General features: G+C 54.7%; 100 protein-coding genes, 8 tRNA genes, 3 rRNA genes, 2 other RNA genes and 1 riboswitch (2 of these 114 running past the window's edge). Of the genes, 44 read left to right on the plus strand and 69 right to left on the minus strand.

All coding sequences use genetic code 11. The features are described 5' to 3' along the window. Positions 1-480 carry the 3' portion of an NAD(P)H-dependent oxidoreductase gene (locus K6L24_RS20410; RefSeq protein WP_062748587.1) on the plus strand. Its footprint begins 96 nt before the window's first position, so 480 of the gene's 576 nt are visible here — the last part of the coding sequence; the start codon falls outside the window, past its left edge; its stop codon occupies positions 478-480. A 66-nt stretch (positions 481-546) separates the two neighbouring features. Here K6L24_RS20410 and K6L24_RS20415 read toward each other — a convergent pair. The 19 genes from K6L24_RS20415 to trxA form a co-directional block, all read right to left on the minus strand. Further along, a non-coding RNA gene (locus K6L24_RS20415) (RtT sRNA) lies at positions 547-672 on the minus strand. Positions 673-705: 33 nt separating this feature from the next. Beyond that, a non-coding RNA gene (locus K6L24_RS20420) (RtT sRNA) lies at positions 706-831 on the minus strand. A 33-nt stretch (positions 832-864) separates the two neighbouring features. Continuing rightward, positions 865-941 (minus strand) — tRNA-Pro (locus K6L24_RS20425). Positions 942-1,035: 94 nt separating this feature from the next. After that, positions 1,036-1,112, minus strand: a tRNA-Pro gene (locus K6L24_RS20430). Between the two features lie 26 nt (positions 1,113-1,138). Next, positions 1,139-1,225 (minus strand) — tRNA-Leu (locus K6L24_RS20435). Between the two features lie 28 nt (positions 1,226-1,253). Next, positions 1,254-1,329: transfer RNA gene (locus K6L24_RS20440), tRNA-His, on the minus strand. A gap of 83 nt (positions 1,330-1,412) precedes the next feature. Beyond that, positions 1,413-1,489: transfer RNA gene (locus tag K6L24_RS20445), tRNA-Arg, on the minus strand. A 179-nt stretch (positions 1,490-1,668) separates the two neighbouring features. Continuing rightward, on the minus strand, positions 1,669-2,409 hold the full coding sequence (gene wecG / locus K6L24_RS20450; protein WP_062749065.1) for a lipopolysaccharide N-acetylmannosaminouronosyltransferase: 741 nt from the start codon (positions 2,407-2,409) through the stop codon (positions 1,669-1,671). A 34-nt stretch (positions 2,410-2,443) separates the two neighbouring features. Beyond that, on the minus strand, positions 2,444-3,790 hold the full coding sequence (wzyE, locus tag K6L24_RS20455) for an ECA oligosaccharide polymerase (protein ID WP_062749067.1): 1,347 nt from the start codon (positions 3,788-3,790) through the stop codon (positions 2,444-2,446). Next, complete coding sequence (gene wecF / locus K6L24_RS20460) at positions 3,787-4,863, minus strand: TDP-N-acetylfucosamine:lipid II N-acetylfucosaminyltransferase (protein ID WP_137270075.1); 1,077 nt, start codon at positions 4,861-4,863, stop codon at positions 3,787-3,789. Before wecF ends, wzyE begins: the two co-directional genes overlap by 4 nt. After that, positions 4,860-6,110, minus strand: a complete 1,251-nt coding sequence (gene wzxE / locus K6L24_RS20465) for a lipid III flippase WzxE (RefSeq protein WP_118665018.1) — start codon at positions 6,108-6,110, stop codon at positions 4,860-4,862. The genes wecF and wzxE overlap by 4 nt, the downstream gene beginning before the upstream one ends. A gap of 1 nt (position 6,111) precedes the next feature. Further along, the gene (gene rffA / locus K6L24_RS20470; RefSeq protein WP_062749075.1) at positions 6,112-7,242 is read right to left on the minus strand and encodes a dTDP-4-amino-4,6-dideoxygalactose transaminase; all 1,131 of its coding nucleotides are present in this window, start codon (positions 7,240-7,242) and stop codon (positions 6,112-6,114) included. After that, the gene (rffC, locus tag K6L24_RS20475; RefSeq protein ID WP_240043890.1) at positions 7,239-7,934 is read right to left on the minus strand and encodes a dTDP-4-amino-4,6-dideoxy-D-galactose acyltransferase; all 696 of its coding nucleotides are present in this window, start codon (positions 7,932-7,934) and stop codon (positions 7,239-7,241) included. Before rffC ends, rffA begins: the two co-directional genes overlap by 4 nt. Then, a complete protein-coding gene (gene wecC, locus K6L24_RS20480; protein WP_222681791.1) occupies positions 7,934-9,196 on the minus strand; it encodes a UDP-N-acetyl-D-mannosamine dehydrogenase in 1,263 nt (420 codons plus the stop codon). Before wecC ends, rffC begins: the two co-directional genes overlap by 1 nt. Further along, positions 9,193-10,323, minus strand: coding sequence for a non-hydrolyzing UDP-N-acetylglucosamine 2-epimerase (wecB, locus tag K6L24_RS20485; protein WP_062749081.1), 1,131 nt, complete (start codon positions 10,321-10,323; stop codon positions 9,193-9,195). The genes wecC and wecB overlap by 4 nt, the downstream gene beginning before the upstream one ends. A gap of 50 nt (positions 10,324-10,373) precedes the next feature. Continuing rightward, positions 10,374-11,402: an ECA polysaccharide chain length modulation protein gene (gene wzzE, locus K6L24_RS20490; RefSeq protein ID WP_062749083.1), complete on the minus strand. Its 1,029-nt coding sequence runs from the start codon at positions 11,400-11,402 to the stop codon at positions 10,374-10,376. Positions 11,403-11,432: 30 nt separating this feature from the next. Further along, a complete protein-coding gene (wecA, locus tag K6L24_RS20495) occupies positions 11,433-12,536 on the minus strand; it encodes a UDP-N-acetylglucosamine--undecaprenyl-phosphate N-acetylglucosaminephosphotransferase (RefSeq protein ID WP_222681792.1) in 1,104 nt (367 codons plus the stop codon). Between the two features lie 285 nt (positions 12,537-12,821). After that, positions 12,822-14,081 carry a transcription termination factor Rho gene (rho, locus tag K6L24_RS20500; protein WP_062749087.1) on the minus strand — a complete coding sequence of 420 codons (1,260 nt, stop codon included), beginning with the start codon at positions 14,079-14,081 and terminating at the stop codon, positions 12,822-12,824. Positions 14,082-14,443: 362 nt separating this feature from the next. Next, complete coding sequence (trxA, locus tag K6L24_RS20505; protein WP_062749089.1) at positions 14,444-14,773, minus strand: thioredoxin TrxA; 330 nt, start codon at positions 14,771-14,773, stop codon at positions 14,444-14,446. Positions 14,774-14,903: 130 nt separating this feature from the next. Between trxA and rhlB the strand changes: the two genes are divergently transcribed. Continuing rightward, positions 14,904-16,196: an ATP-dependent RNA helicase RhlB gene (rhlB, locus tag K6L24_RS20510; RefSeq protein WP_062749091.1), complete on the plus strand. Its 1,293-nt coding sequence runs from the start codon at positions 14,904-14,906 to the stop codon at positions 16,194-16,196. 6 nt (positions 16,197-16,202) lie between these two features. Beyond that, positions 16,203-17,687 (plus strand): guanosine-5'-triphosphate,3'-diphosphate diphosphatase, encoded by a 1,485-nt coding sequence (gene gppA, locus K6L24_RS20515; RefSeq protein ID WP_062749093.1) that lies wholly within the window; start codon positions 16,203-16,205, stop codon positions 17,685-17,687. Positions 17,688-17,819: 132 nt separating this feature from the next. On the opposite strand, the gene rep is transcribed toward gppA, so the two are convergent. From rep to K6L24_RS20530, 3 genes are read right to left on the minus strand one after another with little or no spacing between them, the layout of a single operon-like run. Beyond that, on the minus strand, positions 17,820-19,838 hold the full coding sequence (rep, locus tag K6L24_RS20520; protein ID WP_062749095.1) for a DNA helicase Rep: 2,019 nt from the start codon (positions 19,836-19,838) through the stop codon (positions 17,820-17,822). A 38-nt stretch (positions 19,839-19,876) separates the two neighbouring features. Further along, positions 19,877-20,692 carry an SDR family NAD(P)-dependent oxidoreductase gene (locus K6L24_RS20525; protein ID WP_062749097.1) on the minus strand — a complete coding sequence of 272 codons (816 nt, stop codon included), beginning with the start codon at positions 20,690-20,692 and terminating at the stop codon, positions 19,877-19,879. 18 nt (positions 20,693-20,710) lie between these two features. Next, positions 20,711-21,514 carry a MoaF C-terminal domain-containing protein gene (locus tag K6L24_RS20530; protein ID WP_245006702.1) on the minus strand — a complete coding sequence of 268 codons (804 nt, stop codon included), beginning with the start codon at positions 21,512-21,514 and terminating at the stop codon, positions 20,711-20,713. 196 nt (positions 21,515-21,710) lie between these two features. Between K6L24_RS20530 and ppiC the strand changes: the two genes are divergently transcribed. Further along, a complete protein-coding gene (gene ppiC / locus K6L24_RS20535) occupies positions 21,711-21,992 on the plus strand; it encodes a peptidylprolyl isomerase PpiC (protein ID WP_062749101.1) in 282 nt (93 codons plus the stop codon). Between the two features lie 64 nt (positions 21,993-22,056). Here the strand turns inward: ppiC and ilvC are convergent, their stop codons facing one another. After that, positions 22,057-23,535, minus strand: a complete 1,479-nt coding sequence (ilvC, locus tag K6L24_RS20540; protein ID WP_062749103.1) for a ketol-acid reductoisomerase — start codon at positions 23,533-23,535, stop codon at positions 22,057-22,059. A gap of 166 nt (positions 23,536-23,701) precedes the next feature. Between ilvC and ilvY the strand changes: the two genes are divergently transcribed. Beyond that, entirely contained in the window at positions 23,702-24,583 is an 882-nt protein-coding gene (gene ilvY / locus K6L24_RS20545; protein WP_062749105.1) for an HTH-type transcriptional activator IlvY, read from the plus strand. Here ilvY and ilvA read toward each other — a convergent pair. From ilvA to ilvL, 6 genes are all read right to left on the minus strand, one after another. After that, positions 24,580-26,124: a threonine ammonia-lyase, biosynthetic gene (gene ilvA / locus K6L24_RS20550; protein ID WP_062749107.1), complete on the minus strand. Its 1,545-nt coding sequence runs from the start codon at positions 26,122-26,124 to the stop codon at positions 24,580-24,582. The genes ilvY and ilvA overlap by 4 nt on opposite strands. A 5-nt stretch (positions 26,125-26,129) precedes the next feature. Further along, entirely contained in the window at positions 26,130-27,980 is a 1,851-nt protein-coding gene (ilvD, locus tag K6L24_RS20555; protein WP_062749109.1) for a dihydroxy-acid dehydratase, read from the minus strand. A gap of 65 nt (positions 27,981-28,045) precedes the next feature. Further along, the gene (locus tag K6L24_RS20560; RefSeq protein ID WP_222681794.1) at positions 28,046-28,972 is read right to left on the minus strand and encodes a branched-chain amino acid transaminase; all 927 of its coding nucleotides are present in this window, start codon (positions 28,970-28,972) and stop codon (positions 28,046-28,048) included. 18 nt (positions 28,973-28,990) lie between these two features. Further along, positions 28,991-29,248, minus strand: a complete 258-nt coding sequence (gene ilvM / locus K6L24_RS20565; RefSeq protein WP_062749113.1) for an acetolactate synthase 2 small subunit — start codon at positions 29,246-29,248, stop codon at positions 28,991-28,993. Further along, entirely contained in the window at positions 29,245-30,891 is a 1,647-nt protein-coding gene (ilvG, locus tag K6L24_RS20570; RefSeq protein WP_137270081.1) for an acetolactate synthase 2 catalytic subunit, read from the minus strand. Before ilvG ends, ilvM begins: the two co-directional genes overlap by 4 nt. A gap of 140 nt (positions 30,892-31,031) precedes the next feature. Then, positions 31,032-31,130 carry an ilv operon leader peptide gene (gene ilvL / locus K6L24_RS20575; protein ID WP_072277511.1) on the minus strand — a complete coding sequence of 33 codons (99 nt, stop codon included), beginning with the start codon at positions 31,128-31,130 and terminating at the stop codon, positions 31,032-31,034. 338 nt (positions 31,131-31,468) lie between these two features. Here ilvL and K6L24_RS20580 point away from each other — a divergent pair, with 338 nt between their 5' ends. Beyond that, on the plus strand, positions 31,469-32,989 hold the full coding sequence (locus K6L24_RS20580) for a YifB family Mg chelatase-like AAA ATPase (protein ID WP_062749117.1): 1,521 nt from the start codon (positions 31,469-31,471) through the stop codon (positions 32,987-32,989). Positions 32,990-33,022: 33 nt separating this feature from the next. On the opposite strand, the gene K6L24_RS20585 is transcribed toward K6L24_RS20580, so the two are convergent. Next, positions 33,023-33,361: a MaoP family protein gene (locus tag K6L24_RS20585; RefSeq protein WP_062749119.1), complete on the minus strand. Its 339-nt coding sequence runs from the start codon at positions 33,359-33,361 to the stop codon at positions 33,023-33,025. Between the two features lie 121 nt (positions 33,362-33,482). Between K6L24_RS20585 and hdfR the strand changes: the two genes are divergently transcribed. After that, positions 33,483-34,310, plus strand: a complete 828-nt coding sequence (hdfR, locus tag K6L24_RS20590; RefSeq protein ID WP_062749121.1) for an HTH-type transcriptional regulator HdfR — start codon at positions 33,483-33,485, stop codon at positions 34,308-34,310. A 131-nt stretch (positions 34,311-34,441) separates the two neighbouring features. On the opposite strand, the gene K6L24_RS20595 is transcribed toward hdfR, so the two are convergent. The 8 genes from K6L24_RS20595 to btuB form a co-directional block, all read right to left on the minus strand. After that, positions 34,442-34,517 (minus strand) — tRNA-Trp (locus K6L24_RS20595). A 7-nt stretch (positions 34,518-34,524) separates the two neighbouring features. Further along, a tRNA-Asp gene (locus tag K6L24_RS20600) sits at positions 34,525-34,601 on the minus strand. Positions 34,602-34,701: 100 nt separating this feature from the next. Next, positions 34,702-34,817, minus strand: a 5S ribosomal RNA gene (gene rrf / locus K6L24_RS20605). A gap of 207 nt (positions 34,818-35,024) precedes the next feature. Further along, positions 35,025-37,929: ribosomal RNA gene (locus tag K6L24_RS20610) — 23S ribosomal RNA — on the minus strand. A gap of 221 nt (positions 37,930-38,150) precedes the next feature. Beyond that, a tRNA-Glu gene (locus K6L24_RS20615) sits at positions 38,151-38,226 on the minus strand. Positions 38,227-38,298: 72 nt separating this feature from the next. Next, positions 38,299-39,839, minus strand: a 16S ribosomal RNA gene (locus K6L24_RS20620). The 16S, 23S and 5S rRNA genes sit together here with 3 tRNA genes alongside, the layout of an rRNA operon. A gap of 406 nt (positions 39,840-40,245) precedes the next feature. After that, on the minus strand, positions 40,246-41,097 hold the full coding sequence (murI, locus tag K6L24_RS20625; RefSeq protein ID WP_137269637.1) for a glutamate racemase: 852 nt from the start codon (positions 41,095-41,097) through the stop codon (positions 40,246-40,248). Beyond that, positions 41,042-42,919 (minus strand): TonB-dependent vitamin B12 receptor BtuB, encoded by a 1,878-nt coding sequence (gene btuB / locus K6L24_RS20630; RefSeq protein ID WP_222682348.1) that lies wholly within the window; start codon positions 42,917-42,919, stop codon positions 41,042-41,044. The genes murI and btuB overlap by 56 nt, the downstream gene beginning before the upstream one ends. Positions 42,920-42,986: 67 nt before the next feature. Beyond that, positions 42,987-43,168, minus strand: a riboswitch (cobalamin riboswitch). Positions 43,169-43,292: 124 nt separating this feature from the next. Here btuB and trmA point away from each other — a divergent pair. Continuing rightward, positions 43,293-44,393 carry a tRNA (uridine(54)-C5)-methyltransferase TrmA gene (gene trmA, locus K6L24_RS20635; protein ID WP_137269638.1) on the plus strand — a complete coding sequence of 367 codons (1,101 nt, stop codon included), beginning with the start codon at positions 43,293-43,295 and terminating at the stop codon, positions 44,391-44,393. A 27-nt stretch (positions 44,394-44,420) separates the two neighbouring features. Here the strand turns inward: trmA and K6L24_RS20640 are convergent, their stop codons facing one another. Together K6L24_RS20640 and fabR are read right to left on the minus strand one after the other, a co-directional pair. Then, complete coding sequence (locus K6L24_RS20640) at positions 44,421-44,780, minus strand: YijD family membrane protein (RefSeq protein ID WP_062746758.1); 360 nt, start codon at positions 44,778-44,780, stop codon at positions 44,421-44,423. An 11-nt stretch (positions 44,781-44,791) separates the two neighbouring features. After that, positions 44,792-45,433, minus strand: a complete 642-nt coding sequence (gene fabR, locus K6L24_RS20645; RefSeq protein WP_062746761.1) for an HTH-type transcriptional repressor FabR — start codon at positions 45,431-45,433, stop codon at positions 44,792-44,794. Between the two features lie 191 nt (positions 45,434-45,624). Between fabR and sthA the strand changes: the two genes are divergently transcribed. Further along, positions 45,625-47,025 (plus strand): Si-specific NAD(P)(+) transhydrogenase, encoded by a 1,401-nt coding sequence (gene sthA / locus K6L24_RS20650; RefSeq protein ID WP_062746764.1) that lies wholly within the window; start codon positions 45,625-45,627, stop codon positions 47,023-47,025. Here sthA and oxyR read toward each other — a convergent pair. Further along, positions 46,999-47,928, minus strand: coding sequence for a DNA-binding transcriptional regulator OxyR (gene oxyR, locus K6L24_RS20655; protein ID WP_062746767.1), 930 nt, complete (start codon positions 47,926-47,928; stop codon positions 46,999-47,001). The two genes, sthA and oxyR, sit on opposite strands and share 27 nt — an antisense overlap. Positions 47,929-48,064: 136 nt before the next feature. Between oxyR and K6L24_RS20660 the strand changes: the two genes are divergently transcribed. Beyond that, the gene (locus K6L24_RS20660; RefSeq protein ID WP_187510314.1) at positions 48,065-48,796 is read left to right on the plus strand and encodes a glutathione peroxidase; all 732 of its coding nucleotides are present in this window, start codon (positions 48,065-48,067) and stop codon (positions 48,794-48,796) included. A gap of 79 nt (positions 48,797-48,875) precedes the next feature. On the opposite strand, the gene argH is transcribed toward K6L24_RS20660, so the two are convergent. The 3 genes from argH to argB all read right to left on the minus strand — a co-directional run bounded on the left by argH (position 48,876) and on the right by argB (position 52,363). Next, positions 48,876-50,249: an argininosuccinate lyase gene (gene argH / locus K6L24_RS20665; RefSeq protein ID WP_062746773.1), complete on the minus strand. Its 1,374-nt coding sequence runs from the start codon at positions 50,247-50,249 to the stop codon at positions 48,876-48,878. A gap of 92 nt (positions 50,250-50,341) precedes the next feature. Further along, complete coding sequence (locus K6L24_RS20670) at positions 50,342-51,556, minus strand: argininosuccinate synthase (protein WP_062746776.1); 1,215 nt, start codon at positions 51,554-51,556, stop codon at positions 50,342-50,344. Positions 51,557-51,586: 30 nt separating this feature from the next. Then, positions 51,587-52,363: an acetylglutamate kinase gene (gene argB, locus K6L24_RS20675; RefSeq protein WP_118665039.1), complete on the minus strand. Its 777-nt coding sequence runs from the start codon at positions 52,361-52,363 to the stop codon at positions 51,587-51,589. A 122-nt stretch (positions 52,364-52,485) separates the two neighbouring features. On the opposite strand from argB, the gene argE reads away from it, so the two are divergent. Both argE and ppc read left to right on the plus strand, forming a co-directional pair. Next, positions 52,486-53,637, plus strand: a complete 1,152-nt coding sequence (gene argE / locus K6L24_RS20680) for an acetylornithine deacetylase (RefSeq protein WP_062746782.1) — start codon at positions 52,486-52,488, stop codon at positions 53,635-53,637. Positions 53,638-53,995: 358 nt separating this feature from the next. Beyond that, positions 53,996-56,647, plus strand: a complete 2,652-nt coding sequence (gene ppc, locus K6L24_RS20685; RefSeq protein WP_062746784.1) for a phosphoenolpyruvate carboxylase — start codon at positions 53,996-53,998, stop codon at positions 56,645-56,647. 124 nt (positions 56,648-56,771) lie between these two features. On the opposite strand, the gene metF is transcribed toward ppc, so the two are convergent. The 3 genes from metF to metB form a co-directional block, all read right to left on the minus strand. Next, entirely contained in the window at positions 56,772-57,671 is a 900-nt protein-coding gene (gene metF, locus K6L24_RS20690; RefSeq protein WP_062746786.1) for a methylenetetrahydrofolate reductase, read from the minus strand. 230 nt (positions 57,672-57,901) lie between these two features. After that, a complete protein-coding gene (locus K6L24_RS20695; RefSeq protein ID WP_191931162.1) occupies positions 57,902-60,337 on the minus strand; it encodes a bifunctional aspartate kinase/homoserine dehydrogenase II in 2,436 nt (811 codons plus the stop codon). A gap of 2 nt (positions 60,338-60,339) precedes the next feature. Next, positions 60,340-61,500, minus strand: coding sequence for a cystathionine gamma-synthase (gene metB / locus K6L24_RS20700; RefSeq protein ID WP_062746791.1), 1,161 nt, complete (start codon positions 61,498-61,500; stop codon positions 60,340-60,342). Positions 61,501-61,743: 243 nt separating this feature from the next. Between metB and metJ the strand changes: the two genes are divergently transcribed. Then, positions 61,744-62,061 (plus strand): met regulon transcriptional regulator MetJ, encoded by a 318-nt coding sequence (gene metJ, locus K6L24_RS20705; protein WP_013200201.1) that lies wholly within the window; start codon positions 61,744-61,746, stop codon positions 62,059-62,061. Between the two features lie 449 nt (positions 62,062-62,510). Here metJ and rpmE read toward each other — a convergent pair whose 3' ends face one another. Next, positions 62,511-62,723, minus strand: a complete 213-nt coding sequence (rpmE, locus tag K6L24_RS20710; protein ID WP_062746795.1) for a 50S ribosomal protein L31 — start codon at positions 62,721-62,723, stop codon at positions 62,511-62,513. A 216-nt stretch (positions 62,724-62,939) separates the two neighbouring features. Here rpmE and priA point away from each other — a divergent pair, with 216 nt between their 5' ends. The 7 genes from priA to rraA all read left to right on the plus strand — a co-directional run bounded on the left by priA (position 62,940) and on the right by rraA (position 71,130). Further along, complete coding sequence (gene priA, locus K6L24_RS20715) at positions 62,940-65,138, plus strand: primosomal protein N' (RefSeq protein ID WP_062746799.1); 2,199 nt, start codon at positions 62,940-62,942, stop codon at positions 65,136-65,138. A 211-nt stretch (positions 65,139-65,349) separates the two neighbouring features. Continuing rightward, positions 65,350-66,387, plus strand: coding sequence for a DNA-binding transcriptional regulator CytR (gene cytR, locus K6L24_RS20720; RefSeq protein ID WP_118665042.1), 1,038 nt, complete (start codon positions 65,350-65,352; stop codon positions 66,385-66,387). Between the two features lie 172 nt (positions 66,388-66,559). Beyond that, positions 66,560-67,477, plus strand: a complete 918-nt coding sequence (ftsN, locus tag K6L24_RS20725) for a cell division protein FtsN (RefSeq protein WP_062746802.1) — start codon at positions 66,560-66,562, stop codon at positions 67,475-67,477. Positions 67,478-67,567: 90 nt separating this feature from the next. Beyond that, positions 67,568-68,098: an ATP-dependent protease subunit HslV gene (gene hslV / locus K6L24_RS20730; RefSeq protein WP_048914281.1), complete on the plus strand. Its 531-nt coding sequence runs from the start codon at positions 67,568-67,570 to the stop codon at positions 68,096-68,098. A 12-nt stretch (positions 68,099-68,110) separates the two neighbouring features. Continuing rightward, complete coding sequence (gene hslU / locus K6L24_RS20735; protein WP_062746804.1) at positions 68,111-69,445, plus strand: ATP-dependent protease ATPase subunit HslU; 1,335 nt, start codon at positions 68,111-68,113, stop codon at positions 69,443-69,445. Between the two features lie 166 nt (positions 69,446-69,611). Next, positions 69,612-70,538, plus strand: coding sequence for a 1,4-dihydroxy-2-naphthoate polyprenyltransferase (locus K6L24_RS20740; protein WP_187510316.1), 927 nt, complete (start codon positions 69,612-69,614; stop codon positions 70,536-70,538). Positions 70,539-70,644: 106 nt separating this feature from the next. Next, positions 70,645-71,130 (plus strand): ribonuclease E activity regulator RraA, encoded by a 486-nt coding sequence (rraA, locus tag K6L24_RS20745; protein WP_062746810.1) that lies wholly within the window; start codon positions 70,645-70,647, stop codon positions 71,128-71,130. A gap of 75 nt (positions 71,131-71,205) precedes the next feature. On the opposite strand, the gene zapB is transcribed toward rraA, so the two are convergent. Beyond that, complete coding sequence (gene zapB, locus K6L24_RS20750; RefSeq protein WP_062746814.1) at positions 71,206-71,445, minus strand: cell division protein ZapB; 240 nt, start codon at positions 71,443-71,445, stop codon at positions 71,206-71,208. Positions 71,446-71,891: 446 nt separating this feature from the next. Between zapB and K6L24_RS20755 the strand changes: the two genes are divergently transcribed. From K6L24_RS20755 to glpX, 3 genes are all read left to right on the plus strand, one after another. Beyond that, complete coding sequence (locus tag K6L24_RS20755) at positions 71,892-72,734, plus strand: MIP/aquaporin family protein (protein WP_222681795.1); 843 nt, start codon at positions 71,892-71,894, stop codon at positions 72,732-72,734. Positions 72,735-72,767: 33 nt separating this feature from the next. Beyond that, complete coding sequence (gene glpK, locus K6L24_RS20760) at positions 72,768-74,282, plus strand: glycerol kinase GlpK (protein WP_062746819.1); 1,515 nt, start codon at positions 72,768-72,770, stop codon at positions 74,280-74,282. A gap of 97 nt (positions 74,283-74,379) precedes the next feature. Further along, positions 74,380-75,390: a class II fructose-bisphosphatase gene (glpX, locus tag K6L24_RS20765; RefSeq protein ID WP_062746821.1), complete on the plus strand. Its 1,011-nt coding sequence runs from the start codon at positions 74,380-74,382 to the stop codon at positions 75,388-75,390. 75 nt (positions 75,391-75,465) lie between these two features. Here glpX and emrD read toward each other — a convergent pair whose 3' ends face one another. After that, positions 75,466-76,644, minus strand: coding sequence for a multidrug efflux MFS transporter EmrD (gene emrD / locus K6L24_RS20770; protein ID WP_187510318.1), 1,179 nt, complete (start codon positions 76,642-76,644; stop codon positions 75,466-75,468). A gap of 309 nt (positions 76,645-76,953) precedes the next feature. On the opposite strand from emrD, the gene fpr reads away from it, so the two are divergent. Continuing rightward, the gene (gene fpr / locus K6L24_RS20775) at positions 76,954-77,700 is read left to right on the plus strand and encodes a ferredoxin--NADP(+) reductase (protein ID WP_137269643.1); all 747 of its coding nucleotides are present in this window, start codon (positions 76,954-76,956) and stop codon (positions 77,698-77,700) included. Here fpr and K6L24_RS20780 read toward each other — a convergent pair. Then, positions 77,691-78,134 carry a DUF805 domain-containing protein gene (locus K6L24_RS20780; protein ID WP_062746828.1) on the minus strand — a complete coding sequence of 148 codons (444 nt, stop codon included), beginning with the start codon at positions 78,132-78,134 and terminating at the stop codon, positions 77,691-77,693. The two genes, fpr and K6L24_RS20780, sit on opposite strands and share 10 nt — an antisense overlap. A gap of 91 nt (positions 78,135-78,225) precedes the next feature. Between K6L24_RS20780 and K6L24_RS20785 the strand changes: the two genes are divergently transcribed. Together K6L24_RS20785 and tpiA are read left to right on the plus strand one after the other, a co-directional pair. Continuing rightward, positions 78,226-78,819: a YiiQ family protein gene (locus K6L24_RS20785; protein WP_062746831.1), complete on the plus strand. Its 594-nt coding sequence runs from the start codon at positions 78,226-78,228 to the stop codon at positions 78,817-78,819. A 118-nt stretch (positions 78,820-78,937) separates the two neighbouring features. Next, positions 78,938-79,705: a triose-phosphate isomerase gene (tpiA, locus tag K6L24_RS20790; RefSeq protein ID WP_062746833.1), complete on the plus strand. Its 768-nt coding sequence runs from the start codon at positions 78,938-78,940 to the stop codon at positions 79,703-79,705. A gap of 31 nt (positions 79,706-79,736) precedes the next feature. Here tpiA and pdxR read toward each other — a convergent pair whose 3' ends face one another. Then, positions 79,737-81,164, minus strand: a complete 1,428-nt coding sequence (pdxR, locus tag K6L24_RS20795; protein ID WP_062746835.1) for a MocR-like pyridoxine biosynthesis transcription factor PdxR — start codon at positions 81,162-81,164, stop codon at positions 79,737-79,739. A 59-nt stretch (positions 81,165-81,223) separates the two neighbouring features. Between pdxR and K6L24_RS20800 the strand changes: the two genes are divergently transcribed. Together K6L24_RS20800 and mqo are read left to right on the plus strand one after the other, a co-directional pair. Continuing rightward, positions 81,224-81,679, plus strand: coding sequence for a carboxymuconolactone decarboxylase family protein (locus tag K6L24_RS20800; protein ID WP_222681796.1), 456 nt, complete (start codon positions 81,224-81,226; stop codon positions 81,677-81,679). 288 nt (positions 81,680-81,967) lie between these two features. Further along, the gene (gene mqo, locus K6L24_RS20805) at positions 81,968-83,566 is read left to right on the plus strand and encodes a malate dehydrogenase (quinone) (protein ID WP_072277470.1); all 1,599 of its coding nucleotides are present in this window, start codon (positions 81,968-81,970) and stop codon (positions 83,564-83,566) included. A gap of 40 nt (positions 83,567-83,606) precedes the next feature. Here mqo and K6L24_RS20810 read toward each other — a convergent pair whose 3' ends face one another. After that, the gene (locus tag K6L24_RS20810) at positions 83,607-84,194 is read right to left on the minus strand and encodes a LysE family translocator (RefSeq protein ID WP_062746843.1); all 588 of its coding nucleotides are present in this window, start codon (positions 84,192-84,194) and stop codon (positions 83,607-83,609) included. A gap of 137 nt (positions 84,195-84,331) precedes the next feature. Between K6L24_RS20810 and K6L24_RS20815 the strand changes: the two genes are divergently transcribed. After that, a complete protein-coding gene (locus K6L24_RS20815; protein ID WP_062746845.1) occupies positions 84,332-85,783 on the plus strand; it encodes an aminotransferase-like domain-containing protein in 1,452 nt (483 codons plus the stop codon). A gap of 36 nt (positions 85,784-85,819) precedes the next feature. Here K6L24_RS20815 and K6L24_RS20820 read toward each other — a convergent pair whose 3' ends face one another. Further along, on the minus strand, positions 85,820-86,443 hold the full coding sequence (locus tag K6L24_RS20820) for a glutathione S-transferase family protein (protein WP_222681797.1): 624 nt from the start codon (positions 86,441-86,443) through the stop codon (positions 85,820-85,822). A gap of 113 nt (positions 86,444-86,556) precedes the next feature. On the opposite strand from K6L24_RS20820, the gene K6L24_RS20825 reads away from it, so the two are divergent. Beyond that, positions 86,557-87,408, plus strand: a complete 852-nt coding sequence (locus K6L24_RS20825) for a PhzF family phenazine biosynthesis protein (protein WP_222681798.1) — start codon at positions 86,557-86,559, stop codon at positions 87,406-87,408. Positions 87,409-87,448: 40 nt separating this feature from the next. Here the strand turns inward: K6L24_RS20825 and K6L24_RS20830 are convergent, their stop codons facing one another. Next, positions 87,449-88,207, minus strand: a complete 759-nt coding sequence (locus tag K6L24_RS20830; RefSeq protein WP_137269649.1) for an SDR family NAD(P)-dependent oxidoreductase — start codon at positions 88,205-88,207, stop codon at positions 87,449-87,451. A gap of 114 nt (positions 88,208-88,321) precedes the next feature. Between K6L24_RS20830 and K6L24_RS20835 the strand changes: the two genes are divergently transcribed. Both K6L24_RS20835 and yhjD read left to right on the plus strand, forming a co-directional pair. Continuing rightward, positions 88,322-89,221, plus strand: coding sequence for a LysR family transcriptional regulator (locus tag K6L24_RS20835; RefSeq protein WP_137269650.1), 900 nt, complete (start codon positions 88,322-88,324; stop codon positions 89,219-89,221). A gap of 55 nt (positions 89,222-89,276) precedes the next feature. After that, a complete protein-coding gene (gene yhjD / locus K6L24_RS20840) occupies positions 89,277-90,290 on the plus strand; it encodes an inner membrane protein YhjD (RefSeq protein WP_062747028.1) in 1,014 nt (337 codons plus the stop codon). Between the two features lie 57 nt (positions 90,291-90,347). Here yhjD and K6L24_RS20845 read toward each other — a convergent pair whose 3' ends face one another. The 5 genes from K6L24_RS20845 to cpxP all read right to left on the minus strand — a co-directional run bounded on the left by K6L24_RS20845 (position 90,348) and on the right by cpxP (position 95,134). Continuing rightward, the gene (locus K6L24_RS20845) at positions 90,348-91,103 is read right to left on the minus strand and encodes a CDP-diacylglycerol diphosphatase (protein WP_062746855.1); all 756 of its coding nucleotides are present in this window, start codon (positions 91,101-91,103) and stop codon (positions 90,348-90,350) included. A gap of 193 nt (positions 91,104-91,296) precedes the next feature. Continuing rightward, complete coding sequence (locus K6L24_RS20850; protein WP_062746858.1) at positions 91,297-92,286, minus strand: sulfate ABC transporter substrate-binding protein; 990 nt, start codon at positions 92,284-92,286, stop codon at positions 91,297-91,299. 144 nt (positions 92,287-92,430) lie between these two features. Continuing rightward, positions 92,431-93,393, minus strand: a complete 963-nt coding sequence (pfkA, locus tag K6L24_RS20855; RefSeq protein ID WP_062746860.1) for a 6-phosphofructokinase — start codon at positions 93,391-93,393, stop codon at positions 92,431-92,433. Between the two features lie 196 nt (positions 93,394-93,589). Next, complete coding sequence (fieF, locus tag K6L24_RS20860; RefSeq protein ID WP_118665064.1) at positions 93,590-94,507, minus strand: CDF family cation-efflux transporter FieF; 918 nt, start codon at positions 94,505-94,507, stop codon at positions 93,590-93,592. A gap of 117 nt (positions 94,508-94,624) precedes the next feature. After that, complete coding sequence (gene cpxP, locus K6L24_RS20865) at positions 94,625-95,134, minus strand: cell-envelope stress modulator CpxP (RefSeq protein ID WP_062746866.1); 510 nt, start codon at positions 95,132-95,134, stop codon at positions 94,625-94,627. A 152-nt stretch (positions 95,135-95,286) separates the two neighbouring features. Here cpxP and cpxR point away from each other — a divergent pair, with 152 nt between their 5' ends. The 3 genes from cpxR to trmL are packed head-to-tail and all read left to right on the plus strand — an operon-like array spanning position 95,287 to position 97,876. Continuing rightward, on the plus strand, positions 95,287-95,988 hold the full coding sequence (gene cpxR / locus K6L24_RS20870) for an envelope stress response regulator transcription factor CpxR (RefSeq protein WP_062746869.1): 702 nt from the start codon (positions 95,287-95,289) through the stop codon (positions 95,986-95,988). Then, positions 95,985-97,364, plus strand: coding sequence for an envelope stress sensor histidine kinase CpxA (gene cpxA, locus K6L24_RS20875; protein ID WP_062746871.1), 1,380 nt, complete (start codon positions 95,985-95,987; stop codon positions 97,362-97,364). The genes cpxR and cpxA overlap by 4 nt, the downstream gene beginning before the upstream one ends. Before the next feature lie 38 nt (positions 97,365-97,402). Continuing rightward, positions 97,403-97,876, plus strand: a complete 474-nt coding sequence (trmL, locus tag K6L24_RS20880) for a tRNA (uridine(34)/cytosine(34)/5-carboxymethylaminomethyluridine(34)-2'-O)-methyltransferase TrmL (RefSeq protein WP_062746873.1) — start codon at positions 97,403-97,405, stop codon at positions 97,874-97,876. Positions 97,877-98,030: 154 nt separating this feature from the next. Here trmL and cysE read toward each other — a convergent pair whose 3' ends face one another. The 5 genes from cysE to K6L24_RS20905 form a co-directional block, all read right to left on the minus strand. Beyond that, the gene (cysE, locus tag K6L24_RS20885; RefSeq protein ID WP_062746875.1) at positions 98,031-98,852 is read right to left on the minus strand and encodes a serine O-acetyltransferase; all 822 of its coding nucleotides are present in this window, start codon (positions 98,850-98,852) and stop codon (positions 98,031-98,033) included. A gap of 65 nt (positions 98,853-98,917) precedes the next feature. Next, positions 98,918-99,937: an NAD(P)H-dependent glycerol-3-phosphate dehydrogenase gene (gene gpsA, locus K6L24_RS20890; protein ID WP_062746877.1), complete on the minus strand. Its 1,020-nt coding sequence runs from the start codon at positions 99,935-99,937 to the stop codon at positions 98,918-98,920. Next, positions 99,937-100,398, minus strand: coding sequence for a protein-export chaperone SecB (gene secB, locus K6L24_RS20895; protein WP_062746879.1), 462 nt, complete (start codon positions 100,396-100,398; stop codon positions 99,937-99,939). Before secB ends, gpsA begins: the two co-directional genes overlap by 1 nt. An 82-nt stretch (positions 100,399-100,480) precedes the next feature. Next, on the minus strand, positions 100,481-100,732 hold the full coding sequence (gene grxC, locus K6L24_RS20900; protein ID WP_062746881.1) for a glutaredoxin 3: 252 nt from the start codon (positions 100,730-100,732) through the stop codon (positions 100,481-100,483). 17 nt (positions 100,733-100,749) lie between these two features. Continuing rightward, complete coding sequence (locus tag K6L24_RS20905) at positions 100,750-101,181, minus strand: rhodanese-like domain-containing protein (RefSeq protein WP_062746883.1); 432 nt, start codon at positions 101,179-101,181, stop codon at positions 100,750-100,752. 352 nt (positions 101,182-101,533) lie between these two features. Between K6L24_RS20905 and envC the strand changes: the two genes are divergently transcribed. Then, positions 101,534-102,841, plus strand: a complete 1,308-nt coding sequence (gene envC / locus K6L24_RS20910) for a murein hydrolase activator EnvC (protein ID WP_222681799.1) — start codon at positions 101,534-101,536, stop codon at positions 102,839-102,841. A 3-nt stretch (positions 102,842-102,844) separates the two neighbouring features. Then, the gene (locus K6L24_RS20915; RefSeq protein WP_062747030.1) at positions 102,845-103,762 is read left to right on the plus strand and encodes a divergent polysaccharide deacetylase family protein; all 918 of its coding nucleotides are present in this window, start codon (positions 102,845-102,847) and stop codon (positions 103,760-103,762) included. Between the two features lie 39 nt (positions 103,763-103,801). On the opposite strand, the gene tdh is transcribed toward K6L24_RS20915, so the two are convergent. Together tdh and kbl are read right to left on the minus strand one after the other, a co-directional pair. Next, positions 103,802-104,830 (minus strand): L-threonine 3-dehydrogenase, encoded by a 1,029-nt coding sequence (tdh, locus tag K6L24_RS20920; protein WP_222681800.1) that lies wholly within the window; start codon positions 104,828-104,830, stop codon positions 103,802-103,804. After that, positions 104,827-106,038, minus strand: a complete 1,212-nt coding sequence (gene kbl, locus K6L24_RS20925) for a glycine C-acetyltransferase (protein WP_222681801.1) — start codon at positions 106,036-106,038, stop codon at positions 104,827-104,829. Before kbl ends, tdh begins: the two co-directional genes overlap by 4 nt. Before the next feature lie 228 nt (positions 106,039-106,266). Here kbl and rfaD point away from each other — a divergent pair, with 228 nt between their 5' ends. From rfaD to galE, 6 genes are all read left to right on the plus strand, one after another. Continuing rightward, positions 106,267-107,199, plus strand: coding sequence for an ADP-glyceromanno-heptose 6-epimerase (gene rfaD / locus K6L24_RS20930; RefSeq protein WP_118665070.1), 933 nt, complete (start codon positions 106,267-106,269; stop codon positions 107,197-107,199). 16 nt (positions 107,200-107,215) lie between these two features. After that, positions 107,216-108,262, plus strand: coding sequence for an ADP-heptose--LPS heptosyltransferase RfaF (rfaF, locus tag K6L24_RS20935; RefSeq protein WP_062746891.1), 1,047 nt, complete (start codon positions 107,216-107,218; stop codon positions 108,260-108,262). Then, positions 108,263-109,225, plus strand: coding sequence for a lipopolysaccharide heptosyltransferase RfaC (rfaC, locus tag K6L24_RS20940; RefSeq protein ID WP_118665074.1), 963 nt, complete (start codon positions 108,263-108,265; stop codon positions 109,223-109,225). Beyond that, positions 109,225-110,385, plus strand: a complete 1,161-nt coding sequence (locus K6L24_RS20945) for a glycosyltransferase family 4 protein (RefSeq protein WP_222682349.1) — start codon at positions 109,225-109,227, stop codon at positions 110,383-110,385. Before rfaC ends, K6L24_RS20945 begins: the two co-directional genes overlap by 1 nt. A gap of 78 nt (positions 110,386-110,463) precedes the next feature. Next, positions 110,464-111,720 carry an O-antigen ligase family protein gene (locus tag K6L24_RS20950; RefSeq protein WP_191928185.1) on the plus strand — a complete coding sequence of 419 codons (1,257 nt, stop codon included), beginning with the start codon at positions 110,464-110,466 and terminating at the stop codon, positions 111,718-111,720. Between the two features lie 14 nt (positions 111,721-111,734). Beyond that, the gene (gene galE / locus K6L24_RS20955; RefSeq protein WP_222681802.1) at positions 111,735-112,751 is read left to right on the plus strand and encodes a UDP-glucose 4-epimerase GalE; all 1,017 of its coding nucleotides are present in this window, start codon (positions 111,735-111,737) and stop codon (positions 112,749-112,751) included. A 15-nt stretch (positions 112,752-112,766) separates the two neighbouring features. Here the strand turns inward: galE and K6L24_RS20960 are convergent, their stop codons facing one another. Together K6L24_RS20960 and K6L24_RS20965 are read right to left on the minus strand one after the other, a co-directional pair. Beyond that, complete coding sequence (locus K6L24_RS20960) at positions 112,767-113,873, minus strand: glycosyltransferase family 9 protein (protein ID WP_222681803.1); 1,107 nt, start codon at positions 113,871-113,873, stop codon at positions 112,767-112,769. After that, positions 113,870-114,832: a polysaccharide deacetylase family protein gene (locus K6L24_RS20965; protein WP_222681804.1), complete on the minus strand. Its 963-nt coding sequence runs from the start codon at positions 114,830-114,832 to the stop codon at positions 113,870-113,872. The genes K6L24_RS20960 and K6L24_RS20965 overlap by 4 nt, the downstream gene beginning before the upstream one ends. 178 nt (positions 114,833-115,010) lie before the next feature. Here K6L24_RS20965 and rfaQ point away from each other — a divergent pair, with 178 nt between their 5' ends. Beyond that, positions 115,011-115,343 carry the beginning of a putative lipopolysaccharide heptosyltransferase III gene (gene rfaQ, locus K6L24_RS20970; RefSeq protein WP_222681805.1) on the plus strand. It continues 735 nt past the right edge of the window, so the window shows 333 of its 1,068 coding nt (coding positions 1-333); its start codon is at positions 115,011-115,013; its stop codon lies beyond the right edge, outside the window.

Raw genomic sequence — 115,343 nt, forward strand, 5'->3', positions numbered from 1 at the left:
GATGTTGACATTGCCGATCTGGCTGCGGAAGGTTTCGACCCGCGTTTTACGCAGAATGATATTGCGGCCTTCCGTCAGCAGGGGCCGGTTTCACAGGAGATCGTCGCAGAGCAGGCGAGGATAGATCGTGCCGATACGCTGATCCTGGTTTATCCGGTGTACTGGTGGTCAATGCCTGCCCAGCTCAAAGGCTGGATTGACCGGGTATTTACCCATGGCTGGGCATATGAAGATAGTGAAGGAGGACTGGTAAAAAAATTACAACGTCTGAAGGTTCATCTGGTAGCGCTGGGTGCTGGGGACATGCGTACTTATGCCCGCCACGGCTACTTTGCCGCGATGAGAACGCAGATTGATCACGGTATCTTCGATTTCTGCGGCGCGGAGGTCATTACGTCTGAACTGCTGCTGCAAACGCCGGGGGAAGCGCTCAGCGCTGAGGTGCAAAATGTGAAGCAACGGATAATGAGAAGGATGTAAAGCTCAGATACGCAAAAGGCCCCGTACAGCCGAAAAAAACTTGCTTTTCAGGCAGGTTTCTTAACCTGGTCGGCGAGAGAGGATTACGGCTCTGCGAGCCGCCCTGCGGGCCGTTGCTGAAGCGACGTTGTCTCGCTGCGCTCGGCTCAAACCTCCTTCGAAGGTTCTCATCCTCTTTATGTACAGACGAAAAAAAACCTGCTTTTTCAAGCAGGTTTCTTAAATTGGTCGGCGAGAGAGGATTACGGCTCTGCGAGCCGCCCTGCGGGCCGTTGCTGAAGCAACGTTGTCTCGCTACGCTCGGCTCAAACCTCCTTCGAAGGTTCTCATCCTCTTTATGTACAGACGAAAAAAAACCTGCTTTTTCAAGCAGGTTTCTTAAATTGGTCGGCGAGAGAGGATTCGAACCTCCGACCCACTGGTCCCAAACCAGTTGCGCTACCAAGCTGCGCTACTCGCCGAATACTGCTTTAATGCCACTACTTTTCTTTATTTTTATCGCTTAAAGCGCTCAGGCTTGAAGCAAAAGCCCCGCAACAGCAGGGCTTTCTAAATTGGTCGGCGAGAGAGGATTCGAACCTCCGACCCACTGGTCCCAAACCAGTTGCGCTACCAAGCTGCGCTACTCGCCGAATACTGCTTTACTGCTTAGATTTTGTGGTGCGAAGAGAGGGACTTGAACCCTCACGTCCGTTAAGACACTAACACCTGAAGCTAGCGCGTCTACCAATTCCGCCACCTTCGCATACTACAAAACCTGATACTTAAAAGTCTGGGGTGGCTAATGGGACTCGAACCCACGACAACTGGAATCACAATCCAGGGCTCTACCAACTGAGCTATAGCCACCATACCTGACTTCTTTACTGCTTCTTTCTACTACTAACTAACGCGGTAAATGTTACCACCGCCGCTCATGCGCACAAAAATCATGGTGCGCCCGACAGGATTCGAACCTGAGACCTCTGCCTCCGGAGGGCAGCGCTCTATCCAGCTGAGCTACGGGCGCGTAGCGCCGTTGCGGATGTGCATACTACGGAGGACAGCCCTGACTGTCCAGTGCTTTTTGCACAAAAAAACGCGTTTGATTACGCTTTGTGCATTCCGTCTAAAGTCGCAGCGTTTTTCGCCCTTTTCACCGCGATGAACCGCACAAAACGACCTTCACTGACAGAAAAGACGTGCTGATTAAAGATCGCCGCGCCAGTGATATTTAAGGTATTTCAGCAGTCTGAGCTGGCGCTTGAGGCGGGTAGGCTGTGAAATCAGTCGATACAGCCACTCCAGCCCCATTCGCTGCCATATCTTAGGCGCACGCTTCACCTGTCCGGTAAACACGTCGTAGGTCCCCCCCACTCCCATATACAGCGCATCAGGATAGCTGGCTTTACAGTCCCGCATCAGAATCTCCTGGCGCGGTGACCCCATCGCCACCGTCACCAGTTTAGCCCCACTTTCCCGGATCCGGGTAAACAGCGCTTCACGCTGGTCCGGTGTGAAGAAACCGTCCTGCGATCCGACAATATTCACATTCCACAAACGACGTAGCTTATCCATCGTCTGCGCAAGCACGGCGGGTTGCCCACCGATGAGAAACACCGGAGTGCCCTCGCGCCCGGCACGTTCCATCAGCGCTTCCCACAGGTCGGCACCGGCTATACGTGAAACATTGGCCTGCGGGTACTTTTTACGGATTGAGCGCACAATGCTGATGCCATCGGCGTATTTATACTCGGCGGCATCAATCAGCTGATGAACCGCCGCATCGGCTTCTGCCGTCAGCACCTTCTCCGCGTTAATCGCCACCAGCGTGCCGGTTTTCAGTTCACCCTGCTGATTAAGGTAATCAACGAACTGTGCCATATCACTAAAGCCTGACAGCGATATTCCGCGGATCTGGTAGTGCGGCACATCTACAGAGACAGTCATGGAAATTCCTTTAAAGCAAAACGCATATCAGGCGTTAGGGCTGAATCGACAGCGAACGGGCAGGCGCACGGGCACGTACCAGCCCGGCAGTATCAAGCAGCCAGTAGAGCAACTTCGCCAGCACAACGCAGAACGCAAAAATGATACAGAAGAACACCACGCGGGAGGCAAAAGCATCCAGCCCCTCTCGCGCCAGCACTATCATGTTAAATACCGCACCGAAACAGAAACTTTGCAGGATGGCGGCTTTATAGCGGTTCTGTTCCTGCTGACCTTTTTCATACAGCCAGTCGAACCACTTGATAATTAACCCGACGGCCACTGCCCCAAGGGGAATAAACAGCGCCCCCCCCATCACCACCAGCGAACCGATGAGCGTGGGGGAGATGGCCAACCCGGAATGGTTATCCAGCACATCCCACGTAAAGTAGTTGGCGCTGTTCAGTACGATGGAGGGGCGCCCGTGCCATAACCAGCTGGGAATAAAGACATAAAAATCTCGCCAGATGGGCGCCAGCCCCTGGAAATCAATCTTGTCGTAATTTTGCAGCAGCAGGCCCAGATTCTCCCAGGGCGAAAAGGTATCGCGGGTCAGATACAGGAAGGTATAGAACGCTTCGGAACCACTGACATCCAGGTTGTAACGCTTTAGCGCCAGCCAGAACATGCCGACAATCCCGCCGACACCGGCCAGCACCAGCATCCACAGCGTGATCCAGCCGCGGATAATGCCAATAAACAGAAACAGGGCAAACGCGATAATGATGTTGGCGCGCGTTCCGCCGACAATCATATAGGTCAGCAGGCCAAACGCGACGGTACTGATCAGGAAAAGCAGCCAGCTGCGTTTGTCCTGTTTCAGGAAGTAGATCACCAGCATGGCCGGTATAAAGAAGTAGAAGAAGCGTTTCAGGGCAACGCCAGAGACATCCGCAGAGAAAATCTGGCTGTAGCTGTGCAGCTTAAATAGCAGGAAACCATTGTGCAGGAAGAACACACTGACGGTGCCCAGCGCGACCAGCGCAAGGATACCCCAGGTCAGATGCGCTTCAATACGATTGATGGTAAACACCGGGCGCGGTGGTGGGCGGTGAGGTGCTCTGAGTCGGGTTTTATAGCTGGTATAGTAAATCGCATAAAACCCCCCCGCCGAAAGCAGCGCCTGCAGCAGGTATTCCGGCGGTACCACCTCAACATCAAAGCCAAACACCAGCATGCAGGTAAGCGGAAAACCGAAGAAAAAGGTGAGTAAAAACAGCAACGAGAAAAAGACGTTGAAGTTAAAACGTACGCGCCGAAACTCACGCCAGGTCAGCGTAAGAATAAAACCACAGCAGCACAGGTACACCACCAGCAGCCCGGCGAACTGTAATAGCGTCATGCGTTATCCCCTTCTACCAGACGCAATGCCTGCTGCCAGCCGCTCAGATAGCCTGGCTCAAAAAACGCAACATGTGATTTATCCAGCAGCATCATCTGACGCCGCGCCTCACTGACCGTCGCCGCATCCAGCGGATCGCCGTCAAACAGCACCGGCACCTGCTGTTCTGTCAGGTCCTGCCAGAACGGGTTCTTGCGGTTCAGAACAAAAGGCACATTCGCCTGCATCAGCAGGCAGAGCGTGCCGATACCCTGCTGACGTTCGAAAATAAAGTAGCCAAGGTGGCAGCGGCCAATCAGTTGCAGATAGTCGCTGAAAGCCAGTTTTTCCGTCAGGAGCGACACCACCCCCGGCCTGAACAGGGCCGTCGCCGCCTCCTGCACCTGCTGAATATACGCGTCATTATTAGCCGGATAGCCTAACGGTACGACAACACGCACATTATCACCAAACTGCTGATGGATAGCTTTAAGCGCAGGGATATGGCGGTTGCTGGCATCACCGGAGTTGCCGAGCAGGATGGTGAGCGGGCCCTGCGCCTCATCGCTGACCCGCACATCTTGTGCCAGTCGCGTCGGGAAATAGAGCAGCGATGCCGGGACGTGGGGATGCCGCTGGTGAAAGTGGCTGATGTCTCCCCGGGTGGCAAACACGTGCCCCACCCGCTTCTGCGCCTGACGCCGGAGCAAATAGAACAGGCGGAATTTCAGGCGGCTGGACTCTTCATACAGATCAGCCCCCCAGATATGCCAGTAAAACTGATGGCGTTTAAGTTTACCCGCCAGCAGTGCCAGCCAGAGACGCGGATTAAACTGCCCATGAAAGAAAAAGCGCGTTTCACGCTGCGCCCTGCCGGTCGCTATTACCGCCTGTGCCAGTTCGTTTTTCGTGCAAAACAGCCTGACAGTCAGCATCGGATGCTGGGCAGCCAGTTCGGACTGCCCACTCACCACCCAGAATTCACGTCGGGAAGCTGACGGGATAACGTTATGTAAAACCTGGTTAAAAAAGCCCAGCACCGTCGCATTATGATGCGGAATGTCTGCGCCTAAAAGATGAATTACTCTGGTCATACTCGTCTACGATAAATAATAAAGACACCTGCACAGAGTGCAAAATAAGCGATATAGGTCGCCATATACGCCTGCGCCGCTCCGGCTGCACCATGCAGCGGGATCAGCCAGCGGGAAAATCCGGTCAACAGGACAAACTGGCTCACTTCCGTCAGGATATAGAAACGTAGTGAGGCTTTCGCAATCACCAGGTAACCGAAAACGTAACACCCTACCTTGAGTACGTCACCGATCAACTGCCAGACAAACAGATCGCGCATGGCCGTAAACGCGTGGGAAAACAGCAGCCAGATGGCCACGTCCCGCAACAACCAGACGGTAAAACTGACGCCAGCAACCACCGGCAGGACAAAACGCAGGGCCTTAATGATTTCACGGGAAATATCTGCTTTCTGTTGCAGGCGTGACAGGGTGGGCAGCAGATATACGCTGAACGACGCAGTGATAAACTGCAGATAGGCATCAGAGATACTGCTGACGCCCTGCCACAGTCCGACCTGCTCCCATCCTGCATGTTGCGCCAGCAGATTGCGCATCATCATCCAGGCAACCGGCAGCGTCACCGCGGTGATCAGTGCCATCAGGGTAAACTTCCCCAGCAGGGTAACAAACTCAGGCCGCCATGCAGGTAACAGATAACACACCGGCAGATGATCGCGCCACACCAGCAATACGACGGCGGGCACCACCACCATCGCCGGCACCATCGCCAGCCCGATCAGTGCGCCGCTGTAACCTCCCAGCTTATAGCAAACAAACCACGCAGCCACCCCGGTCAGGCTACCGATGATTAACGACAGTGCATTCCCTGCGGCATCGCGGAAGCCTTTCATGATCGCCAGCGCCAGGTTAGCCCAGGCGATCCCCATTTGCAGGAAGGCGACAAAGCGGATCACCTGCTGGTAGCGATCGTGACCAAACAGCGCGTGGCTAATCGGCGCGGCAAACAGCAGGAAAATCAGCGCCAGCAGCAGAGAAAACCCCAGCACCATGGAAGACGCAGTGCCGGTGACGGCCCGCAGTTGGCCGGGATCCTGCTGATACTGCGCCACATACTTGGTGACGCCGTTAAATATTCCGGCCCCCGCCAGCACGCCCAGTACGGTAATCAGCTGACGGAAATTCCCGGCCTGTCCGACGCCGGCAGGACCGTAGGACACCGCCAGCATTTTTACCACCAGTAAACCGGCGGCAATTTTTACCAGCGTGGAAACCGCTGTCCACACCGACGCTTTTGCCAGTGACATATCAGGAGAAAAAGCTCAGTAAGGAGTTGATCACTGTTTTCTGATTGTTATCAGAGAGGTTATAGAAGAGCGGCAGACGCAGCAGGCGGTCACTTTCAGACTGGGTAAAATGATCTTCACCGTGGAAGCGGCCAAAGCGCTGACCCGCAGGCGAACTGTGCAGCGGAATATAGTGGAACACCGCCATGATCTCGGCCTCTTTCAGCCACGCAATCAGCGCACTGCGATCGTCATGGTCACGCAGCTTCAGATAAAACATATGGGCATTATGCTCACAGTCGGCGGGAAGGCTGGCCAGCCCGATGCGTCCGCGTGCCGCTACCGGCTGCAGGGCATCAGCGTAGTTTTGCCACAGGCGTAAACGCTGTTGATTGATGCGCTCTGCCGCCTCCAGTTGTGCCCAGAGGTACGCCGCCTGTAAATCGGCCATCAGGTAGCTGGAACCGATATCGCGCCAGGTATATTTATCTACCTGCCCCCGGAAGAACTGGCTGCGGTTGGTGCCTTTCTCACGGATGATTTCCGCGCGCTCCACCAGCGTGGCGTCGTTAACCAACGTCGCGCCGCCTTCACCGCCCGCGGTGTAGTTTTTGGTTTCATGGAAGCTGAAACAACCAATGTGTCCGATACTGCCAAGCGCGCGACCTTTGTACGTCGACATCACACCCTGCGCGGCATCTTCCACCACCCACAGCTGATGCTTTTTCGCCAGCGCCATAATGGTATCCATCTCACAGGCCACGCCCGCATAATGTACCGGCACAATCGCTTTGGTCCTGTCGGTGATCGCCGCTTCAATCAGGCGCTCATCAATATTCATGGTGTCCGGACGTACATCGACAAACACAATGGTCGCCCCGCGCAGCACGAAGGCATTGGCGGTCGACACAAAGGTGTAGCTCGGCATAATGACTTCATCGCCGGGCTGAATATCGATCAGAATAGCCGCCATCTCCAGCGAGGCAGTGCAGGATGGGGTCAGCAGGACTTTACGGCTACCGAAACGCTGCTCCATCCACTGCTGGCAGCGACGCGTAAAACCGCCATCGCCGCATAGCTTACCGCTACCCATCGCCGACTGCATATATTCAAGTTCAGTTCCCACCACCGGTGGCGCGTTAAACGGAATCATGGCGTTTCCCTGTATAACCAGTAGGCGGTGCGTTCAATCACGCCACCGCAGCGAAGATAGAGTCGCAACGCCGCAATATTACCCAACTGCGTTGCAACATGAAGCCGTGTCAGTCGGCGTGCGCGGCACCAGTCGTTTGCCGCTGTCATCAGCCGCTGCCCAATACCCAATCCCTGCGCGTCCGGCACGACCGCCAACAGGCCAATGCGTGCCGTACCGTCACCCAGTTCACGCAGCGAGACAAAACCCTGCAGGGTGCCCCGCTCATCTACCGCCAGCAGACACTGATGGTCAAACGTCCCGAGCACGGCATTTTCCACCCACTGAGCGTAAAAACGTCCGCTATCGCCCGGCGCATACCAGGGCGCACGGAAACGGCTCCAGGTAAAGGCCTCTTCTGCCACCCGGCGCAGTGCAGGGATATGCTCCGCGCGCGCAATGCGGATGCCGGTCGGGCGTTCAACCGGGGTGATACCCAGCACACAGTCCGCCTCACCCTCTACCAGACGAAAACCGAGGGCCGTCAGGGCATCCAGCTCTGCGCTCTGCTGGGCCAGCACTTTGACCTGCACCAGCCTGTAGCTGTCGAGCAGAGTGACATCCAGTGCTGTGTCTCCCTGCAATTCAAGCAAGGCGCTATGGCAACCAAAGAAGGCGTTCTCCCACGCCAGGGGGTTAAGCGTCGCCTGCACTATCGCCAGACGCCTTTCGTATCCACAATCCATTGCTGAGTGACGGCGGCCGGCTCGATGGCTTTAAACGCACGATGATCGACCAGCATCACCAGCACGTCGGCCTGCTGTAAAGCCTCTTCCAGTGCTATCAGCGTCACGCTGGCCTGCAATGCAGTCGGAAGCGAGTGCACATTAGGCTCTACCACCAGCGTAGTACCCTGATGCCAGTCGGCAATCATGCGCGTCACCTGGACGGCCGGACTTTCTCGTAAATCATCAATATCAGGTTTAAACGCCAGCCCAAAGCAGGCGATTTTCAGTTCGCTGGCGCGTTTGTTGCTGTCCATCAGGCAATCCGCGACCTGACGCTGCACCTGCTCCAGCACCCAGTGCGGTTTACTGTCGTTCACTTCGCGTGCCGTGCGGATCAACCGCGCCTGTACCGGGTTTTGCGCCACGATAAACCACGGGTCAACCGCGATGCAGTGACCGCCAACGCCGGGCCCTGGCTGCAGGATATTCACACGGGGATGGCGGTTTGCCAGACGAATCAGCTCCCAGACGTTGATCCCCTGGTCAGCCGCAATCAGTGACAACTCGTTGGCGAACGCAATATTGACATCGCGGAAGCTGTTTTCCGTGAGTTTGCACATTTCTGCCGTACGGGCGTTAGTCACCACGCACTCACCTTGCAGAAAGATGTTATAGAGATCGCAGGCACGCTGTGAACAGCGCGCCGTCATGCCGCCAATCACGCGATCGTTTTTAAACAGTTCAACCATAACCTGCCCGGGCAGGACTCGCTCCGGGCAGTACGCGACCTGAATATCCGCCTCTTCCCCTGCCTGATGCGGAAAACTCAGATCCGGGCGGGCAGCCGCCAGCCAGGCCGCCATCTGTTCAGTGGCCCCCACTGGCGACGTTGATTCGAGGATCACCAGGTCCCCTTTTTTCAGCATCGGTGCAATGGATTCAGCAGCCGCCTGGACAAACGTCATATCCGGCTGATGTTCACCTTTAAATGGCGTCGGTACGGCAATCAGCCAGGCATCAGCAACCTCTGGCTGAGTTGCAGCGCGCAACCAGCCACCTTCAACCGCCGTTTTGACGACCCGATCAAGGTCGGGTTCGACAATGTGGATTTCACCACGGTTGATGGTTTCCACCGCGTGGGCATTAATATCAATGCCAATCACCTGCTTCTGGCATGAGGCGAAAGCGGCAGCGGTAGGCAGGCCGATGTAGCCCAGCCCAATCACTGAAATGGTGTTGAAACTCATAAAGTTATCCGGTTATTTTTGAGGGCCTGCACAATACGCTGGCAGGCCAGTCCGTCACCGTAAGGATTATGGGCACGGCTCATGGTGTGCCATGCGTCCTCATCGGTCAGCAGACGGGTGACTTCGTTGACAATTTTCGCCCCATCGGTTCCCACCAGCCTGACGGTGCCTGCGGCAACGGCCTCCGGGCGTTCGGTGGCATCGCGCATCACCAGCACGGGTTTCCCCAGAGAGGGCGCTTCTTCCTGAATACCGCCGCTGTCCGTGAGGATCAGCCAGGCGCGATCCATCAGCCAGACAAACGGCAAATATTCCTGCGGTTCGATCAGAATGACATTGTCGATATCCCGCAGAATGCGGTTCACCGGCTCACTGACGTTAGGATTGAGGTGTACCGGATAGACAATTTGCGTTTCTGGATGCAGGCGCGCAATTTCAGCCAGGGCGTTACAGATGCGCTCGAAACCACCGCCAAAACTTTCGCGACGATGCCCGGTGACAAGGATCAGTTTTTTACTGGCATCAAGGAAAGGATAACGAGCCGCAAGGCTGTTTCTCAGTGTCTCATCGCTGAGGACGCGATCGCGTACCCAGAACAGCGCATCGATCACCGTATTGCCCGTGACGAAAATGCGACCGGCGGGCAGATTTTCACGTAACAGGTTCTGCTCTGAACTGGCTGTTGGGGTGAAATGATAGCTGGCAAGATGGCCTGTCAGCGTCCGGTTAGCTTCCTCCGGCCACGGTGACCAGAGATCGCCGGTGCGTAATCCAGCCTCAACATGTCCGACGGGAATCCGATGGTAGAAAGCCGCAAGGCTGGCAGCCAGTGTGGTAGTGGTGTCACCATGAACCAGCACAACATCCGGAGTGAAATCGGCAAATACCGTTTTCAGCCCTTCCAGAATACGGCTGGTAATTTCGGTGAGCCCCTGCCCTGGCTGCATGATATTAAGATCGTAATCCGGCACGATGGAAAACAGATGCAGCACCTGATCGAGCATTTCCCGATGCTGTGCCGTCACGCAGAGGCGCGACTCGATATCGTCATCCTGCGCCAGCGCGTGCACGAGCGGTGCCATTTTTATCGCTTCAGGGCGCGTGCCAAAAACCGTTAATACTTTCACCGTGACTCTCTTTAATTCGAAAGGGTTAAACCGCGTTTTACCCGGCGGCTTTAACGACGGGAACGGCGCACCAGCGCAGTCCCTGCACCCAGCAGAACGCCGACCGCGCCCCACATAATCATCAATAGCACCCGGCGCGGGCTGTCACGTTTTACCGGTTCTTCCGGGGTACGCAGATATCGCCAGGTCTGGAATGACTTCACCAGGGTGGGGCCCACATTCAGCGTCGTTTGCATGGCACGGTTTTGATCGTATTCCAGATCGTACGTCGGCCCCGTTGCACGCAGCGTTTCCAGCCGTGCCTGCAACATTGGCCTGCCCAGCAGGAAAAGTTCAGAATCGGGAAGCTGTTCAGAAGGTGTCTGGGTTTTCGACTGCTCGAAGCCCTGCTGTTGAGCAATTTTTAGCGCCTGCTCTATGCTGTTGACCTGACGGTCATAGATGGCTTTTGCCACAGCCTCCTGCCGTTTGACCTGCGCTTTTAACTGAATGCTGCGAGCCGCCCAGGCGGCAGTGAGCTCTTCATTGAGATGTGTGGTGGCCCGTGCATTCGCAAAGGCGACGTACTGACGAAGCAGCGTATTGGCATCGGATGACGTTTCGGCAATCAGCTTGACGGTATCATTGAGGTTTTTCGCGCTGTCCGCCGGCTGGAACTGGATATTGGCAATCATTTCATCCAGCAGCGCCGCATCCTCACGAGCATTCCCGGTTTTGCGCTTCTGGTAGTAGCTGGACTGTAACCAGAAATCACGCCGCGTATCCCAGGCAAACAGCTGCATCATAAATTCCTGATACGCTTCATCCATCACCGTTGGGGGAGCGACGGTCAGGCTGCCAGCGCGGATATCCAGATTATTCAAAAACTGCTGCTGAGAGTAGTACCCGGACAGCATATTCACGGTGGGCCGATCGACGATGGCGGTGGTGCTCCACTGTGGCGTCACCAGTAATGAATAGATCCAGGCCAGCAGGGCGAACAGCGCACCTCCGGCGATAATCCACAATTTACCGCGCCATAGCGCGCAGCACAGGCCACGAATATCCAGTTCGTTATCTGCGGCGTCAGGATGGGTCATACATCGGTTTCCTTGTCGTCAGGGCATCTGTCAGTCAGTGGAAGATTTGCTGTCATTATTGTTATTTCGCAGACGGCGTTTAAACCGTTTAATCATACGCGCCACGCGCCATGCACGTTTAATGCAGTAGCCGTAAAGCATAAAAGCCATCAAGAACAGAACCAGCATGGCCCATTCCGGAACAAACGAGAGGTATTCACCCAGCACCCCCACCATGGCGAGCAGGGCCGCCGCCGCCGTGATCAGCACGAAAGCCTGCCGCGAGGTAAAGCCTGCCCGCATGATCAAGTGATGGATATGCTGACGGTCAGCGGAGAAGGGACTCATGCCTTTACTGAGGCGGCGATACATAATCGCGACCATATCCATCAGTGGGATCGCAATCAGCCACAGCGCAGTCACCGGCGTGATCGGATGACTTGGGCCCTGCGTTGCTTCCAGCAAGATCCAGATAATAGTAAAGCCAATGAGCGTACTGCCGGCATCGCCCATGAAGACTTTGTAACGCCGGCCAAACATTCCCAGGTTAAGCAGAATATACGGTACGATCACGGCAATCATGGTGAAGCACCACATGGCGAGGCTGTTCTGCCCGTCAAGCAGCAGGATCACCCCCATTGCCAGGAAGGTCACACAGGATAAGCCGCCCAGCAGCCCATCAATCCCATCCACCATGTTAAAGGCATTAATGGCTGCCCATACGGCAAACAGCGTCAGCACATAGCCGAACGGGCCGACAACCAGCTCCCAGGGGCCAAAAATATAGCCCAGGCTTAACAGATAGAGCTTCGCCTTCATCATCATGACGACGGCGACACCCGCCTGCACCACCGCGCGGAATTTTACGCTGATGTCGTAACGGTCATCGATCGCACCGACCAGCACCAGGCAGCCCGCGCAGCCCAGATACAGCAAAGCATGGGGAATGTAGAAATTCGTTAATGCAAAAGCAAAGCAGCTACCGGCAAAAACAGAGATACCGCCAACCAGCGGAATGACTCCCTGATGGCGTTTGCGATAGTTGGGTTTATCAACCAGACCCACTTTTTTAGCCACTTTGCGTGCAAAGAAAAGAAACACCAACGAAAATATAAAAGTCAGGCCAAGTTCCGTACTCATATTGAGTAAATTCACATTATCCAGCTCTCTGCTATGAATTGCATATTGTCATAAGCAATATTGATGCCAATAACACCTGCATAATTCTGATTTTATTCACCAGGACGGGAAATTTCATGTTCCCTGTCACCTGTCCTGTGCCGTTCTTTAGGTTTGTTCTCCCAGATCAGGATAGCCTATAGGCCAAAAACAAAAAACGCCACGACTATGCGTGGCGTTACCCGAGTTTTGTACTTTTTATTGACTGCAGCGACCTCTTAGCGCAATGAGATCATCGTCTTGTCTGACAACGTGAACCTGTTATGAACGCTTCATCATGTCGAAGAATTCATCATTGGTTTTGGTCATCGCCAGCTTATTAATGAGGAATTCCATTGCGTCAATTTCGCCCATCGGGTGAATGATCTTGCGCAGGATCCACATCTTCTGCAGTTCTTCCGAGGTGGTCAGCAGTTCTTCTTTACGCGTACCAGAACGGTTGTAATCAATAGCAGGGAACACGCGTTTCTCGGCAATTTTACGCGCCAGATGCAGTTCCATGTTACCTGTACCTTTAAACTCTTCGTAGATCACTTCATCCATCTTCGAACCGGTATCAACCAGTGCAGTGGCGATAATGGTCAGGCTTCCGCCCTCTTCCACATTACGCGCAGCACCGAAGAAACGCTTCGGACGATGTAAGGCGTTGGCATCCACACCACCGGTCAGTACCTTGCCAGAAGCAGGAACAACGGTGTTGTAGGCACGCGCCAGGCGAGTGATTGAGTCCAGCAGGATGATCACATCTTTCTTGTGCTCGACCAGGCGCTTGGCCTTTTCGATCACCATCTCAGCAACCTGTACGTGGCGGGAAGCAGGTTCGTCAAAGGTAGAAGCGATAACTTCACCTTTTACCAGACGCTGCATCTCGGTCACTTCTTCCGGACGTTCATCAATCAGCAGAACCATCAGCACACAGTCAGGATGGTTGTAGGCAATACTCTGCGCAATATTCTGCAGCAGCATGGTTTTACCGGCTTTCGGAGGCGCGACAATCAGACCACGCTGGCCACGACCGATCGGCGAAGCCAGATCCAGTACGCGGGCGGTCAAATCTTCGGTAGAACCGTTTCCTCGTTCCATGCGCAGACGGGAGTTGGCATGAAGCGGCGTTAAGTTTTCAAACAGGATTTTGTTACGGGCATTTTCCGGTTTGTCATAGTTAACTTCGTTAACTTTCAGCAGCGCAAAGTAACGTTCACCCTCTTTTGGCGGTCGAATCTTGCCAGAGATGGAGTCACCAGTGCGGAGGTTAAAGCGGCGGATTTGGCTGGGGGAAACGTAGATATCATCGGGACCGGCGAGGTAGGAACTGTCTCCAGAGCGGAGGAAACCAAATCCATCCTGCAATATCTCGAGAACGCCGTCGCCGAAGATGTCTTCGCCACTTTTCGCGTGTTGCTTAAGGATGGCGAAGATAATGTCCTGTTTGCGCAAGCGCGCCAGGTTTTCCAGCCCCATATTTTCGCCGAGAGTTATCAGCTCAGAAACCGGCGTATTTTTTAATTCGGTAAGATTCATAATGGTGGGTTCTTAAACTCGGGGTATAACTTGAACTGTTTGTCGTGAATGGTATGGCGAAAGATCCATGCCTGTTTAATTGGTTCTTGGTTCCGAAGTCCACTCGATGATCACGTGCAGGATAACGCAAATCTGGGACGAGGAGACGGTAAGGACAAGAAACCGGAAATCAGTTGATACTAACCGTCAGATTGCTGAACGTCTGTAAGACTTTTGATGAATACTGTGTTCAACAAGGAGTAATTCTAAAGATTTAAACTACAGGTAAGTTCGTCGTGCAGTAGATTTAACTTAGCATGGTTAATGCCGGGCGTCTAGCGGTCAGCGAAAAATTCGAACCACCAGCCGCCGGCATGACCCGATTAGCCCAGGTTCGCGTTCAGGAACTCTTTGAGCTGACCTTTAGACAATGCGCCGACTTTGGTCGCGGCCACTTCGCCATTCTTGAATAACAGCAGGGTTGGGATACCACGGATACCGTACTTCGGTGCCGTTGCTGGATTTTCATCGATATTCAGTTTAGCGATGGTGAGCTTGCCTTCGTACTCTACGGCCACTTCGTCAAGAATAGGGGCAATCATTTTGCAGGGACCACACCATTCTGCCCAGAAGTCGACCAGCGTTAAACCTTCTGCTTTCAGGACGTCGGTTTCGAAGCTGTCATCGGTCAGGTGAACAATTTTATCGCTCATGTTTACTCCAGGGGATTATCTTTACCTTGGGTGTTGCATTAAGCACCACTCAGGCTGAGTTTATTTCACTGCTTTTATTTCACCGGATAAGCTTTCGTAAAGCAATAGTAAGCTGATATTCTACCACACTATGAGCAAAACACACTTAACAGAACAGAAGTTTTCCGACTTCGCCCTGCACCCTCAGGTTGTTGAAGCCCTTGAAACTAAAGGGTTTCATAATTGCACGCCTATCCAGGCGCTGGCATTACCGTTTACGCTCTCCGGGCGTGATGTAGCAGGTCAGGCGCAAACCGGTACCGGCAAAACGATGGCGTTTCTGACGTCAACGTTCCATCATCTTCTTTCTCACCCCGCTCCGGAAGGTCGCCAGGTTAACCAGCCACGGGCGCTGATTCTGGCACCGACCCGTGAACTGGCGGTACAGATCCATGCGGATGCTGAACCGCTGGCGCAGGTTACCGGGCTGAAACTCGGTCTGGCCTACGGCGGCGATGGCTACGATAAACAGCTGAAAGTGCTGGAAAGCGGCGTCGATGTGTTGATCGGCACCACGGGGCGTTTAATCGATTACGCAAAACAAAATCACGTGAATTTAGGGGCCATCCAGGTCGTGGTACTCGACGAAGCTGACCGCATGTTTGATCTGGGCTTCATTAAAGATATCCGCTGGTTGTTCCGTCGCATGCCTGCCGCTAATCAGCGCCTGAACATGCTGTTCTCTGCCACGCTCTCGTTCCGCGTTCGTGAACTGGCGTTTGAGAACATGAATAATGCCGAATACGTTGAAGTCGAACCTGAGCAGAAAACCGGTCACCGTATTAAGGAAGAGCTGTTCTACCCTTCCAATGAAGAAAAGATGCGTTTACTGCAAACGCTGCTGGAAGAAGAATGGCCTGACCGTGCGATCATTTTTGCCAATACTAAACACCGCTGTGAAGATGTCTGGGGCCACCTGGCTGCAGATGGGCACCGTGTCGGCTTGCTGACCGGCGATGTCGCGCAGAAAAAACGCCTGCGGATTCTGGATGATTTCACGAAAGGTGATATCGATATCCTGGTGGCAACCGATGTGGCAGCACGCGGCCTGCATATTCCTGCGGTCACGCACGTGTTTAACTATGACCTGCCGGATGACTGCGAAGACTACGTACACCGTATCGGTCGTACCGGTCGTGCGGGCGCTAACGGTCACTCTATCAGCCTTGCCTGTGAAGAGTACGCGCTGAACCTGCCGGGTATTGAAGAGTATATCGGTCACAGTATTGCCGTCAGCCGCTATAACAGCGATGCACTGATGAGCGATCTGCCACCGCCAAAACGTTTAACCCGTAATCGTTCTGGCAATGGTCCGCGCCGTGGTGGCAACAATAACCGCCGCAGCAGTGCTCCGCGTAATCCTAACCGCAAACGTTCAGGTTAAGTCGCCATGCTGAGTGCATCATCACTTTATGCTGCGATCGATTTAGGGTCGAACAGCTTTCATATGTTGGTGGTGCGCGAAGTGGCTGGCAGTATCCAGACCATTGCCCGCATCAAGCGAAAGGTGCGACTTGCTGCGGGCCTCGATGCCAGTAATCATCTTTCCGATGAGGCTATGGAACGAGGCTGGCAGTGTCTGCGGTTGTTTTCTGAACAACTGCAGGATATCCCGCCAGAGCAAATCCGCGTGGTGGCCACCGCCACCCTGCGTATAGCAACCAATTCCGATACTTTCCTGGTGAAAGCAAAGGCGATCCTGGGCTGCCCGGTGAATGTCATCAGCGGCGAGGATGAAGCACGTCTCATTTATCAGGGTGTTGCCCATACGACCGGGGGTTCTGACAAACGACTGGTGGTTGATATCGGCGGTGGCAGCACCGAGCTGGTCACGGGCAAAGGTTCGCAGACCACCACTCTGTTCAGCCTGTCGATGGGCTGTGTGACCTGGCTGGAGCGCTTTTTTGCCGATCGTTATCTGGGCAAAGACAATTTCGAACAGGCGGAACAGGCGGCCAGAGCCATGATCCGTCCGATTGCGGGCGCATTGCGTGAGCAGGGCTGGCAGGTCTGTGTGGGGGCTTCCGGCACCGTGCAGGCGCTACAGGAAATTATGATGGCGCAGGGCATGGATGAGCGCATCACACTCAGTAAACTGGAGCAGTTGAAGCAGCGTGCCATCCAGTGCGGCAAACTGGAAGAGCTGGAAATTGAGGGGCTGACCCTTGAGCGCGCGCTGGTGTTTCCCAGTGGCCTGTCGATTCTGATCGCCATTTTTACCGAGTTGAATATCAGCAGTATGACACTGGCCGGGGGCGCACTGCGCGAAGGTCTGGTGTACGGGATGCTACATCTTCCGGTGGACCGCGATATCCGCAGCCGTACCCTGCATAACGTCCAGCGGCGTTTCGCGATCGATCCTGAACAGGCTAACCGCGTTTCTCAGTTGGCTGACAGCTTTGCCCGTCAGGTCAGCCAGGTGTGGAAGCTGGATGACCGCAGCCGGGAACTGCTGGAAAGTGCCTGTCTGATCCATGAGATCGGTCTGAGCGTTGATTTCCGTCAGGCCCCGCAGCATGCGGCCTATCTGGTGCGCCATCTTGACCTGCCCGGCTTTACGCCGGCGCAGAAAAAGTTACTGGCTACACTGCTGCAAAACCAGGTAAATGGCATTGATCTGGCCCTGTTAAGCCAGCAAAATGCGGTTCCTCCGCGTGTTGCCGAGCGCCTGTGTCGCCTGTTGCGATTAGCGATTATCTTCGCCAGCCGACGCCAGGATAACAGGCTGCCCGCCGTGCGTTTGCTGGCTAGCGAAGATGACCTGACGCTGACGCTGCCCTCAGGCTGGATGGATGCCCATCCCCTGCGTGCCGAACTACTGGGGCAGGAAGTTCACTGGCAGAGCTATGTGCGCTGGTCATTAGTGATCAACTGAACGCTGATGCACAGGTTGGCACTGCTGCGTTAATCATTGATATCACACGCTGATTACCGCTCTGCCAGCGTTGCACTGACGTATTTTTTGCCCTGGCAGATCGTCGCTCGCGCCGGTCTGCCTGGGGAATGTCTACTTCTTCGCTTTTGCCAGCTGCGCACGAAGACTGGCCAGATGACTCTGGCCCTTTTGCATGCGCTCTTCCGGACTGACGACCTTACGCTCGCTTTCCCACTGTAAGTCGTCCTGCGGCAGCTCCAGCAGGAAGCGGCTTGGCTCCGGACGGATCACCTCTCCGTACTGACGGCGTTCACGGCACAGCGTAAACGTCAGCTCTTTCTGCGCACGCGTAATACCGACGTACGCCAGACGGCGCTCTTCTTCTACATTGTTTTCATCGATGCTGCTCTGATGCGGTAACAAACCCTCCTCCATCCCCACCAGAAAGACATAGGGGAACTCCAGACCTTTGGACGCATGCAGCGTCATCAGTTGAACCTGATCGGAATCCTCATCACTTTCTCCCCGCTCCATCATGTCGCGCAGGGTAAAGCGGGTTACCACCTGGGTCAGCGTCATGGCTTCGTCGATATCACTGCCTTCCAGCATTTCCGTCATCCACTGGAACAGGGTATTGACGTTTTTCATCCGCATCTCAGCGGCTTTCGGACTGGCAGAGGTTTCAAACAGCCAGCTCTCGTAGTCGATGCCGCGAATCAAATCACGCACCGCCGCCACCGGCTCACGTTCAGCCAGCCGGGCAATCTCCTGCAGCCAGTGGGTGAAGCGCTGCAGCGACTCCAGTCCACGTCCGGTCAGCGTCTGCTCCAGACCCATATCAAAACTGGCATTAAACAGGCTTTTGTTACGCTGCGTGGCCCAGTCACCCAGCTTCTGCAGGGTGGCGGAGCCGATCTCGCGCCGGGGCGTATTCACAATACGCATAAATGCGCTGTCGTCATCAGCATTCGTCAGCACGCGCAGGTAAGCCAGCAGATCTTTGATCTCCGGACGCGAGAAGAACGAGGTGCCGCCTGAGATACGATACGGGATACGGTTCTGCATCAGCATCTTTTCAAACACCCGTGACTGATGGTTACCGCGGTAGAGGATGGCGTAATCTTTATACGCCGTTTTATTAATAAAATGATGGGCGATCAGTTCCCCGGTCACACGCTCTGCCTCGTGATCTTCATGGTTCGCCGTGACCACTTTCAACTCGGTACCGTAACCCAGCTCGGAGAAAAGTCGTTTTTCAAATACGTGCGGATTATTGGCGATCAGGATATTCGCCGCCTTCAGAATACGGCCGGAGGAGCGATAATTCTGCTCCAGCTTGATCACCTGCAACGCCGGAAAGTCCTCCTTCAGTAGCACCAGGTTCTGTGGGCGAGCCCCACGCCAGGAGTAGATTGACTGGTCATCATCCCCCACTACCGTGAATCGCGCACGGTTACCCACCAGCAACTTCACCAGCTCGTACTGGCTGGTGTTGGTATCCTGATACTCATCCACCAGCAGATAGCGAATACGCTGCTGCCAGCGCTCCCGCACCTCCAGGTTACGCTGGAACAGCAGTGTAGGCAGCAGGATAAGATCGTCAAAATCCAGCACGTTGCACGACTTCAGATGCCGGTCATACAACCCGTAGCAGTGAGCAAACAGCTTATCGCGTTCAGACACGGCCCCGGCCGCGGCACGCGACGGATCCATCAGATCGTTCTTCCAGTTTGAGATCGTTGAAATCAGTTGTTGTAACAACGTTTTATCATTTTCCAGCCACTCTTCCGTCAAATCTTTCAACAGTGCCAGCTGATCCTGATCGTCAAACAGCGAAAACTTCGCTTTCATCCCCAGCGCGGCATATTCACGCTTAATCACCTCGAGCCCCAGGGTATGGAAGGTGGAGATCATCAATCCACGCGCCTCTTTACGCCCCAGCGTCTGCGCCACGCGCTCTTTCATCTCGCGTGACGCTTTATTGGTAAACGTGACCGCCGCAATATGGCGCGCCTGATAGCCACATTCGCGGATCAGGTGGGCGATTTTGTTGGTAATCACTCGCGTTTTACCCGAACCGGCACCTGCCAGAACCAGGCAGGGCCCGGTGACAAATTCGACGGCATGTTGCTGACCAGGATTAAGACGCATATGAGAGATTCCGGGAATAAAACAGGCGTGCAGTATAACTAAAGTTTCCCTTCCTGTGGCGGGGAAAAACTTAACGTCGGCAAATCAACAATGTGCGCCCCTCCATCCACCACCAGTGTGGCTCCCGTGATATAAGACGCTGCGCTGGACAGTAAAAACGTGACGGCACTGGCGATCTCTTCGGGGTCTGCAGGCCGTCCAAGCGGCAGGTCTTTTGTCACCTCCTGCCAGGCTCGCCTGTTCGCCTTATCCCATCCGCGCGTTACCGAGAGCAGGCGCATCTCCTCCTCAGCCATCGGTGTGCGCGTCCAGCCAGGGCAGACAGTATTGACCCTGACGCCAGAAGCTCCATAATCCCGGGCCAGTGATTTAGTCAGGCCGATCAGGGCATGTTTGGTGATGGTATAACCCGCGACCGCTGGCCCGGCGAAAAGCCCGGCCAGTGAAGAGACAATCACCATACTGCCGCCCCGCGAAGTTAACCATGGCAGCACCTCCCGCGCGGTAACAACTGCGCTGTTAAGGTTGCTGTGCAGGCTCTGCTGCCAGGCGATATCGTCCGTTTCCCCAAGACGGGAAAAACCGTGGCCACCGGCATTCGCCACCAGCATATCCACCCCGCCAAAGCGGTCGGCAACCTGTGTGACTGCCTGCGCGGCACACTGACTGTCGGCCATATCGGCCACGACAGGAAAGACATCATTCGCCTCCGCCATTGCCTGTAGCGGACCGGCCCTCCTGCCCGTTATCGCCACACGGGCCCCCTCCGCCGCCATCATTTTTGCCGTTGCCGCACCGATACCGCTGCCGCCACCGGTGATCAGCACCACTTTGTCTTTCAGTCCGGTCTCCATGTGAACGTGTCCTTAAGGTTAAAATGGCACCACGCCAGCGGGATAGCAGTTAAAACTCATTTTGCTAATTATCGCGCCTGCCGGGCGGATCTGAACTTCGCCAGCCGCCGTGATGCCCATAAAAATCCCGGTACACCGGCAGGCCTGATAGTCAAAGAAAAACACGGAACAGACCGGGATGATTTTTTCGCGGAAGGTGAAAAGGTACATATCGGGCTCAAATTTATAGTACGTCGCGTAATCCATGTCGCCATGGCCAAACTGTTCACCGCGCAGATTCTGCCAGGCATAGCGCTGACTGTTGACGTAAAAGTGCTCGTAGTAGTGGTGGGGGCTGTAGATATTCAGCGTACGGTAGCCTATCAGTTCACGCGTCAACTGAGGTTCAAAGCCGGAGGGGGTCTGCGTCGCCACCGCACCCGTATAAAATTGCTGGCTGAGCCGTGAACCTCCCTGCGCCTTCGCGGCAGGCAGGATTGAACAGCGTACCACCAGCGCTCTGGCGGTCGTGGTATTCATCACCAGCGCCAGGCTCTGCAAGGCAGACAGCGGAAAGCTGAAAAAGTAGCGATTTTTGGAAACGCACACTTCGTCGATCTGCGCCTCACCCTCTTCTCCACCCCAGCGCCAGGTAAGCCGGTGATGGACAGCCGCCGCATGAAAATTCAGTTGTAGAATACTGCCATCATTCAGCGCCAGGTCGAGCGTCTTACCCGCCCAGTGGCGCGTGGATGGCAGGCGGTTGATATCAATGCCCCGTGAAAAATCATCATAGTTTTTCCAGCCTGGTTCCGCTAAAGGGCTCAGTACAGATGCGTTCATGTTCACTCTCCTTTTCTCGTCAAGAACGGTTGTGAGTCTATAAAACAGGGAGGGGAAGGAACGTGAAGTGAGAGGGTAAAATTCGCATAAACACATCGGAAAGCATCCAATGACAATCTCGCACCCGGCGCATTGAGCAGGTATAGTAGGCGCCATCCGGGCTCCGGCCTGAACGTCGACAATTTTGGAGAACAACATGGCGAAGATGGCAGCAGCACTGCATATTCTGGTTAAAGAAGAAGCGCTGGCAAACGATCTGTTAGCACAGCTGAAACAGGGTGCTGACTTTGAAAAGCTGGCAAAAAAGCATTCCACCTGCCCGTCAGGCAAGAAGGGCGGTCACTTAGGTGAGTTCAAACAGGGTGCGATGGTACCGGCCTTCGATAAGGTGGTCTTCTCCTGCCCGCTGATCGAGCCGCAGGGCCCGCTGCATACCCAGTTTGGTTACCACATCATTAAAGTGCTGTACCGTAATTAAAAAAAAGCGCCTGAGGGCGCTTTTTTTTGGGCGGAACATTCATCCGCCCCGGCGTGCAGAAGTATTAACCCGCGACAGCAATACGCTTCATGTCAGTCATGTAGCCACGCAGTTTGCGGCCAACGGTTTCGATGTCATGGTGGCGAATAGCTTCGTTAACATCACGCAGCTGCGCGTTATCAACCGTCGTCGTGGTATTAACCGCTTTGCCCAGATCGCCTGCCTGCAGCGTGGTCATGAACTCTTTCAGCAGCGGTACGGCGGCGTAAGAGAACAGGTAGTTACCGTACTCAGCGGTATCCGAGATCACCACGTTCATTTCATACAGACGCTTACGCGCGATGGTATTGGCAATCAGCGGCAGTTCATGCAGTGATTCATAGTAGGCCGACTCTTCAATGATACCGGCAGCAACCATCGTTTCGAATGCCAGCTCAACACCCGCTTTCACCATGGCAATCATCACCACGCCCTGGTCGAAGTAATCCTGCTCGGCGATTTTACCTTCATACTGTGCCGCGGTTTCAAACGCCGTTTTACCGGTCTCTTCACGCCAGCCCAGCAGTTTTTTGTCGTCGTTTGCCCAGTCAGCCATCATACCGGAGGAGAATTCGCCGGAGATGATGTCATCCATATGCTTCTGGAACAGCGGAGCCATAATGGTTTTCAGCTGCTCAGACAGGGCGAAAGCACGCAGTTTAGCCGGGTTAGACAGACGATCCATCATCAGAGTGATGCCACCCTGCTTCAGCGCTTCGGTGATGGTTTCCCAGCCGAACTGAATCAGTTTTTCTGCATAAGGCGCGTCGGTGCCTTCAGCAACCAGCTTGTCGAAACACAGCAGGGAACCGGCCTGTAACATACCACACAGGATCGTCTGCTCACCCATCAGGTCAGATTTCACTTCAGCCACGAAGGAAGACTCCAGCACGCCCGCACGGTGACCGCCGGTTGCCGCAGCCCAGGCTTTCGCGATCGCCATGCCTTCGCCTTTCGGGTCGTTTTCAGGGTGAACGGCGATCAGCGTCGGTACGCCGAAACCACGTTTGTACTCTTCACGAACTTCCGTCCCCGGGCACTTCGGTGCAACCATTACCACGGTGATGTCTTTACGTACCTGCTCACCCACTTCAACAATGTTGAAGCCGTGTGAGTAACCCAGCGCAGCGCCATCTTTCATCAGCGGCTGAACGGCCTGAACCACCGAGGTGTGCTGCTTGTCTGGCGTCAGGTTAACCACCAGGTCTGCCTGCGGGATCAGTTCTTCATACGTCCCGACTTTGAAGCCGTTTTCGGTCGCTTTACGCCATGAGGCACGTTTCTCAGCAATCGCTTCGGCACGAAGAGCGTAAGCAATGTCCAGACCGGAATCGCGCATATTCAGCCCCTGGTTCAGGCCCTGCGCACCACAGCCAACGATGACGACTTTTTTACCTTTCAGGTAGCTGGCTTCATCCGCGAATTCATCACGAGCCATAAAGCGACATTTACCTAATTGCGCCAGCTGGTTGCGCAGGTTCAAAGTGTTGAAATAGTTAGCCATGGGGTACTCCGTATGAGGTTGTGTTCGCATTATTGTTTATTGTCTGGGGGATAATTTCCTGCCCCTGAATAGACCTTATCATATGACAGGAAATGCGTTGCTGAAATTGATATATTAACAACGTGATATTGCACTTTTTGCAACGTAATGATGAGGCCTGACTCTGATGGATCTGCGTGACCTGAAACTGTTTCTCCATCTGGCTGACAGCCGCCACTTCGGACGTAGCGCTCGCGCAATGCACGTCAGTCCCTCAACGCTTTCCAGACAGATCCAACGGCTGGAAGAAGACCTGGGCCAGACGTTGTTTCTGCGCGATAACCGCACCGTCACGCTGACCGATGCAGGGGAACGCCTGCGGCAGTTTGCTCAGCAGACGCTGTTGCAGTATCAGCAAATGCGCCACGCCATGGGCCAGAATGGCCCGTCGCTCAGCGGCGAACTCCAGCTGTTTTGTTCAGTGACCGCCGCCTATAGCCATCTTCCGCCCATCCTTGATCGCTTCCGCGCCGAGCACCCGCTGGTCGAAATCAAATTAACCACCGGCGATGCTGCCGATGCGGTAGAAAAAGTACAAACTAACGAAGTGGATATTGCCATTGCCGGACGGCCGGAAACGTTGCCCGCCAGCATCGGCTTTATGCCGCTCGGGCTGATCCCGCTGGTACTGATTGCCCCGGCGTTGCCCTGCCCGGTGCGTACGCAGGCGACGCAGGCACAGCCTGACTGGGCGCAGATCCCGTTTATTTTGCCCGCACAGGGGCCGTCAAGGCGGCGTATTGACCTTTGGTTCCGTCACCGTCATATCGCTAATCCACAGATCTACGCGACGGTGGCAGGCCATGAGGCGATTGTTTCGATGGTGGCACTGGGCTGCGGCATCGCACTGCTGCCGGATGTGGTGCTCGAGAACAGCCCGGAACCGATTCGTAACCGTATCCTGGAGCTGGAAGATGTCGAGATGGTCGCGCCCTTCGAGCTGGGCGTTTGCGTACAAAAAAAGCGGCTCAGTGAGCCGCTTATTGATGCGTTCTGGAAGCTACTTTAACCCGCCAGGAAGAAACGGAAAGCCGGGTTACTGGTTTCATCATGAAAATCATAGCCCAGCGCCGTCAGATGCTCTTCAAACCGGGGTTCACTGTCACTCAGCTCAAATGCCGCCAGTACGCGACCGTAGTCGGTACCGTGACTGCGATAGTGGAACAGGGAAATATTCCAGTGCGTACCCAACGTCTGCAGGAAACGCAGCAGCGCACCGGGGGCTTCAGGAAATTCAAAGCTGAACAGCCGCTCACGCAGAGGTTTGGATGGACGCCCCCCGACCATATAGCGTACGTGCAGTTTCGCCATCTCATCGTCAGACAGATCCACTACCTTGTAACCGCCGTCGGACAGTAGCGCCAGAATTTCCTCGCGTTCAGGCAGTCCACGCGTCAGCCGTACGCCGACAAAGATGCAGGCTTCATCGGCATTGGCATAACGGTAGTTGAACTCCGTGACAGAACGGCCACCCAGCAGCTGACAGAATCGCAGGAAACTGCCCTGCTGCTCGGGAATAGTCACCGCCAGCAGCGCTTCACGCTGCTCACCCAGTTCACAACGCTCAGAGACATAGCGCAGCCCGTGGAAGTTGACGTTTGCGCCGGACAGTACGTGGGCCAGCCGTTCCCCCTCAATCTGATGCTGCTGGATGTACTTCTTCATCCCCGCCAGCGCCAGCGCACCGGAAGGCTCCGCCACCGCTCGCACATCATCAAAGAGATCTTTCATCGCGGCACAGATGGCATCGCTGTCGACGGTAACAATGTCGTCAACATACGCCTGGCAGAGACGAAAGGTTTCACTGCCGATCCGCTTCACCGCCACGCCTTCGGCAAAAAGCCCGACGCGCGGCAGATCGACCGGATGCCCGGCGTCGAGCGCAGCTTTAAGGCAGGCAGAATCTACGGCTTCTACCGCAATCACTTTGATTTGCGGCATCAGCTGTTTGATCAGCACCGCCACGCCGGCTGCCAGCCCGCCGCCGCCCACCGGCACAAAGACGCGGTCCAGATGGGCATCCTGCTGCAGCAGTTCCATGGCCAGCGTGCCCTGCCCGGCAATCACCATCGGGTGGTCAAACGGCGGCACGAAGGTATAGCCCTGCTGCTCAGAAAGCTCGATGGCTTTGGCTTTGGCCTCGTCAAAGTTAGCTCCAAAGAGATAAACCTCACCGCCAAACGCCCGCACCGCATCCACCTTGATATCTGCCGTTGCTACTGGCATCACAATCAGGGACTTAATGCCCAGCTTAGTGGATGACAGCGCCACGCCCTGGGCATGGTTACCGGCCGACGCCGTAATCACCCCACAGGCTTTCTGCTCTGCGCTAAGCCCGGCGATCATCGCGTAGGCCCCGCGCAGCTTAAAGCTGTGGACCGGCTGGCGGTCCTCACGTTTCACCAGAATGGTGTTACCGAGGCGCGCAGAGATTTTTTCCATCTTCTGCAACGGCGTGACCTGTGCAGCTTCGTACACCGGCGCACGCAGGACGGCGCGCAGGTACTCCGCGCCGCTGGGCTGGTCGGATAGCGGTTGAGATTCAGCCATGTTGGTTAGCCTCCCAGCTTACTCTTATCACGGACGGCGCCTTTGTCAGCGCTGGTTGCCAGGGTGGCATAAGCGCGCAGCGCGAAGGAAACCTGACGCTCACGACCGTGTGGCGTGTAGGCCTGATCGCCACGTGCATCTTCTTCCAGACGACGGGCAGCCAGTTCATTCTCTGGCACGTCCAGCTGGATGCCACGCTGTGGAATATCAATATTGATGATATCGCCGTCTTTCACCAGCGCGATGGTGCCGCCGCTGGCCGCTTCCGGGGAAGCATGACCGATTGACAGCCCGGAGGTGCCGCCAGAGAAACGCCCATCGGTGATCAGCGCACAGGCTTTACCCAGTCCCATCGATTTCAGATAGGTGGTCGGATAGAGCATTTCCTGCATGCCCGGCCCCCCTTTAGGCCCTTCGTAACGGATCACGACCACGTCCCCTGCCACCACTTTACCGCCAAGGATTGCCGCGACGGCATCGTCCTGGCTTTCGTAGACTTTTGCCGGACCGCTGAACACCAGGCTGCCTTCATCAACACCTGCGGTTTTAACGATACAGCCGTTTTCAGCAATGTTGCCGTACAGAACGGCCAGACCGCCGTCCTGACTGAAGGCGAACTCGCGGGAACGAATACAGCCTTCCTGACGATCGTCATCCAGAGTGTCCCAACGGGTGTCCTGCGAGAAAGCCTGGGTCGTACGGATACCCGCCGGGCCGGCGCGGAACATTTTTTTCACAGCTTCATCTTTGGTCAGCATGATGTCGTACTGATCCAGGGTTTCACGCAGGCTCAGGCCGAGAATGTTACGCACGCTGTTGTCGAGCAGCCCGGCACGATCCAACTCACCGAGGATGCCGAGGACGCCACCAGCGCGGTGCACGTCTTCCATGTGGTACTTCTGGGTGCTTGGCGCCACTTTGCACAGGTGTGGTACCAGGCGTGACAAGCGATCGATGTCAGAGATATCAAAATCGATTTCCCCTTCCTGAGCGGCGGCCAGCAGGTGCAGAACAGTGTTAGTGGACCCGCCCATGGCGATATCCAGCGTAATGGCGTTTTCAAACGCGGCTTTGCTGGCAATGCTGCGCGGCAGCGCGGTTTCATCATCCTGCTCGTAGTAACGCTTAGTCAGAGCGACAATACGACGCCCCGCATTCAGGAACAGCTCTTTACGATCGGCGTGGGTCGCCAGCAGTGAACCGTTACCCGGCTGAGACAGACCCAGCGCTTCGGTCAGACAGTTCATTGAGTTAGCGGTGAACATCCCGGAACAGGAGCCGCACGTCGGGCAGGCAGAACGTTCAATCTGGTCACTTTCTGCATCGCTGACGTTCGGGTTTGCGCCCTGAATCATCGCATCGACGAGATCGAGTTTAATGATTTTGTCAGACAGCTTGGTTTTACCGGCTTCCATCGGGCCGCCGGAAACGAAGATCACCGGAATATTCAGGCGCAGAGACGCCATCAGCATTCCCGGGGTGATTTTGTCGCAGTTAGAGATACACACCATGGCATCCGCACAGTGTGCGTTGACCATGTACTCCACGGAGTCAGCGATCAGCTCACGCGACGGCAGAGAGTAGAGCATCCCGCCGTGGCCCATGGCGATCCCATCGTCCACGGCAATGGTGTTGAACTCTTTCGCCACGCCGCCTGAGGCTTCAATCTCCTCGGCAACCAGTTTACCCAGGTCGCGCAGGTGAACGTGGCCCGGCACGAACTGCGTAAAGGAGTTAACGACGGCAATGATCGGCTTACCGAAGTCATCATCGGTCATTCCTGTGGCGCGCCAAAGGGCACGGGCACCGGCCATATTGCGGCCGTGGGTGGTAGTGGCGGAACGATACTTAGGCATGCTCTTTACTCCAGAAATCAGATAGTGCGCGGGCGTCAACTGACGCCCGCGAAAAAACATTATTGTTATGGGTTAACCGGATCCAGCCAGCCCCATTTGTCTTCCGTCTCACCCGTGAACAGGCCAAAGAAAGCAGACTGAATGCGTTCGGTGACCGGGCCACGTTTGCCTTCGCCCACCTGGATCCCATCAACGCTGCGTACCGGCGTGATCTCCGCAGCAGTACCTGACATAAAGACTTCGTCAGCCAGGTACAGGGACTCGCGCGACAGCACCTGCTCGCGCACTTCAATCCCCATATCCTGCGCCAGTTTGATGATGGCGTCACGCGTAATTCCTGGCAGAGCGGAAGAGGTAAACGGCGGGGTAAACAGGATCCCGTCTTTCACTTCGAACAGGTTTTCACCAGCACCTTCAGAGATGTAGCCCTGTGTATCCAGCGCGATCCCTTCCTGATAACCATGACGGCGCGCTTCGCTACCGACCAGCAGCGAGGACAGATAGTTACCGCCCGCTTTCGCCGCAGTAGGCAGCGTATTCGGAGCGACACGATTCCATGAAGACACCATCGCATCAATACCCTGCTCCAGCGCTTCAGCCCCCAGGTAAGCCCCCCACGGGAAGGCGGCGATGATGATGTCTGTTTCATAACCGTCAGGCGGGTTCACGCCCAGGCCGACGTCACCCACGAACACCAGCGGACGGATGTAGGCACTCTTCAGGTTGTTTTTGCGCAGCGTGGCGCGGCAGGCTTCCATCAACTCATCAACACTCAGGCTGACCGGGAAACGGTAGATTTTTGCAGAGTCACGCAGACGCTGCATATGTTCACGATGGCGGAAGACTACTGGCCCTTTGTGCGAGTCATAGCAGCGTACGCCTTCAAAGACAGACGTGCCGTAGTGCAGTGCATGGGACATTACGCTGACCTTCGCGTCTTCCCATTTCACCATCTCGCCATTGAACCAGATAAAGTCAGCTTTCTTCGTCATTCTCGTTTCCTTGCGCGCTTATGCGCGGATTTGTTGTGTTGTTTGCTGTTGGATCTGAACGCAGGCCACATCCATTAATTTACTCAACTGCGTTGACAGTAAATCGACGGAACGCTGGCTGGCAACGGTCATCTCAATATTAATGTTGTCGGTATTCACCCGCGAGGCCATGTTCATTGAGCACACCTGGAAGCCACGGTGGCGCACGACCCGCAAAATACGTTCCAGTATTTCCGGGCGAAAGCGCGCTTCTATAGACAATTGATGCTGTTTCATGAGGTTTTCTCCATCATATTTTCATTGCTGGCACCCGGCGGTACCAGAGGCCAGACGTTCTCATGTTCATCAATCGCGACATGCAGCATGTAAGGCCCTTCACTGTGCAGCAAAGCATCTAATGCGGCGTCGACCTGATCTTTGCGGGTAATACGCTGGCCGGGAATGCCAAAGGCACTCGCCAGCATGAGAAAGTCCGGGTTATCTGAGAGATTGGTTTCGCTGTAACGCTCCTCAAAAAACAGCTGCTGCCACTGACGTACCATGCCCAGCCGCTGGTTATCCATCAGAACGATTTTCACCGGCAGCTGTTTGCGCTTAACGGTACCCAGTTCCTGTACGTTCATCATGAATGAACCATCGCCGGAAACGCAGATCACGGTGTCATCCGGGCGCGCCACCTGTGCCCCGACGGCTGCAGGCAGGCCGAAGCCCATAGTGCCCAGCCCACTGGAAGTAATGAAATTTTCCGGGCGGTTAAAGCTCATATGCTGGGCGGCCCACATCTGGTGCTGACCCACATCTGTCGTCACCACCGCACTCTGAGGTTTACGGTCTGACAGCTGTTTCAAAAACAGCGGTGCAAAAATCGCCTCTCCCGGATGATCGTAACGCCAGCCGTGATCGGCTTTCAGGGCTTTCACGTCTTCACGCCAGGCAGTGATATCAACCGGCTGATACAGGTCGGGCAGCAGTTTGTTGAGATCGCCCTGCAAACCGACGTGCGCCCGGCGGAGTTTATGCAGCTCTGCCGGGTCAATATCCAGATGGATGACGCTGGCATGCGGCGCAAAGGTATCCAGCTTGCCGGTAACACGGTCATCGAAGCGGGCACCGACGGCGATCAGCAGGTCACACTGTTGGACGGCCAGGTTGGCGGCCTTCGTGCCGTGCATGCCGAGCATGCCCAGATAGCAGGCATCGTCAGCATCGGGCGTACCCAGTCCCTTCAACGTTGCAACCGTTGGAATGCCGGTCTCTCTGGCAAAAGCGCGTAAAGCATGAACCGCATCCGCCATTCCCACGCCGCCGCCGACATACAGGATCGGTTTCTTCGCCTGGGCCAGCAGGCTGCGCGCCTGCTGCAGTTCAACATGGGGATGGGCCATTTCCTGCCCGACCGGCAGCAGATGGGCAACCAGATCGCCGCTGGCTAACTGGATATCTTTAGGAATATCCACCAGAACCGGGCCAGGACGGCCAGATTGTGCAATGGCGAAAGCTTCTGCCATCACCACAGGAAGTTCATCAAGGGACTCTACGAGGAAGCTATGTTTGGTGCAGGCCAGCGACAGACCCAGAACATCAATTTCCTGAAACGCATCCGTTCCCATTACCGCAGAGGAGACCTGCCCGGTGATCGCCACAATCGGCACAGAGTCCAGCATGGCATCAGCAAGTCCGGTGATCAGATTCGTCGCGCCCGGCCCGGAGGTGGCAATACAGACACCCACTTTTCCCGTTGCACGTGCGAAGCCGATAGCAGCCATGGCCGCCCCCTGCTCATGGCGGCACAGTAGATGTTCGACGCCGCCGTCATAGAGCGCGTCATAGACCGGCATGATTGCACCACCCGGGTAGCCGAATACCGTTTCGACACCCTGTGCACGCAAAGCTTGAACCACCCACTGAGCACCATTCATAGTTATTCCCCCGCCTCTCGCTGGGAACAACAGCATTTTATGCTACTGTTCATATTTTGTTCCTCTGTCGTTGATGCCTTGCCAAAAAAAAACCCCCGGACCTTTCGGTGCGGGGGTTCTTTCGAAATCAGGCTTGATTTTTAAGCCTTTCTTTCTCCGAGCGTAGCCCCGCACGGCGTGATAATAATCACGACGACGTTAATAACGACTAGGCTAATGACTCGTAGAAGGGCTTTCATTTGGATTCTTTTAATTCGCTTGTTCGAAGTAATGCCTACAGAGTTATCACAGTTATTAGCTTTAATTCAACTTTTTTCATCATTTTATTTTATGACGTCGGGCGCAGATCTGAAAAAAACTTTTGTTATTCAGTCGATAAGAAAAAAATGAATCTTTTTCATCCGTCACGCAATGTGACCATTTTATTTTCCCTGTCTCCATTTTCGCGCCTGCCCGCAACACAATGTCGCTGACTGTTGAACGAGGTAATCATCTTCAGACATGCTGCACAAATCCCCAATCGGCTTCTCGCCCTCCTGCTTCCTCTATCGCACAGTAGGCACGACAAGGAGAGTTTATGTCGCTATCTGTCGTGTTTACCCGCGCCGCACTGGGCATCCAGGCCCCTCAGGTGTCGGTAGAAGTCCATCTCAGCAATGGTCTGCCGGCGCTTTCGCTGGTCGGACTGCCGGAAACCACGGTGAAAGAGGCCCGCGACCGTGTACGCAGCGCCATTATCAACAGTGGTTTCACTTTCCCGGCAAAGCGGATCACCGTTAATCTCGCCCCCGCCGACCTGCCTAAAGAGGGCGGCAGGTATGATTTGCCCATCGCTATCGCCATCCTTGCCGCCTCAGAGCAGATCCCGGCGGATAAACTCTCAGGCTATGAATTCCTCGGCGAACTGGCGCTGACGGGTGCGCTACGCAGCGTACAGGGCGCTATTCCGGCGGCCGTTGCGGCTCTGGACTGTGGGCGGCAGCTGATTCTCTCTGCGGAAAATCAGAATGATGTTGGATTAATTCAGCATGGGGAGAGCCTGGTAGCCACCTGCCTGCTGGCGGTGTGTACCTTCCTGCACGGCAAAGGGACGCTGGAAGCGGCACAGTGTCAGGAGCCGCCGTCCCCTCCCCTTTCAGGTGATTTAAATGAAATTATTGGTCAGCATCAGGCCAGGCGGGCGCTGGAGGTCACGGCCGCAGGCGGGCATAATCTTTTACTGATCGGCCCGCCGGGAACAGGGAAAACAATGCTGGCATCCCGCCTGTGTGGACTGATGCCACCTCTAAGCGATCGTGAGGCCCTGGAGAGCGCCAGCGTAGCCAGTCTGGTGGGTAGCGGGGAGCTGCACCGTCAGTGGCGTCAGAGGCCGTTTCGCTCCCCTCATCACAGTGCATCGCTCTTTGCGCTGGTCGGTGGTGGATCGCTGCCTAAACCGGGGGAAATTTCACTGGCGCATAACGGCATCCTCTTTCTGGACGAACTCCCGGAATTTGAACGCCGGACGCTGGATGCGTTACGAGAGCCTCTTGAGTCTGGGGAGATCAGTATTTCACGGGCCCGGGCGAAAATAACCTATCCGGCACGCTTCCAGTTAATTGCTGCCATGAACCCCAGCCCGACCGGTCACTATACGGGACAACACAATCGCAGCTCGCCGCGCCAGACGCTACGCTATCTTAGTCGCCTTTCGGGCCCCTTTCTTGACCGCTTCGATCTCTCCCTTGAGGTCCCTTTACTCCCTCCGGGCATGTTGAGTGGTCAGCCGCGTGGCGGCGAGTCCAGTGAAAAAGTACGTGAGCGGGTATTGAGGGCACGAGATCGCCAGCTGGGACGCTGTGGCAAAGTGAATGCGTTAATGAGCAACCACGAAATACAGGCATGCTGTACACTTACGCCAGTGGATGCGGAATGGCTGGAGCAGATACTGGTGCAACTGGGCCTGTCAGTGCGGGCGTGGCAACGTATTTTGAAGGTGGCACGTACGATTGCCGACCTGGCGGGGGACAGCGTAATCAGACGGGAGCATTTGACTGAAGCAATAAGCTATCGGGCCATCGACCGTCTGCTGATTCATCTGCATAACAGCCTCGAATAGCCGGCATGAAAAAGGGGCCGAAGCCCCTTAATCTTAATCGTCACTATCCGTGTAGTCTTCAACCCCTTCCATCTGCGGTTTGCCGCCGGAAAGAGTATGAAAACGCTTAGGACGTTTAATCCGTGTCATGTATTTTGACCAGACTTTTTCTGCCTCAGTTTGCGGCTCACGCACGCCCCGACACACCTCAATGAACAGTCGCTCTTCTTCTGTGCCTGGCTCACGCTTTGCCAGATCCAGCTCGTTAAAAGCGTAACCATAACGCTCAAGAAGTTGGGCTTCTTTGATGGTGAAATCACCGTGACGGGAGAACCCGCGAGGGTAATGTTTGTTATCAAAAAAACGATTCGTTGTTGCGAAGCTTTCCGCCATTTTACACGCTCCTAACTCTTTTATGGCCGTGCTATTTATGGCGCGGAGTATTAGATAGGCTTGACAGAGTGTAAAACAAAACATTTAAATCATAACGACAAATGTTTTTTAGGAGATGGATGTGGATACGGAATTACTGAAAACCTTTCTTGAAGTGAGCAGAACTCGCCACTTTGGACGTGCAGCGGAAGCACTCTATCTCACGCAATCTGCTGTCAGTTTTCGCATCAGACAGCTTGAAAACCAGCTGGGAGTGAGCCTGTTTACCCGCCATCGTAACAACATCAGACTGACGTCTGCCGGGGAGCGCCTGCTGCCCTATGCAGAGAGCCTGATGAGCACGTGGCTGATGGCCAAGAAAGAGGTGGCACACACGCAGCAGCATCATGAGCTGTCGATTGGGGCCAGTGCATCACTATGGGAGGCTTACCTGACACCGTGGCTTCAGACGCTGTATGAGAACCGGGAAAGCCTGCATCTCGAAGCACGCGTGGCCCAGCGCCATTCTCTGGTCAAACAGCTGCATGAGCGTCAGCTTGACCTGCTGGTGACGACAGAGGCCCCTAAAATGGACGAGTTAAGCAGTCAACAAATCGGCCATATCTCCCTGACGCTGTTCCGATCGCGAAAATCGGAGAAAAAAGAGAAATATGACTACATTAAGCTGGAATGGGGCGCTGATTTTCACCAGCATGAAAGCTATCTGGCCGGAGCCGATGATGTTCCCGTACTGACGACGACCTCCGCACATCTGACCCGACAGCTTCTGCATACCACGGGAGCCTGTGCTTTTTTACCGGACGTTTGGGGTAAAGAATACAGCGATCTTTTAGTGATCCCTGATACTGCTGTCGCTTCCAGACCCCTGTATGCGGTGTGGTTACAAAACAGCGATCAGCAGGCACATATCCGTCAATTAATTAAGTTTCCGGTGAATGTCAGAGCGTAATGAGCTGAAATAAACAGCAAAAAAGGCCAGTCTGCTGGTCTTTTTTTATGCTTTTGGCGGAGTAAACGGTGAAAAAGTCAGGAATTTTAGACAAAAAAAATCCTTTGCCGAAGCAAAGGATTGTTTTTATTTGGCAGGGGCGGAGAGACTCGAACTCCCAACACCCGGTTTTGGAGACCGGTGCTCTACCAATTGAACTACGCCCCTAAAAGGGTGGCGGAACGGACGGGGCTCGAACCCGCGACCCCCTGCGTGACAGGCAGGTATTCTAACCAACTGAACTACCGCTCCACCGATTCTGTACTGACTTCAGACTGCGTCTGACTTCAGGTGTTTCGCCCTTACCTTGTCAGGGGTAAGGTCACGACCCGGTTACGGGTCTTAAATTGATGCCTGGCAGTTCCCTACTCTCGCATGGGGAGACCCCACACTACCATCGGCGCTACGGCGTTTCACTTCTGAGTTCGGCATGGGGTCAGGTGGGACCACCGCGCTAAAGCCGCCAGGCAAATTCTTTGTGCTCTGTCCTGTGTCTTTTGTGCTCTGACGGCGTTGCCTGCGCTCGTAAGCTCAGTCACATACTTCTGTATGCTCCTTCTCTCACTTCACTGGCCGCCTTGTCACAGCGCAAAATCCTTCGGACTCAATTCCGGGAACAGGCTGAAAATTGTTTTGCGTCTCTCGAACGCCACGCCAGAACGCTTCTGGCGTTGTAAGGTTAAGCCTCACGGGTCATTAGTACCGGTTAGCTCAACGCATCGCTGCGCTTACACACCCGGCCTATCAACGTCGTAGTCTTCAACGTCCCTTCAGGGGGCTCAGGGCCCCAGGGAGAATTCATCTCGAGGCAAGTTTCGCGCTTAGATGCTTTCAGCGCTTATCTTTTCCGCACTTAGCTACCGGGCAATGCCATTGGCATGACAACCCGAACACCAGCGGTGCGTTCACTCCGGTCCTCTCGTACTAGGAGCAACCCCTCTCAATTCTCCAGCGCCCACGGCAGATAGGGACCGAACTGTCTCACGACGTTCTAAACCCAGCTCGCGTACCACTTTAAACGGCGAACAGCCGTACCCTTGGGACCTACTTCAGCCCCAGGATGTGATGAGCCGACATCGAGGTGCCAAACACCGCCGTCGATATGAACTCTTGGGCGGTATCAGCCTGTTATCCCCGGAGTACCTTTTATCCGTTGAGCGATGGCCCTTCCATTCAGAACCACCGGATCACTATGACCTGCTTTCGCACCTGCTCGAGCCGTCACTCTCGCAGTCAAGCTAGCTTATGCCATTGCACTAACCTCACGATGTCCGACCGTGATTAGCTAACCTTCGTGCTCCTCCGTTACTCTTTAGGAGGAGACCGCCCCAGTCAAACTACCCACCAGACACTGTCCCCACGCCGGATTACGGCGCCAGGTTAGAACATCAAACGTTAAAGGGTGGTATTTCAAGGTTGGCTCCACGCAGACTGGCGTCCACGCTTCAAAGCCTCCCACCTATCCTACACATCAAGGCTCAATGTTCAGTGTCAAGCTGTAGTAAAGGTTCACGGGGTCTTTCCGTCTTGCCGCGGGTACACTGCATCTTCACAGCGAGTTCAATTTCACTGAGTCTCGGGTGGAGACAGCCTGGCCATCATTACGCCATTCGTGCAGGTCGGAACTTACCCGACAAGGAATTTCGCTACCTTAGGACCGTTATAGTTACGGCCGCCGTTTACCGGGGCTTCGATCAAGAGCTTCTCCTTGCGGATAACCCCATCAATTAACCTTCCGGCACCGGGCAGGCGTCACACCGTATACGTCCACTTTCGTGTTTGCACAGTGCTGTGTTTTTAATAAACAGTTGCAGCCAGCTGGTATCTTCGACTGCCTTCAGCTCCGTCCGCGAGGGACTTCACCTGGTGGCAGCGTGCCTTCTCCCGAAGTTACGGCACCATTTTGCCTAGTTCCTTCACCCGAGTTCTCTCAAGCGCCTTGGTATTCTCTACCTGACCACCTGTGTCGGTTTGGGGTACGATTCGATGTTACCTGATGCTTAGAGGCTTTTCCTGGAAGCAGGGCATTTGTTACTTCAGCACCGTAGTGCCTCGTCATCACGCCTCAGCCTTATAGAGTTCCGGATTTGCCTGGAACTCAAGCCTACACGCTTAAACCGGGACAACCGTCGCCCGGCTAACATAGCCTTCTCCGTCCCCCCTTCGCAGTAACACCGAGTACAGGAATATTAACCTGTTTCCCATCGACTACGCCTTTCGGCCTCGCCTTAGGGGTCGACTCACCCTGCCCCGATTAACGTTGGACAGGAACCCTTGGTCTTCCGGCGAGCGGGCTTTTCACCCGCTTTATCGTTACTTATGTCAGCATTCGCACTTCTGATACCTCCAGCAGACCTCACAGTCCACCTTCGACGGCTTACAGAACGCTCCCCTACCCAACAACACTTACGTATCGCTGCCGCAGCTTCGGTGCATGGTTTAGCCCCGTTACATCTTCCGCGCAGGCCGACTCGACCAGTGAGCTATTACGCTTTCTTTAAATGATGGCTGCTTCTAAGCCAACATCCTGGCTGTCTGTGCCTTCCCACATCGTTTCCCACTTAACCATGACTTTGGGACCTTAGCTGGCGGTCTGGGTTGTTTCCCTCTTCACGACGGACGTTAGCACCCGCCGTGTGTCTCCCGTGATAACATTCTTCGGTATTCGCAGTTTGCATCGGGTTGGTAAGCCGGGATGGCCCCCTAGCCGAAACAGTGCTCTACCCCCGAAGATGAGTTCACGAGGCGCTACCTAAATAGCTTTCGGGGAGAACCAGCTATCTCCCGGTTTGATTGGCCTTTCACCCCCAGCCACAAGTCATCCGCTAATTTTTCAACATTAGTCGGTTCGGTCCTCCAGTTAGTGTTACCCAACCTTCAACCTGCCCATGGCTAGATCACCGGGTTTCGGGTCTATACCCTGCAACTTAACGCCCAGTTAAGACTCGGTTTCCCTTCGGCTCCCCTATACGGTTAACCTTGCTACAGAATATAAGTCGCTGACCCATTATACAAAAGGTACGCAGTCACCTAACAAGTAGGCTCCCACTGCTTGTACGTACACGGTTTCAGGTTCTGTTTCACTCCCCTCGCCGGGGTTCTTTTCGCCTTTCCCTCACGGTACTGGTTCACTATCGGTCAGTCAGGAGTATTTAGCCTTGGAGGATGGTCCCCCATATTCAGACAGGATGTCACGTGTCCCGCCCTACTCATCGAACTCACAGCAAGTGCATTTTTGTGTACGGGAGTATCACCCTGTACCCTGCGACTTTCCAGACGCTTCCACTAATGCACAAACTGATTCAGGTTCTGGGCTGTTCCCCGTTCGCTCGCCGCTACTGGGGGAATCTCGGTTGATTTCTTTTCCTCGGGGTACTTAGATGTTTCAGTTCCCCCGGTTCGCCTCATGCCACTATGTATTCATGACATGATAGTGTGACGTATCACACTGGGTTTCCCCATTCGGGTATCGTCGGTTATTGCGGTTCATATCACCTTACCGACGCTTATCGCAGATTAGCACGCCCTTCATCGCCTCTGACTGCCTAGGCATCCACCGTGTACGCTTAGTCGCTTAACCTCACAACCCACAAGCGTCCCATACGGAACACGTGTTGTCGTTGCGAGCATTTGAGAGACTCGAACATATCGTAGATTTCATTCTTATTACGGAGAATGAAAACGACATGTCGTTTCAATTTTCAGCTTGTTCCGGATTGTTAAAGAGCAAATATCTCAAACGTGACTCGTTAAAGTCAGTTTTGAGATACGGTGATAACGACTTTCACTTCGTTACCGGTATGGCGTCCCCAAGGGGATTCGAACCCCTGTTACAGCCGTGAAAGGGCAGTGTCCTGGGCCTCTAGACGATGGGGACTCTGATACTACTATTGCTCGTTACTTCTATCAGACAATCTGTGTGGACACTACGCGGGAAAGTATCTTCAGGTAAGGAGGTGATCCAACCGCAGGTTCCCCTACGGTTACCTTGTTACGACTTCACCCCAGTCATGAATCACAAAGTGGTAAGCGCCCTCCCGAAGGTTAAGCTACCTACTTCTTTTGCAACCCACTCCCATGGTGTGACGGGCGGTGTGTACAAGGCCCGGGAACGTATTCACCGTAGCATTCTGATCTACGATTACTAGCGATTCCGACTTCACGGAGTCGAGTTGCAGACTCCGATCCGGACTACGACGCACTTTATGAGGTCCGCTTGCTCTCGCGAGGTCGCTTCTCTTTGTATGCGCCATTGTAGCACGTGTGTAGCCCTGGCCGTAAGGGCCATGATGACTTGACGTCATCCCCACCTTCCTCCGGTTTATCACCGGCAGTCTCCTTTGAGTTCCCACCATTACGTGCTGGCAACAAAGGATAAGGGTTGCGCTCGTTGCGGGACTTAACCCAACATTTCACAACACGAGCTGACGACAGCCATGCAGCACCTGTCTCACGGTTCCCGAAGGCACTAAGGCATCTCTGCCGAATTCCGTGGATGTCAAGGCCAGGTAAGGTTCTTCGCGTTGCATCGAATTAAACCACATGCTCCACCGCTTGTGCGGGCCCCCGTCAATTCATTTGAGTTTTAACCTTGCGGCCGTACTCCCCAGGCGGTCGACTTAACGCGTTAGCTCCGGAAGCCACGCCTCAAGGGCACAACCTCCAAGTCGACATCGTTTACGGCGTGGACTACCAGGGTATCTAATCCTGTTTGCTCCCCACGCTTTCGCACCTGAGCGTCAGTCTTTGTCCAGGGGGCCGCCTTCGCCACCGGTATTCCTCCAGATCTCTACGCATTTCACCGCTACACCTGGAATTCTACCCCCCTCTACAAGACTCTAGCCTGCCAGTTTCGAATGCAGTTCCCAGGTTGAGCCCGGGGATTTCACATCCGACTTGACAGACCGCCTGCGTGCGCTTTACGCCCAGTAATTCCGATTAACGCTTGCACCCTCCGTATTACCGCGGCTGCTGGCACGGAGTTAGCCGGTGCTTCTTCTGCGGGTAACGTCAATCGACGAAGTTATTAACTTCATCGCCTTCCTCCCCACTGAAAGTACTTTACAACCCGAAGGCCTTCTTCATACACGCGGCATGGCTGCATCAGGCTTGCGCCCATTGTGCAATATTCCCCACTGCTGCCTCCCGTAGGAGTCTGGACCGTGTCTCAGTTCCAGTGTGGCTGGTCATCCTCTCAGACCAGCTAGGGATCGTCGCCTAGGTGAGCCATTACCCCACCTACTAGCTAATCCCATCTGGGCACATCCGATGGTGTGAGGCCCGAAGGTCCCCCACTTTGGTCCGAAGACGTTATGCGGTATTAGCTACCGTTTCCAGTAGTTATCCCCCTCCATCGGGCAGTTTCCCAGACATTACTCACCCGTCCGCCACTCGTCACCCGAGAGCAAGCTCTCTGTGCTACCGTTCGACTTGCATGTGTTAGGCCTGCCGCCAGCGTTCAATCTGAGCCATGATCAAACTCTTCAATTAAAAGTTCGATTTGCTGCAACAAGTGCAGCGATGCTCAAGTGTAAAACGTCATAATGAATTTCATTATGTGTTCACTCTTAAGACTTGATATTTTTTGTCACCCGGAGGTGACTGATATCAATCCTGCGAGTGCCCACACAGATTGTCTGATAAATTGTTAAAGAGCGTTGCGAACAGTGCCGGAGCTTCCTGTCGCGAGGTGGCGTATATTACGCTTTCCTCCTTCGGAGTCAACTTCTTTTTGAGAAGTTTTTTCCGGCGCTATCAGTTACCTGACGCTGCTGACCCGGTGGCCTGTAAGCCGTTGTTCCGTGTCAGTGGAGGCGCAGTATAGGGATTTTCTGGCAGCTGACAAGGGTAAATTGCAAAAAAGTTACTGAGTGGTGCTTTTTTACCCGAAACCCGGCTAAAGCGACAGTTTTTCGAGCTTTGTGAAGCCATATCGTTGTAAAACTGGCATTAATTGTACCGCCTGCTCACTAATATCCATACAGAATGCCATGTTCTCATCCGGCGAAAAAGCGTCTGGCGACTCATTTTCCAGTAACCACACCGTTCGACGCGCAATTGCCGCACCAGAATCGATTAAACGGGTACCTTCAGGGAGTACCTGCTGTAGCTCTTCACTAATAAGAGGGAAATGCGTGCAGCCCAGGACGACGGTATCCGGTGGTTCCTGCATACGCAGCCACGGCTGCAGGATGCGCTTCACGTCATCGATAGAAACAGGCTGGCCATGCAGTTTGGCTTCCGCCAGCTCTACCAACTCCGCCGATCCCAGCATCTCGGTCTTACATTCACTGCCAAAACGCGCCACCAGCTCATGCGTATAAGGACGTTTCACCGTCCCCCGGGTCGCCAGCAGGCCAACAACCCCATTACGAGTCAGGCGCGCTGCCGGTTTTATAGCAGGAACCACACCGACAACAGGAAATGCAAAGCGCTCGCGTAAAGCGGGCAGCGTGACGGTACTCGCTGAGTTACAGGCGATCACCACCAGAGCCAGGGGATAACGGCGGGTCACCGCTTCAACGATAGCGACCACACGCTCGACGATAAACGCTTCCGACTTTTCGCCATAAGGGAAAGCGACATTATCGAACGCGTAGAGATAATGGAGATCCGGCAGCAATTTGCGGATCTCATCATAGACTGAAAGCCCACCGACGCCGGAATCAAAAACCAGCACGGTGGGACGCGGTTTAGAAGGTGTAGCTGCCGCTGAGGTAGTATTCCCGTCCAGGGGTTTCATAGCCATACACTGTCTCGTATTCTTTATCGAACAGGTTGGCAATTCTACCACGAACGGTGAGATGGGATGTGACTGGATACGACACCGCGAGATCCCACAGGCTGACCCCCCCCAATTTGGCCAGATCACCATTTGGATTGGTTGCGTATTGACGGTCGTAGCGTTCACCCAGGTATTGATAACTCACTGACCAGTCGAAATTATACACCGTCCAGTCGAGCTGATACTTCACCTGCTGTTTAGCCCGACGCAGCAAAATCTCATTGGTTTCAGCATTACGCGGATCAACGTAATCATAGGAGATCTGGTGAGATACCGGACCGATATCAAATGAAGCCGTTGCTTCCACACCTTTGATGGTCGCTTTATTGATATTGTAATAACCGCCGTTGGCACTACTGTAATCAATAAGGCTGTCGATATCGTTGCGATATCCGGATACATGCCAGGTCACAGGGCCCGTTAAGCCTTCGAAGCCCCCTTCCCACTGCTTGCTCTCTTCAGGATCAAGATTGCTATTGCCGCCAAAAGAACCGTACAGCTGACCGAGATTGGGTGCCTTAAATGCCGTCCCGTAACTGGCGATGAAACGATAACCCTCAATGAACTCCCAGGCCGCGCTGGACTGCCAGGTGTTATGCCAGCCGTAAACGGAGTGATCATCGCCACGAACGGCAGCGTCCAGCGTGACTGGACCAAACATCTGCTGCCCGGTGGCATACAACCCCGTATTGGTCACGTCACGACGGTCATTTACATAAGCAGTCCCTGGCTCAATGGACTGCTTCTGCCAGTCAACGCCGCCACCCACACTGCCCTGTCCCACGGCCACATTATTGGCCCACTGCAAATTATACTGCTGGGAGTCATCAAGAGTGGCAGAAGATGCATAGCGTCCCATATCAGGACTGTAATTATAATCTTTCGTGTGGCTGTAGCTGGCGGTCAGATTGGAAGAATAGAGACCATTATTGAAGCGGAGTCCACCATCCCAGGTCTGGCTATACAGCTGGCGGGTATCAACATAGGTATCGGGTTGAACATAGGTCGGGCTACCGTCATAGGCAGTGCGGTTATCAAAGCCATAACCCCGAACAAAGGCACTAAAATCATCATTGATCTGATGTTCAATCGCGCCATAGATGTTCTTGCTCATAAACCCATCACGATCGGGTTGTGCAGTGTTGCCAAGTGCATCAGGGTAATTAGCAACAACATCATAGCCTTTGGTGTAGGTATAGTTACCTGCAAGCGTCACCCGAGTATTCTGGCCCAGCATCTGCTGAGTGGAACCGTCGTAAGACTGATAGCCGTTGGAACCAACCCCTGCCGCAAGCGTCGTACCATCCTCATTGCGCGTGGTAATGATGTTGAGTACCCCTCCAATGGCATCAGAACCATAGACTGCTGAACGTGCTCCACGTACATATTCAATCCGCTGAACCAGTGAAATTGGGATCTGGCTGAGATCGGAAGCACCGCTGATCCCCGCCTGATTAAGGCGCACACCATCAATTAAGACCAGAACATGGCTGGAGTTAGTGCCACGAATAAACAGTGAGCTTTGCTGGCCCATTCCACCATTTTGAGCAATATCGACACCCGGCAGGCGACGCATCACATCCGTCAGCGTTTTTGACTGCCAGCGGTCGATCTGCTCTTTCGTAACCACCGTGGTAGGGGCCAATACAGAAGAGACTGGCTGTTCAAAACGATTCGCAGTCACAACCTGCGTTTCTTCATTACTATCCTGTGCAAATCCGTTTTGCGCCCAGAGGGAAATCGCCGTAGCGCTAAACGCCAGCAGCGAGTTTTTAGTTGTTATCATCATCAAGCATCCAAAAGATGTGCAGGATGCCGCAGGCATACGATCGATAGCACGCGATGATCGTAAAAAATGCGACGTTCATCCGGCAGGTCTTCGGGCTCAGAATCCTTAAGTGGCAATGACTTCCCGTCAAAAGACAGTGTCTGCATTACGCTATTGTCACGACATTCTATACCGCTGCGCGTCAGCTCCAGATTTGCACTGGATTCCCTTTTAACTCGTGGGGAGGCCGGAGGCCGCATTTTATGTACAAATATATTAGAAGTCCAGATATCCAGACATCCATAATGAATGAAGAGTGGACAACGCTGGACATGAGATAAAGATTCCCTACAATCGCCCGGCTATATCCGCCAAATACCCAGGAATCACCATGACACCCGAACAACTGCCTGTTGAACAGTATGATGACCAGCTCACTGAGAAAGTGACACGACTGACGTCGATGATGTCCGCATTTAACGCGCCCGAAGTCGAAGTCTTCCGTTCTCCGGTCAGCCATTATCGGATGCGTGCTGAATTCCGTATCTGGCATGATGGCGACGACCTGTACCATATTATTTTCGATCAGGAGACGCACAACCGCATCCGGGTCGACAGCTTCCCGGCGGCCAGTGAACTGATTAACCGCCTGATGCCCCGTATGATCGCGGCCGTGCGCGACCAGCGTGCGCTGCGCTTTAAACTGTTCCAGATAGACTATTTATCGACGGTCAGCGGCCAGGTGGTGGTTTCACTGCTCTATCACCGTAAGCTGGATGAAGAGTGGCAGCAGGCGGCCACGCTACTGCGTGATGCGCTGCGTGCGGAAGGGTTCGATCTGCATCTGATCGGCCGCGCCACTAAAACCAAAATCTGTCTGGACCAGGATTTCGTTGATGAGCGTCTGATGGTGGACGGCCGTGAGATGATCTATCGCCAGGTAGAAAACAGCTTTACGCAGCCCAATGCGGCAATGAATGTGAAGATGCTGGAATGGGCGCTGGATGCCACGCGCGATTCTCGCGGCGACCTGCTGGAGTTGTACTGCGGCAACGGCAACTTCTCACTGGCACTGGCGCGTAACTTCCGCCGCGTGCTGGCAACGGAAATCGCCAAACCGTCAGTCGCCTCTGCTCAGTACAATATCGCGGTAAACCAGATCGATAACGTACAGATTATCCGCATGGCGGCAGAAGAGTTTACTCAGGCAATGAACGGAGACAGAAGCTTCAGAAGGCTGGAAGGTATCGATCTGAGCAGCTATGAGTGCGAAACCATTTTCGTCGACCCGCCGCGCAGCGGCCTGGATGAAGAAACGGTGAAGATGGTGCAGGCGTATCCGCGCATTCTGTATATCTCCTGTAATCCGACGACGCTGTGCGAGAACCTCGCCACGCTGTCTGACACCCATGAGATCGCTCGCCTCGCGCTGTTTGACCAGTTCCCGTATACCCATCACATGGAGTGCGGCGTACTACTGACCCGCCGCTAAACTGGCCCGGGCGATGCGGGTCGCCCATTATTGCTGACTATTTTTGCGCGCGCGCCACTTCATGGCAATCCAGAACACCACCACCACCATCAGGATGGTCGGTACAAAGTTAGAGCCAATGTCCGGGTATTCTGCCCGGACGATGGCGCTGTACACCAGAATCCCCAGCAGGAAAAAGCCGGCAGCCAGCGACGGCATTCCTTCAGGCATGGCGCGATTCAGGTAGCGCTGATGCAGGCACCAGGCAGCCAGACCGAGCGCGATCAACGGGAAGACTGAAAATGGCACCAGGGAACTGAACAGTGCCGAAAAAGAACCATTAATGGAAAGTCCGGTAATAAAGGTCAGTAGCAGTGTTCCTTTGTCCCGGCCCGTTGCTAAATTCATGTCACCCCCTGCTAGTCTTTGGATTCCAGCGTTACTGCCAGCTTTTCCTGCTCACGGCGGTACCAGTAATAGGCCCCCTTCGAGATCATCCGCAGCTGCAGCACCAGTCGTTCTTCCAGCTGACGCCGCTGATCGGCATCAATATCCAGCGCTTCCGCACCGGCGTTAAACACGATAATCACCATCGCTTCAGCCTGCGCCTCGGTGAAGCTGCGCGGCATGCGATTTTCAATTTCCAGATAATCAGCCAGTTCGGCGATAAAGTGCTGAATCTCACGCGCTACAGCAGCACGGAACGCGGATGAGGTTCCGGAACGCTCACGGAGTAACAGGCGAAAGGCGTTAGGATTGTCGCCAATAAACTCCATAAAGGTAGAAACCGATGTCCGGATAACGCTGCCACCTTTGGCAATACGCTGACGAGCCTGACGCATAAGCTGTCGCAGCATCAGGCCACTTTCATCCACCATCGTTAGCCCCAATTCATCTACATCACGAAAGTGACGATAGAATGACGTTGGAGCAATACCCGCCTCCCTGGCGACTTCACGCAAACTGAGGCTGGCAAAACTACGTTCGGCGCTTAGTTGACTAAATGCCGCTTCGATTAATGAACGTCGTGTACGTTCTTTTTGCTGCGCTCTGACGCCCATTTTTCTGCCTGTTTAGCCTGCAAGTGGGCACTATAGCAAAAATTTCAGCGTACAGTGGGCCAAACTTTGTGACCGCCTGTTAACTCATTCATTTGGCAATTGATGGCAAAAAGCACGGTTAGAATTGGGAACTGAGGCGCGAGATGTTAGAATCTCGTTGTAAAATTGTATAAAAAATAGGACGTATTGGTATGCAACAGTCTTATGATTACGACGCCATCGTGATTGGCTCCGGCCCTGGCGGTGAAGGTGCCGCGATGGGCCTGGTGAAACAGGGCGCACGAATTGCCGTTATCGAGCGCTATCACAATATCGGTGGCGGATGTACACACTGGGGGACGATCCCTTCTAAAGCGCTGCGCCATGCCGTCAGCCGCATTATCGAATTCAATCAGAACCCCCTGTATAGCGACCACACGCGTCTTTTGCGCTCTTCTTTTGCTGATATTCTGAACCACACTGAAAACGTCATCAGCCAGCAAACCCGGATGCGTCAGGGCTTCTACGAGCGTAATCACTGTGAACTGTTCCAGGGTGACGCCCGTTTTGTCGATGCCAACACCATCGAAATCGAAAGCCATGATGGCACGGTCGAACGACTGACCGCCGGAAAGTTTGTGATTGCCTGTGGTTCACGCCCTTACCATCCACCGGATGTCGATTTTAGCCACCCACGCATCTATGACAGCGACTCTATCCTTAACCTGCACCATGAACCGGATCATGTGATTATCTATGGTGCCGGTGTGATCGGTTGTGAGTACGCGTCGATTTTCCGTGGCCTGTCGGTCAAAGTCGATCTGATTAATACCCGCGACCGTCTGCTGGCCTTCCTCGATCAGGAAATGTCAGACTCGCTCTCTTATCACTTCTGGAATAATGGCGTGGTGATTCGCCATAATGAGGAGTTTGAGAAAATTGAAGGGGTGGCAGATGGCGTGATTATGCATCTCAAGTCCGGCAAGAAACTCAAGGCAGACTGCCTGTTGTACGCTAACGGACGCACCGGGAACACCGATTCACTGTCACTGGACAATGTCGGGCTGGAAGCGGATGGTCGCGGTCTGTTGAAAGTGAACAGTATGTACCAGACGGCACAGCCGCATATTTACGCAGTGGGGGATGTAATTGGTTACCCAAGTCTGGCGTCTGCTGCCTACGATCAGGGGCGCATTGCCGCGCAGGCGATGATCAAAGGCGAAGCGACCGCGCACCTGATTGAAGACATTCCGACCGGTATCTACACCATCCCGGAAATCAGCTCCGTCGGGAAAACCGAACAGCAGTTAACGGCGATGAAAGTGCCCTACGAAGTGGGTCGGGCGCAGTTCAAACACCTGGCACGTGCGCAGATTGTCGGGATGAATGTCGGGAGTCTGAAGATCCTGTTCCACCGCGAGACCAAAGAGATCCTCGGCATTCACTGCTTCGGTGAACGTGCTGCGGAGATCATCCACATCGGTCAGGCGATTATGGAACAGAAAAACGGTGGCAACACGATTGAGTACTTCGTGAATACCACCTTTAACTACCCGACGATGGCGGAAGCCTACCGGGTTGCCGCGTTAAACGGCCTGAACCGCCTGTTTTAACGCACCGCCATTCATGACCGCCTGCATATGCTCGCGGATCTCCTCTGCCAGCTGCTCATAGCGGCCGCGCAGAGGGGAACCCGGGCGATACACTAACGCGATGGTGCGCTGTGGTACCGGCTTATAGCAGTCCAGGTAACACACCCCGTCGCGCACCCGCTCTTTCGGTACCGCCAGCGAAGGCAACAGCGTAATGCCGCTGCCCGCAGCCACCATATTGCGTAGCGTTTCCAGACTGGTCGCGCGGAAGTGTGTGTCTTCATCTGCTCCGGCCTGGAAGCAGAAGCCCATCGCCTGGTCGCGCAGACAGTGACCGTCTTCCAGCATCAAAAGCTTTTCACCGGAAAGATCCGACATCGGTACGCGATCGCGGTCATGCCATGGGTGATCGGCATAGATCGCCAGTTTCATTGGCTCATCAAACAGGGGCACTTCAATAAAGGCTTCTGACTCTTTCACCAGCGCCAGAATGGCACAATCCAGCTTACCGCTGTCGAGCTGCGCCAGCAGCTGCTGGGTCTGCGCTTCGTGCAGATACATTTCCAGCTTCGGGAAAGTTTTATGCAGCGTGGGAATAATCTGCGGCAGCAGGTACGGGCCAACGGTCGGGATCAGACCAATATGCATCGGCCCTGACATCGCCTCGCCCTGCTGACTGGCCATCTCCTTCAGTACTTTCACTTCACGCAGCACGGTACGGGCCTGGTCCACCAGCAGCAGACCGGCCTGGGTAAACAGTACTTTACGACTGGTGCGCTCCAGTAGCATCACGCCCAGCTCATCCTCCAGCTTACGAATCTGGCCGCTTAACGTCGGCTGACTCACATGGCAGGCATCGGCTGCACGACGAAAATGGCGATGTTCTGCCAGCGAAACCAGATACTCCAGATCACGTATATTCATTTTATCCTCTCATTCACGATAGTTCGTGACGATAGATAGCATAGCAACCAACGATTATCCCTATCAAGCATCAATAAAGATAATGTGCCGGTGCAGAAAGGGAGCACACCTAATTTTATAACGTTGAGGTCTTTTTATGTTTGCAAGTCAGGAAGGTAAGTCTATCCCGCAGGTCACTTTTCACACGCGTCAGGGCGACAGTTGGGTCGATGTCACCACTGATGAGCTGTTCAAAGACAAAACGGTGATCGTTTTTTCTCTGCCGGGAGCCTTTACCCCCACCTGTTCATCCAGCCATCTGCCGCGCTATAACGAACTGGCAGACGTATTTGGGCAACATGGCGTGGACAGCATCCTGTGCGTGTCAGTCAATGACACCTTTGTGATGAACGCCTGGAAAGCCGATCAGCGTGCCGGCAACATCACCTTTATTCCCGATGGCAACGGTGATTTCACCCGGGGTATGGAGATGCTGGTGGAAAAAGCCGACCTCGGCTTTGGTCCCCGCTCATGGCGTTATTCCATGCTGGTGCGTAACGGCATGGTAGAGAAGATGTTTGTTGAACCGAATAAGCCCGGCGACCCGTTTGAAGTGTCCGATGCGGATACCATGCTGCGCTATGTGGCCCCGGAATTTAAAGTGCAGGAGTCCGTTTCCCTGTTCAGCAAGCCGGGCTGCCCGTTCTGTGCCAAAGCCAAGCAGATGCTGTTAGACCGAGGGATCGCGTTTGAAGAAATCGTCCTGGGTCAGGACGCCACCACCGTTAGCCTGCGTGCCGTCACCGGCCGGGCTACCGTACCTCAGGTGTTCATTGGCGGTCGCCATATCGGCGGCAGTGATGATTTAGAGCAGTTCTTCGCGGCATAACAGACAGGGGCGGCCTTCTTCTGGTCGTCCCTTTCACGCCGGCAGGCTGACCCCGATAAGAAGGTCAGCCTGGCGCCCCTTATCCCAGGCGCTGTTTCGCTTCAGTGATCGCATTTGCTACCTGATGCGGAGAAACGCCGCCTTTAGCGTTACGTTTGTCCAGGCAGGACTGCAGCGACAGGAAGGGATAGACATCTTCTGCAATCACGCTGCTGAACTTCTGCAGGTCAGACAGCGCCAGTGCTTCCAGCGCTACACCCTGCTTAATCGCTTCTACCACGGTTTCACCGACAATATGATGCGCTTCGCGGAACGGCACGCCTTTGGCGACCAGGTAATCCGCCAGTTCGGTCGAGTTCGCATAACCCTGTTCGGCGGCTTCCTGACAACGCGGACGTTTCACCTGAATTCCGTCCAGAACCAGCGCCGCCATATGCAGGCAGTCAGACCAGGTATCGAGCGCGTCGAACAGCCCTTCTTTGTCCTCCTGCATATCTTTATTGTATGCCAGCGGCAGACCTTTCAGCGTCATGCTCATGGCGGTCAGTGCCCCCTGCACGCGGCCAACCTTGCCACGGATCAATTCCAGCGCGTCCGGGTTTTTCTTCTGTGGCATCAGCGAGGAGCCCGACGTCACTTTATCAGACAGCTCAACAAAGCCCGCCTCACCCGTGTTGAAGAAGATCAGATCTTCGGCAAAACGCGACAGGTGTACCATGCCGATAGAAGCATCTGACAGCAGTTCCAGCACGTGGTCGCGGTCGGATACGGTATCCAGACTGTTACGGGTGGCGGAGGCAAAGCCTAACCATCCAGCCAGCTGTTCGCGGTCGATCTCATACGCAGTTCCGGCCAGAGCACCGCAGCCCAGCGGGCTGACGTCCAGCCGCTTCAGCGTATCCTGCAGGCGGCTTTCATCACGCGCCAGCATCTCAACATAGGCCAGACACCAGTGGGCAAACGTCACCGGCTGCGCGCGCTGCAGGTGGGTGTAACCCGGCATGACCGCGTCCTGGTTGGCTTCTGCGGTGGCAATCAGTGCCTGCTGGAACTGACGTGTGGCAGTCAACAGTTCGCTGACCTGCGCTTTACACCACAGTTTCAGGTCGGTAGCGACCTGGTCATTACGGCTACGGCCAGTATGGAGTTTTTTACCCAGTGAACCGACTTTGTCGATCAGCTTCCCTTCCACCCAGCTGTGAATATCTTCGGCGTCGCTTTCCAGAATTTGCTGTGGGTTCGCGCGCACGTCTTCCAGCAGCGCATTCAGCGCAACTTCCAGCTGCTGCTGCTCGTCTGCGGTTAACACATTGACCGTCACCAGCGCTTTGGACCAGGCAACGGAACCAGTGATGTCCTGCTCTGCCAGACGATAGTCGAAGCGCAGTGAGTCATTAAATAACTTGAAACGCTGATCTGCTGCCTGCGTAAACCGTCCACCCCAAAGTGCCATGCTCAGTACTCCATTCAAATAATGTAATAAGGGCGGCACAGGTGCCGCCCCTACGAATGCCTGTAGGGGCGAGTGGCCTCGCCCGGAAAAGATTACTTCTTCTCGTTCAGCGCGCGAATGCGTGAAGACAGAGAGAACAGACGGATAAAGCCGCCTGCATGACGGTGATCGTACACTTCGTCTTCACCGAAGGTGGCAAACTCTTCAGAGTAAAGGCTGTTAGCCGATTTCTTCTGGATGGCTGTTACCTGACCTTTGTACAGCTGCAGCACCACTTCGCCGTTCACTTCTTCTGCCAGTGCCGCCGCAGAAGCCTGAATGGATTTACGCAGCGGTGCGAACCAGCGGCCATCGTAAACCACATAGGACATTTCCAGGCCAAGCTGCTCACGCCATTTGAAGCTGTCGCGATCCAGAACCAACTGCTCAACCGCACGCAGCGCATTCACCATGATGGTGCCGCCAGGGGTTTCGTAGCAGCCGCGGGACTTGATACCCACCAGACGGTTTTCCACGATATCGATACGACCGACGCCGTGACGGGCACCGATGGCGTTCAGTTTGTCCAGGCAGCCAAACGGGCTTAACGCTTCGCCGTTCACCGCAACGACGCACCCTTTCTCAACGGTAACGGTCACCTGCTCAGGCTGATCCGGGGCTTCCAGTGGATCCACGGTCCATACCCAGCAGTCTTTGTTCGGGGCATTCCACGGGCTTTCCAGCACGCCGCCTTCGGTAGAAATATGCCAGGCGTTTTCATCACGGCTGTAGATTTTTTCCAGCGACGCGGTGGTCGGAATATTACGCTCTTTCAGGTAATCCAGCAGGGCTTCACGGGAACGCAGGTTCCACTCACGCCATGGCGCGACGACTTTCAACTGTGGGGCCAGCGCGGTGTAAGTGGTTTCAAAACGCACCTGGTCGTTACCTTTACCGGTTGCACCGTGGCACAGGGCATCCGCGCCCACTTTCAGCGCCAGCTCAACCTGCGCTTTAGCAATAATCGGGCGCGCCATTGAGGTGCCCAGCAGGTAAGTCCCTTCGTACAGGGCACCGGTCTGCAGCACAGGATAAACGTACTCGCTGATGAACTCTTCACGCAGATCCACCACATGGCACTCAGACGCGCCCGACTGCAGCGCTTTCTGCTCCACGCCTTCCAGATCGCCGCGCTCCTGGCCGATATCCGCCACGAATGCCACCACTTCACAGCCGCCGTAGTTCTCTTTCAGCCATGGAATGATGGCCGAAGTATCCAGACCGCCAGAGTAAGCCAGTACGATTTTCTTGATGCTTTTGTCTTGCATTGTCTCTTCCTTAAATGAATACGTTACTAATTAAGCGAGGATACGGGTGCCGATGGACACGCCGTTAAATAAGGTTGGCAGCTGTTCCGCATGGCGCCAGCTGGCGATATCTACCGGGCGGCCCAGCGTACGGGCGGCTTCCAGTGCGGCATTCACTTTGACGATCATACCGTCAGTGATCACCCCATCGGCGATCAGCTGTTCGGCCTTCTCTGCCGTTATCTCTGCAATACGCTGCCTGTCAGCATCCAGAATACCGCTGACATCAGAAAGCAGGATCAGGTCCGCCCCCAGCGTGGCAGCCAGCGCCGTCGCGGCCTGGTCGGCGTTAACGTTCATCAGCAGGCCATCGGCAGTGATGCCAATCGAGCTGACCACCGGCAGGTAGCCCGCACCCAGCAGCGTATTGATCAGGTGGGGAGAACCCGGCGTGGCCAGCCCCACATGGCCCAGTTCATCGTCAAACTGCGCCACATCAACGCTGCCGCCGTCGCCCAGGCACAGACCAACGGCATCAATGCCATGTTTTTTTGACCAGGCCAGCAGGGTTTTGTTCGCTGTACCCGCCAGGGCCCCGGTGATAATGTCAATCTGGTCGGCGGGTGTGACACGCAATCCGTTTTTCTTCTTCACCGGCAGCGACAGCTTGCTCATCAGTTCATCGACCAGGCAGCCGCCACCGTGAACGATCAGCAACGGGCGCTGATGCGTGGTACGGTAGCTGGCCAGAGCAGTAAACAGACGCTCCAGCGCCTCTTCGCTGTCCAGCAGCACACCGCCTAACTTGATAATTAACGGATGGGTCATCAACTCAACTCGCTCTCTGTGATAGATAGAATTTTCGGTTTCCATCTGGCCGCCGATATTGTATTTTTATTCACTATTAGTGCATGAATATTGATACTATCCTAACCCAAGGACTGTCAACAGTGAAGACAAAATTACCCCCTTTTATTGAGATTTACCGCCAACTGATTGCAACGCCATCAATCAGCGCCACCGACAGTGCGCTCGACCAGAGCAATGAAACTTTAATCAATTTACTGGCGGGCTGGTTCCGCGATATCGGCTTCAGCGTGGAAGTCCAGCCGGTACCCGGCACGCGCAATAAATTCAATATGCTGGCAAAGAGTGGTCAGGGTGCAGGCGGCCTGCTGCTGGCCGGGCATACCGACACCGTGCCATTCGACGATGGCCGCTGGACGCGCGATCCCTTTACCCTGAGTGAGCACGACAATAAGCTCTACGGTCTCGGCACGGCCGACATGAAAGGCTTCTTCGCCTTCATCTTAGAGACCCTGCGTGATATTGACGTGTCAGCGCTGAAAAAACCGCTTTATATTCTCGCCACCGCCGATGAAGAAACTACCATGGCGGGCGCGAAGTTCTTCTCTGAAACCACCAGCCTGCGTCCGGACTGTGCCATTATCGGCGAGCCCACCTCCCTGAAACCCGTGCGTGCGCACAAAGGCCATATTTCTAATGTGATCCGTATTCAGGGTCAGTCAGGCCACTCGAGCGATCCGGGCCGCGGCGTCAATGCTATTGAACTGATGCATGAGTCCATCACCCAGTTGATGGAACTGCGCAATACGCTGAAAACACGCTATCACCACGATGGCTTTGCCATCCCCTACCCAACGATGAACTTTGGCCATATCAGCGGCGGCGACGCAGCCAACAGGATCTGCGCCTGCTGTGAACTGCATATGGATATCCGCCCACTGCCGGGCCTGACGTTGAGCGATCTTGACGGTCTGCTGAATGAGGCGCTGGCTCCTGTCAGTGCGCGCTGGCCAGGCCGTCTGACCGTGGGTGAGCTGCACCCGCCGATCCCGGGCTACGAGTGTCCGCGTGAGCATCAGCTGGTTCAGGTGGTGGAAAAACTGCTGGGGACAGAAACAGAGGTGGTGAACTACTGCACCGAGGCACCGTTCATCCAGCAGATCTGCCCGACGCTGGTGTTAGGCCCGGGATCGATCGATCAGGCGCATCAGCCGGACGAATTTATAGATACGGCGTTCATTAAACCGACCCGCGAGCTGATCGCCCAGGTGGTGCATCATTTTTGTCATCATTAACCCGGTTTAATCAAAATACTTCGGGTTGCAGGGGGATGGCAGGCCCGTCAGTCCCCATCACGATGTGACGGGGGTAAAAGTGTCCGCCCCCTGCATTTCCAGGGTAAGAATGACGTACTAAAGGGACAATTGGCTGCAAAAACAGCGTGTTGCCCCTGATTTCAATTATTCCGGATGATAAGAATAACTTATCTCGTTCTGCTGTAATTAAATTTCATAAATTTCGGCTATTTAGCGTCACGATGCGCTGTATTTAAGTCAATTGACGAATGGTTGCGAACGTGGCTAGATAAAAGACAACGTTATGCCCACTGGGGTGAAAGATAGTTACAAATACAAGAAGGGTGTCAGGGATCATATGAACGAACAATATTCCGCAATGCGAAGTAATGTCAGTATGCTCGGCAAACTGCTCGGGGATACTATTAAGGATGCACTGGGAGAGAACATCCTGGACCGGGTAGAAACCATCCGTAAGCTCTCGAAGTCATCACGTGCGGGAAATGATGCCCACCGTCAGGAACTGCTGACCACGCTGCAAAATTTGTCCAATGATGAACTGCTGCCGGTAGCCCGTGCATTCAGTCAGTTCCTCAACCTGACCAACGTAGCCGAGCAGTACCACACCATTTCGCCAAAAGGCGAAGGTGCGAATCACCCTGAACTGCTGGCCGGTACCTTTGAGCGCCTGAAGCAGCAGCCAGACCTGACCGAAGCCGCCGTTCGCGAAGCGATTGAATCCCTGTCGCTGGAACTTGTTCTGACCGCCCACCCGACTGAAATCACCCGCCGTACCCTGATCCATAAACTGGTCGAAGTGAACAGCTGCCTGCAGCAACTGGATCACAATGACCTGTCTGACTATGACCATGGCAAGATCATGCGCCGTCTGCGCCAGCTGGTGGCCCAGGCCTGGCATACCGATGAAATTCGTAAATATCGTCCCACGCCCGTGGATGAGGCCAAGTGGGGCTTTGCGGTGGTGGAAAACAGCCTGTGGGAAGGCGTACCGCAGTTCCTGCGTGAGCTGAATGAGCAGGTCGAAGCCGCCTTTGGTTACACCCTGCCGGTTGATTTTGTGCCGGTCAAGTTTACCTCCTGGATGGGCGGTGACCGCGATGGCAACCCGAATGTGACGGCCGATATCACCCGCCATGTCCTGCAGCTTAGTCGCTGGAAAGCCACCGACCTTTTCCTGCGCGATATCGCCGTACTGGTCTCTGAGCTGTCGATGTCAGAATGCACGCCGGAAGTGCGTGAGCTGTGCGGTAACCCGGACGCGCTGGAGCCTTACCGCGAAATCATGAAAAACCTGCGTGGCCAGCTGATGAGCACCCAGGCTTATCTGGAACGCCGCCTGAAGGGCGAGCGCCTGCCGCGCCCGGACAACCTGCTGATCTCCAACGATCAGCTGTGGGAACCGCTGTACACCTGCTACCAGTCACTGCAGGCCTGTGGTATGGGGATTATTGCCAACGGTCAGTTGCTCGACACCCTGCGCCGCGTGAAGTGCTTTGGCGTACCGCTGGTGCGTATTGACCTCCGCCAGGAAAGTACCCGCCATACTGAAGCCATTGCTGAAATCACCCGCTATCTCGGCCTGGGCGATTACGAGAGCTGGTCAGAAGCTGACAAACAGGCTTTCCTGATCCGCGAACTGAGCTCCAAACGTCCGCTGATGCCACGCCAGTGGGAACCGAGTGCTGATACGAAAGAGGTGCTGGATACCTGTCGCGTAGCGGCGGATGCACCGCAGGGTTCGATTGCTGCCTACGTTATCTCCATGGCGAAAACGCCGTCAGACGTGCTGGCTGTTCATCTGCTGCTAAAAGAGGCGGGTATTTCTTACGCGATGCCGGTGGCCCCGCTGTTTGAAACCCTTGAGGATCTCAACAACGCCAATGATGTCATGAGCCAGCTGCTGAATATCGACTGGTATCGCGGCCTGATTCAGGGCAAGCAAATGGTGATGATCGGCTATTCCGACTCCGCCAAGGATGCAGGGGTGATGGCTGCAAGCTGGGCACAATATCAGGCTCAGGATGCGCTGATCAAAACCTGCGAGAAAGCCGGTATTACCCTGACGCTGTTCCACGGACGCGGCGGCTCCATCGGCCGCGGCGGTGCGCCGGCACATGCAGCGCTTCTGTCGCAACCCCCGGGCAGCCTGAAAGGCGGCCTGCGCGTGACCGAACAGGGTGAGATGATCCGCTTTAAATACGGTCTGCCGGAAGTCACTATCAGCAGCCTGTCGTTGTATACCGGGGCGATCCTCGAAGCTAACCTGCTGCCACCGCCGGAGCCGAAGCCCGAGTGGAACAGCATCATGGACCAGCTGTCTGATGTGTCCTGCAAAATGTACCGGGGCTACGTGCGTGAACACGAAGACTTTGTGCCTTACTTCCGTTCTGCCACCCCGGAGCTGGAGCTGGCCAAGCTGCCGCTGGGTTCACGTCCGGCGAAACGTCGCCCGACCGGCGGTGTTGAGTCGCTGCGTGCCATTCCGTGGATTTTCGCCTGGACGCAGAACCGCCTGATGCTGCCCGCCTGGCTGGGTGCCGGTGCCGCGCTGCAGAAAGCGATGGAAGAGGGTCATCAGGAAACGCTGGAAACCATGTGCCGCGACTGGCCGTTCTTCTCGACTCGTCTGGGGATGCTGGAGATGGTGTTCTCGAAGGCTGACCTGTGGCTGGCGGAATACTACGATCAGCGTCTGGTGGATAAATCGCTGTGGTCACTGGGCAAACAGCTGCGCGATCAGCTGGACTCCGATATTAAAGCCGTGCTGACCATTGCTAACGATTCGCACCTGATGGCCGACCAGCCGTGGATTGCCGAGTCGATTGCCCTGCGTAACGTCTACACTGACCCGCTGAACGTTCTGCAGGCGGAGCTGTTACACCGTTCTCGTCAGCAGGAAGCGGCGGGCGCAGAGCCGGATGCCCGCGTTGAGCAGGCACTGATGGTGACCATCGCCGGCGTGGCGGCGGGAATGCGTAACACGGGTTAAGCCGACAGCAGGGGCGATAGGAAAAATGATCGCCCTCACAACCTGTAGGGGCGGAGATTCTTTTTCGGCCTGCCCCTGACAACAAAAAAGGACGCTCAGGCGTCCTTTTTTGTTGTCGCGGTTATCAGGCGACGGCCAGACCCGGGCGGACGCCCAGCGTGTGGCAGATGGCATAACTCATCTCCGCGCGGTTCAGCGTGTAGAAGTGAAAATCTTTCACCCCTTCGCGGCTGAGAATTTTTACCATATCCATCGCCACGTTAGCACCGACCATTTTGCGGGTTTCCGGGTCGTTATCCAGCCCTTCAAACATACTGGTCATCCAGCCCGGCACGCGGACGTTAGTCATCGTGGCGAAGCGCTGTAACTGCCTGAAATTCGACACCGGCAGAATGCCCGGAACGATTTCAACATCAATGCCGGTAGAGACGCAACGGTCACGAAAGCGCAGATAGCTCTCCACGTCGAAGAAGAACTGGGTGATAGCCCGGTTAGCCCCCGCATCAATTTTACGCTTCAGATTGATCAGATCCGCCTGAGCGCTCTTCGCCTCCGGGTGCACTTCCGGATAAGCGGCCACCGAGATATCAAAATCCCCCACGTCTTTCAGCAGCGCGACCAGATCGGCACCGTACATTTCCGGCTTGCCCCCGCCCGGCGGCAGGTCCCCGCGCAGGGCGACAATATGGCGAATACCGTTGTCCCAGTAGTCACGGGCAATGTTACGCAGCTCATCGCGGGTCGCGTCAATGCAGGTCAGGTGAGGGGCCGCTTCCAGGCCGGTACGGTCTTTGATCCCTTTGATAATGCTGTGGGTCCGGTCACGTTCGCCGGAGTTAGCCCCATAAGTGACCGAGACAAATTTTGGCTTCAGGCTGCTGAGGCGATCGATAGAGCTCCACAGGGTGTCTTCCATTTCGCTGGTGCGCGGCGGAAAGAACTCAAAGGAGACGTTAATTTGCCCGCTGATTTCGGCAAGACTCTGGTTCAGTGCTTCGCGCTGATTTGCGTGGAAAAAACTCATACCCGTTTACCTCATCGATCGCTGCTCAGGATAAATCCCTGTCTTAACGTCTATCCGTTTAGACGTCCAGACATTCAAAATGACGCAAATTGGTTAATCAGTCAACAGTTAAATGATGACCTGACGTGACAAATTCTCAACGAAGATGAGGAAAATTCATGCAGGGAAGGAAGAATGAGGAAATGAACCTCTGGGGCCGCCCTTTTATTTCGGTCGACCCCAGAGAAAAACTACAGCAGCTGTGCCAGGCGGTTAAGATCGGACTGGATCGCCCCGGCCGTGACGTCGCGGCCGGCTCCCGGCCCACGGATCACCAGCGGATTATCACGATACCAGCGGCTTTCAATGGCAAACACGTTGTCGCACGGCAGCAGGGCAGCCAGCGGGTGATCGTCCCGCACGGCCTCCACACCAACGCGCGCTTTGCCGTTCGCGTCAAAACGCGCCACATAACGCAGGACCAGGCCCAGCTCCTGAGCAGCTTCAAAACGCTGAACCATCTGATCGTTCAGTTCATCGGCGTTTTCAAAGAAGTCATCAACCGATCCGGACTGATAGCTGGCCGGCACCAGTGATTCCACGCGCACCTGACCGGGTTCAATATCGTAGCCCGCCTCGCGGGCGAGGATCACCAGCTTACGCATCACGTCCTGGCCGGAGAGATCGGCACGCGGATCTGGCTCCGTCAGCCCCTGCTGCCACGCCTGGTCCACCAGCTCGGTAAACGGAACCGTACCGTCAAACTGCAGGAACAGCCACGACAGCGTACCGGAGAAGATACCGCTGATGGAGAGGATGCTGTCGCCGCTTTCCCGCAGATCGCGCACCGTGTGGTTCACCGGCAGTCCGGCCCCGACGGTGGCATTGTACAGCCAGTGACGTCCGGTTTTGGCGAACGCATCACGGATCTGGCGATAGCTGTCACTGCTGGCCGCGCCCGCGACTTTATTCGCCCCGATCACATGGAAACCGTAGCTGGCAAAATCCAGGTACTGTGCGGCCAGCGTTTCACTGGCGGTCACATCCAGCACCACCAGATCGTCAAACGGGTGAGCCCGCATCCACAGGAACAGCGATTCCTGATCCTGTTCTACGGCCTCATCTTCAAAGAAAGCCAGCGCATGGCTGGCATCCAGCCCCTCATAGCTGAGCAGGCTGCGACGGCTGTCCACCACGCCTGCCAGAACAAATTCAAAGCCGGTACGTGCCGACAGGGTTTCCTGCTCGCGGGCAAACAGTTCCAGCCAGCGGGAGCCAATGTTGCCTTTGCCAAACAGCACCAGGCCGACCTGTTTTTCCGCCCGGAACAGCGTCTGGTGCAGGCCCCGGATCAGATGTTCGGTTGGCCCGACGCGCAGCACCGCTACCAGGCTGATGCCCTCCTGAGACTGGCAGATAAACTCCACCGGCTGATCTTTCATCTGCTGCCAGAAACGATGGCTGTGCAGCGGATTACGGCAAACGCCCGCCCCGACCATCGCCACCATCGCCATCCCTTCACGCAGCTGCAGGCGACCGGGCAACGCCGCATCCTGCAGCAGGGTTAAGGCGCTGTTAACCACCTCCGAGGTGTAGCAAAGCTGGAGGAGATTACGGTCCGGGTGAACACCGGTTGCCAGCGGGCGTACCTGGGCCCGGGTCAGCAGTTGGTCGATCTCCTTACGCAGCGTGGCAAAGTCGTGCTGTGCGGGTACCTGGAACTCTATCAGGCACACGTCATCATGGCTGGTCACAATCCGCGCGCCGGTGCCTGAGGCCAGCACGCGCTCGATGCGTGTTGAACCCTCTCCGGGCTGATAACTGCAGCGCAGCTGTAAATCAATATCGCTGCCGGAAACCGGCTGCAGCGTGCGGGAGTGCAGTACCGGTGCCGCCAGACGTGCCAGCTCGCTGGCTTCATCCAGGCGCAGCAGCGGCAGCAGACAGGCATCCTTCACTTTACGGGGATCGGCACTGTATACACCTGCCACGTCGCTCCAGATAGTCACTCGCGTCACCCCGGCCAGTGCACCGATCTGCGTCGCCGAGTAGTCACTACCGTTGCGTCCTAACAGTACGGTTTCACCGGCATCATTGGCGCAGATAAACCCGGTCACCACCAGACGCTGCCCCGGGCGCTCTGCCATCAGTTGCTGTAACAGCGGCAGCGATTTCGCTTCATCCACCTGCGGCTGTGCGGCACGCTCAGCGCGTAAAAAATCGCGGGCATCGAGGAAGCTCGCCTCAATATCACGCAGATTCAGCACAGCGGACATCAGGCGAGCCGACCAGATCTCACCGTGACCGACCACCTGCGCATACACGGCATCAGTGATGGCGTTATCCAGCAGGGCTGCCAGTTTCTCAAGATCGCGTATAAATTCAGCAATCAGCGGCTCGGCCACAGCGGGCGGTAACAGCGCACCGATCAGTTCACTCTGATAACGACGAAGCGCCTGCTGCACCTGATGGGCAGAGAGACGATCGCTCTGGCTCAGTTTGAGCCAGCTGATCAGCTGATTCGTCGTGCTGCCGGCAGCCGATACGACCATCAGATCGCCCGGCTGACTGTACTCGGCCATGATCCCGGCTACGCGCTGGTAGCATTTGGCATCGGCCAGACTGCTGCCACCAAATTTATGTAACTGCCGCGAACTGTCTGCCCCTGCCACTGCTGAATAACTCATGCTTACCTCTTGGCCGCGATCCGGAACGCATTGTCCAGATCGGCGATTAAATCTTCGTGATCTTCAATTCCCACCGAAATACGCAGCAGCGTTTCCGAAATCCCTGCCGCCGCCCGCGCTTCAGCAGACATGCCCGCATGTGTCATGGTGGCCGTGTGGGAAATCAGGCTTTCAACACCGCCCAGCGACTCCGCCAGGGTAAATAATTCCAGCGCTTTCAGGAAACGGCGCAGCGTCGCTTCGTCACCGTCGAGCTCAAAACTTAGCATGGCGCCAAAGCCTTTTTGCTGACGTGCCGCAAACTGATGGCCGGCATTTTCTGGCAACGAAGGATGATACAACTTTTTCACCAGCGGTTGTTGTTTCAGATAATCAACAATCGCCAGCGCATTGCGCTGTGCCGCCGCCATACGCGGGGCCAGGGTGCGCATCCCCCGCAGCAGCAGATAGCTGTCAAACGCGCCGCCGGTGACACCAATATTATTCGCCCACCAGGCCAGATCCGTCACGTGCTGCGGATCCTTCGCCACGACCGCCCCAGCCACCACGTCAGAGTGTCCGTTAAGGTATTTGGTACAGGAATGGATCACCAGGTCCGCGCCCAGCGCCAGCGGGTTCTGCAGGGCCGGGCTGAGGAAGGTATTGTCCACCACGCTCACGGCGCCTGCTTCTGCAGCGGCCTGACAGATCGCGGCAATGTCCACCACGCGCAGCAGCGGGTTACTTGGACTTTCAATCAGTACCAGCTTCGGTTTTTCAGCCAGTGCAGCCTGTAATGCCGCCTCATCGCCCTGATCGACGAATTTAACGCGATACGCTCCACGTTTGCTCAGGCTGTCGAACAGGCGGTAGCTGCCGCCATAGCAGTCGTGCGGGGCCACCAGCAGGTCCCCAGGCTGCAGAAACACGGTGCACACCAGGTGAATAGCCGACATCCCGGTGCTGGTCATCACCGCACCGGCCCCCCCTTCCAGCTCTGCCAACGCGCGTTGCACCACATCACGCGTCGGGTTGCCACGGCGTGAGTAGTCATGTGCACGGGGCTCATTAAAATCGGTGAAGTTATAGGTGCTGGACAGATGAATGGGGGGGACAACGCAGCCATATTGCTCGTCGTCATTCAAACCGCTACGGACTGCGATGGTTGCCTGTTTACGCGTCATGGTGCACAAGTTCCTGCTGGAGTATAAGTGAAGACAGATAGAGTAAAGCGGGTAGATATAGACGTCAATACATCTGGACATCTAAATGTCTTTGCGTATAGATTGAGCAATGCGCGAATAACCGTTAGAATTATGTCGATATACCCCAGAGAACGTTGTGCCATCCCGGTGCGGTGGACACGAACTTCGGGCATAATTAGCCGGATTTCGGTATTTCTAATTTAAATATAATTAAGGTAGCCCATGGCTGAGTGGAACGGCGAATATATCAGCCCTTACGCTGAACACGGTAAGAAGAGCGAGCAGGTTAAAAAAATCACGGTATCCATTCCGTTGAAAGTACTGAAAATTTTGACCGATGAGCGCACACGCCGCCAGGTTAATAACTTGCGTCATGCCACCAACAGCGAACTGCTGTGCGAAGCATTTCTGCATGCATTTACCGGCCAGCCTCTGCCGGATGATGTCGATCTGCGTAAAGAACGCAGTGACGAAATTCCCGAAGAAGCGAAAGCGATCATGCGCGAAATGGGCGTCGATCCTGATACCTGGGAATACTAGGCGGTCAACAATTCGGTTATCCGGTCGGGCACCTGATTCAGTCACGGGTGCCCGGCCTGACCAGACGGCCAGAGGGTCACGATCGCCTGCGCTGTCCCTCTCTTCCCCATTTCCGTTACGATGCGTTCTCAGACCCGATCCTCACCGGCAGCATTGCCCTGCCCATCGCCCGCCACTTGAAACGCTCACGCACTGACCTGTTCGCAGGCAGGTAGCGCCCGATATCACCCTCTGCCTTTTACCCGCACCGGTTCCGCCTGACGGCGATCCTGATAACGCTGAGTAAGCTGCCGATACAGTTCACCTGCCAGCCGGTGACAAGGCGTAAAAATAGCGTAACTCGGGGTCAGCGACGGGGGCAATGTGCTCAGGCACGCCACCGTACCCTGAATTGCAGGCATAAAAAAACCCAGCCGAAGCTGGGTTTTTTCTGACATCTTACAGGGTGCTTATTTAGCGCCTGGGATGCTGAAACGCTTGTTGAAGCGATCCACACGACCACCGCTTGCAACATCACGCTGCTTACCGGTATAGAACGGGTGGCAGTTGCCACACACGTCCAGGTTCAGGTCGCGACCCACGGTAGAGCGGGTTTTGATTTCGTTACCGCAAGAACATTTAGCAGTAACTTCGGTGTAATTTGGGTGAATACCTTTTTTCATGGGAAAACCTCAGTTAAGGCCGTGTCGCTCTCCCGCGCCAGGATAATTCCTGCACCGGCACCACACGAAGATTAATATTAAGTTTATGCTGATATCAAAATGCCATACCAACGGCGGCGAACTATACAGAAATTAACCACACACCGCAATCGGATCCGCACATTCAGCACGACTCAGTGTACACTAACTGGCTTAATTTTTCACCCGGATGAATCCATGCCCGTTGTTCAGGTCGCTTTACCCGTTCCGCTTGCCCGCAACTTTGACTACCTGTTACCGCCCCATCTCAACCATGCGGTGGTGGGCGGACGCGTCAGCGTGCCTTTTGGCAAACGTAAAGCCATCGGGGTGGTGGTCGGGATCGTTGAACACAGTGATTTTCCGCTCGATCAGTTAAAAAGTGTCCATGAGGTGCTGGACAGTGAATCGCTCTACCCTGCTTCTCTCTGGCGTATTCTGCTCTGGGCCGCTGACTACTATCACTATCCGCTGGGTGAGGTACTGTTCCATGCCATGCCGGTGCTGCTGCGCCAGGGTAAGGCGGCGGAAGAGGCCCCTCTCTGGCAGTGGCTGATCACTGACGAGGGTAAGGCGACCGCACCGGAAAGCCTGAAACGAGCCCCGAAGCAACAACAGGCGCTGGCCGCGCTGCGCAACCGCGGACTGTACCGCCATGAAGTCAGCCAGCACGATATTACCGAGGCTACCCTCCAGGCGCTGCGGGCGAAGGGGCTGTGCGCGCTTCGCCCGCAGCCCCGTGCCCGGCAGGACTGGCGCGAGAGTGTCACCATTCAGGGTGAACGCTTGCGGCTGAATACCGAGCAGGCCACCGCCGTCGGGGCAATCCGCAGTGCAGACGACCACTTTTCAGCGTGGCTGCTGGCGGGGATCACCGGTTCGGGCAAAACGGAAGTTTACCTCAGTATGCTGGAGAATATTCTGGCTAACGGCCGGCAGGCGCTGGTGCTGGTGCCGGAAATTGGCCTGACCCCCCAGACCATCGCCCGCTTTCGCGAGCGCTTCAGCGCCCCGGTTGATGTGCTGCACTCCGGCTTAAACGACAGTGAGCGTCTGGCTGTGTGGCTGCGCGCCCGCAGCGGTGAGACGGCGATTGTTATTGGTACCCGCTCTTCGCTGTTTACCCCCTTTGCCCGCCTGGGTGCCATTATTATCGATGAGGAGCACGACAGCTCCTATAAGCAGCAGGAAGGCTGGCGCTATCACGCCCGCGATCTGGCGGTGTTTCGCGCCCGGCAGGAAGATATCCCGATTGTCATGGGGTCAGCGACTCCGGCGCTGGAAACGCTGCACAATGTCCAGTCCGGGAAATATCATCAGCTCAATCTCAGCAAACGCGCCGGGAACGCCACCAAAGCGACCCAGCTGCTGGTCGACCTGAAAGGCGTGAAGCTGCAGGGTGGCCTGTCTCCGATGCTGATCAAGAAAATTGGCCAGCATCTGAAAGCGGATAATCAGGTGTTGTTATTCCTTAACCGTCGCGGTTACTCCCCCACGCTGCTGTGCCATGAATGCGGCTGGATTGCCGAATGCCAGCGCTGCGACCGTTACTACACGCTGCATCAGAACCAGCGTCAGCTGCGCTGCCACCACTGCGACAGCCAGCGCCCGGTGCCGCATCAGTGCCCGCAGTGTGGTTCTACCCATCTGGTGCCCGTCGGGCTGGGCACCGAACAGCTGGAACACAACCTGGGTGAACTGTTTCCCGGCGTGCCCCTCACGCGTATTGACCGGGATACCACCAGCCGTAAAGGCGCACTGGAGCAGCAACTGGCGGAAGTGCATCGCGGCGGAGCGCGTATCCTGGTCGGTACTCAGATGCTGGCAAAAGGGCATCACTTCCCGGACGTGACCCTGGTGTCGCTGCTGGACGTCGACGGCGCGCTGTTTTCTGCCGATTTCCGCTCCGCAGAGCGGTTCGCCCAACTCTACGTACAGGTTGCCGGCCGCGCCGGACGTGCCGGTAAACAGGGGGAAGTACTTTTGCAGACCCACCACCCGGACCATCCGCTGCTGCAAACCCTGCTGCATCAGGGGTACGACGCGTTTGCCCACCAGGCGCTCAGTGAACGCAACAGCGTCTTCCTGCCGCCGTTCACCAGTCATGCCCTGTTCCGTGCAGAAGACCACGATAACCAGCAGGCCAGTCTCTTCCTGCAGCAGCTGCGTAATCTGCTGGAAGCCAGCCCGTTAAACAGTGAATCCTTCTGGGTGATGGGCCCGGTCCCTGCGCTGCAGGCGAAACGCAGCGGACGATACCGCTGGCAGCTCCTGCTGCAGCATCCTTCACGCGCCGTTCTGCAACGGCTCATCAAGTCCAGCCTGCCGCTGGTCACCACCCTGCCCCAGGCGCGAAAAGTGAAATGGACGCTGGATATCGACCCCACGGAAAGTTAAGGCGTAATCGTTTGCATGGCAAAGATGCGCATTGGATCGAAAAAAGTCGCACAAGTCACAATTTTTATGCAAATTAAGTAACAGGCCCCCCGCTTATCTGTTAAGAATGCGGGGTTGGGGTTATTCGCAGCGGACGCGATAACCTCTGGTACCGGATAAAAATTGTCATTCGTTGTTCAGGTCAGCGCAGACTGGCGTGAGGAGAAAAGCATTGGAGCACAATCAAGAGTCAACCGTAGCGACCATGAAGGACGTGGCTGAGAAAGCAGGCGTATCAACGGCAACGGTCTCCCGCGCCCTGATGAATCCTGAAAAGGTCTCTGCCGCCACGCGCTACAAAGTTGAACAGGCGGTGATTGCCGTCGGCTACTCCCCGCATTCCATGACGCGCAGCGCCCGGCGCAGCGAATCACGTACCGTGCTGGTGATTGTGCCGGACATCTGCGATCCCTTTTTCAGTGAAATCATTCGCGGCATTGAAGTGGTGGCTGCGGCGGAAGGGTATCTGGTGCTTATCGGCGATTGCGCACACCAGAATCAGCAGGAGAAATCATTCCTGAACCTGATGCTGACCCGTCAGATCGATGGCATGGTACTGCTGGGTTCCAATGTACCGTTTGAAACCGGTGTGGAAGAACAACGCAATCTGCCGCCCATGGTGATGGCGAATGAGTTCTCGCCGGAGCTGGAGCTGCCAACGGTTCATATTGATAACCTGACCGCCGCCTTTGAAGCGGTTAATCATCTGCAAAAACTCGGCCATCGACGCATTGCCTGCATTTCAGGCCCGGAAGAGATGCCGTTATGCCAGTATCGCCTCCAGGGGTACATTCAGGCGCTGCGCCGCCACGGGATGACCGTCGACCCAACCTATATTGTGCGGGGTGACTTCACCTTCGATGCCGGTTCCCAGGCGATGAAGCACCTGATGACGCTTCCCAGGCCACCCGATGCCTTATTCTGCCACAGCGATATCATCGCGCTGGGTGCCATGTCGCAGGCAAAGAATATGGGTTTGCGGGTACCTAAAGATCTGTCCATTATCGGTTTTGATGATATCGAACTGTCCCGCTACAGCGATCCACAATTAACCACGGTGGCTCAACCGCGTTTCAACATCGGTCGTGAAGCAATGCTACTCTTGCTGGAGCAGCTCCAGGGCCGGATGGTGAGTAACGGTTCACGTCTGCTGGATTTTGAGCTGAAAATCCGTGGCAGCACGGCTCCCTCGCTACGTGATGAGTACTGACGGGCCGGTCAGAACAACCCGCAGGCGCTCCTGTGGATAAATCAGTGGATTCTTAGTCATATCGCCGCTGGTCAAACTTCCGGCCCTTCAGTAACATGACGGGCACTCATCGGGCACTTATCGTCACGCTTACAGCCCGGACTTACCTTCATCGATTATTAGCGGAACGATAGTGGCACAAAAAGATTATGTAGGCCGCGGGCGTTCGACAGGGACGCGCAGCAAAAAGACCAACAGTCGCAGCAAGAAGCGCAGCAGTGGATCATCGGGTGTATCAAAAATTATGATAGTGCTGGCGGTTGCCGTTCTGGTCACCTTTATTGGTGGGCTGTGGTTTATCGCACATCATAAAAAAGAAGAGACCCCGGTCATTCCGGATCACAAAGCCACCGGTAACGGTCTTCCGCCAAAACCCGAAGAGCGCTGGCGTTATATTAAAGAGCTGGAAAATCGCCAGCTTGGCGTCCCTTCTCCAACCGAACCCACCTCTGGCGGTGAAGCACATTCGCAGACACAGTTAACCGACGAGCAGCGTCAGCTTCTTGATCAGATGCAGGCGGATATGCGTCAGCAGCCAACGCAGCTTAATGAAGTGCCATGGAATGAGCAGACGCCGGCACAGCGCCAGCAGACCATCCAGCGCCAGCAACAGCAAAGCCAGCAGCTTCAGCAGCAGTCGCGGATGCCGCAGCAGACGCAACGCACGCAGCCACCGGCTCAGACACAAACGCAGCATACGGCGCCCGTGACCTCGGTAACCCGCGAACCGGTTCGTCAGCCGAAACAGGAAGTGGCTATACCGCCAAAAGTGGAAACCAAACCTAAGGTTGAAACCAAGCCGAAGGAAGTGGAAAAAGAGAGCGCCCAGCGCTGGATGGTGCAGTGTGGTTCCTTCAAAGGAACCGATCAGGCCGAGTCCATCCGCGCCCAGTTAGCCTTCGAAGGCTTTGAAAGCCGCATTACCACCGGCGGCGGCTGGAATCGTGTGGTTATTGGTCCTTATAACAGCCGTAGCGCAGCAGACACAACGTTGAAACGACTGCGTGGGTCTGGCCACTCAAATTGTATTCCTCTTTCCATCGGGGGTTGAAACCCCTCAAACCTGCCCCATATCTGATTGCATCAGTGCCCCGCACAAAACGTGCGGGGTCATCTTCCGACTGCAATAAGGGGTCTGCCCGTGACAACAATAGTAAGTGTACGACGCAACGGCCAGGTAGTAATTGGCGGTGATGGCCAGGCTACCCTCGGCAATACCGTGATGAAGGGCAACGTCAAAAAAGTGCGTCGTCTCTACAATGACAAAGTCATTGCTGGTTTTGCTGGCGGTACCGCAGATGCCTTCACCCTGTTTGAACTTTTTGAACGCAAGCTGGAAATGCACCAGGGGCACCTGGTCAAAGCGGCTGTAGAGCTGGCAAAAGACTGGCGTACAGACCGTATGCTGCGCAAACTGGAAGCCCTGCTGGCCGTGGCGGACGAAAATGCCTCGCTGATCATTACTGGTAACGGTGACGTCATCCAGCCTGAAAACGACTTAATTGCCATCGGTTCGGGTGGCCCATACGCTCAGGCAGCCGCCCGTGCGCTACTGGAAAACACCGATATCGGCGCGCAGGATATTGTAGAGAAGGCACTGGGTATTGCAGGCGATATCTGCATCTATACCAACCACAATCTCACCATCGAATCACTACCGTCTAAAGCGTAAGGATCCTAATTTATGTCTGCTATGACTCCGCGCGAGATTGTCAGCGAACTGAACAGATTTATCATCGGTCAGGATGGTGCCAAGCGCGCCGTTGCTATCGCCCTGCGCAACCGCTGGCGCCGCATGCAGCTCGACGAGGAGCTGCGCCACGAAGTGACGCCAAAAAACATTCTGATGATCGGCCCGACCGGTGTCGGTAAAACAGAAATTGCCCGCCGCCTGGCAAAGCTGGCCAACGCGCCGTTTATCAAAGTGGAAGCCACGAAGTTCACCGAAGTGGGCTATGTTGGAAAAGAGGTGGATTCCATTATCCGCGATCTGACCGACTCTGCGCTGAAAATGGTGCGTTCGCAGGCGATTGAGAAAAACCGTTACCGTGCCGAAGAGATGGCAGAAGAACGTGTTCTCGACGTGCTGATCCCACCGGCCAAAAATAACTGGGGTCAGAACGAAACGGCAGCGGAGCCCTCTGCCGCCCGTCAGTCGTTCCGCAAGAAGCTGCGCGAAGGCGATCTGGATGACAAAGAGATCGAAATCGATCTGGCAGCGGTATCGGCCAATGGTGTCGAAATCATGGCCCCTCCAGGTATGGAAGAGATGACCAGCCAGCTGCAGTCAATGTTCCAGAACCTCGGCGGGCAGAAGCAGAAACCGCGCAAGCTGAAAATCAAAGAAGCGATGAAGCTGCTGATTGAAGAAGAAGCGGCCAAACTGGTCAATCCGGAAGAGCTGAAGCAGGACGCTATCGATGCGGTTGAACAGCACGGCATCGTGTTTATCGACGAGATCGATAAAGTGTGTAAGCGCGGTGAGTCCTCCGGCCCGGACGTCTCACGCGAAGGTGTTCAGCGCGACCTGCTGCCGCTGGTCGAAGGCTGTACCGTCTCAACCAAGCACGGCATGGTGAAAACGGACCATATTCTGTTTATCGCATCGGGTGCATTCCAGGTCGCCAGCCCGTCAGACCTGATCCCGGAATTGCAGGGTCGTTTGCCCATTCGCGTTGAACTACAGGCACTGACCACTCACGATTTCGAGCGCATCCTGACAGAGCCAAGCGCATCCATCACCGTGCAATACAAAGCACTGATGAACACCGAAGGCGTGGAGATCAACTTCACTCCTGATGGCATCAGTAAAATTGCCGCCGCCGCCTGGCAGGTGAACGAGACCGCTGAGAACATCGGCGCACGCCGCCTGCACACGGTGCTGGAGCGCCTGATGGAGGAGATTTCCTACGACGCCAGCGATCTTAACGGTCAGTCGTTCACGATCGACGCCGATTACGTGAGCAAACATCTGGATGAACTGGTCGCAGACGAAGACCTCAGTCGCTTCATTCTGTAAATCGCTATCCACGATAAAAAGGAGGCTCCGGCCTCCTTTTTTTATGCGCTCACACTATCCTTGACCAGGATTAACACCTGTCGCAGGAAAGCACCCTACCATAATGCAGATATCGTGCTGGCACCGGCCACACGCCACCTGAAGCCGATCGGAGACGCTATCTGTTATGGAACATAGCCAACGGGTTTCCTCACTCTCAATGCCCCGGGCCTGGCTGGAAAGTTTGCGTCTGCGCACGCTGCCGCTGGCCTGTGCTTCCATTATTACCGGTAGTGCGCTGGCCTGGCATCAGGGGCATTTTGATCCCGCCATTGCCCTGCTGGCATTGCTGACCACCATTCTGCTGCAGATCCTTTCTAACCTGGCCAATGACTACGGTGATGCGTTGAAAGGTAGCGATACCCCTCAGCGTATTGGTCCGTTGCGCGGAATGCAGAAAGGGGCGATCAGTCAGGCACAGATGCGTATCGCCCTGCTACTGACCGTCGCAGTGACCACCGCCAGTGGCCTGCTGCTGATCCTGCGGGCATGCCAGTCACCCGCCGACATTGTTGGATTTGTAGTGATGGGCGCGCTGGCAATGGTCGCTGCCATCGCCTATACCGTGGGGAAAAAGCCCTACGGTTATCTTGGGCTGGGAGACCTGTCAGTAATGATCTTCTTTGGCTGGCTGGGCGTCACTGGCAGCAACTACCTGCAGACCCACCAGCTCGATATACTGCTGCTGCTTCCCGCCACTGGCTGTGGTTTGCTGGCGACAGCAGTGCTTAACGTGAATAATTTGCGTGATATCGACAGTGACCGGGAGAATGGTAAGTTCACCCTGGCCGTACGTCTGGGCGCGCGGCGTGCACGGCATTACCATGCCGGGTTGTTGCTGACCGCTCTGGCCTGCTTCGCGATCTACAGCAGCGTTGCCGGGCTGCGTCTGCCGGGCTGGCTGTTCCTGCTGGCAACGCCGCTTCTCTGGCAGCAGGGGCGTTATATTTTGCGTGAAACCAGCGCGCTGGCTATGCGTCCAATGCTGGAAAAAACCGTTAAATTGGCGCTGTTAATCAATGTGCTTTTCGCGGCAGGACTGCTGCTCAGTTAAACGCGATGTGCTTGACCCATCGCAACTTTTAACAATTGATGATTTTGCCAACAGCCCCCTTTAAGCGATATACTTACCTCCCCTGTGGCAAACAGACGAAACCCCTATGAAATACGATACGTCAGAACTGTGCGACATCTATCATGAAGATGTGAATGTCGTTGAACCGCTTTTCTCAAACTTTGGTGGGCGCACCTCGTTTGGCGGGCAAATCACCACGGTAAAATGTTTCGAGGACAACGGGCTGCTCTATGATTTGCTGGAGGAGAACGGCCGTGGCCGCGTGTTACTGGTGGACGGTGGCGGTTCGGTACGCCGTGCGCTGGTGGATGCTGCGCTGGCCAGGATCGCGCTGCAAAACGAGTGGGAAGGCATTGTGGTGTATGGTTCTGTGCGTCAGGTTGACGATCTGGAAGAGCTGGACATCGGTATCCAGGCCATCGCCGCCATTCCTGCGGGTGCCGCGGGTGAAGGCATTGGCGAGAGCGACGTGCGGGTGAACTTTGGCGGTGTGACCTTCTTTTCCGGCGACCATCTTTATGCCGATAACACCGGTATGATCCTCTCGGAAGATCCGCTCGACATCGAATAAAAACGAACACCAAAAAAGGGGTGCCTTCGGCACCCGTTTTCTGCTTGCTTCCTGCTTTTTACGCCAGGCGCAGCATTACACCTCTTCCATTTTTCCCAGCAAAGCCCGCAGACGCTCCTGCCAGACATGCTGTTCTTCCTTCAACTGCTGATTTTCACGTACCAGCGCATCGCTGCTGCCGGCTGCCTGCTGAACCTGCTGGTTCAGATGACCGTTTTGTTCTTTAAGCTCTTCGATTTCCATCTGCAACAGCGTGATGGTATCAATCGCCTGCTGCACTTTTGCTTCCAGTTTCTCGAATACTTCAAATGACATGTCTGTAACCTCTCCTAATCGCAGCGCGTTGATGATGCTAGCCGCAGGGGTGAGGAATGAACCGGCATTCCGCGGATAACAACGATGCTTCGATTGTAAGTAGAGCGACAGCTCAAGTCCAGCAACGAACCTTTACAGGGCGCAGTCTGTAACAATTTTCAGCCTATACCTGGTTTACGCAACACCTGTGAGGGCGGATTGTAAGGGGTGGGTTAAAAAATTGAACATTTCATACGCGATTAAACGCGCATCTGGGGGTTTTCGGAAGGCCAAAAGACGCGAAAACGCTCATTTTTATGACACAGAACACAAATATTGAGTTCGCTATTTCTCGTTTATGCTCGTTAACGATAAATTCACATCAGCCCTACATAAGATTGGGCTGGTTCACGGATGAAACAAAACTAAGACCGTTGACAATTAACCTCGCCTTCAGGAATTTCATCATGAGTCATGCTACAAGCACGCTTAAAGGGCAGTGCATCGCTGAGTTTCTCGGCACTGCCACGATCATCTTTTTTGGTGCTGGCTGTGTCGCCGCCATGAAAGTCGCCGGAGCCAGCTTCGGCCTGTGGGAAATCAGCATTGTCTGGGGTCTTGCCGTGGCAATGGCCGTGTATCTCACCGCCGGTATTTCCGGGGCGCACCTCAATCCCGCCGTCAGTGTTGCCCTCTGGCTGTTCGCCAACTTCGAAGGCCGTAAGGTGTTGCCTTACGCCATCGCTCAGGTTGCTGGCGCATTCTGCTCCGCTGCGCTGGTTTATGCCCTGTACCATAACCTTTTCCTCGACTACGAACAGACACATCATATGGTGCGCGGCAGCGTGGAAAGCCTCGACCTTGCAGGTATCTTCTCCACCTACCCTAACCCCCATATCGGCGTAGGCCAGGCCTTCCTTGTCGAAATGGTGATCACCGCGATCATGATGGCGCTGATTATGGCGCTGACCGATGACGGTAACGGCCTGCCGCGTGGCCCGATGGCCCCGCTGCTGATCGGTTTCCTGATCGCGATTATCGGGGCCGCAATGGGTCCACTGACCGGCTTCGCCCTTAACCCGGCGCGTGATTTCGGACCAAAACTATTCGCCTGGCTGGCTGGCTGGGGTAATGTTGCCTTCACCGGGGCCCGCGATATTCCTTACTTCCTTGTTCCGATTTTTGGCCCGCTGGTCGGTGCAAGCCTCGGCGCCTTTGGCTACCGTGTCCTGATTGCCAACAACCTTCCCGGCAAGGTTGTGGAGAAACAGGAAAAATCAGCACCGCGTGCCGCACAGCGTAAAGCGTAACTCCTGCTCACTGTTTATTATCAGGAATTGATTATGACCGTAGAAAAAAAATATATCGTCGCTCTCGACCAGGGAACCACCAGCTCCCGCGCCGTGATTCTGGATCATGACTCCAATATCGTCGCGGTGTCGCAGCGTGAGTTCCAGCAAATTTATCCGAAAGCTGGCTGGGTTGAGCATGACCCGATGGATATCTGGGCGTCGCAAAGCTCCACCCTGGTCGAAGTGCTGGCCCATGCGGATATCAACTCTGACGAGATTGCCGCCATTGGCATCACCAACCAGCGTGAAACCACCATTGTCTGGGATAAAGAGACCGGTAAGCCGATTTATAACGCCATTGTCTGGCAGGATCCGCGCACCGCTGACTACTGCGCCAAACTGAAAAGAGAAGGCCTGGAAGAGTATATCCGCCACACAACCGGGCTGGTGATTAACCCGTACTTCTCCGGTACCAAAGTGAAATGGATCCTCGATCACGTGGAAGGCTCCCGTGAACGCGCACGCCGTGGTGAGCTGCTGTTCGGTACCGTCGACTCCTGGCTGGTGTGGAAGATGACGCAGGGACGGGTTCACATTACCGATTACACCAACGCTTCACGCACCATGATGTTTAACATTCATAAACTCGAGTGGGATCAGCGCATGCTGGAGATCCTCGATATCCCGCGTGAAATGTTGCCTGAAGTGAAGTCGTCTTCTGAGGTGTATGGCCAGACCAACATTGGTGGTAAAGGCGGCACACGTATTCCAATCGCAGGTATTGCCGGTGACCAGCAGGCGGCCCTGTATGGCCAGCTCTGCGTCCAGCCGGGTATGGCGAAGAACACCTACGGCACTGGCTGCTTTATGTTGATGAACACCGGTACCGAAGCCGTCACCTCCACACACGGCCTGCTGACCACCATTGCCTGCGGCCCGCGTGGTGAAGTGAACTATGCACTGGAAGGTGCGGTGTTTATCGGCGGCGCATCGATTCAGTGGCTGCGTGACGAGATGAAGCTGATCAACGACTCTACAGATTCGGAATACTTCGCCACCAAAGTGAAAGACACCAACGGTGTCTATATGGTGCCGGCGTTCACCGGTCTGGGCGCTCCCTACTGGGATCCGTATGCCCGTGGCGCTATCTTCGGCCTGACCCGTGGTGCCAATGCCAACCACATTATCCGCGCCACCCTGGAGTCCATCGCCTATCAGACGCGTGACGTGCTGGAAGCAATGCAGAACGACGCCAACACCCGCCTGCAGTCGCTGCGCGTGGACGGCGGGGCCGTGGCCAACAACTTCCTGATGCAGTTCCAGTCGGACATCCTGGGCGCACGCGTTGAGCGTCCTGAAGTTCGTGAAGTCACCGCGCTGGGTTCTGCCTACCTGGCGGGCCTGGCGGTGGGCTTCTGGAAAGATCTGGATGAAGTCCGTGCCAAGTCGGTGATCGAGCGTGAATTCCGCCCAAGCATCGAAACCACCCAGCGTAATGTGCTGTACGCTGGCTGGAAGAAAGCAGTTGCCCGTGCGCAGGCATGGGAAGAGGCTGACGACAAGTAAACGCCCCAACCCGTGGTCGCCTGACCACGGGTATCTCCCTTCCCCCCTCCGCTCGCTGTGATAAACTTCCCGCCTCATTACTTTCCCGAGGCATGTCATGAAACGAGAACTGGCGATTGAATTTTCCCGCGTAACCGAAGCGGCGGCACTGGCTGGCTATAAATGGCTGGGGCGCGGCGATAAAAATGCCGCAGACGGCGCGGCCGTTCACGCTATGCGCATTATGCTTAACAAAGTGGATATTGACGGTCAGATCGTGATTGGCGAAGGGGAAATTGATGAAGCACCGATGCTGTATATCGGTGAGAAAGTCGGCACGGGTAACGGCGATGCCGTCGATATTGCGGTCGATCCCATCGAAGGAACCCGCATGACGGCGCTGGGCCAGGCCAATGCGCTGGCGGTGATGGCGGTGGGTGACAAAGGCACCTTCCTCAATGCCCCGGATATGTACATGGAAAAACTGGTGGTGGGGCCGGGAGCCAAAGGCACTATCGACCTCAACCTGCCGCTGGAAGAGAACCTGGTCCGGGTCGCCGCTGCCCTCAACAAGCCCCTGACGGCGCTGACGGTGACGCTGCTGGCGAAGCCGCGCCACGATGCGGTGATTGCCAGCCTGCAACAGCTTGGCGTGCGCGTCTTCACCTTCCCGGACGGCGATGTGGCCGCCTCGATCCTCACCTGCATGCCGGACAGCGAAGTGGACGTAATGTACGGCACCGGCGGAGCACCAGAAGGCGTGGTGTCTGCGGCGGTGATCCGGGCACTGGATGGTGATATGCAGGCCCGGCTGCTGGCGCGCCACGAAGTGAAAGGGGATACACCGGACAATCGTCGTCTGGGTGAAGAAGAGCTGGCGCGCTGCCGGGCAATGGGGATTGAGGCGGGCCAGGTCCTGACGCTGGAGCAGATGGCGCGTAACGACAACGTCGTCTTCTCTGCCACCGGCATCACCAGTGGCGATCTGTTAAAGGGCATCACCCGCCAGGGCAATATGGCCACGACTGAAACGCTGCTGATCCGGGGAAAATCACGCACTATTCGCCGTATTCAGTCCATTCACTACCTTGATCTGAAAGACCCGAGCCTGCATCAGTATATTTTATAACCGTCCGGGGCAGGACGGGCAGAAAAAAGGCATTGCCTGCCAGATCGAATGACAACCCGGCAGGCGATGCCCGATTTATACCGCGTGTGCCTGCGGTCGCTTCGAGAGCGGTAGCCAGCACAGCAGGATCAGCAGCGCGGTGGCAAACATCAGCATCCCGAGGCTGAACTGCCCGGTTTGCGGCAGGAGGGCTGACAGCCAGGCAATCAGCCCGGAACCCAGATTCTGTAAGCCCCCCACCAGGGCCCCGGCGGTGCCCGCCATATAGGGCCAGGGCTCCATTGCGCCCGTGGTCGCCAGCGGAAACAGCATGCCAGCCCCAAAGAAAAACAGCGAGGCAGGCACTATCAGCGTCCACAGGTTCATGACCCCAAGCCAGCCAGGGATCCACATCATGACACCCGCCAGCAGGCAGCTGTTCACTGCGTACCACATCACGGTGTTAAAAGGTTTCTCACTGCGCCCGGCAAACCAGGCACCGAAGAAGGCCGCAGGCAGAGGCAGAATAAACAGCACGCTGACCGCCAGGCTGCTGTAGCCGAGCACGCCCCCCATCAGCACGCCGCAGCTGGCCTCAAATACCGCAATGCCAGCCAGTGCCCCTATGAGGATCACCAGATAACGGATAAAACTGCTGTCGGCCAGCAGGGGACGATAGCGGGAAAAGAACGGCCGTTTCTGTTGGCCCGCTGGCCGGGTTTCAGGCAGCCAGCGTAGCATCGCTGCCGTAACGGCCAGGCACAGCAGTAGTAAAAAGGCGAAACAGGCCTGCCAGCCAAACAGATGCGTCAGCCCTGCCCCAATGAGGGGGGCAATCAGCGGGCTGATCAGTATGCCCATATTGAGCAGGCTGTTGGCATGGCGCAGCGCACTACCGGCATACAGGTCACGGGGCATGGTACGGGCCATTACGCCAGCGACGCCGGTTCCCATCCCCTGGATCGCGGCTCCCAGCACCAGACCGTTCAGGCTGACCGCAAACAGTGCGGTCAGCGATCCAATGATAAATACCGCCATCCCCATCAGGATCACCGGGCGACGGCCGATGCTGTCCGACAGCGGGCCATAAAACAGCTGCGATGCGCCATAGGTCATCAGATAGGCGGCCATCACGCGCTGTACCGCGCCATCGCGGACATGAAAAACTTCCGCGATTGCCGACATTGCCGGAACATAAATAGTCTGGGCCATCTGACCCACCGCCAGCAGGGCAATCAGCATCACCAGCAGGTGGCCATTCTCAATCTTTTTCATCGGTTCACATCAGTATAAAGTGCGAAGAATTTCGCATCGGTAAGAGGATTTGCCAGCCAGGCCAGCATTATGTAGATGAAAATATCAGGATTGTGTGGCAAAGCGAGAGGCGACCGTGAAATAACCCATACGTCACTGTCACTAATTACGGGCGCAGCTGTAAAACAATTTTTACGCTACGTTTAAATAGTGCGCATACTTTGTCGATATGAGCTCTGACCGGCCCGCCAGGCTGGAAAAAAGGCCGGCGGGTGGGGAAGATAGCCCCAGAGACGCGAATACTGTTGTAAGCGAAGAAAGGAGTTTGTTATGGCCGTATGGGTCAATGCCCGTGTTAAACAGGTTACCGACTGGACAGACGCGCTATTCAGTCTGACGGTGACGGCACCCGTCGATCCCTTCACTGCCGGGCAATATGCCAAGCTGGCGCTGGAAATTGACGGTGAACGTGTCGTGCGCGCCTATTCCTTTGTGAACGCGCCCAGCAATGAGAATCTGGAGTTCTATCTGGTCACCGTACCGGAAGGGAAACTCAGCCCGAGACTGCACGCACTGAAACCCGGCGACGAGGTGATGATCACTCAGGATGCGCAGGGTTTCTTTGTCATCGATGAGGTTCCACAGTGTGAAACGCTGTGGATGCTGGCAACCGGCACTGCCATTGGCCCGTATCTGTCCATTCTGCAGGAAGGGAAAGGGCTGGAACGCTTTAACAATATCGTTCTGCTTCATGCCGCGCGTTACGCACAGGATCTGAGCTACCTGCCGCTGATGCAGGCATTGCAGCAGCGCTACAGCGGGAAATTGCAGATCCAGACCGTCGTCAGCCGCGAAGAGAGTCCCGGATCGCTCACCGGCAGGATCCCCGCGCTGATTGAAAGTGGTGAGCTGGAAGCCGCCACCGGCTTAACGATGGATGCGGATAGCAGTCATGTCATGCTGTGCGGTAACCCGCAGATGGTACGTGATACGCAGCAGGTGCTAAAGGAGACCCGGGGAATGCGTAAGCATCTGAAACGCAAACCCGGGCATATGACCAGCGAACATTACTGGTAGTCAGAGGCCCGGCGACGCAGGAAAACAACCGGCTGCGTCGCTTTACCAAAGCGGTTATCCCCCACCGTTCCGGTAAATCCTCCCAGTTCGACCAGCATACTCACCAGGATCAGCGTGGGAATAAAACGCCCCACCACCCACTGCAGATCACCGGGCAGCATCGTCCAGTGTCCCGCCATCAGCATCCAGGCCAGAATAAACAGCAGCGCCCACTGGCCGCCTTTGTTGCGGTCATGCAGCCGCTTAACCAGCACCGCACTCGCAGGCCACAGCAGGGCCACGACACAGAAGGCTGCCGTCTGGGTATCCAGCCAGCCGTTGCCCGCCAGAGTGAACAGCAGCACCAGCATTAAAATCCAGGCTGCCTGCCAGATCCAAAAATCCCGCCGACCCAGACGGCCACGAAAAGAGAAACACCATTGCTGTAACGTCATTATTTTTATCTCAGAGTCCGGGTGCCCTTTGACTTTGCGGGTCATTGTCCGTTTTAATCTTGGGCTGAGTTTACAGGTTAGGGCCAATGATATGAAGAACGCGATTTGGGCAGGGATGGCACTGCTATCCGCCATGATATTCCCTGCGGCACACGCCAGTCCCGATCCACAGAACCGTACCGAGCATCTTCCTGCCGCGCCCTATCTGCAGGCAGGCGCCCCGACCTTTGATATGACTATCGGTCAGTTTCGCGAAAAGTATAATGCTGCCAATACAACGTTACCATTAAGTGAATATCGCGCCATTGACAGTCGTGATGATAAAAGCAATCTGACGCGTGCTGCCAGCAAGATCAACGAAAATCTTTATTCATCGACCGCGCTGGAACAGGGAACAGGTAAAATCAAAACCTTGCAGATTACCTGGCTCCCGATCCCTGGCCCCGAACAGAAACCGTCACGCGACAAAGCGGTAGCCTATATCGCCGCACTTATCCGCTTCTTTGAACCGATGCTCAGTGACGAACAGAGCATGAAACGGGCCGAGGAACTGCTGGCCAAAGGTAAAGGGTCGCGCTTTTATCAGCAAACCGAAGGGGCGCTGCGTTACATCGTGGCCGATAACGGCGATAAAGGATTAACATTTGCTGTGGAACCGTTGAAACTGGCGTTAAGTAACCCCTGAGATGACAGACCCAAAGGATGACGAAAAGCAAAGCCTTTCCGGTGTTTGATCTCTATACTGTCTGGCAGACAATGCTGCCTGCTGGCAGCTTTAATACTCTCTAAGCGTGGAGGATACAATGCGACATCCATTAGTTATGGGTAACTGGAAACTGAACGGCAACAAACACATGGTCAACGAACTGATCGCCGGTCTGCGTACCGAGTTGAGCGGTGTTGATGGTTGTGGTGTGGCGATTGCTCCGCCTGTGATGTATCTGGATCAGGCGAAACATGCCATTTCCGGTAGCCATATCGCACTGGGTGCGCAGAATGTCGACGTCAACCTGTCTGGCGCATTCACCGGTGAAGTCTCTGCTGACATGCTGAAAGATCTGGGTGCACAGTACATCATCATTGGTCACTCTGAGCGCCGTACTTACCACGCTGAAAGCGATGAGCTGATCGCGAAGAAATTTGCTGTGCTGAAAGCAGCGGGTCTGATCCCAGTGCTGTGCATCGGTGAAACCGAAGCGGAAAACGAAGCGGGTAAAACGGAAGAAGTGTGCGCTCGCCAGATCGACGCCGTGCTGAACACCCAAGGTGCTGATGCCTTCAACGGTGTTGTCGTGGCGTATGAACCGGTTTGGGCCATCGGTACCGGCAAATCAGCCACCCCGGCTCAGGCTCAGGCCGTGCATAAATTTATCCGTGACCACATTGCCAGGAAAGACGCGACGGTAGCTGCTCAGGTTATCATCCAGTACGGCGGTTCAGTGAACGACAAGAATGCTGCAGAGCTGTTTGCTCAGCCGGATATCGACGGTGCCCTGGTGGGCGGCGCATCACTGAAAGCGGATGCTTTCGCCGTGATCGTTAAAGCTGCTGCCGCAGCGAAAAAAGCCTGATGATCGCCTCCTGCCCCTCACGGGGCAGGATTCAACCAAACGCATCAACTAAGGCTTTCAGGCGCTGCGCACTTCCGGTAAACCCTTCCCGTGGCAACGTTGTCACACTCAGTACCAACCCCCGACGAACGCCATCCTGATACCACACTGAAAGCGGTGTCGGTGCCATATCATACGCCAGCGCTTCATGGGCGATACGCGTATCCTGGCAGCCTTCCGGCAGTATGATGATCACAGCCAGTGCGGCACGGGTGGCCTGCGGAAAAAAGGGTTTAAGCGCTGCCAGCAATTCCAGCAGCCGCTCGTTATAAAGCCGTTTCATACGGCGCAGATGACGCATGAAATGGCCTTCATGAAGAAATTCAGCCACCGCGTTTTGCAGCACGAAGGATGAGGCCGGCGCCAGCAGCGCGGCCGCTTCACCAAAATGTGCCGCCCTGTCTGCCGGCACCACCAGATACCCCAGACGCAGGGAGGGACTGAGGGTTTTACTGAAAGTACCGATATGCAGGACACGCCCGCTATCCAGCGCCGCCAGCGCCGGTGCCGCCCGCCCCTCCAGCTGAAGTTCGCCGAGATAGTCATCCTCAATGATCCAGCTGCCCTGCCGTTTTGCCCACGCCAGCAGAGCGGCACGCCGATCCAGCGACAGCGTCATCCCCAATGGTGCCTGCTGACCGGGCGTCACCAGTACGCCGGCCGCCTCTTTCGCAAGGTGTATCCCCTGCTCCACACACAGCCCCTGTTCATCGACCGGGACGGGAACCGTTTCCACACCCGCCAGCGTCAGGGCGTTACGGGCCAACAGATAACCCGGGTCTTCCATCCATACCCGCTGCCCGTGTAAACCCAGTGCCAGACAAATCAGTCCCAGCGCCCCCGCATAGCCGTTAGTGAGGATCACCTGCGAAGCCTGGCAACGAATACCGCGCGCCATCGACAGATAGCTGACCAGCTGCTGACGTAGCGCCAGGCTCCCGCGCGGATCGGGATAGCCAACGGGTTTACTGACCATTTCCCGGGCGTGACGCGTCAGAATCCGCGACCAGACTTTTGCCGGAAAAGCATCGCTGGCAGGCACTCCCATCTGGAAGGTCAGCGGGGGATGATCGAACGCGTGAACAATGGCGGCAAGCGGTGCCACTACGGCCGTATCCGGCGGTTGGGTAGCACCCCGCGGTCGCTGAACATCGCTGACCCAGGTCCCCGCAGCCCCTTTTGCCACCAGCAACTGGCTGTCCACCAGCATGTCGTAGGCCACCCGTACCGTGCCGCGTGCCACGCCAAGCTGGGCGGCCAGATCCCGGCAGGAAGGCACCCGCGCACCGGGTTTCAGACGACCTTCGTCAATCGCCCGGGTTATTTCCTCGCGTATCTGTTCGCTCAGCGAGCGACCGGTATCTCGCCGCAGCAGAATACCGGAAACAGATGGACCAATGTTTTTGTGAATTCCTGGCACTTTCGACAGCCCATAAAACGAAGGAAAATAAAGTCCAACCCCGATAAAAGGATAAGACCATGAGCGAACGTATCGACTTTTACTCAGCTTCACCGGCAGGCATGAAAGCACTGGCAGGCGTCGGCAGCGTTGTGGCAAAGAGCGGTCTGCCGCATGACATCGTCGAGTTAGCCTTTCTGCGCGTCTCACAGATTAATGGCTGTGCATACTGTATCAATATGCATACCAAAGCGTTACACAAAGCCGGCCTGCCGTGGGACAAAATTGTGCTGACTCAGGTCTGGCGTGAAGCCGGTCAGTGGTTCAGCCTCCGTGAACAGGCCGCACTTGCCTGGGCCGAATCGCTAACGCTGATTGCACAGACCAATGCGCCTGATGAGGTTTTTGCTCAGGTGCAAGCAGAATTTAGCGATGCAGAAGTGACTGACCTGAGCATTGCCATTGGTCTGATGAATGCTTACAACCGACTGGCCATTGGCCTGCGTAAGTTACCCGACAGCGCTCCGCGAGATTAATACCAGGCAGTTCAGTCAGTTAGCCAACACATTCCGATGTTTTATCCCCTGCCATCATGGGCCGTTCAACGGCCCGTATAAATGTTACTTATTTTATAAGACCTATCATTCTCATTTTTAATCTTTAAACACTTTTTTAATTACCCCGTAACAATGCTATATTTTCCGACGCTTTTGAACAGCAATTAAACACATTCGGTTGGTGTGGTTTTTTGACTGTCAGCAATCCTTATCAGGGCAAAGCAGTCAGACGGGGAACAACAATTCAGCCCTGCCTCTCTACTTAACATGTTGATTTCCTTTATCACACGGAGATGTTGTCTCATGCGCAAAATGGCAGTAGAGAAGCACGTCGATGTATTACTGATTGGCGGTGGCGTGATGAGCGCCACACTCGGTACCTACCTGCAAGAGCTTGAGCCAGACTGGCGTATCGGCATGGTAGAACGTCTGGATGGGGTGGCAGAAGAGAGTTCAAACGGCTGGAACAACGCCGGTACGGGCCACTCAGCCCTGATGGAGCTGAACTACACCCCGGAAAATGCCGACGGCTCTGTCGATATTAAGAAAGCGGTCGAAATCAACGAAGCATTTCAGATTTCCCGCCGCTTCTGGGCCCACCAGGTACAGCGTAATGTCCTGCGCAATCCGCGCAGCTTTGTCACCAGCGTGGCGCATATGAGCTTCGTCTGGGGCGAGGATAACGTTAACTTCCTGAAGAAACGCTTTACCGCCCTGCAGCAAAGCACCCTGTTCCGCGGCATGGAGTTTTCAGAAGACCCTGCGCAGGTCAGAGAGTGGGTGCCGCTGGTAATGGAAGGGCGTGACACCACGCAGAAAGTGGCGGCAACACGCATTCCAACCGGCACCGATGTCAATTTCGGTGAAATCACCCGCCAACTGGTCGCCTCCCTCGAAAAGAGCCCAAATTTTGAGCGCCAGACCCGACACGAAGTACGGGCCATCAGGCGCAACGACGACGGCAGCTGGAGCATTACCGTAACCGACCTGAAAAATCACGATGAGAAAACCGTCATCAGGGCGAAATACGTGTTTATCGGTGCCGGCGGAGCAGCGCTGACGCTGTTGCAGGCATCCGGCATCCCCGAGGCGAAAAACTACGCGGGGTTCCCGGTCGGCGGCGAATTCCTGGTTACCGATAATCCAGAGGTGGTACAGCGTCACCACGCGAAGGTGTACGGTAAAGCGTCCGTCGGCGCGCCGCCGATGTCGGTGCCGCACCTGGATTCCCGCACGCTGGACGGCAAACAGGTGCTGCTGTTCGGGCCGTTTGCTACCTTCTCAACCAAGTTCCTTAAGCAGGGCTCGCTGTGGGATATGTTCGGATCCATCACGCCGTCGAATCTGATGCCGATGGTCCGTGTGGGCCTCGATAACTTCGATCTGGTGAAGTATCTGGTGGGCCAGGTGATGCTGAATGAGGATGACCGCATGAACGCCGTGCGTGAATACTTCCCGGAAGCCCAAAAAGCGGACTGGCGGCGGGTGAAAGCCGGACAGCGCGTGCAGATTATTCAGAAGGATGCGAATAAAGGCGGCGTACTGAAGCTGGGTACCGAAGTGGTCACCTCGCAGGACGGCACCATCTCTGCCCTGCTGGGTGCCTCACCCGGCGCCTCAACCGCCGCGCCAATTATGCTCGATCTGATGAGCAAGGTTTTCAGGCAGCAGATGCAGTCCCCGGAATGGCAGAGCAAGCTGAAGGCGATCATTCCGTTTTACGGCCAGCGACTGAACGGTAATGTCGCGGCCACCGAGCGCGAGCTGGCTGAAACCAGCCGGATACTGCAGCTGGACTATGCGCCAATGAACCCGGCCGCCAATGACGAACCCGTCGTTGTAGTGGATTCCGTGGTCGGTAAATAAAGCGCCAGGGCCGATTGCACGTTGCGATCGGCCCTGCGTTTTATGCCACCTGAAACGCTTCCACCAGCATCCACAACGTCGTAGCCAGCAGTGATAGCGCCATCAGGGTGTTGAACAGCTGGAGTTTCCACGCCACCTGTAAATGTTTCCCCAGCCGATCGCCCATCATTGCCCAGATCAGGATGCAGGGCAGATTCAGCACCATAAAACTCAGCATCACCGTGAGGATTGTGCTGTTCACCGTGTACATCAGTGCGACGTTTATCGCCATCAGCCAGGCTTTCGGATTCACCGCCTGGAAGAGTGCGCCGCCGATCATCGTCATTGGTCGCGCTTTCTCACGCAGCTCCGGCGCACCGGAACGGAAGATCTTCCACGACAGCCACAGCAGATAGGTGCAGCCCAGCAGGGTCAGCGGAAGACGCATCGCCCCCATCCACTGCAGTAGCAGTTCAAGCATGACCCCCGCCAGCACCGTCTGTAAGCCACACCCGATCAGAATGCCGCTGACCATCGGCAGCGTGCGGCGGATGCCAAAATTTACCCCGGAGGTCGCCAGCATCAGATTGTTCGGGCCAGGGGTAATCGACATCACGGTCACATAGCTGATAAAAGAGGGATCAAGCATGATTTTTGTCCTGCATTTCAAGTGAGGCCCTCAGTGTAATCAGCCCTCCTCAATGGTAACAGATGCAGAAACGAGTTATTGTAATGAGTACAATAATGAATAAACGATAACTGTACCCATGAGTTAAGGAGGATATTGTGTCCACCATTGAACCGCAGGCTACGCTCTATCATCAGCTGGCAGAAACGCTGGCAGAGGCCATCCATCAGGGGACCTTTATGCCCGGCAGTCGTCTTCCGGCGATCCGCCGCTGTGCCAGCAGCCATCAGGTCAGCGTGAATACCGTCCTGACCGCCTACGGTATTCTTGAAGATCGCGGCCTGATCGAAGCCCGCCCTCAGTCTGGTTATTATGTGCGCGATACGCTGCCGTCACTGACGCGGCAGGCATTTCAGCCCACCGGCGTCCGCTCCCCCAGTAGCGAAAAGCTCGATCTGATTGATACGGTGTTCGCCGCCCAGAACCACAGTGAGTACACCAATATCTCCCTGGCCTGCCCGCAGAGCGGAGACTTCTTCCCGACGGCGAAAATCAGCCGGATTATCGCCTCGCTGATGCGACGTGAGCCCGATCTGATTGGCCGCTACGCTCTGCCACCGGGCAGCCTGCGCCTGCGGCGTGAAATTGCCCGCCGATCGATGGCGTTGGGCATGAGCCTCAGCGCTGAAGATGTCACCCTCACGCACGGCTGTATGGAGGCCCTTCAACTGGGCCTGCGCGCCGTCACCCGGCCCGGCGACTGCGTCGGCGTGGAGACACCCACTTATTTTTACCTGTTCCCCCTGCTGGCCAGCCTGGGCCTGAAAGTGGTGGAGATCCCGACCGATCCGCAGTTCGGGCTGTCGCTGGATGCGCTTGAGCTGCTGCTACAGGAGAAGCGCATCCAGGCGCTGATTGCCATGCCGAATGCGCAGAACCCCCTGGGCAGCAGCATGACGCTGGAAGGGAAAAAGCGGCTGGCGCGCCTGGTAAACCATTATCAGGTGCCGCTGCTGGAGGATGGCCTGTACAGTGAGCTGCAGTTTTGCTGGCCGCTGACCCCGGCAGTGAAAGCCTTTGATGAAGACGGCTGGGTAATGTACTGCACCAGCTTCACCAAAACCGTCGCGCCTGACTTCCATCTCGGCTGGATTGCCGCCGGGCGCTTCAGCCAGCAGCTGGCACGGCTGAAGGCCGTCTCTTCTCTGGCAGAGTCGCGGCTGCTGTCGGAAGCGCTGGGGCATTTTCTTGAATCGGGCGGCTATGACCATCATCTGCGCTCGCTGCGCCGTCGTTACGCCGCGCAGCTCGAAGAGGCGCGTGGTATTATTGCCCGCCATTTCCCGCAGGGGACACGCGCTACCCGGCCCAGCGGCGGCTTTGTCTTCTGGGTCGAACTGCCGGGCAACGTTGATACTCTGGAACTGTTCCATCGCCTGCTGCAGGAGAAGATCTGCCTGACGCCCGGCGCCCTCTATACGCTGTCCGAACGCTGCAACCACGCGCTGCGGCTCTCCTGCTGTTACCCGTTTGACGAGCGCTATACCTGGGCACTGAAGCGTACCGGCGCGGTGGCCTGCGAAATGAGCGGGATTGCCGCCGGAATGTAAGGGCGGGATGCCCACAAAGGGTCATTCCATGCGGGGCTAAGGGGTACCGTTGCGACCCCAGGTCGCATACCCTTTGCGTCCGGTCAGACGTTCATAGTAGGCGCGTACAGCGGGAAAATCCGCGTGGTCGAGCGGCGTTTCAAACCAGCGGTTCACCGACAGGCCAATGGGAATATCCGCCAGTGAGAATGACTCCCCAGCCACATACGCGCCGGTGCGCTCAAGCTGCTGGTTAAGGATGCCCATGGTGTACGTCCAGCCTTTAGTGGCGGCAGCGAGCAGGCGCGGATCCTGGTGAGCCGGGGAGTGGCGTACCAGTGACATAAATGCGTAGCGCCAGGCCGTGTTCAGCTCTGTGGCCTGCCAGTCAATCCACTGGTCGACGCGCGCACGCCGCTGAGGTGTCGTGGGGTACAGCGCTTCCCCACCGTACGCATTGGCCAGGTAGCGAATAATGGTGTTCGATTCCCACAGGATAAAGTCGCCGTCCTGGATAACCGGGATCAGCGCATTCGGATTCATTGCCTTAAATTCAGCGTCCTGCGGCGACTTAAAACCGTCGCCCCACTCCTCACGCCGGAAGGAGATTGCCAGCTCATCGCAGAGCCACAGCACTTTTCTGACATTAATAGATGACGCACGACCCAATATTTTCAGCATAAAAACATCACTTTTTTAAACCACTGTGGTTTATTAATACCGATAATAGTCGGGGCTGACAACCTTCATCCGGAGACCCGGCCGGCAGAACCTTCACACTGACAGGAAGCGCTATGACGCCATTACGCCCTTTTAAACAGGTTGATGTATTTACCTCCGTTCCCTACAACGGCAACCCGCTGGCGGTGATCATGGATGCCAGCGGCCTGAGCGACGATCAGATGCAGTCGATCGCCCGCTGGACTCATCTGTCGGAAACAACGTTTGTGCTGCCGCCGACTGACCCTGCTGCCGACTATCGGGTGCGTATTTTCACCCCGGATACCGAATTCCCTTTTGCCGGCCACCCCACGCTGGGCACCGCTCACGCGCTGCTCGAAGCCGGGATCGCGCTGAAAACCCCCGGCCAGATTGTGCAGGAGTGTGGGCTGGGGCTGGTGCGTGTCAGCATCAGTGACGACGGCACGCTGGCCTTCGCCGCCCCGGAAGCCATCCTTACCCCGTTCAGCGACGCGTCGATCACCAAGGCTCTGAACAGCAGCGATCTGGAAGCGCAGCTTCCGGTGATGATTGCCGATATGGGTATTCGCTGGCTGCTGGTGCCGATGACGTCTGCTGATGCCGTGCTGGCGATTAAGCCAGACGTGGTGGCGTTTGCCCGACTGGTACAACAGGCCGGTGTCGACGGGGTGATGCCCTTTGGCCCGTTAGCCGGCGGGAGTGAACAGTATGAAGTGCGTGGCCTGCTGATTGAGCAGGGCAGCCTGGCCGAAGATCCGGTGACCGGCAGTGCCAATGCCTGCCTGGCCCGCTACCTGCAGGCACGCGGCGTGGAGCTGGATTACCGCGTGCGTCAGGGGACGGCCATGCAGCGGGCGGGCCGCCTGAGCGTGACCTGGGCCGCAGATGGCGTGTGGATTGGCGGTCAGACCGTCACGGTGATCGACGGTACAATCCGGGTATAGCCCGGCATCAACAGGGCGAACCTTTTCAGTCCGCCCACCTTTACAGAAACATCCCTCCCGATGCCTCGATGCGCTGTCCGTTCACCCAGCGGCACCCCTCGCTGAACAACGCCGCAACCGCATCACCGATATCATCAGGCAACCCGACCCGACCCAGCGCAGTCTGTGATGCCACAAAGGCGTTCATTGCCGCATCATCCCGTACTCGCCCGTCACCAAAATCCGTCTCAATTGCCCCCGGTGCGAGGATGTTAACGGTGATACTACGTGCGCCCAGCTCTTTCGCCTGATAGCGCGTCAGTACCTCCATCGCCCCTTTTACGGCGGCATAGGCGCTGGAACCCGGCAGGCTGAAACGCGCCAGACCGCTGGACACATTGAGGATGCGTCCGCCATCCGCCATCAGCGGCAGCAGGGCCTGCGTCAGGAAAAAGGGCCCTTTAAAATGAATGTTCACCAACTGGTCAAATTGCGCCTCGGTGGTGTCCATAAAGGGCGCATACAGCGCCGTACCGGCATTGTTGAATAAATAATCAAATGTTTCACGCTGCCAGATTTTTTCCAGCTGATGCGTGACTTCAGTAACAAAGACGCTGAAACCCTGACTGTCGCCTGCGTCCAGCGCAAGCGCCACGGCACGGCCTCCCAGCGCCTGAATCCGGGCGACAACGGATTCTGCCGCCTGCTTCTGACTGCGATATGTCAAAATCACATCAACGCCCTTCTCTGCGAGTTTTAAGGCGGCATTTCGGCCTAAACCCCGGCTTCCGCCGGTAATCAGTGCTATTTTCTGGCTCATTTTGTACTCCCGATGAAGGCTGTGGACAAAAATGAGGATATTACCTCTCATCTGTTCTATAAATGTCTTCATATACGCTTCACTGTTCCATTTATTACAACAATGAGCACAGCAATGGATAAAATTCACGCAATGCAGGTGTTTGTCCGGGTGGCAGAAATGCAGAGTTTTACCAAAGCGGCAGAAAGTCTCGGTCTGCCTAAAGGCAGCCTGTCGCGCCAGATCCAGGCCCTGGAAAATAGCCTCGGCTCACGTTTACTGCACCGGACCACGCGCCGCGTGCAGCTCACTCAGGACGGGCAGATTTATATCGAACGCTGCCGCGACGTGCTGGCCACGCTGGATGAGATGGATGCCCTGTTTCAGCACGATCCTGCCACCCTCAGCGGACGGCTGCGAGTGGATATGCCGGTCAGTCTGGCCAGTAACTATCTGCTCCCGCTACTCCCGGACTTTCTGCAACAGTATCCGGGCATTGAGCTGGAACTCAGCAGCAGCGACCGTCGTGTGGATGTGATCCGCGAAGGCTTTGACTGTGTGGTGCGCGTTGGTGTGCTGGAGGATTCCGGTTTAATCGCCCGTCAGATTGGTTATCTGCCGCTGATTAACTGCGCCAGCCCGGACTATCTGGCGCGCTTTGGCACGCCTGATACCCTGGAAGCACTGTCTCAACATGCCATGGTTCATTACAGCCAGCATCTCGGCGGGCCACCGGGCGGGTTTGAATATGATGACGGGAAAACCACCCGGTTGATCAAGACCGGCGGTACGATGACCGTTAACAGCACAGAAACCTACCGGGCTGCCTGTATCGCCGGATTGGGTATTATTCAGGTACCCCGGGCGGGTGTTTTACAGGCCCTGAAAGAAAAAAAACTGGTCGAAATCCTGCCCCAGTTTCCCGCCCGCCCGATGCCCGTCGCCCTGCTCTACCCGCATCGCCGGAACCTGGCACGCCGGGTACGGGTATTTATTGAATGGCTCAGTCAGACGCTCACACGTTACGTCACCTGACCAGCAGACTATAATGAGCGGCAGTCAGTTTTTTTATAAGGATAACGAAGGATTCATGGCAGACAATCAACAGCGTACAACCCAGCCCACAGAGAAGCCGGCAGAAAAACCGCTTATCTCACTAAAAACCGGTAATCATACGGTCGATAAATCCCTGTCTCGCGTATCGAAACTGGTCGAGTGGTTCCGGGCCATCCCTGCGGTGGCACACTTTATTCGCGCCGGTGAACGCTTTAACGATCGTCTCGGCAGTCAGTTCGGGGCCGCTATCACCTACTTCTCTTTTCTCTCACTGATCCCGATCCTGATGGTGTCCTTTGCCGGTGTCGGTTTTGTGCTGGCCTCGAATCCTGACCTGCTGGCAAAACTGATCAACACGATCGTCAGTAATATCAGCGATCCCTCGCTGGCGGCCACGCTGAAAAGCACGGTAAATACGGCTATTCAGCAGCGTACTACCGTCGGTCTGACCGGCCTGCTGGTGGCGCTTTATTCCGGGATTAGCTGGATGGGAAATCTGCGCGAAGCGATACGCGCTCAGTCACGGGATGTCTGGGAGCGAGCGCCACAGGATGAGGAAAAAATCTGGTTTAAATACTCGCGGGACTTTATCTCTCTGACCGGGCTGGTGCTGGCATTGATTATCACGCTGTCGCTGACGTCGATTGCCGGGGCGGCGCAGGCCGCTATCGTGCGTGCGCTGGGGCTGGAAGGCATTGAGTGGCTACGCCCTGCGATGACGCTGATTGCGTTATCGATCTCGATCTTCGCCAACTACCTGCTGTTTTTGTGGATTTTCTGGATACTGCCGCGCCATAAGCCGCGCAAAAAAGCCCTGTTTCGCGGTACGCTGCTGGCGGCGATAGGATTTGAGGTGATTAAATTTATTATGACCCTGACGCTGCCAAAGCTGGCGTCTTCGCCCTCCGGCGCTGCGTTCGGATCGGTACTGGGTCTGATGGCGTTTTTCTATTTCTTTGCGCGCCTGACGCTGTTCTGCGCGGCCTGGATTGCGACCGCTCAGTACAAGAATGATCCGGAACCGGAACAAAACCAGCGTGTACAATAGCCTCTGAGGAGGCGGGTCGACCGGACAGAAGGTCGACCCGGCAAAAGGCTGGCGGGATTATTTCACTAATGCACAGCTGTGGTCCTGCAACTCCTCGGCAGAGGCCCGGTTTAGCATCAGCAAATTGCGTTTCACCACCATCAACACACGTCTGCCGTCCGCTAACACGGCAATGGCGATACCGTAACTCCCCATATCATCGCGAGCACCGGGCAACTCATTGGCAATACGGATAAACGGGCTGGTCCGTTTAAACTCATCGCGCGTCATCGTTCTGACCTCATATTCATGACTGCCCAACTGCAGGCTTTGCCATTTTGCGGTCAGACGGTGATCCAGCTTGTCCAACTGCTCACGGATATCCGGCCGCAGACATGAGATATGAATGTGCAACTGATTCTGAGAACGACCCCAGCGCGAATTAACCGCCAGAGAAAATACCCGATCGTCCATTATGGCGCCGTGCTTCTCTTCCATAAAGTGACGCGCCCGCCAGGCTTCTGACAGGTAATTAGGCGTGGCGGGGTTGAGCAATTTTTCACTCTCCACGCCGGTAATTTTCGCCACCGGCATCAGCAAAAATTGTAATGCTCCATTCCTGTCTTTGAGTACGACATACCCGTCTGAAATATTGACCAGGCGACAGGGGGAAGGATTATTTTTATTTTCCTGACCGGGCACACATTGCTGGCTAACAATGTTCCACAACTGGTCTGCATTACTGTTAAATTTCAGTGCGATACAAGCAAAACCGACGGTTACTACTACCACTATAGCGACCAGCGTGATAACAACCCGCCTTCGTCCCAGCATTTTTTCTGAACCTCTGTACCTTGGTTGCTCACAATGTAGTCTAAGACGTGAAAAATATCATGCGAAATTATCCCGTGGTGCAACATTTATTTAAAGCAAAGAAAATCAGCAAGCTCTTAATTCTATTAACACTGAGACAAATAAAAAGGGCCGACAATAGTCGGCCCTTGTAAAATATCGCACATAAAGCAAATTAGCGCTTCATTACCTGATCATAAGTTCCGCCTTCGGCGAAGTGAGTTTTCTGTGCCTGAGCCCAGCCTCCAAACTTATTATCAATAGTAAACAGTTTCACCGGCTGGAACGCGCTGGCGTATTTCTTCGCTACCGCGGCATCGCGGGGACGATAGTAATTCTGTGCGGCGATGTCCTGACCTTCCGGAGAATAAAGATACTTCAGGTATTCATCCGCCACTTTACGGGTATCGCGGTCATCCACGACTTTATCAACCACAGAAACCGTCGGTTCCGCCAGGATGGATTCACTTGGGGTAATGATATCGAACTTATCTTTACCCAGTTTGTTCACCGCCAGATACGCTTCATTTTCCCACGCAATCAGGACATCACCGATGCCGCGCTCGACAAAGGTATTCGTCGCCCCGCGTGCGCCTGAATCCTGTACTTCGACGTTTTTAAACAGCGCCTTCACATACTCCTGGGCTTTAGCCTGATCGCCATGATTCTGATCCAGCGCCCAGCCCCAGGCAGCCAGATAGTTCCAGCGGGCACCGCCGGAGGTTTTCGGGTTCGGAGTAATCACCGATACGCCTGGTTTGATCAGATCCTGCCAGTCGTGAATTTTTTTCGGATTGCCTTTACGTACAAGGAACACAATGGTGGAGGTATAAGGCGCGGAGTTGTCCGGCAGACGTTTGATCCAGTTTTTATCGATACGGCCGCGTTCGGCAATCGCATCAACATCCGAGGCCAGCGCCAGTGTCACCACATCGGCTTTGATGCCGTTGATAACGGAGGTGGCCTGCTTGCCAGAACCACCATGTGACTGGCGGATCACCACGTTGTCACCCGTTTCCTGTTTGTAATGTGCACTGAAGGCTTTATTGTACTGTTCGTACAACTCCCGGGTTGGATCGTAAGAGACATTCAGCAACTGAATATCCTTCGCCAGTACGCTGGTCGAGGCCAGTAACAGGGTAATGCCCACACTCCACTTCTTCATTGCACCTACTCCCAAAGATGTTATCTGTCATGGAGCGTGACACAAAGTAATCCGTGAATTAAAGAATTAAAAATTAGCTGTAATAACTATATGGAATAACGCATTGCATAAGAAAGGCGCTGGCCGGCAGCGCCCTGTTTTTCATCAATAAAGCTTCTTAGCGGTATCCAGCCAGTCACCTTTAAACGGACGCTTCATATTTTCAATCGCGTCGATGATGTCATGATGCACCATCTTCTCGTTCTGAATCCCCACGCAACGACCGCCGTAGCCCTGCAACAGTAACTCAATCGAGTAGGCACCCATGCGGGAAGCCAGAATACGATCGTAAGCCACTGGCGCTCCGCCGCGCTGGATGTGTCCCAGCACCGTGGCACGCGTTTCACGTTTAGTTTCTTCTTCAATATACTTTGCCAGGTCGTCGATATCACAGATGTGTTCGGTGATGGCCACGATAGCGTGCTTCTTACCTTTAGCGATACCCGCTTTAATCTCACTGACCAGCTCTTCGCGCGTGTAAGGGATTTCAGGCAGCACGATAAATTCACAGCCGCCCGCAATGGCCGCCGCCAGCGTCAGGTCACCACAGTAGCGCCCCATCACTTCAACAATGGAAATACGCTGATGTGAAGAGGAGGTATCACGCAGGCGGTCAATCGCTTCTACCACGGTTTCCAGCGCGGTAAAGTAGCCGATGGTGTAGTCAGTGCCCGCCACGTCGTTATCGATAGTGCCCGGCAGACCGATGCACGGGAAGCCCATCTCGGTCAGACGCTTGGCCCCCATGTAAGAGCCGTCTCCGCCAATGACCACCAGCGCATCAATACCGCGCTTTTTCATATTCTCGATGGCAACGGTGCGCACATCGTCGTTACGGAATTCAGGGAAACGCGCAGAGCCCAGGAAGGTTCCTCCGCGATTAATCATATCCGACACGCTGTAGCGGTCGAGGTTAACCATGCGATCTTCATACAGGCCCAGGTAGCCGTCATAAATGCCACACACTTCCAGCCCTTCACTGAGCGCGGCGCGAACAACACCCCGGATCGCAGCATTCATACCTGGGGCGTCGCCGCCGCTTGTCAGTACACCGATTTTTTTGATCATGACAACCTCTGAACTTGATGATGCAAATGATGAATTCTGGACGCCGGAGCGGGTCGACGTAGGCGAACGAGATAACCGACTCAATTGTTGGCAATAGTATATCAAACCCTGAAAGCTGAATTGATTCAGGTCAGGCAACTTTCGGCTATTTTTTTTGCGTTACGTCACGTTTTAACCAGTGTAATCGCTAACCATTTCATTTAGAAACGCTTTCCTGATCAAAATTGCCTTTTCGGCCTTCGGGCACCACCGAACAGGGATCCTGATGGATAATGACATCAGAACCGGGAAAACGGTGCAGTAATGCCTGTTCAACCTGTTCCGCTAACTGGTGAGCCTGGTGTAAAGGAAGCTCGTCGTCCATTTCCAGATGCAGCTGAATAAAACGTGTCGGGCCTGACTGGCGGGTACGAATATCATGTGCGCCCCGCACACCGGGCCAGCCGGCCACGATATCCATAATCGCCTGATGTTCATCGGCAGGCAGAGCGCGGTCAAGCAGGGCCTGAACCGCGTCATATCCCATACGCAATGCACTGTATAAAATCCATACCCCAATCCCTAACGCAAACAGCGCATCAGCACGATGATAACCGTACCAGCTTAAGGCCAGTGCCAGCAGAATAGCGCCATTCATCACCACATCAGACTGATAATGCAACATATCCGCACGGATAGCCTGGCTGCGCGTGTGGCGAACCACCCAGCGCTGGAATGTCACCAACACCAGCGTCGATATCAGGGCAATCAGGGTAACCACCATACCAACCAACGGGGCTTTCATGGGTTCGGGAGAGGCTAGGTGCTGCAATCCGGTAAGGAAGAGAAACAGTGCAGAACCAGAGATAAACATACTCTGTGCCAGCGCCGCAAGAGATTCGGCTTTACCATGGCCAAAGGTGTGCTCCGCATCGGCAGGCTGTAATGCATAGCGTACCACCAGCAGGTTGGTCAGCGATGCCGCAATATCCACAAGGGAATCCACCAGCGCAGCCAGAACGCTGACCGACCCCGTGTACCACCAGGCAAATATTTTGATAATCAGCAGGAGTGAAGCCAGCGTCGTGGCCGCCAGTGCCGCCGAATTAACCAGACGGGCATAGTTTGCATTCATGGAAAACTCCATAATAACGAATGCTCAGTATACTGGGTTTCAGGCAAAAAAAACCCCGCCATCATGGCGGGGGAAGACAGGGATGTGTCTATGGCAAGGAAAAACAGGGATACTATGTTACTGGGTACTGCCGGTACTACTTGCTGCCTGCAGCGGAGAAAACTGCTGCATATTCGTTAGCCTGCGCATTTCATTAAAGCGCTGCTGGTGTTTCTTTTCCAGGACGTCCTGCTGCTGAGGCGTTAACAGGTGGTACATCTGGTTGCGAACCCGGGCAATCTCTACCTGCCGAGCCACTTCCGCCTGTGCCATTTTCTCTGCCTGAGCCTGATAGGCCGTCTGGTCAAATTTATCTGCAATAATCAGTTCGTGCAGTCGCTCTAAATCGTTAATACTTATAGGAGAACGATCGTGCCGTGCCTGCTGCATCAGATCGCGTAGCTGCTGCCGCTGCTGTTCTGTCAGGTTAATGCCATCAAACATATGGCTTTGTGTAACCTGTCTCAGCGTATGGTTTGCTGCGTCATCCTGATGCATCTCATCAGTCGTCGCGACGTTATCAGCCCATGCGGCGGAGAGAGTGAACATCAGCGCCGGAACGACAACGACGGCGGTAACTTTACGCATCGTTTACTCCCAGGTTTGTTTCCGTATTTCGATTCAACGAGAATGAGTCTACGGTGCCTGCTGCAAACATGCGTCAGGGGGTGTAAAACTACGTAAAGTCATGGATTGAGCGCATTCGTTCACGGTATTTTGCCTGCGGAGGGCAATAAAAAATGAATAAAATCCTGTTGGTTGACGATGACCGCGAATTGACTTCGCTGCTTAAAGAATTGCTTGAAATGGAAGGATTCAACGTGCTGGTTGCCGGTGACGGCGAGCAGGCACTGGCGCTACTGGACAGCTCTGTCGATCTCTTATTACTGGATGTGATGATGCCGAAGAAAAACGGCATTGATACCCTGAAGGAACTGCGTCAACAACACCAAACGCCGGTCATTATGTTAACCGCGCGTGGCAGTGAACTGGACCGTGTGCTGGGTCTGGAACTGGGGGCAGATGACTACCTGCCGAAACCCTTTAACGACCGCGAACTGGTTGCACGTATTCGTGCCATTTTGCGCCGGTCAAACTGGAGCGAACAACAGCAACAACAACATGACAATAGCTCGCCAACGCTGGAGGTGGACTTACTGCGGCTGAACCCGGGTCGTCAGGAAGCCAGCTTCGACAATGTCACGCTGGATTTAACCGGCACCGAGTTTACGCTGCTCTATCTGCTGGCACAGCATCTGGGGCAGGTGGTGTCGCGTGAACATCTGAGCCAGGAAGTGCTGGGCAAACGTCTGACCCCGTTTGACCGCGCCATTGATATGCACATCTCCAACCTACGGCGTAAGTTGCCGGAGCGCAGAGACGGTCATCCGTGGTTTAAAACACTGCGCGGCCGGGGATACCTGATGGTGTCTGCAACATGATATCCAGCCTGACCACCCGCATCTTTGCCATTTTCTGGCTAACCCTGGCGCTGGTACTGATGCTGGTGTTAATGCTGCCCAAACTTGACTCCCGTCAGATGACGCCGCTGCTGGATAACGAGCAGCGTCAGGGGACCATGATTGAACAGCACGTTGAGGCGGAGCTGAGTCAGGACCCGCCCAATGATTTAATGTGGTGGCGCAGGCTGTTCCGCGCCATCGATAAATGGGCCCCGCCCGGTCAACGCCTGTTGCTGGTGACCAGCGAGGGGCGCGTGATTGGCGCACAGCATAACGAAATGCAGGTGATCCGAAACTTTATCGGCCAGGCCGATAATGCCGATCACCCGCAGAAGAAGAAATATGGCCGGGTAGAGATGGCAGGGCCTTTTTCCATTCGTGATGGGGAAGATAATTACCAGCTGTATCTGATCCGTCCGGCAGGCAGTTCGCAGCTCGATTTTATCAATCTGCTGTTTGACCGCCCGCTGCTGCTGCTGATGGTCACTATGTTGATCAGCTCACCGCTTTTGCTCTGGCTCGCGTGGAGCCTGGCAAAACCGGCGCGTAAGCTGAAACATGCAGCCGATGATGTTGCGGCAGGGAATCTGCGTCAGCGACCTGAACTGGAATCAGGCCCGCAGGAGTTCCAGGCTGCCGGTGCCAGTTTTAATCAGATGGTCAGCGCGCTGGAACGCATGATGAATGCCCAGCAGCGGCTGCTTTCTGATATTTCGCATGAGCTACGTACCCCACTCACCCGCCTGCAGCTGGCGACTGCGCTGATGCGCCGCCGCCACGGTGAAGGCAAAGAGCTGGGGCGTATTGAAATGGAGGCACAGCGGCTGGACGGTATGATTAACGATCTGCTGGTCTTATCCCGCACGCAGCATACCAATGCACTGATCAGCGAAGCGATTAAGGCCAACCACCTGTGGTCAGGGGTGCTGGAAGATGCGCGCTTTGAAGCCGAGCAGGTAGGGAAAACCCTTGAGGTCCCTTACCCGCCTGGCCCGTGGCCGCTGTACGGCAACCCCAGCGCGCTGGAAAGCGCCCTGGAAAATATCGTACGTAATGCACTGCGTTATTCTCACAGTAAGATTTCTGTCAGTTTTGCTGTGGATAAACAGGGCATCACCATCCACGTTGATGATGATGGCCCGGGAGTCAGCGCTGAAGATCGCGAGCAGATTTTCCGCCCGTTCTACCGTACCGATGAAGCCCGCGATCGGGAGTCCGGCGGAACAGGTCTGGGCTTGGCGATTGTTGATAATGCTATTCAGCAGCACCGCGGCTGGGTCAAAGCCGACGACAGCCCGCTGGGTGGTCTGCGTCTGACGATTTGGCTGCCGCTGTATACCACTCAACGTGAATAATTTGCTATCCTTCGGCCCTCGTTCCTGAGGGCCGTAACATGCTAAATATCGTTTTATTCGAACCCGAGATCCCCCCTAACACCGGCAACATCATTCGCCTGTGCGCCAATACCGGCTTTAAGCTACACCTCATCGGGCCGCTCGGCTTTGCCTGGGATGACAAGCGGCTGCGTCGTGCCGGACTGGATTATCATGAGTTCACCGCCATCGCTCATCATGACAGCTATGCGGCGTTTGCCGCGGCAGAAGCTCCCCAGCGAGTGTTTGCCCTGACGACTAAAGGGACACCGGCCCACAGCGCTGTCAGCTATCAGGCGGGTGATTACCTGCTGTTTGGCCCGGAAACGCGCGGCCTGCCCGCCAGTATTCTTGACGCACTGCCCGCACAGCAAAAAATCCGCATCCCGATGATGCCGGACAGCCGCAGCATGAATCTCTCTAATGCCGTTTCAGTGGTGGTGTATGAAGCGTGGCGGCAGATGGGTTACGCAGGGGCGTTAATTAAGGAGTAGCGGAGCGTGAGGACAGATTTTACACCTCTATCAAGGGCCGTCGGTGTCGCAGCCAGTTTGCGTTCGGCCAGCGCGCAGTCACCGTAGCGTGCATACAGTACGTGAGGATGACGAGCACTGCCCGGACACAAAATGGCAAGTAAACCAGGCTTAATCAGATGCCGTCGCCGAATTCGAATCCTGGCACCATGCCATTAAAATGCTGGTCCATATCCATGGACGGTTTATCGCTGCCCGGTTTGCCCACAATGCGCGCCGGTACGCCAGCTGCCGTGGTATGTGGTGGCACGGGCTGTAAAACCACGGAACCCGCCCCGATCTTCGCCCCGCGTCCGACTTCAATATTGCCGAGGATCTTCGCACCCGCACCAATCATCACCCCTTCACGGATCTTCGGATGACGGTCACCGCTGGTTTTTCCCGTACCGCCAAGGGTGACGGACTGCAGGATGGAAACATCATCTTCAATGACGGCGGTTTCACCCACCACAATACCGGTAGCATGATCGAGCATAATCCCGCGGCCGATTTTGGCTGCCGGATGAATATCGACGGCAAACGAAACGGAAATCTCGTTTTGCAAATAGACGGCCAGCGCACGACGCCCCTCGTTCCACAGCCAGTGGCCGATACGATAAGCCTGCAATGCGTGGAAGCCTTTCAGGTAGAGCAACGGCGTGGAGTATTTGTCGACAGCCGGATCTCGCTGGCGTACCGCCTGGATATCACAGGCAGCAGAGACGATCATCGAGGGATCCTGACGGTAGGCATCCTGGATCACTTCACGGATGGCAATGGCGGGCATGATCGGATTCGCCAGCTTGTTTGCCAGCATGTAGCTGAGGGCGCTCCCCAGGTCATCATGTTTGAGCAGAGTGGCGTGGTAAAAGCTGGCCAGCATGGGTTCACAGTCGGCCAGCGCACGTGCCTCCGTTTTAATGCTATCCCAGATAATTTCAGGCTCTACACACGGCATGACTCTCTCCCCATTAAAAATGGCGTCCGGTCAGACGCCACAGGCTCCAACACTGTCGATCCGGTTCAGCTTCCGCTGTTTTCGTCCTTCCTTGTGCGCCCGAGCAGACTCAATGCTGCCTCGCGTGCATTTTTTCCGCAATAGAGCACCTGATAAATCTGCTCGGTAATTGGCATTTCTACGCCAAACCGCGCGGCCAGTGCCTTCACTTCTTTGGTATTGCGGTAGCCTTCCACCACCTGACCGATGGTGTTCTGGGCACCTTCCACATCGGCACCCTGCCCCAGCATCATGCCAAAACGACGGTTACGCGACTGATTATCGGTGCAGGTCAGCACCAGATCGCCCAGCCCCGCCATGCCCATAAAGGTGGTCGGATCGGCACCCAGCGCCGCGCCCAGCCGGCTCATTTCTGCCAGGCCCCGGGTGATTAACGCGGTGCGCGCATTGGCCCCAAAGCCAATACCATCTGACATACCTGCGCCGATAGCGATGACGTTTTTCACCGCGCCGCCCAGCTGCACGCCGATAAAGTCAGGATTATTGTAGACCCGGAAGCTTTTGCCACAGTGCAATAACTGCTGCAGGTCATCAGCGAACACGGCGTCCGTAGCCGCCAGAGCAATGGCCGTCGGCAGACCGGCTGCCAGCTCTTTGGCGAAGGTCGGGCCAGAGATTACCGCCAGCGGAATAGTCTCGCCCAGGATCTCACGGGCCACATCCTGCAGCAGTCGCCCCGTCTCTTTCTCCAGACCTTTCGTTGCCCAGACCAGACGCGAATCCGCGCGCAGGTAAGGTTTGATCTGCTGCAGCACGTCACCAAACACATGGCTTGGCACCACCACCAGTAAATCACGGCTGGCCGCTATCGCCGTCGCAAGGTCGGTTTCAAGATGAAGGGTATCCGGGAAAGGAACATCGGGGAGGAAAGCGGTATTACAACGGTCGGCCTGTAACTGCGCCTGATGCCGGGGGTTGTGCCCCCATAGCACCACATTGTGGCCGTTACGAGCCAGCGTAATCGCCAAAGCGGTGCCGTACGAGCCGGCACCGATGACGCTCATGGATGCATGAGGGCTATCCATTAAGCATCCTGCTGAGGCGCTGCACCTTCTGACTGCTGCAGGTAGTTCATAAACAGCGCGTCAAAGTTGACCGGAGCAAGGTTCAGCTGCGGGAAGGTACCACGGGAGACCAGGCTGGTAATGCACTCACGCGCATACGGGAACAAAATGTTCGGGCAGTAGGCACCCAGGCAATGGGCCATCTGCGTCCCTTCGATTCCGCCGATAGAGAAAATACCGGCCTGCTGTACTTCACACAGGAACGCAGAGTCTTCACCCACGGTAGCGGTGACGGTCACACGCAATACAACTTCATACACATCGTCAGCCAGCTGGCTTGACGCGGTGTCCAGATCCAGTTTGACTTCCGGCTCCCACTCTTTCTGGAAAACCTGTGGCGCGTTTGGCGCTTCGAAAGAGACATCTTTGGTGTAGATACGCTGGATCTGGAAAGACATCTCGGTATTGTTCTGTTCTGACATGGTACGTAATCCTATAGGTTAATAATCCGTTACTCTGCTGCAGCAATCGTCAGGCAATATGCGCCAGAATGCGCAGCCTTCCCTAGTTTAACAACGGGCTAAGGCCATCACGACCTTCAAGTGCAAACAGGTCGTCACAACCGCCGATGTGCTGTGCATCAATAAAAATCTGCGGAACGGTTGTCCGGCCGCTACGTTTTATCATCTCTTCACGCAGGGAAACATCCCCATCAATAGGGATTTCCTTGAAATTCACGCCCTTCTGACTCAGCAATGCTTTCGCACGGTGACAGAAAGGACAGGTCGCTTTGGTGTAGATCTCAACGTTTGCCATGCCAGAACTCCCGTAATTTATTTACCGCGAACCAGCGGCAGGTTGTCACCACTCCAGCCGGAGACGCCATCTTTCAGCACGTAAACCCGCTCGAAGCCTGCTGCATTCAGCTTGGTCGCTGAATCAGAGGCAGATGTTCCGGTTGCACACACGACGATCAGTGGCTGCGCTTTATGTTTTTCAAGCTCGCCGAAGCTGCCTTTTTTAATATCTGCTGCCAGCACGTTCATCGCGTTAGAAATATGGCCCTTGCGGTAATCATCGCGCCCACGCACGTCCACTACCACGGCATCTTCTTTGTTAATTAAGCGGGTGGCTTCACCCCGGCTAATCACTTTTACTTTGGAGAACATGCCCTTAACGGTGGTCACGATCACCAGTACCAGCAAAACAACCCACGCCAGACCTAAAATGGTGTGATTGCCTGCGAACTGCATAATATCTTGCATGAGGGGTAACAACTCCCGAAAGGGTTAATAAGCTAAAAACAAGGCTTCTGAGTATACCTGCCAGGAGTGTCATGTACAGTCGAGAAGCCCTTCAGAGTTATGTTTTCTGCGACAGATTACAAAAAAAAGTTGCCTTAAGTGAAAACCGCTATCCTGTGAAGGGACTGCGGCGAAGTTAAGCGGTCAATTGTTGCGCATTGTCGCCTTTTCGCGTCTCGCGTTGCTCTGTCGCCGAGGGCTCTTTCGCCTGATTGCCCCCGGCGGGTAAAGTGCACGACTGTTACTGACAGAAATAGAAAACCATCCAGAGATGGCTGGTAAGCTGCTGTTCATCGTGGAATAATCCACAGATATGAGGGAAAAAGCGACAGTGTTACATTCATGGACCCCGCGTAATCCAACGGCCGTTGTTCCGCCATTACGTGCAAGCTTGTCCGCCCTGGCCGTCAGTGCACTTTGCACCGGCGCATTGTTGTTCTCTTTTTCTGCGTCAGCCGCAGAAGATAACAAATCCCAGTTACAGACCCTTCAGCAGGATATTGCCGCAAAAGAGAAGAGTGTTCAGCGGCAAAAGCAGCAGCGCAGTCAGCTTCTCGATCAGCTGCAGAGCCAGGAAAAAATCATTGCGCAAGCCAGTCGACAGCTGCGTGAAACTCAGGGCAGCCTCAGCGCGATCAATAAAGACATCGCCAACCTGACCGCGTCTATCAATAAACTCCAGCAGCAGCAGAAACAGCAGGAAGATATTCTGGCGCAGCAGTTAGATGCGGCATTCCGCCAGGGGCAGCACAGTGGATTGCAGCTTATCCTTAGCGGCGAAGAGAGCCAGCGTAGCGAGCGGATGCTGGCCTATTTTGGCTATCTGAACGATGCCCGACAGAAGTCGATAGAAGACCTGAAGCAGACCCGTAGCGATCTGTCAGCGCAGAAAGCCAGCCTGCTCGATAAACAGGCACAGCAAAAATCACTGCTGACCCAGCAGGAGAGTCAGCAGCAGAAGCTGGAAGGCGCACGCCAGGCGCGAAAGAAAACGTTGACCACACTGGAGTCTTCGCTGGAAAAAGATCAGGCGCAGCTGGTCGAGTTGCGTCAGAACGAAAGCCGCCTGCGCGACAAAATTGCCAAAGCAGAGCGGGAAGCCAAAGCGCGTGCCGAGCGGGAAGCGCGTGAGGCAGAAAAAGTGCGTGAGCGTGAAGCTCAGGCGAAGCGCAAAGGCAGCACCTATAAACCCACCGACAGTGAACGCTCCCTGATGTCACGTACCGGTGGCCTGGGTAAACCGTCCGGTCAGGCAATATGGCCGGTACGGGGCACGATCGAACACCGGTTCGGTGAAGAGCTTCAGGGTGAGCTGCGCTGGAAGGGGTTGGTGATTGATGCGCCAGAAGGCACCGAAGTGAAAGCCATTGCCGATGGACGCGTCCTGATGGCTGACTGGCTGCAGGGCTACGGGCTGGTCGTGGTGGTTGAACACGGTAAGGGTGATATGAGTCTGTATGGCTACAACCAGAGTGCGCTGGTGAGCGTAGGCACCCAGGTGCGTGCCGGGCAGCCGATTGCGCTGGTCGGAACCAGCGGTGGTCGCGGCACGCCTTCACTCTATTTTGAAATCCGTCGCCAGGGACGGGCCGTCAATCCACAACCGTGGTTAGGAAGATAAGTGTTGTTCCAACATCGAAAACTCAGCGGGCTGCTGGTAGGGCTGCTTTTATCCAGCCCGGTCTTTGCCGGTAAGCTTTCGATCGTCATTGATGATTTTGGCTACCGTCCAGTCCAGGAAAATCAGGTGCTGCAGATGCCTGCCGCCCTCTCCGTGGCCGTGCTGCCTAATGCCCCCCACGCGCGTGAAATGGCGACTAAAGCCCACCAGCGCGGGCATGAAGTGCTCATCCATCTGCCGATGGCACCACTGAGCAAGCAGCCGCTGGAAAAGGATACGCTACGCCCTGACATGTCCGCAGAAGAGATCGCACGCATTATTCATGATGCTGCTGCAGCCGTGCCGTTTGCCGTCGGCCTGAATAATCACATGGGCAGCGCGATGACTTCCAGCCTGCCGGGGATGCAGAAAGTGATGCGGGTATTGGATCACTACAATTTTTATTTCCTCGACAGTATGACCATTGGCAACAGCCAGTCTACCCGTGCCGCCGCGGGCACCAGCGTGAAAGTGATCAAACGTCGGGTCTTCCTGGACGACACACAGAACGAAGCGGACATTCGCAAACAGTTTACCCGCGCGGTACGTCTGGCACAGCGGGATGGTTCTGCAATTGCCATCGGTCACCCGCATCCGGCCACAGTCAGGGTGCTGCAACAAATGCTCCCCACGCTGCCGGCAGATATCACGCTGGTGCGTCCGAGCCAGCTTCTCAACGAACCACAGCGCATTAACAACAAGCCCCTCCCACCGGAGAGTCAGCCCCAGCCCGTCAAACCACGTAATCCGTTCCACGGCAGCGAGGTGTGCAAAGTGACCGTGCCGCCGGTGCCGGCAACACGTGCGCTGGAAGTCGTAGGTGAGAGCATCAGCAACAGCCCGCTGGTGCAGGGTCTGAAGAAAAACCTGTTTGGAAAATAGGGAGGCGGGGGCCGCCGTTTTTCTGGCCGCCCCTGCAGTTCAGTTCCAGTCGAGGATCACTTTCCCCGATTGCCCGGTGCGCATATCGTCAAATCCTCGCTGAAAATCATCTATACCATAGCGGTGGGTGATCACCGGCGACAGATCCAGTCCCGATTGCAGCAGTGCCGCCATCTTGTACCAGGTTTCAAACATCTCACGGCCATAGATACCTTTGATAAACAGCCCCTTGAAGATAACCTGATTCCAGTCAATTGACATTGATGCCGGAGGAATACCCAGCATCGCAATGCGCCCGCCATGGTTCATCACATCCAGCATGGAGCGAAACGCATCAGGGACGCCGGACATTTCCAGCCCGACATCGAACCCTTCCGTCATCTCCAGCGCATGCATCACCTGCGGCAGACTCTCTTCGCTGATGTTGACCGCCCGCGTCACCCCCATCTGTCGCGCCAGTCCCAGGCGATACTCATTGACGTCGGTGATCACCACATGGCGCGCCCCCACGTGACGGCAGATAGCCGCCGCCATAATACCAATCGGGCCCGCGCCGGTGATCAGAACATCTTCCCCTACCAGGTCAAAGGACAATGCGGTGTGAACGGCATTTCCAAAGGGGTCGAAGATCGCGGCCAGCTCATCGGAAATATTATCGGGGATTTTGAAGGCGTTCACCGCCGGGATAACCAGATATTCGGCAAAACAGCCCTGACGGTTAACGCCAACGCCAATGGCATTGCGGCACAGATGCGTACGGCCGCCCCGGCAGTTGCGGCAGTGCCCACAGGTAATGTGACCTTCACCCGACACGCGGTCGCCGGGCTGAAAGCCAGCGACTTCCTGACCGACAGCCACCACTTCCCCGACATATTCATGGCCGGTGATCATCGGTACCGGAATGGTCTTCTGCGACCATTCATCCCAGTTATAAATATGCACGTCGGTGCCGCAGATCGCCGTTTTACGGATCTTGATCAGCAGATCGTTATGACCCGGTTCAGGTACCGGAGCATCATGCGTCATCCAGATCCCGGGACGGGCATAGCGTTTTGACAGCGCTTTCATAAGGCCTCCCCACCCGTAATAACGCCCAGTTCTATACCCACCCGGCAAAAAGCGTCGACCGCCTGTTCTAACTGGGCCTGGGTATGCGCCGCCGAGATCTGCGTCCGTATCCGTGCCTGTCCTTTCGGCACCACCGGATAACAGAAGCCGGTAACAAAAATCCCCTCCTGCTGCAGCCGGGCCGCAAAGGTCTGTGCCAGCCGGGCATCGCCCAGCATGACCGGGATAATTGCGTGGTCGGCCCCGGCAAGCGTAAACCCGGCCGCGCTCATTCTTTCACGGAAATAGCCCACGTTATCCCACAGCCGCTGACGTAAGCCCTGCCCGTCTGCCAGCATCTTCAGGACCTCAAGGGAGGCGGTCACAATGGCGGGTGCCAGCGAGTTCGAGAAAAGGTAAGGTCGCGAGCGCTGCCTCAGCCACTCCACCACCTCTTTTTTCGCTGCCGTATAGCCGCCTGAAGCGCCGCCAAGCGCTTTACCCAGCGTGCCGGTGATAATATCTATCCGCCCCATCACGCCACAGTGCTCATGACTGCCGCGCCCCTGCGTTCCCACAAAGCCGACGGCGTGGGAATCATCGACCATCACCAGCGCCCCATACTGGTCAGCGAGATCGCAAATGCCCGTCAGATTAGCAATCACCCCGTCCATGGAGAACACGCCATCAGTGGCAATCAAAATATGACGTGCGCCGTCGGCCCTGGCCTGCTGAAGACAGGCCTCCAGTTCAGCCATATCATTATTGGCATAGCGATAACGGCGGGCTTTACACAGCCGGATGCCGTCGATAATCGAGGCATGATTCAGCGCATCAGAGATGACCGCATCTTCTGGCCCCAGTAAGGTTTCAAATAAGCCGCCATTGGCATCAAAGCATGAAGAGTAGAGGATGGCTTCCTCCATGCCGAGAAACGTCGCTAACGCCTGCTCCAGCTGACGATGGATGTCCTGTGTTCCGCAGATAAAGCGTACTGAGGCCATGCCGAATCCGTGGCTGTCCATGCCGTCTTTCGCCGCAGCAATCACTGCTGGATGGTTCGCCAGTCCCAGATAATTATTGGCGCAGAAGTTCAGTAACTCACTGCCATCTGCCAGGACGAGGGTAGCCTGCTGAGCCAGCGCAATGTGTCGTTCCCTTTTAAATAACCCCTCCTGCTCTGCGCCGATCAGTTGGGTCGAAAGCTGCTGATAGAATTCCTGAGTCACCTTATTCTCCAAATCAATGTTTTCTCAAAACAGATAACTAAAATTGAAGCACAGGGATGATGATATACGCGGAATAATCTGTTTTTTGCAGCATAACTCACGGAAAGCAAACTTCATTTCCCCCCGTTGCAGACTCCTCTGGCTGTCGACTTTGCGATGAGATGTTATGATATGAATCATTAGCGTGTGGAACCTCCTGTTCCACCCCACATTTTAGGGTTGAAGCTCATGATTATCGTCACTGGCGGTGCTGGATTTATCGGTAGCAATATCATTAAGGCGCTGAATGATAAGGGTCACACCGACATTCTGGTGGTGGACAATCTGAAAGACGGCACTAAATTCGCCAATCTGGCGGATCTGAATATTGCCGACTACATGGACAAGGAAGACTTCCTCATCTCCATCCTGGCGGATGAAGACTTTGGTGATGTAGAAGCCGTATTCCACGAAGGTGCATGCTCTTCCACCACCGAGTGGGATGGGAAGTACATGATGGATAACAACTATCAGTATTCCAAAGAGCTGCTGCACTGGTGCCTGGAACATCAGGTTCCCTTCCTGTATGCCTCTTCCGCCGCAACCTACGGCGGCCGTAACAGCGACTTTATTGAAGAGCGTCAGTTTGAAGCGCCTCTCAACGTTTACGGCTATTCCAAAATGCTGTTTGACCACTACGTGCGTAATATCCTGCCGGACGCGCAGTCGCAGGTGTGTGGTTTCCGCTACTTCAACGTCTACGGTCCACGTGAAGGGCACAAAGGCAGCATGGCGAGCGTGGCATTCCACCTCAATACCCAGTTGAACAACGGCGAAAACCCGAAACTCTTCGAAGGCAGCGATGGATTCAAACGTGACTTTATCTATGTTGAAGACGTCGCATCAGTGAACCTGTGGTTCTGGGAAAATGCCGTATCGGGCATCTTTAACTGTGGCACCGGCCGCGCCGAATCATTCCAGGAAGTGGCTGATGCCGCCCTGAAGTACCATCAGAGCGGCGAAATTGAGTACATTCCTTTCCCGGAAAAGCTCAAAGGCCGCTACCAGGCATTCACGCTGGCAGACCAGACCAAACTGCGCGCCGCCGGGTATGACAAACCGTTCAAAACCGTTGCTGAGGGCGTGGCTGACTACATGGCCTGGCTAAACCGTAACGCGTAAGAGGCACCGTCCGGGAATGAAAATTCTGGTTATCGGCCCGTCGTGGGTCGGCGATATGATGATGTCACAAAGTCTCTATCGCACCCTGAAGGCCGAACATCCTGATGCCGTGATTGACGTGATGGCACCCGCGTGGTGCCGTCCACTTCTGTCACGGATGCCGGAAGTGAACGAAGCCCTGGCCATGCCGCTGGGGCACGGTGCGTTGCAGGTTGCCGAGCGCCGCCGCCTGGGTAAAGCGCTCAAGGTTAACGGCTACGATCGTGCCTATGTTCTGCCTAACTCGTTTAAGTCTGCGCTGGTGCCGTTTTTTGCCGACATCCCCCGTCGCACCGGCTGGCGCGGGGAAATGCGTTACGGGTTGTTAAACGACCTGCGACGGCTGGATAAAACCGCTTTCCCGCTGATGGTGCAGCGCTATGTTGCGCTCGGATACGACAAAGCGCGTATCCATAGCGCCAGTGACCTGCCGCAACCTCTGCTGTGGCCGCAGTTAACCGTTAATGAAGCGGAAAAACAGACCACAGCTCACACCTTCGATCTCGCCTCCGGGCGGCCGATGGTCGGGTTTTGTCCGGGCGCTGAATTTGGTCCGGCCAAACGCTGGCCACACTATCACTACGCCACGCTGGCACAGAGCCTGATCGATCAGGGCTATCAGGTGGTGCTGTTCGGCTCGGCCAAAGACCATGAAACCGGACAGCAGATCCAGGCTGCACTGGCAGAAGATGCCCGCCAGTACTGCCGTAACCTGGCAGGAGAAACGCAGCTGGAGCAGGCTGTTATTCTGCTGGCGGCGTGCGATGCCGTCGTCAGCAATGACTCCGGGCTGATGCACATCGCCGCCGCGCTCGATCGGCCACTGATTGCACTGTATGGGCCCAGCAGCCCGGACTTCACCCCACCGTTGTCAGCGAAAGCCCGCGTGATCCGTCTGATTACGGGTTACCACAAGGTTCGTAAAGGAGAGGCCGACGAAGGTTATCACCAGAGCCTGATCGATATTACGCCAGAGCGTGTCCTGCACGAACTGGCAACGCTTTGCCCACGGCCTGGAGTCTGAATGCGGGTTCTGATCATTAAAACATCTTCAATGGGGGATGTCCTTCACGCATTACCTGCCCTGACGGATGCCATGCACGCCATCCCTGAGATCCGGTTTGACTGGGTCGTGGAAGAGGGTTTTGCCCAGATCCCTTCCTGGCATCCTGCCGTCGACCGGGTATTACCGGTGGCTATCCGTCGCTGGCGTAAACACTGGTTTGGTAGCCAGGTGCGGGAAGAACGCGTCGTCTTCAAACGTGCGCTGCAATCTCGCGAGTACGATGCCGTTATCGACGCCCAGGGACTGATGAAAAGTGCGGCCCTGGTGACCCGGCTGGCAAAAGGTGAGAAACACGGTCAGGACAGCCGCAGCGCACGTGAGCCCTTCGCCAGCTGGTGGTACGACAAACGCCATGAAGTCAGTAAACAGCAGCATGCCGTACAACGTACCCGCGAGCTTTTTGCTAAAAGTCTGGGATATGAGCTGCCCGCTACCACCGGCGATTACGCCATCGCACAGCATTTTACGCAGGCGTTACCTGCTGATGCAGACCGCTATCTGGTGTTTCTTCACGCTACCACTCGCGATAATAAGCACTGGCCGGAAGATCACTGGCGCGAGCTGATTGGGTTAATGCAGCCTTCAGGTTTAAAGATTAAATTGCCCTGGGGGGCGGAGCATGAGCATCAGCGGGCAGTGCGGTTGGCTGATGGCTTCGACTTTGTTGAGGTGCTGCCCAGGCTCACGCTGGAGCAGGTGGCACGCACGCTAGCTGGTGCAAGGGCCGTCGTGTCGGTAGATACCGGTTTGAGCCACTTAACCGCCGCGCTCGACCGACCGAATATTACGCTCTACGGCCCTACCGACCCGGGGTTGATTGGAGGATATGGGAAGAATCAGTACCCCATAATTTCCCCTGAAAAGAGTATGACGACACTCAGCGCTGAACATATATGGCGTGTAATACAGCAGGTTATATGATGAAAAAACTTCACATTATTAATTTGGGAAAAATGGGGGGCGTTGAAACCCTTTTCCTACAATACATAAAAGAAAATAAAGGCGATAGCATTATATGTATTGGCAATGACATCGGTGAAGAAATCAAACGCCAGATGCCAAAAACGAAAGTACTTTTTGCAAGTAGAATATTTAATAAATTTAAGTTCCGTTGGCCGCAGTTTTTAAGAAAGCATCTTCTTCAGTTAAAAATTAAGTGTGTTGATGCGGACATCATCATTGTTTGGGATTTGGTTCCAGGAATAGCAACCAAACCAAAACGAGGGAAGCTAATCTATTACGATCACGGTTGTTCATGGCGATATGAAAAAAATAAAAAAACACTACATTTTTTTTCAATGGTAGATGGTGTCATATCGGTCTCACATGCGTCAAAAAGAGTGATGGAATCACGTTTTGAGCTTCAATGCGTCCCCAGCGTTGTTAAAAATCGCATAAATAAACCGGAAGGCATTAGTACAGCGACTAAAATGGCTGGGATTCCCCTGAGGCTTGGGACAGCATCACGCCTTGTAACATTAAAAGGGATAAGTGTAATATTATTAACCATGCAAGAGCTTATTCTTCGTGGGCATAATGTATTACTGGAAATTGCTGGCAAAGGTCCTGACATTGAATTATTCGAGCAACTTTCAAATTCTCTTAACTTGAAAGATAAAGTGGTTTTCAGCGGATTTCAACACAGGATGGCTGATTTTTATAACAGAACAGATGTTTATCTCAGCACGCCAATAACAGAGCCCTTTGGCCTTTCCGCAATGGAGGCTTTGTATTTTGGAATTCCGGTAATTTTTCCTTTCGTGGATGGGCAGCCAGAAGCTATTGAAGACGATGTTTGTGGTATTGGAATAATTCCTTCAGTAAGTGTATCTGAACATAAAAAATTAACAGGTATTGAGATCGACTTCCCCCACGATGTTTATGATCCAATGAGCGATATGCTCATCAAACCCAAACTCATTTCACACATTGAATGTGCAGATGCTGTAGAAAGGCTAATGTCTCATGATACCTATACGAAGATGAGTCAAAATGCGAAAAACCACACATCTAAAAACTTAAATTATCATCTTTTCCAGAAAGAGTTTGAAAATACGCTTAAGTTTTATGTTGAACAATAACACTCTAACTACCAGGTTTTTCTCTTATACAAAAAGAGAAATCAGATAGTATAAAATCCAACAATGTAAATAAAAATCATGATGAATAGTAATGTAACAAAATCATCTGTAACAACAGTTTTAGTTTTATGGCTAAGTTGTATATCATTGTCTTCAGCACTGGCGGCATCGACCATTTGCCGTAATGCACTTTACCTTGCAGCAATGATTTCTTTGGTTGATTTTTTTATAAAAAAGACCCGACTACAATTTAATCAGGCGATTCTCATCATGATGATCGCACTACTACTAAGCATATCAATTTACTTACCTACCGTTCTTCATAGTTCTTCGACTTTTCATGATATTGATATGAATTATAGAGAGACTGCCAAAAGACTTTTTCTCGGCGTCATAATAGGTTCCTATTTGATATCTCATCGGGATAAAATATCCAGCCAAGGGTGGAATGGTGCTTACTTTTGGATATTTATAGGTTTTATCTATACTATCATAGTTGCGTTTAAGCTATCTGTACCAAATATGCGACTGGAAATAAAAACCGTTGCTACAATGACAGCTTATGTTTTTGCTGTTCTTGCCCTTGCTGCAACTTATATTGCACTGAAGACTAAGGGATGGGTTAGAGTAACCTCAGTACTTGTAATAACATTCTTAAGTATTTATATACTGCTGCTGACTCAAACGCGTTCAGTACTACTGACATACCCTATCTTATTGTTAGTAATTTTGATAAAAGAAAGGTTTTTTACAAAGAGAAACTCACTTTTATTCTTAATAACGTTAATTCTATCAACATTCATTCTGCCCACAAAATTCGACCAGGCAATAAAAAGAATTGACCGATCAATTATTGAATACAAAGAATATCAAAAAAACAATGACAGCACTTCACTCGGCTCACGCTTTAGTATGTGGAAGGCTGGTTTTTCTACAAACACTATTAGTTTGTTAGGAAAAAGCGCGGATCAACGTGATACCCTGGTACGTAAATACATCAAAAAATATGAAAACAACAATCATGAGGCATTACGGGTAATAAAATACCACTACCATAATGACTTGCTTGAAGCGGGTACTTTAAGAGGGGTGATTGGATTTGCAATTCTCTTGCTTTTCTATTTTTTTACTATTTCAGCGTCGAAAAAATTCACTGGTAACTTTAACACTGCTCTTTTCTTAATTACCCCAACCATCTTGTATGGTAGCAGCGACTCATTATTGATTGATCATCGATACACTACAATTTTAATATTATTAATTCCGTTTTACCTTTGCTCCGATGAATTAAAAAGCAAAGATAAAACCGAAAAAATTACCACTACGAATAAATAAGCGAGGTAGTTTTAATGACAATTCTCATTACCGGCGGGGCAGGATATATTGGCTCACATACAACATTGGCCCTGCTTGAGCAAGATTATGATGTAGTAGTGCTGGATAATCTTGTTAATGCATCACCTGCTGCACTAGAGCGCGTAAAAGAAATAACTGGACGTTCTATATCCTTTTATCATGGTGACATTAACGAAACGGCTGATTTGCAAAAAATATTCTCCAGCCATGATATTTCTGCAGTAATACATTTTGCAGGTCTTAAATCTGTCGGTGAGTCCGTATTAAAACCGCTGGAATATTATAAAAATAATGTTACTGGCACGCTTGTTTTATTAGAAGAGATGCGTAAAGCACAGGTTAGAAACTTTATATTTAGTTCATCAGCAACAGTTTACGGCACGCCTGAATCTATACCTTTATGCGAAACATCTCGCACCGGAGGAACGACCAATCCGTATGGAACCTCTAAACTCATGGTGGAAAAAATACTTCAAGATTTTTCCTCTGCGCACCCAGAATTTAGCATTACTATGCTGCGTTATTTTAATCCCGTGGGCGCTCATGAATCAGGATTAATTGGTGAAGACCCTAAAGGAATTCCAAATAATCTGATGCCTTATATATCCCAAGTCGCAAGTGGGAAGCTACAACAACTGGCTATCTTCGGTAATGACTATCCAACCATTGATGGTACTGGTGTGCGTGATTATATTCATGTCATGGATTTAGCAGAGGGGCATATCAAAGCACTTGAACATATTAATACACAAAATGGGATTAAGACTTATAATTTAGGTACTGGCGTAGGTTACTCAGTGCTACAAATGCTTCAAACTTTCGAAAAAGTATCTGGCCGATGTGTGTCCTATAAATTTATGCCCCGTCGAGACGGGGATATTGCAGAATGTTGGGCAGATGCTCGACTGGCGGAACAAGAACTTGGCTGGAAAGCCCAACGTGGCCTTGAAGAAATGATGCGCGATGCCTGGAACTGGCAGCAAAAAAACCCTACAGGATTTAAGCAATAATTTAACCAGAGCTGGTCACACCGGTGACTGGCTCTGGTTAAGCATTGAGTTTACCATCTGATAAACATAATCCGTTGATATAGCTCTCAGAGGTTTATTCGCATCCGTTACCTTTGCGTCGGTCAGCGGAAGATAGATATATTGGTGGAGCTGCTTATCCTGGTAAGGTCCGCTGCGACGAGGATCCTCTGTTACGAACAGGCTTAACGTAGGTGTCTTTAGTGCGATGGCAAGATGAAAAGGTCCTGTATCTCCTGTAACCAGCAAATCCATAGAACCTATTATCCCCAAAAGCTCAGGCAGCGTTGTCTTACCGATAAAACTGGTGATATTTTCAGCTGTAGTCGTATCAATATATGCCATAAAACTTTCAGCTAAATGTATTTCCTCGGCTGAACCAATCAATACTACTTCTATATTTGGATTATTACGAATCAGAGTCGTCGCAAGGTTTGCATAATATTCTGGAGGCCAACAACGGATCAATGACGAAGCCCCAAGCTGGAAACCTATACGCTGATAGCCTTCAGTTTTCTTAACTTTTGCATAATCACATGGTAGCACCATATCTACAACATCAGTTGAACAGCCTAACGCAGAAATGAGTTTCATTTTTCGGGCAATAACATGCTCGTCAAAGTCATCCAGCCCATAAGTCACCCAACGGTTCATTTTTCCTAAGGGTTTGGCATAGTTGTCGCGTACAATAAAACGACAGCCCGAAAGTGCGGCACTCACTATATCGTAAGGCATATGAGAATGCAGTAAAACTGCCAGTTCCGGCTCTTTCTTTTTTGCTTCTTTGATTAGACGGGGCATACCACTGACTTTGTTATTCCAGAAAATAACGTCATCATAATCATCGCGTTGGGTGAGTAGATTTTTATACTTGGGATGCGCAACAAGTGTAATTTTTGCTTTCGGATAACGAAGTCGAATAGCATGTATAGCTGGCGAGTTGAACATATAATCGCCAAGTGCTGTTGTAGAATAAATCAGAACACTGGAAAATTCCGTATTCTTCAGCTGCCCCTCTTTTTTTTCGCTATTTTTAGCATGAGGGCATAACAAAGTGAGTAGGAAATCACTCAGACCAATTTTTATTTTTTTAGACTCTCTCATTTCGCGCCCATCTTATCCCAATAATATTCTGCTAGTGTTTTTCCCACCGTACGTTCAGAGAGCCAGCTAAAGAGCTGTTCCAGATCCTGGTACAAACGTTCAATATGTTGCTCTGTTGCAAATGTGGGGCTTCCGCCCGGCATAAACTCAGAAGAGTGCAGCATGAATTCAACGTAATCATGTCCCTCATCCAGCGACTGCCGCACAACCCGTTTCATGCTCTCAACATTGCCGCCTGAAGGTCGCAGCCAGTTTACGGAGGGTGAACGTCGCTTACCCCGCAAACGGTCATACCCACTCTTCAATGAATTCATTAAGTCAGAATGTTTGTACTGGATAGTCATTGGGACTTCTAACAGTGATGACGTTCCAGCTCGCGCAATATTTTTTTCATCCATGAAGTAGGCGTGTGAAGGGAAATCGCGATAGTTTGTCCCCCCTTTCCCTTCTGGATTACCCGGGGAAAACTGCCAGTTAACTTTTGGCGTCACAGAACAATCAACCACGTAGCCGAACTCGATCAACAGGGCTGCATAATATTCATTAAAGGCCCAGCGCCCGGCACGATGACTCAGCATTTTCGTCTGAAACGTGTCTTCCAGCAAGCGGGTCATAAACTCAACCTTACTGCGGATCAGCCCGGCTGGGTATTCAATCAGGTACGGTTTATAACGCCAGTCATCATCCGTCAGCGGATCAAGCGGCGGGCTGTTCCACGCGTGCAGATGCATCCCAACCTCGCCGGTTCCACGCGCAATAACATCCCGCGCAAACGCAACATAGTCATTATCCACTGCCATCTCATAGTTAGTCAGATACACCGGCTTGAAGGCATACTTTTCACACAGCGCCTGAAATCGCGGGAGATAATGGGTGTTTTTGGTCGAAATGAGGTTGTGGTTTTCCCACAGGTTATCACCCTCCGTATCGATGGTAATAATGAATGCTGGTTTGACCATGGATATAGAACCTGAATTATGCTTTTGGCCTTATGTTACGCAGCCCCTTTGCTCAGAGCAAATGACTTTGCATGCAGTCGCCCACTTGCTTACCCGCATGGGTAAAACCGAGCAGTGCTAGCCACGATGCCATTGCTCCATTAGAATTCACCTTCTGTATCCTGGAAAGCAATACATCATGAATTCAGCCCTTGTTCCCCTGCCAAAACGCATTTTGGTTATTAAACTCCGTCATCATGGCGATATGTTGCTCACGACACCGGTCATTAATACGCTGAAGCAAAACTGGCCGGAGGCAGAAGTGGATGTGCTGCTATATCAGGAAACCAGAGAGATGCTCTCTGCCAACCCCTGCATCGCCCGACTGATATCCATCGACCGGCAGTGGAAGAAGCTTGGTCCTGCTGTCCATGTAAAGCAAGAATGGGCGCTTTTGCAGCAGCTGCGCGCACGCCAGTACGATGTAGTGATTAATCTGGCAGACCAATGGCGCAGTGCGCTCGCGGCACGC

The sequence above is a fragment of the Erwinia persicina genome, from assembly GCF_019844095.1.
In the GTDB taxonomy this organism is placed as follows: Bacteria; Pseudomonadota; Gammaproteobacteria; order Enterobacterales; family Enterobacteriaceae; genus Erwinia; species Erwinia persicina.

Bases quoted from the DNA above. Each gene is read 5' to 3' on its own strand.
- wecG (WP_062749065.1), bottom strand. From the start codon at position 2,409: ATGACTGTCTCTGTAGATGTGCCGCACTACCAGATCCGCGGAATATCG.
- wzyE (WP_062749067.1), bottom strand. From the start codon at position 3,790: ATGACGCTATTACAGTTCGCCGGGCTGCTGGTGGTGTACCTGTGCTGC.
- wecF (WP_137270075.1), bottom strand. From the start codon at position 4,863: ATGACCAGAGTAATTCATCTTTTAGGCGCAGACATTCCGCATCATAAT.
- wzxE (WP_118665018.1), bottom strand. From the start codon at position 6,110: ATGTCACTGGCAAAAGCGTCGGTGTGGACAGCGGTTTCCACGCTGGTA.
- rffA (WP_062749075.1), bottom strand. From the start codon at position 7,242: ATGATTCCGTTTAACGCGCCACCGGTGGTGGGAACTGAACTTGAATAT.
- wecC (WP_222681791.1), bottom strand. From the start codon at position 9,196: ATGAGTTTCAACACCATTTCAGTGATTGGGCTGGGCTACATCGGCCTG.
- wzzE (WP_062749083.1), bottom strand. From the start codon at position 11,402: ATGACCCATCCTGACGCCGCAGATAACGAACTGGATATTCGTGGCCTG.
- rho (WP_062749087.1), bottom strand. From the start codon at position 14,081: ATGAATCTTACCGAATTAAAAAATACGCCGGTTTCTGAGCTGATAACT.
- trxA (WP_062749089.1), bottom strand. From the start codon at position 14,773: ATGAGCGATAAAATTGTTCACCTGACCGATGACAGCTTCGAAACCGAC.
- rhlB (WP_062749091.1), top strand. From the start codon at position 14,904: ATGAGCAAAACACACTTAACAGAACAGAAGTTTTCCGACTTCGCCCTG.
- gppA (WP_062749093.1), top strand. From the start codon at position 16,203: ATGCTGAGTGCATCATCACTTTATGCTGCGATCGATTTAGGGTCGAAC.
- rep (WP_062749095.1), bottom strand. From the start codon at position 19,838: ATGCGTCTTAATCCTGGTCAGCAACATGCCGTCGAATTTGTCACCGGG.
- K6L24_RS20525 (WP_062749097.1), bottom strand. From the start codon at position 20,692: ATGGAGACCGGACTGAAAGACAAAGTGGTGCTGATCACCGGTGGCGGC.
- K6L24_RS20530 (WP_245006702.1), bottom strand. From the start codon at position 21,514: ATGAACGCATCTGTACTGAGCCCTTTAGCGGAACCAGGCTGGAAAAAC.
- ppiC (WP_062749101.1), top strand. From the start codon at position 21,711: ATGGCGAAGATGGCAGCAGCACTGCATATTCTGGTTAAAGAAGAAGCG.
- ilvC (WP_062749103.1), bottom strand. From the start codon at position 23,535: ATGGCTAACTATTTCAACACTTTGAACCTGCGCAACCAGCTGGCGCAA.
- ilvY (WP_062749105.1), top strand. From the start codon at position 23,702: ATGGATCTGCGTGACCTGAAACTGTTTCTCCATCTGGCTGACAGCCGC.
- ilvA (WP_062749107.1), bottom strand. From the start codon at position 26,124: ATGGCTGAATCTCAACCGCTATCCGACCAGCCCAGCGGCGCGGAGTAC.
- ilvD (WP_062749109.1), bottom strand. From the start codon at position 27,980: ATGCCTAAGTATCGTTCCGCCACTACCACCCACGGCCGCAATATGGCC.
- K6L24_RS20560 (WP_222681794.1), bottom strand. From the start codon at position 28,972: ATGACGAAGAAAGCTGACTTTATCTGGTTCAATGGCGAGATGGTGAAA.
- ilvM (WP_062749113.1), bottom strand. From the start codon at position 29,248: ATGAAACAGCATCAATTGTCTATAGAAGCGCGCTTTCGCCCGGAAATA.
- ilvG (WP_137270081.1), bottom strand. From the start codon at position 30,891: ATGAATGGTGCTCAGTGGGTGGTTCAAGCTTTGCGTGCACAGGGTGTC.
- ilvL (WP_072277511.1), bottom strand. From the start codon at position 31,130: ATGAAAGCCCTTCTACGAGTCATTAGCCTAGTCGTTATTAACGTCGTC.
- K6L24_RS20580 (WP_062749117.1), top strand. From the start codon at position 31,469: ATGTCGCTATCTGTCGTGTTTACCCGCGCCGCACTGGGCATCCAGGCC.
- K6L24_RS20585 (WP_062749119.1), bottom strand. From the start codon at position 33,361: ATGGCGGAAAGCTTCGCAACAACGAATCGTTTTTTTGATAACAAACAT.
- murI (WP_137269637.1), bottom strand. From the start codon at position 41,097: ATGGCTATGAAACCCCTGGACGGGAATACTACCTCAGCGGCAGCTACA.
- btuB (WP_222682348.1), bottom strand. From the start codon at position 42,919: ATGATAACAACTAAAAACTCGCTGCTGGCGTTTAGCGCTACGGCGATT.
- trmA (WP_137269638.1), top strand. From the start codon at position 43,293: ATGACACCCGAACAACTGCCTGTTGAACAGTATGATGACCAGCTCACT.
- K6L24_RS20640 (WP_062746758.1), bottom strand. From the start codon at position 44,780: ATGAATTTAGCAACGGGCCGGGACAAAGGAACACTGCTACTGACCTTT.
- fabR (WP_062746761.1), bottom strand. From the start codon at position 45,433: ATGGGCGTCAGAGCGCAGCAAAAAGAACGTACACGACGTTCATTAATC.
- sthA (WP_062746764.1), top strand. From the start codon at position 45,625: ATGCAACAGTCTTATGATTACGACGCCATCGTGATTGGCTCCGGCCCT.
- oxyR (WP_062746767.1), bottom strand. From the start codon at position 47,928: ATGAATATACGTGATCTGGAGTATCTGGTTTCGCTGGCAGAACATCGC.
- K6L24_RS20660 (WP_187510314.1), top strand. From the start codon at position 48,065: ATGTTTGCAAGTCAGGAAGGTAAGTCTATCCCGCAGGTCACTTTTCAC.
- argH (WP_062746773.1), bottom strand. From the start codon at position 50,249: ATGGCACTTTGGGGTGGACGGTTTACGCAGGCAGCAGATCAGCGTTTC.
- K6L24_RS20670 (WP_062746776.1), bottom strand. From the start codon at position 51,556: ATGCAAGACAAAAGCATCAAGAAAATCGTACTGGCTTACTCTGGCGGT.
- argB (WP_118665039.1), bottom strand. From the start codon at position 52,363: ATGACCCATCCGTTAATTATCAAGTTAGGCGGTGTGCTGCTGGACAGC.
- ppc (WP_062746784.1), top strand. From the start codon at position 53,996: ATGAACGAACAATATTCCGCAATGCGAAGTAATGTCAGTATGCTCGGC.
- metF (WP_062746786.1), bottom strand. From the start codon at position 57,671: ATGAGTTTTTTCCACGCAAATCAGCGCGAAGCACTGAACCAGAGTCTT.
- K6L24_RS20695 (WP_191931162.1), bottom strand. From the start codon at position 60,337: ATGAGTTATTCAGCAGTGGCAGGGGCAGACAGTTCGCGGCAGTTACAT.
- metB (WP_062746791.1), bottom strand. From the start codon at position 61,500: ATGACGCGTAAACAGGCAACCATCGCAGTCCGTAGCGGTTTGAATGAC.
- metJ (WP_013200201.1), top strand. From the start codon at position 61,744: ATGGCTGAGTGGAACGGCGAATATATCAGCCCTTACGCTGAACACGGT.
- rpmE (WP_062746795.1), bottom strand. From the start codon at position 62,723: ATGAAAAAAGGTATTCACCCAAATTACACCGAAGTTACTGCTAAATGT.
- priA (WP_062746799.1), top strand. From the start codon at position 62,940: ATGCCCGTTGTTCAGGTCGCTTTACCCGTTCCGCTTGCCCGCAACTTT.
- hslU (WP_062746804.1), top strand. From the start codon at position 68,111: ATGTCTGCTATGACTCCGCGCGAGATTGTCAGCGAACTGAACAGATTT.
- K6L24_RS20740 (WP_187510316.1), top strand. From the start codon at position 69,612: ATGGAACATAGCCAACGGGTTTCCTCACTCTCAATGCCCCGGGCCTGG.
- rraA (WP_062746810.1), top strand. From the start codon at position 70,645: ATGAAATACGATACGTCAGAACTGTGCGACATCTATCATGAAGATGTG.
- zapB (WP_062746814.1), bottom strand. From the start codon at position 71,445: ATGTCATTTGAAGTATTCGAGAAACTGGAAGCAAAAGTGCAGCAGGCG.
- K6L24_RS20755 (WP_222681795.1), top strand. From the start codon at position 71,892: ATGAGTCATGCTACAAGCACGCTTAAAGGGCAGTGCATCGCTGAGTTT.
- glpK (WP_062746819.1), top strand. From the start codon at position 72,768: ATGACCGTAGAAAAAAAATATATCGTCGCTCTCGACCAGGGAACCACC.
- glpX (WP_062746821.1), top strand. From the start codon at position 74,380: ATGAAACGAGAACTGGCGATTGAATTTTCCCGCGTAACCGAAGCGGCG.
- emrD (WP_187510318.1), bottom strand. From the start codon at position 76,644: ATGAAAAAGATTGAGAATGGCCACCTGCTGGTGATGCTGATTGCCCTG.
- fpr (WP_137269643.1), top strand. From the start codon at position 76,954: ATGGCCGTATGGGTCAATGCCCGTGTTAAACAGGTTACCGACTGGACA.
- K6L24_RS20780 (WP_062746828.1), bottom strand. From the start codon at position 78,134: ATGACGTTACAGCAATGGTGTTTCTCTTTTCGTGGCCGTCTGGGTCGG.
- K6L24_RS20785 (WP_062746831.1), top strand. From the start codon at position 78,226: ATGAAGAACGCGATTTGGGCAGGGATGGCACTGCTATCCGCCATGATA.
- tpiA (WP_062746833.1), top strand. From the start codon at position 78,938: ATGCGACATCCATTAGTTATGGGTAACTGGAAACTGAACGGCAACAAA.
- K6L24_RS20800 (WP_222681796.1), top strand. From the start codon at position 81,224: ATGAGCGAACGTATCGACTTTTACTCAGCTTCACCGGCAGGCATGAAA.
- mqo (WP_072277470.1), top strand. From the start codon at position 81,968: ATGTTGATTTCCTTTATCACACGGAGATGTTGTCTCATGCGCAAAATG.
- K6L24_RS20810 (WP_062746843.1), bottom strand. From the start codon at position 84,194: ATGCTTGATCCCTCTTTTATCAGCTATGTGACCGTGATGTCGATTACC.
- K6L24_RS20820 (WP_222681797.1), bottom strand. From the start codon at position 86,443: ATGCTGAAAATATTGGGTCGTGCGTCATCTATTAATGTCAGAAAAGTG.
- K6L24_RS20825 (WP_222681798.1), top strand. From the start codon at position 86,557: ATGACGCCATTACGCCCTTTTAAACAGGTTGATGTATTTACCTCCGTT.
- K6L24_RS20830 (WP_137269649.1), bottom strand. From the start codon at position 88,207: ATGAGCCAGAAAATAGCACTGATTACCGGCGGAAGCCGGGGTTTAGGC.
- K6L24_RS20835 (WP_137269650.1), top strand. From the start codon at position 88,322: ATGGATAAAATTCACGCAATGCAGGTGTTTGTCCGGGTGGCAGAAATG.
- yhjD (WP_062747028.1), top strand. From the start codon at position 89,277: ATGGCAGACAATCAACAGCGTACAACCCAGCCCACAGAGAAGCCGGCA.
- K6L24_RS20845 (WP_062746855.1), bottom strand. From the start codon at position 91,103: ATGCTGGGACGAAGGCGGGTTGTTATCACGCTGGTCGCTATAGTGGTA.
- K6L24_RS20850 (WP_062746858.1), bottom strand. From the start codon at position 92,286: ATGAAGAAGTGGAGTGTGGGCATTACCCTGTTACTGGCCTCGACCAGC.
- pfkA (WP_062746860.1), bottom strand. From the start codon at position 93,393: ATGATCAAAAAAATCGGTGTACTGACAAGCGGCGGCGACGCCCCAGGT.
- fieF (WP_118665064.1), bottom strand. From the start codon at position 94,507: ATGAATGCAAACTATGCCCGTCTGGTTAATTCGGCGGCACTGGCGGCC.
- cpxP (WP_062746866.1), bottom strand. From the start codon at position 95,134: ATGCGTAAAGTTACCGCCGTCGTTGTCGTTCCGGCGCTGATGTTCACT.
- cpxR (WP_062746869.1), top strand. From the start codon at position 95,287: ATGAATAAAATCCTGTTGGTTGACGATGACCGCGAATTGACTTCGCTG.
- cpxA (WP_062746871.1), top strand. From the start codon at position 95,985: ATGATATCCAGCCTGACCACCCGCATCTTTGCCATTTTCTGGCTAACC.
- trmL (WP_062746873.1), top strand. From the start codon at position 97,403: ATGCTAAATATCGTTTTATTCGAACCCGAGATCCCCCCTAACACCGGC.
- cysE (WP_062746875.1), bottom strand. From the start codon at position 98,852: ATGCCGTGTGTAGAGCCTGAAATTATCTGGGATAGCATTAAAACGGAG.
- gpsA (WP_062746877.1), bottom strand. From the start codon at position 99,937: ATGGATAGCCCTCATGCATCCATGAGCGTCATCGGTGCCGGCTCGTAC.
- secB (WP_062746879.1), bottom strand. From the start codon at position 100,398: ATGTCAGAACAGAACAATACCGAGATGTCTTTCCAGATCCAGCGTATC.
- grxC (WP_062746881.1), bottom strand. From the start codon at position 100,732: ATGGCAAACGTTGAGATCTACACCAAAGCGACCTGTCCTTTCTGTCAC.
- K6L24_RS20905 (WP_062746883.1), bottom strand. From the start codon at position 101,181: ATGCAAGATATTATGCAGTTCGCAGGCAATCACACCATTTTAGGTCTG.
- envC (WP_222681799.1), top strand. From the start codon at position 101,534: ATGAGGGAAAAAGCGACAGTGTTACATTCATGGACCCCGCGTAATCCA.
- tdh (WP_222681800.1), bottom strand. From the start codon at position 104,830: ATGAAAGCGCTGTCAAAACGCTATGCCCGTCCCGGGATCTGGATGACG.
- rfaD (WP_118665070.1), top strand. From the start codon at position 106,267: ATGATTATCGTCACTGGCGGTGCTGGATTTATCGGTAGCAATATCATT.
- rfaF (WP_062746891.1), top strand. From the start codon at position 107,216: ATGAAAATTCTGGTTATCGGCCCGTCGTGGGTCGGCGATATGATGATG.
- rfaC (WP_118665074.1), top strand. From the start codon at position 108,263: ATGCGGGTTCTGATCATTAAAACATCTTCAATGGGGGATGTCCTTCAC.
- K6L24_RS20945 (WP_222682349.1), top strand. From the start codon at position 109,225: ATGAAAAAACTTCACATTATTAATTTGGGAAAAATGGGGGGCGTTGAA.
- K6L24_RS20950 (WP_191928185.1), top strand. From the start codon at position 110,464: ATGATGAATAGTAATGTAACAAAATCATCTGTAACAACAGTTTTAGTT.
- galE (WP_222681802.1), top strand. From the start codon at position 111,735: ATGACAATTCTCATTACCGGCGGGGCAGGATATATTGGCTCACATACA.
- K6L24_RS20960 (WP_222681803.1), bottom strand. From the start codon at position 113,873: ATGAGAGAGTCTAAAAAAATAAAAATTGGTCTGAGTGATTTCCTACTC.
- K6L24_RS20965 (WP_222681804.1), bottom strand. From the start codon at position 114,832: ATGGTCAAACCAGCATTCATTATTACCATCGATACGGAGGGTGATAAC.